This window comes from Achromobacter sp., assembly GCF_050285585.1.
In the GTDB taxonomy this organism is placed as follows: Bacteria; Pseudomonadota; Gammaproteobacteria; order Burkholderiales; family Burkholderiaceae_B; genus Achromobacter.
The window spans coordinates 1-112,469 of the sequence record NZ_JBLZXF010000011.1 but is presented as its reverse complement, the minus strand read 5'-3'; the positions used below and the strand labels follow the sequence as shown (position 1 = coordinate 112,469).

Annotated in this window: 103 protein-coding genes (1 of these 103 running past the window's edge); 48 read left to right on the top strand and 55 right to left on the bottom strand. The window is 65.9% G+C overall.

Features of this window, described 5'->3' with window-relative positions:
- The 3 genes in view from ACN6PJ_RS17095 to ACN6PJ_RS17085 are tightly spaced (at most 24 nt apart) and all read left to right on the top strand, a layout consistent with a single transcriptional unit that may run on beyond the window.
- On the top strand, nt 1–78 hold the 3' end of the coding sequence (locus ACN6PJ_RS17095; protein ID WP_427997039.1) for a CaiB/BaiF CoA transferase family protein. The gene continues 1,194 nt to the left of window position 1, outside the view; the window shows 78 of its 1,272 coding nt (coding positions 1,195–1,272); its start codon lies off the left edge, out of view; its stop codon occupies nt 76–78.
- A gap of 24 nt (nt 79–102) precedes the next feature.
- The gene (locus tag ACN6PJ_RS17090; RefSeq protein ID WP_427997038.1) at nt 103–1,068 is read left to right on the top strand and encodes a tripartite tricarboxylate transporter substrate-binding protein; all 966 of its coding nucleotides are present in this window, start codon (nt 103–105) and stop codon (nt 1,066–1,068) included.
- Between the two features lie 24 nt (nt 1,069–1,092).
- Nucleotides 1,093–1,710 (top strand): 2-hydroxychromene-2-carboxylate isomerase, encoded by a 618-nt coding sequence (locus tag ACN6PJ_RS17085; protein WP_427997037.1) that lies wholly within the window; start codon nt 1,093–1,095, stop codon nt 1,708–1,710.
- 98 nt (nt 1,711–1,808) lie between these two features.
- Here ACN6PJ_RS17085 and ACN6PJ_RS17080 read toward each other — a convergent pair whose 3' ends face one another.
- From ACN6PJ_RS17080 to ACN6PJ_RS17060, 5 genes are read right to left on the bottom strand one after another with little or no spacing between them, the layout of a single operon-like run.
- Nucleotides 1,809–2,792, bottom strand: coding sequence for a Bug family tripartite tricarboxylate transporter substrate binding protein (locus ACN6PJ_RS17080; protein WP_427997036.1), 984 nt, complete (start codon nt 2,790–2,792; stop codon nt 1,809–1,811).
- 50 nt (nt 2,793–2,842) lie between these two features.
- Complete coding sequence (locus tag ACN6PJ_RS17075; RefSeq protein WP_427997035.1) at nt 2,843–3,931, bottom strand: isocitrate/isopropylmalate dehydrogenase family protein; 1,089 nt, start codon at nt 3,929–3,931, stop codon at nt 2,843–2,845.
- Between the two features lie 56 nt (nt 3,932–3,987).
- On the bottom strand, nt 3,988–5,436 hold the full coding sequence (locus ACN6PJ_RS17070; protein WP_427997034.1) for an NAD-dependent succinate-semialdehyde dehydrogenase: 1,449 nt from the start codon (nt 5,434–5,436) through the stop codon (nt 3,988–3,990).
- A gap of 30 nt (nt 5,437–5,466) precedes the next feature.
- Entirely contained in the window at nt 5,467–6,693 is a 1,227-nt protein-coding gene (locus ACN6PJ_RS17065; RefSeq protein ID WP_427997033.1) for an iron-containing alcohol dehydrogenase, read from the bottom strand.
- Nucleotides 6,694–6,724: 31 nt separating this feature from the next.
- Nucleotides 6,725–7,738, bottom strand: coding sequence for an Ldh family oxidoreductase (locus tag ACN6PJ_RS17060; RefSeq protein ID WP_427997032.1), 1,014 nt, complete (start codon nt 7,736–7,738; stop codon nt 6,725–6,727).
- Between the two features lie 111 nt (nt 7,739–7,849).
- Between ACN6PJ_RS17060 and ACN6PJ_RS17055 the strand changes: the two genes are divergently transcribed.
- The 4 genes from ACN6PJ_RS17055 to ACN6PJ_RS17040 all read left to right on the top strand — a co-directional run bounded on the left by ACN6PJ_RS17055 (nt 7,850) and on the right by ACN6PJ_RS17040 (nt 12,023).
- Nucleotides 7,850–8,569: a GntR family transcriptional regulator gene (locus ACN6PJ_RS17055; RefSeq protein WP_427997031.1), complete on the top strand. Its 720-nt coding sequence runs from the start codon at nt 7,850–7,852 to the stop codon at nt 8,567–8,569.
- A gap of 58 nt (nt 8,570–8,627) precedes the next feature.
- Complete coding sequence (locus ACN6PJ_RS17050) at nt 8,628–9,548, top strand: LysR substrate-binding domain-containing protein (RefSeq protein ID WP_427997030.1); 921 nt, start codon at nt 8,628–8,630, stop codon at nt 9,546–9,548.
- 125 nt (nt 9,549–9,673) lie between these two features.
- Nucleotides 9,674–10,663 carry a Bug family tripartite tricarboxylate transporter substrate binding protein gene (locus tag ACN6PJ_RS17045; RefSeq protein WP_427997029.1) on the top strand — a complete coding sequence of 330 codons (990 nt, stop codon included), beginning with the start codon at nt 9,674–9,676 and terminating at the stop codon, nt 10,661–10,663.
- A gap of 85 nt (nt 10,664–10,748) precedes the next feature.
- Nucleotides 10,749–12,023 (top strand): M28 family peptidase, encoded by a 1,275-nt coding sequence (locus tag ACN6PJ_RS17040; RefSeq protein ID WP_427997028.1) that lies wholly within the window; start codon nt 10,749–10,751, stop codon nt 12,021–12,023.
- Between the two features lie 12 nt (nt 12,024–12,035).
- On the opposite strand, the gene ACN6PJ_RS17035 is transcribed toward ACN6PJ_RS17040, so the two are convergent.
- The 6 genes from ACN6PJ_RS17035 to ACN6PJ_RS17010 form a co-directional block, all read right to left on the bottom strand.
- Nucleotides 12,036–12,935, bottom strand: coding sequence for an energy transducer TonB family protein (locus ACN6PJ_RS17035; protein ID WP_427997027.1), 900 nt, complete (start codon nt 12,933–12,935; stop codon nt 12,036–12,038).
- A 79-nt stretch (nt 12,936–13,014) separates the two neighbouring features.
- Nucleotides 13,015–14,361 (bottom strand): four-carbon acid sugar kinase family protein, encoded by a 1,347-nt coding sequence (locus ACN6PJ_RS17030; protein ID WP_427997026.1) that lies wholly within the window; start codon nt 14,359–14,361, stop codon nt 13,015–13,017.
- Nucleotides 14,358–15,635 carry a ribulose-bisphosphate carboxylase large subunit family protein gene (locus tag ACN6PJ_RS17025; RefSeq protein WP_427997025.1) on the bottom strand — a complete coding sequence of 426 codons (1,278 nt, stop codon included), beginning with the start codon at nt 15,633–15,635 and terminating at the stop codon, nt 14,358–14,360. Before ACN6PJ_RS17025 ends, ACN6PJ_RS17030 begins: the two co-directional genes overlap by 4 nt.
- Before the next feature lie 34 nt (nt 15,636–15,669).
- Complete coding sequence (locus ACN6PJ_RS17020) at nt 15,670–16,209, bottom strand: VOC family protein (RefSeq protein ID WP_427997024.1); 540 nt, start codon at nt 16,207–16,209, stop codon at nt 15,670–15,672.
- A 66-nt stretch (nt 16,210–16,275) separates the two neighbouring features.
- Nucleotides 16,276–18,156 (bottom strand): TRAP transporter large permease subunit, encoded by a 1,881-nt coding sequence (locus ACN6PJ_RS17015; protein WP_427997023.1) that lies wholly within the window; start codon nt 18,154–18,156, stop codon nt 16,276–16,278.
- Nucleotides 18,157–18,165: 9 nt separating this feature from the next.
- Nucleotides 18,166–19,185: a TRAP transporter substrate-binding protein gene (locus tag ACN6PJ_RS17010; protein ID WP_427997022.1), complete on the bottom strand. Its 1,020-nt coding sequence runs from the start codon at nt 19,183–19,185 to the stop codon at nt 18,166–18,168.
- Between the two features lie 112 nt (nt 19,186–19,297).
- Here ACN6PJ_RS17010 and ACN6PJ_RS17005 point away from each other — a divergent pair, with 112 nt between their 5' ends.
- From ACN6PJ_RS17005 to ACN6PJ_RS16995, 3 genes are all read left to right on the top strand, one after another.
- The gene (locus ACN6PJ_RS17005) at nt 19,298–20,359 is read left to right on the top strand and encodes a LacI family DNA-binding transcriptional regulator (protein ID WP_427997021.1); all 1,062 of its coding nucleotides are present in this window, start codon (nt 19,298–19,300) and stop codon (nt 20,357–20,359) included.
- A gap of 105 nt (nt 20,360–20,464) precedes the next feature.
- The gene (locus ACN6PJ_RS17000) at nt 20,465–20,920 is read left to right on the top strand and encodes a MarR family winged helix-turn-helix transcriptional regulator (RefSeq protein WP_427997020.1); all 456 of its coding nucleotides are present in this window, start codon (nt 20,465–20,467) and stop codon (nt 20,918–20,920) included.
- Between the two features lie 74 nt (nt 20,921–20,994).
- Complete coding sequence (locus ACN6PJ_RS16995) at nt 20,995–22,536, top strand: MFS transporter (RefSeq protein ID WP_427997019.1); 1,542 nt, start codon at nt 20,995–20,997, stop codon at nt 22,534–22,536.
- Nucleotides 22,537–22,546: 10 nt separating this feature from the next.
- Here ACN6PJ_RS16995 and ACN6PJ_RS16990 read toward each other — a convergent pair whose 3' ends face one another.
- From ACN6PJ_RS16990 to ACN6PJ_RS16960, 7 genes are all read right to left on the bottom strand, one after another.
- Nucleotides 22,547–23,806 carry a nitrate- and nitrite sensing domain-containing protein gene (locus ACN6PJ_RS16990; RefSeq protein ID WP_427997018.1) on the bottom strand — a complete coding sequence of 420 codons (1,260 nt, stop codon included), beginning with the start codon at nt 23,804–23,806 and terminating at the stop codon, nt 22,547–22,549.
- A 28-nt stretch (nt 23,807–23,834) separates the two neighbouring features.
- Nucleotides 23,835–24,602, bottom strand: a complete 768-nt coding sequence (gene cobA, locus ACN6PJ_RS16985; protein WP_427997017.1) for a uroporphyrinogen-III C-methyltransferase — start codon at nt 24,600–24,602, stop codon at nt 23,835–23,837.
- 17 nt (nt 24,603–24,619) lie between these two features.
- Nucleotides 24,620–26,368, bottom strand: coding sequence for a protein kinase domain-containing protein (locus ACN6PJ_RS16980; protein WP_427997016.1), 1,749 nt, complete (start codon nt 26,366–26,368; stop codon nt 24,620–24,622).
- 11 nt (nt 26,369–26,379) lie between these two features.
- Nucleotides 26,380–27,192 (bottom strand): formate/nitrite transporter family protein, encoded by an 813-nt coding sequence (locus ACN6PJ_RS16975; RefSeq protein ID WP_043547710.1) that lies wholly within the window; start codon nt 27,190–27,192, stop codon nt 26,380–26,382.
- A gap of 68 nt (nt 27,193–27,260) precedes the next feature.
- Nucleotides 27,261–27,611, bottom strand: coding sequence for a nitrite reductase small subunit NirD (nirD, locus tag ACN6PJ_RS16970; protein ID WP_427997015.1), 351 nt, complete (start codon nt 27,609–27,611; stop codon nt 27,261–27,263).
- Nucleotides 27,611–30,160, bottom strand: coding sequence for a nitrite reductase large subunit NirB (gene nirB / locus ACN6PJ_RS16965; protein ID WP_427997014.1), 2,550 nt, complete (start codon nt 30,158–30,160; stop codon nt 27,611–27,613). The genes nirD and nirB overlap by 1 nt, the downstream gene beginning before the upstream one ends.
- 331 nt (nt 30,161–30,491) lie before the next feature.
- On the bottom strand, nt 30,492–31,379 hold the full coding sequence (locus ACN6PJ_RS16960) for a LysR family transcriptional regulator (RefSeq protein ID WP_427997013.1): 888 nt from the start codon (nt 31,377–31,379) through the stop codon (nt 30,492–30,494).
- Nucleotides 31,380–31,715: 336 nt separating this feature from the next.
- On the opposite strand from ACN6PJ_RS16960, the gene ACN6PJ_RS16955 reads away from it, so the two are divergent.
- Nucleotides 31,716–33,362 carry a GMC family oxidoreductase gene (locus ACN6PJ_RS16955; protein ID WP_427997012.1) on the top strand — a complete coding sequence of 549 codons (1,647 nt, stop codon included), beginning with the start codon at nt 31,716–31,718 and terminating at the stop codon, nt 33,360–33,362.
- Between the two features lie 18 nt (nt 33,363–33,380).
- Here the strand turns inward: ACN6PJ_RS16955 and cfa are convergent, their stop codons facing one another.
- A complete protein-coding gene (cfa, locus tag ACN6PJ_RS16950; RefSeq protein ID WP_427997011.1) occupies nt 33,381–34,562 on the bottom strand; it encodes a cyclopropane fatty acyl phospholipid synthase in 1,182 nt (393 codons plus the stop codon).
- A gap of 347 nt (nt 34,563–34,909) precedes the next feature.
- Between cfa and ACN6PJ_RS16945 the strand changes: the two genes are divergently transcribed.
- The 3 genes from ACN6PJ_RS16945 (at nt 34,910) to greB (ending at nt 37,408) form a co-directional block, all read left to right on the top strand.
- On the top strand, nt 34,910–35,845 hold the full coding sequence (locus ACN6PJ_RS16945; protein WP_427997097.1) for an alpha/beta fold hydrolase: 936 nt from the start codon (nt 34,910–34,912) through the stop codon (nt 35,843–35,845).
- 94 nt (nt 35,846–35,939) lie between these two features.
- Entirely contained in the window at nt 35,940–36,785 is an 846-nt protein-coding gene (locus tag ACN6PJ_RS16940; RefSeq protein ID WP_427997010.1) for a 3',5'-nucleoside bisphosphate phosphatase, read from the top strand.
- Nucleotides 36,786–36,856: 71 nt separating this feature from the next.
- On the top strand, nt 36,857–37,408 hold the full coding sequence (gene greB / locus ACN6PJ_RS16935; RefSeq protein WP_427997009.1) for a transcription elongation factor GreB: 552 nt from the start codon (nt 36,857–36,859) through the stop codon (nt 37,406–37,408).
- Between the two features lie 159 nt (nt 37,409–37,567).
- Here greB and ACN6PJ_RS16930 read toward each other — a convergent pair whose 3' ends face one another.
- From ACN6PJ_RS16930 to ACN6PJ_RS16920, 3 genes are all read right to left on the bottom strand, one after another.
- Nucleotides 37,568–38,596, bottom strand: a complete 1,029-nt coding sequence (locus ACN6PJ_RS16930) for a DctP family TRAP transporter solute-binding subunit (protein ID WP_427997008.1) — start codon at nt 38,594–38,596, stop codon at nt 37,568–37,570.
- A gap of 76 nt (nt 38,597–38,672) precedes the next feature.
- Nucleotides 38,673–39,971, bottom strand: a complete 1,299-nt coding sequence (locus ACN6PJ_RS16925; protein ID WP_427997007.1) for a TRAP transporter large permease — start codon at nt 39,969–39,971, stop codon at nt 38,673–38,675.
- On the bottom strand, nt 39,968–40,522 hold the full coding sequence (locus tag ACN6PJ_RS16920; RefSeq protein ID WP_427997006.1) for a TRAP transporter small permease: 555 nt from the start codon (nt 40,520–40,522) through the stop codon (nt 39,968–39,970). The genes ACN6PJ_RS16925 and ACN6PJ_RS16920 overlap by 4 nt, the downstream gene beginning before the upstream one ends.
- 363 nt (nt 40,523–40,885) lie before the next feature.
- Between ACN6PJ_RS16920 and purL the strand changes: the two genes are divergently transcribed.
- A complete protein-coding gene (purL, locus tag ACN6PJ_RS16915; RefSeq protein ID WP_427997005.1) occupies nt 40,886–44,935 on the top strand; it encodes a phosphoribosylformylglycinamidine synthase in 4,050 nt (1,349 codons plus the stop codon).
- 113 nt (nt 44,936–45,048) lie between these two features.
- Here purL and ACN6PJ_RS16910 read toward each other — a convergent pair whose 3' ends face one another.
- The gene (locus tag ACN6PJ_RS16910) at nt 45,049–45,975 is read right to left on the bottom strand and encodes a LysR family transcriptional regulator (RefSeq protein ID WP_427997004.1); all 927 of its coding nucleotides are present in this window, start codon (nt 45,973–45,975) and stop codon (nt 45,049–45,051) included.
- 172 nt (nt 45,976–46,147) lie between these two features.
- Here ACN6PJ_RS16910 and ACN6PJ_RS16905 point away from each other — a divergent pair, with 172 nt between their 5' ends.
- From ACN6PJ_RS16905 to ACN6PJ_RS16855, 11 genes are all read left to right on the top strand, one after another.
- Complete coding sequence (locus tag ACN6PJ_RS16905) at nt 46,148–47,359, top strand: ABC transporter substrate-binding protein (RefSeq protein ID WP_427997003.1); 1,212 nt, start codon at nt 46,148–46,150, stop codon at nt 47,357–47,359.
- 30 nt (nt 47,360–47,389) lie between these two features.
- Nucleotides 47,390–47,905, top strand: a complete 516-nt coding sequence (locus tag ACN6PJ_RS16900) for a thiamine pyrophosphate-binding protein (protein ID WP_427997002.1) — start codon at nt 47,390–47,392, stop codon at nt 47,903–47,905.
- A 14-nt stretch (nt 47,906–47,919) separates the two neighbouring features.
- Nucleotides 47,920–48,516, top strand: coding sequence for a thiamine pyrophosphate-dependent enzyme (locus ACN6PJ_RS16895; RefSeq protein WP_427997001.1), 597 nt, complete (start codon nt 47,920–47,922; stop codon nt 48,514–48,516).
- A gap of 31 nt (nt 48,517–48,547) precedes the next feature.
- Nucleotides 48,548–49,978 (top strand): aldehyde dehydrogenase family protein, encoded by a 1,431-nt coding sequence (locus ACN6PJ_RS16890; RefSeq protein WP_427997000.1) that lies wholly within the window; start codon nt 48,548–48,550, stop codon nt 49,976–49,978.
- Entirely contained in the window at nt 49,974–50,945 is a 972-nt protein-coding gene (locus tag ACN6PJ_RS16885) for an NAD(P)-dependent oxidoreductase (protein ID WP_427997096.1), read from the top strand. Before ACN6PJ_RS16890 ends, ACN6PJ_RS16885 begins: the two co-directional genes overlap by 5 nt.
- Nucleotides 50,946–51,050: 105 nt before the next feature.
- The gene (locus ACN6PJ_RS16880; protein WP_427996999.1) at nt 51,051–52,676 is read left to right on the top strand and encodes a methyl-accepting chemotaxis protein; all 1,626 of its coding nucleotides are present in this window, start codon (nt 51,051–51,053) and stop codon (nt 52,674–52,676) included.
- Nucleotides 52,677–52,851: 175 nt separating this feature from the next.
- Nucleotides 52,852–54,141: a hypothetical protein gene (locus ACN6PJ_RS16875; RefSeq protein WP_427996998.1), complete on the top strand. Its 1,290-nt coding sequence runs from the start codon at nt 52,852–52,854 to the stop codon at nt 54,139–54,141.
- Between the two features lie 129 nt (nt 54,142–54,270).
- A complete protein-coding gene (locus ACN6PJ_RS16870) occupies nt 54,271–55,740 on the top strand; it encodes a M20 family metallopeptidase (RefSeq protein WP_427996997.1) in 1,470 nt (489 codons plus the stop codon).
- A complete protein-coding gene (locus ACN6PJ_RS16865; RefSeq protein WP_427996996.1) occupies nt 55,737–56,294 on the top strand; it encodes a DUF1415 domain-containing protein in 558 nt (185 codons plus the stop codon). Before ACN6PJ_RS16870 ends, ACN6PJ_RS16865 begins: the two co-directional genes overlap by 4 nt.
- Before the next feature lie 147 nt (nt 56,295–56,441).
- Nucleotides 56,442–57,428, top strand: coding sequence for a Bug family tripartite tricarboxylate transporter substrate binding protein (locus ACN6PJ_RS16860; RefSeq protein WP_427996995.1), 987 nt, complete (start codon nt 56,442–56,444; stop codon nt 57,426–57,428).
- Between the two features lie 9 nt (nt 57,429–57,437).
- Nucleotides 57,438–58,733, top strand: coding sequence for an acyl-CoA thioester hydrolase/BAAT C-terminal domain-containing protein (locus ACN6PJ_RS16855; RefSeq protein ID WP_427996994.1), 1,296 nt, complete (start codon nt 57,438–57,440; stop codon nt 58,731–58,733).
- On the opposite strand, the gene ACN6PJ_RS16850 is transcribed toward ACN6PJ_RS16855, so the two are convergent.
- The 5 genes from ACN6PJ_RS16850 to ACN6PJ_RS16830 form a co-directional block, all read right to left on the bottom strand.
- The gene (locus tag ACN6PJ_RS16850) at nt 58,730–59,731 is read right to left on the bottom strand and encodes a DUF4105 domain-containing protein (protein ID WP_427996993.1); all 1,002 of its coding nucleotides are present in this window, start codon (nt 59,729–59,731) and stop codon (nt 58,730–58,732) included. The genes ACN6PJ_RS16855 and ACN6PJ_RS16850 overlap by 4 nt on opposite strands.
- A gap of 49 nt (nt 59,732–59,780) precedes the next feature.
- Nucleotides 59,781–61,178 (bottom strand): HdeD family acid-resistance protein, encoded by a 1,398-nt coding sequence (locus ACN6PJ_RS16845; protein ID WP_427996992.1) that lies wholly within the window; start codon nt 61,176–61,178, stop codon nt 59,781–59,783.
- Between the two features lie 206 nt (nt 61,179–61,384).
- Nucleotides 61,385–62,320 (bottom strand): SMP-30/gluconolactonase/LRE family protein, encoded by a 936-nt coding sequence (locus tag ACN6PJ_RS16840; protein WP_427996991.1) that lies wholly within the window; start codon nt 62,318–62,320, stop codon nt 61,385–61,387.
- A gap of 32 nt (nt 62,321–62,352) precedes the next feature.
- Nucleotides 62,353–63,744 carry an FAD-binding oxidoreductase gene (locus ACN6PJ_RS16835; RefSeq protein ID WP_427996990.1) on the bottom strand — a complete coding sequence of 464 codons (1,392 nt, stop codon included), beginning with the start codon at nt 63,742–63,744 and terminating at the stop codon, nt 62,353–62,355.
- A gap of 266 nt (nt 63,745–64,010) precedes the next feature.
- Nucleotides 64,011–65,312, bottom strand: a complete 1,302-nt coding sequence (locus ACN6PJ_RS16830; protein WP_427996989.1) for a UDP-N-acetylglucosamine 1-carboxyvinyltransferase — start codon at nt 65,310–65,312, stop codon at nt 64,011–64,013.
- A 219-nt stretch (nt 65,313–65,531) separates the two neighbouring features.
- Here ACN6PJ_RS16830 and ACN6PJ_RS16825 point away from each other — a divergent pair, with 219 nt between their 5' ends.
- Together ACN6PJ_RS16825 and ACN6PJ_RS16820 are read left to right on the top strand one after the other, a co-directional pair.
- A complete protein-coding gene (locus tag ACN6PJ_RS16825; RefSeq protein ID WP_427996988.1) occupies nt 65,532–66,470 on the top strand; it encodes a tRNA U-34 5-methylaminomethyl-2-thiouridine biosynthesis protein in 939 nt (312 codons plus the stop codon).
- A complete protein-coding gene (locus ACN6PJ_RS16820) occupies nt 66,467–67,288 on the top strand; it encodes a tRNA U-34 5-methylaminomethyl-2-thiouridine biosynthesis protein (protein WP_427996987.1) in 822 nt (273 codons plus the stop codon). The genes ACN6PJ_RS16825 and ACN6PJ_RS16820 overlap by 4 nt, the downstream gene beginning before the upstream one ends.
- A 53-nt stretch (nt 67,289–67,341) precedes the next feature.
- Here the strand turns inward: ACN6PJ_RS16820 and ACN6PJ_RS16815 are convergent, their stop codons facing one another.
- The 5 genes from ACN6PJ_RS16815 to ACN6PJ_RS16795 all read right to left on the bottom strand — a co-directional run bounded on the left by ACN6PJ_RS16815 (nt 67,342) and on the right by ACN6PJ_RS16795 (nt 71,920).
- Nucleotides 67,342–67,656 carry a cupin domain-containing protein gene (locus ACN6PJ_RS16815; RefSeq protein ID WP_427997095.1) on the bottom strand — a complete coding sequence of 105 codons (315 nt, stop codon included), beginning with the start codon at nt 67,654–67,656 and terminating at the stop codon, nt 67,342–67,344.
- Between the two features lie 93 nt (nt 67,657–67,749).
- Nucleotides 67,750–69,015: an NAD(P)/FAD-dependent oxidoreductase gene (locus ACN6PJ_RS16810; RefSeq protein WP_427996986.1), complete on the bottom strand. Its 1,266-nt coding sequence runs from the start codon at nt 69,013–69,015 to the stop codon at nt 67,750–67,752.
- A gap of 35 nt (nt 69,016–69,050) precedes the next feature.
- On the bottom strand, nt 69,051–70,343 hold the full coding sequence (locus ACN6PJ_RS16805; protein ID WP_427996985.1) for an MFS transporter: 1,293 nt from the start codon (nt 70,341–70,343) through the stop codon (nt 69,051–69,053).
- Between the two features lie 88 nt (nt 70,344–70,431).
- Nucleotides 70,432–71,046 (bottom strand): helix-turn-helix domain-containing protein, encoded by a 615-nt coding sequence (locus ACN6PJ_RS16800; protein ID WP_427996984.1) that lies wholly within the window; start codon nt 71,044–71,046, stop codon nt 70,432–70,434.
- A gap of 91 nt (nt 71,047–71,137) precedes the next feature.
- Nucleotides 71,138–71,920, bottom strand: a complete 783-nt coding sequence (locus ACN6PJ_RS16795) for a DUF899 domain-containing protein (RefSeq protein ID WP_427996983.1) — start codon at nt 71,918–71,920, stop codon at nt 71,138–71,140.
- 233 nt (nt 71,921–72,153) lie between these two features.
- Between ACN6PJ_RS16795 and ACN6PJ_RS16790 the strand changes: the two genes are divergently transcribed.
- The 3 genes from ACN6PJ_RS16790 to ACN6PJ_RS16780 all read left to right on the top strand — a co-directional run bounded on the left by ACN6PJ_RS16790 (nt 72,154) and on the right by ACN6PJ_RS16780 (nt 74,437).
- Nucleotides 72,154–73,419, top strand: coding sequence for a hypothetical protein (locus ACN6PJ_RS16790; protein ID WP_427996982.1), 1,266 nt, complete (start codon nt 72,154–72,156; stop codon nt 73,417–73,419).
- A 103-nt stretch (nt 73,420–73,522) separates the two neighbouring features.
- Nucleotides 73,523–74,002 carry a VOC family protein gene (locus ACN6PJ_RS16785; protein WP_427996981.1) on the top strand — a complete coding sequence of 160 codons (480 nt, stop codon included), beginning with the start codon at nt 73,523–73,525 and terminating at the stop codon, nt 74,000–74,002.
- Nucleotides 74,003–74,047: 45 nt separating this feature from the next.
- Entirely contained in the window at nt 74,048–74,437 is a 390-nt protein-coding gene (locus ACN6PJ_RS16780; protein WP_427996980.1) for a VOC family protein, read from the top strand.
- Nucleotides 74,438–74,458: 21 nt separating this feature from the next.
- On the opposite strand, the gene ACN6PJ_RS16775 is transcribed toward ACN6PJ_RS16780, so the two are convergent.
- On the bottom strand, nt 74,459–75,430 hold the full coding sequence (locus ACN6PJ_RS16775) for a DNA/RNA non-specific endonuclease (RefSeq protein ID WP_427996979.1): 972 nt from the start codon (nt 75,428–75,430) through the stop codon (nt 74,459–74,461).
- A gap of 238 nt (nt 75,431–75,668) precedes the next feature.
- Here ACN6PJ_RS16775 and ACN6PJ_RS16770 point away from each other — a divergent pair, with 238 nt between their 5' ends.
- The 3 genes from ACN6PJ_RS16770 to ACN6PJ_RS16760 all read left to right on the top strand — a co-directional run bounded on the left by ACN6PJ_RS16770 (nt 75,669) and on the right by ACN6PJ_RS16760 (nt 78,988).
- On the top strand, nt 75,669–76,844 hold the full coding sequence (locus ACN6PJ_RS16770) for a diguanylate cyclase domain-containing protein (protein ID WP_427996978.1): 1,176 nt from the start codon (nt 75,669–75,671) through the stop codon (nt 76,842–76,844).
- 15 nt (nt 76,845–76,859) lie between these two features.
- Complete coding sequence (locus tag ACN6PJ_RS16765) at nt 76,860–77,723, top strand: prephenate dehydratase (RefSeq protein ID WP_427996977.1); 864 nt, start codon at nt 76,860–76,862, stop codon at nt 77,721–77,723.
- A 119-nt stretch (nt 77,724–77,842) separates the two neighbouring features.
- Nucleotides 77,843–78,988 (top strand): alpha-hydroxy acid oxidase, encoded by a 1,146-nt coding sequence (locus tag ACN6PJ_RS16760; protein WP_427996976.1) that lies wholly within the window; start codon nt 77,843–77,845, stop codon nt 78,986–78,988.
- A 24-nt stretch (nt 78,989–79,012) separates the two neighbouring features.
- Here ACN6PJ_RS16760 and ACN6PJ_RS16755 read toward each other — a convergent pair whose 3' ends face one another.
- From ACN6PJ_RS16755 to ACN6PJ_RS16740, 4 genes are read right to left on the bottom strand one after another with little or no spacing between them, the layout of a single operon-like run.
- Entirely contained in the window at nt 79,013–79,906 is an 894-nt protein-coding gene (locus ACN6PJ_RS16755; RefSeq protein WP_427996975.1) for an NAD(P)-dependent oxidoreductase, read from the bottom strand.
- Nucleotides 79,903–81,645 (bottom strand): dihydroxy-acid dehydratase, encoded by a 1,743-nt coding sequence (ilvD, locus tag ACN6PJ_RS16750; RefSeq protein WP_427996974.1) that lies wholly within the window; start codon nt 81,643–81,645, stop codon nt 79,903–79,905. The genes ACN6PJ_RS16755 and ilvD overlap by 4 nt, the downstream gene beginning before the upstream one ends.
- 26 nt (nt 81,646–81,671) lie before the next feature.
- Entirely contained in the window at nt 81,672–82,451 is a 780-nt protein-coding gene (locus tag ACN6PJ_RS16745) for an SDR family NAD(P)-dependent oxidoreductase (protein WP_427996973.1), read from the bottom strand.
- Nucleotides 82,448–83,776, bottom strand: coding sequence for an MFS transporter (locus tag ACN6PJ_RS16740; RefSeq protein WP_427996972.1), 1,329 nt, complete (start codon nt 83,774–83,776; stop codon nt 82,448–82,450). The genes ACN6PJ_RS16745 and ACN6PJ_RS16740 overlap by 4 nt, the downstream gene beginning before the upstream one ends.
- 286 nt (nt 83,777–84,062) lie before the next feature.
- On the opposite strand from ACN6PJ_RS16740, the gene ACN6PJ_RS16735 reads away from it, so the two are divergent.
- Both ACN6PJ_RS16735 and ACN6PJ_RS16730 read left to right on the top strand, forming a co-directional pair.
- Nucleotides 84,063–85,034, top strand: coding sequence for a LysR family transcriptional regulator (locus ACN6PJ_RS16735; RefSeq protein WP_427996971.1), 972 nt, complete (start codon nt 84,063–84,065; stop codon nt 85,032–85,034).
- Nucleotides 85,035–85,173: 139 nt separating this feature from the next.
- On the top strand, nt 85,174–85,974 hold the full coding sequence (locus ACN6PJ_RS16730) for a hypothetical protein (RefSeq protein WP_427996970.1): 801 nt from the start codon (nt 85,174–85,176) through the stop codon (nt 85,972–85,974).
- A gap of 13 nt (nt 85,975–85,987) precedes the next feature.
- Here the strand turns inward: ACN6PJ_RS16730 and ACN6PJ_RS16725 are convergent, their stop codons facing one another.
- The 8 genes from ACN6PJ_RS16725 to ACN6PJ_RS16690 form a co-directional block, all read right to left on the bottom strand.
- Nucleotides 85,988–86,410, bottom strand: a complete 423-nt coding sequence (locus ACN6PJ_RS16725; RefSeq protein ID WP_427996969.1) for a hypothetical protein — start codon at nt 86,408–86,410, stop codon at nt 85,988–85,990.
- 15 nt (nt 86,411–86,425) lie between these two features.
- Nucleotides 86,426–86,722 (bottom strand): hypothetical protein, encoded by a 297-nt coding sequence (locus ACN6PJ_RS16720; protein WP_427996968.1) that lies wholly within the window; start codon nt 86,720–86,722, stop codon nt 86,426–86,428.
- Nucleotides 86,723–86,780: 58 nt separating this feature from the next.
- Nucleotides 86,781–87,593: an aldolase/citrate lyase family protein gene (locus ACN6PJ_RS16715; protein ID WP_427996967.1), complete on the bottom strand. Its 813-nt coding sequence runs from the start codon at nt 87,591–87,593 to the stop codon at nt 86,781–86,783.
- 9 nt (nt 87,594–87,602) lie between these two features.
- Entirely contained in the window at nt 87,603–88,385 is a 783-nt protein-coding gene (hpaH, locus tag ACN6PJ_RS16710) for a 2-oxo-hept-4-ene-1,7-dioate hydratase (protein ID WP_427996966.1), read from the bottom strand.
- Nucleotides 88,375–89,262: a fumarylacetoacetate hydrolase family protein gene (locus tag ACN6PJ_RS16705; RefSeq protein WP_427996965.1), complete on the bottom strand. Its 888-nt coding sequence runs from the start codon at nt 89,260–89,262 to the stop codon at nt 88,375–88,377. Before ACN6PJ_RS16705 ends, hpaH begins: the two co-directional genes overlap by 11 nt.
- Entirely contained in the window at nt 89,259–90,131 is an 873-nt protein-coding gene (locus ACN6PJ_RS16700) for an amidohydrolase family protein (RefSeq protein WP_427996964.1), read from the bottom strand. The genes ACN6PJ_RS16705 and ACN6PJ_RS16700 overlap by 4 nt, the downstream gene beginning before the upstream one ends.
- 12 nt (nt 90,132–90,143) lie before the next feature.
- Nucleotides 90,144–90,524 (bottom strand): RidA family protein, encoded by a 381-nt coding sequence (locus tag ACN6PJ_RS16695; protein ID WP_427996963.1) that lies wholly within the window; start codon nt 90,522–90,524, stop codon nt 90,144–90,146.
- Between the two features lie 67 nt (nt 90,525–90,591).
- Complete coding sequence (locus ACN6PJ_RS16690) at nt 90,592–91,560, bottom strand: Bug family tripartite tricarboxylate transporter substrate binding protein (RefSeq protein WP_427996962.1); 969 nt, start codon at nt 91,558–91,560, stop codon at nt 90,592–90,594.
- Between the two features lie 237 nt (nt 91,561–91,797).
- Between ACN6PJ_RS16690 and ACN6PJ_RS16685 the strand changes: the two genes are divergently transcribed.
- Together ACN6PJ_RS16685 and ACN6PJ_RS16680 are read left to right on the top strand one after the other, a co-directional pair.
- Complete coding sequence (locus ACN6PJ_RS16685) at nt 91,798–92,430, top strand: flavin reductase family protein (protein WP_427996961.1); 633 nt, start codon at nt 91,798–91,800, stop codon at nt 92,428–92,430.
- The gene (locus ACN6PJ_RS16680; RefSeq protein ID WP_427996960.1) at nt 92,427–93,218 is read left to right on the top strand and encodes an IclR family transcriptional regulator; all 792 of its coding nucleotides are present in this window, start codon (nt 92,427–92,429) and stop codon (nt 93,216–93,218) included. Before ACN6PJ_RS16685 ends, ACN6PJ_RS16680 begins: the two co-directional genes overlap by 4 nt.
- An 86-nt stretch (nt 93,219–93,304) precedes the next feature.
- On the opposite strand, the gene ACN6PJ_RS16675 is transcribed toward ACN6PJ_RS16680, so the two are convergent.
- Entirely contained in the window at nt 93,305–94,549 is a 1,245-nt protein-coding gene (locus ACN6PJ_RS16675; protein WP_427996959.1) for a tetratricopeptide repeat protein, read from the bottom strand.
- A gap of 257 nt (nt 94,550–94,806) precedes the next feature.
- Between ACN6PJ_RS16675 and ACN6PJ_RS16670 the strand changes: the two genes are divergently transcribed.
- The gene (locus tag ACN6PJ_RS16670) at nt 94,807–95,556 is read left to right on the top strand and encodes an SDR family oxidoreductase (RefSeq protein ID WP_427996958.1); all 750 of its coding nucleotides are present in this window, start codon (nt 94,807–94,809) and stop codon (nt 95,554–95,556) included.
- Nucleotides 95,557–95,649: 93 nt separating this feature from the next.
- Here the strand turns inward: ACN6PJ_RS16670 and ACN6PJ_RS16665 are convergent, their stop codons facing one another.
- Together ACN6PJ_RS16665 and ACN6PJ_RS16660 are read right to left on the bottom strand one after the other, a co-directional pair.
- A complete protein-coding gene (locus ACN6PJ_RS16665; protein WP_427996957.1) occupies nt 95,650–95,871 on the bottom strand; it encodes a helix-turn-helix transcriptional regulator in 222 nt (73 codons plus the stop codon).
- Nucleotides 95,872–96,282, bottom strand: a complete 411-nt coding sequence (locus ACN6PJ_RS16660) for a hypothetical protein (protein ID WP_427996956.1) — start codon at nt 96,280–96,282, stop codon at nt 95,872–95,874. It lies immediately after the preceding gene.
- Nucleotides 96,283–96,697: 415 nt separating this feature from the next.
- Between ACN6PJ_RS16660 and ACN6PJ_RS16655 the strand changes: the two genes are divergently transcribed.
- Nucleotides 96,698–97,057, top strand: a complete 360-nt coding sequence (locus ACN6PJ_RS16655; protein WP_427996955.1) for a hypothetical protein — start codon at nt 96,698–96,700, stop codon at nt 97,055–97,057.
- A 217-nt stretch (nt 97,058–97,274) separates the two neighbouring features.
- Nucleotides 97,275–97,742, top strand: coding sequence for a hypothetical protein (locus ACN6PJ_RS16650; RefSeq protein ID WP_427996954.1), 468 nt, complete (start codon nt 97,275–97,277; stop codon nt 97,740–97,742).
- Between the two features lie 89 nt (nt 97,743–97,831).
- Here the strand turns inward: ACN6PJ_RS16650 and ACN6PJ_RS16645 are convergent, their stop codons facing one another.
- The 4 genes from ACN6PJ_RS16645 to ACN6PJ_RS16630 all read right to left on the bottom strand — a co-directional run bounded on the left by ACN6PJ_RS16645 (nt 97,832) and on the right by ACN6PJ_RS16630 (nt 101,703).
- Nucleotides 97,832–98,341 (bottom strand): flavin reductase family protein, encoded by a 510-nt coding sequence (locus ACN6PJ_RS16645; protein ID WP_427996953.1) that lies wholly within the window; start codon nt 98,339–98,341, stop codon nt 97,832–97,834.
- Between the two features lie 63 nt (nt 98,342–98,404).
- On the bottom strand, nt 98,405–99,433 hold the full coding sequence (locus tag ACN6PJ_RS16640) for a methionine synthase (protein WP_427996952.1): 1,029 nt from the start codon (nt 99,431–99,433) through the stop codon (nt 98,405–98,407).
- A 27-nt stretch (nt 99,434–99,460) separates the two neighbouring features.
- Entirely contained in the window at nt 99,461–100,444 is a 984-nt protein-coding gene (locus ACN6PJ_RS16635) for a DUF1852 domain-containing protein (protein ID WP_427996951.1), read from the bottom strand.
- Between the two features lie 368 nt (nt 100,445–100,812).
- Nucleotides 100,813–101,703, bottom strand: coding sequence for a LysR substrate-binding domain-containing protein (locus tag ACN6PJ_RS16630; protein ID WP_427996950.1), 891 nt, complete (start codon nt 101,701–101,703; stop codon nt 100,813–100,815).
- 203 nt (nt 101,704–101,906) lie between these two features.
- Between ACN6PJ_RS16630 and ACN6PJ_RS16625 the strand changes: the two genes are divergently transcribed.
- The 5 genes from ACN6PJ_RS16625 to ACN6PJ_RS16605 all read left to right on the top strand — a co-directional run bounded on the left by ACN6PJ_RS16625 (nt 101,907) and on the right by ACN6PJ_RS16605 (nt 108,474).
- Nucleotides 101,907–102,509, top strand: a complete 603-nt coding sequence (locus ACN6PJ_RS16625; protein WP_427996949.1) for a TetR/AcrR family transcriptional regulator — start codon at nt 101,907–101,909, stop codon at nt 102,507–102,509.
- Nucleotides 102,510–102,620: 111 nt separating this feature from the next.
- Nucleotides 102,621–103,778 carry an MFS transporter gene (locus ACN6PJ_RS16620; protein ID WP_427996948.1) on the top strand — a complete coding sequence of 386 codons (1,158 nt, stop codon included), beginning with the start codon at nt 102,621–102,623 and terminating at the stop codon, nt 103,776–103,778.
- Between the two features lie 941 nt (nt 103,779–104,719).
- Nucleotides 104,720–106,069 carry a hypothetical protein gene (locus ACN6PJ_RS16615; protein WP_427996947.1) on the top strand — a complete coding sequence of 450 codons (1,350 nt, stop codon included), beginning with the start codon at nt 104,720–104,722 and terminating at the stop codon, nt 106,067–106,069.
- Nucleotides 106,070–106,186: 117 nt separating this feature from the next.
- A complete protein-coding gene (locus ACN6PJ_RS16610; protein WP_427996946.1) occupies nt 106,187–107,110 on the top strand; it encodes a putative phage abortive infection protein in 924 nt (307 codons plus the stop codon).
- 47 nt (nt 107,111–107,157) lie between these two features.
- Nucleotides 107,158–108,474, top strand: coding sequence for a hypothetical protein (locus tag ACN6PJ_RS16605; protein ID WP_427996945.1), 1,317 nt, complete (start codon nt 107,158–107,160; stop codon nt 108,472–108,474).
- 261 nt (nt 108,475–108,735) lie between these two features.
- Here ACN6PJ_RS16605 and ACN6PJ_RS16600 read toward each other — a convergent pair whose 3' ends face one another.
- On the bottom strand, nt 108,736–109,710 hold the full coding sequence (locus tag ACN6PJ_RS16600) for a hypothetical protein (RefSeq protein ID WP_427996944.1): 975 nt from the start codon (nt 109,708–109,710) through the stop codon (nt 108,736–108,738).
- 951 nt (nt 109,711–110,661) lie between these two features.
- Here ACN6PJ_RS16600 and ACN6PJ_RS16595 point away from each other — a divergent pair.
- On the top strand, nt 110,662–110,874 hold the full coding sequence (locus ACN6PJ_RS16595; RefSeq protein ID WP_129528363.1) for a hypothetical protein: 213 nt from the start codon (nt 110,662–110,664) through the stop codon (nt 110,872–110,874).
- A 46-nt stretch (nt 110,875–110,920) separates the two neighbouring features.
- Here the strand turns inward: ACN6PJ_RS16595 and ACN6PJ_RS16590 are convergent, their stop codons facing one another.
- The gene (locus ACN6PJ_RS16590; protein ID WP_427996943.1) at nt 110,921–111,778 is read right to left on the bottom strand and encodes a class I SAM-dependent methyltransferase; all 858 of its coding nucleotides are present in this window, start codon (nt 111,776–111,778) and stop codon (nt 110,921–110,923) included.
- A gap of 221 nt (nt 111,779–111,999) precedes the next feature.
- On the opposite strand from ACN6PJ_RS16590, the gene ACN6PJ_RS16585 reads away from it, so the two are divergent.
- Nucleotides 112,000–112,404, top strand: a complete 405-nt coding sequence (locus ACN6PJ_RS16585) for a VOC family protein (RefSeq protein ID WP_427996942.1) — start codon at nt 112,000–112,002, stop codon at nt 112,402–112,404.
- Nucleotides 112,405–112,469 lie beyond the last annotated feature (65 nt).

Here is a 112,469-nt window from a genome sequence, read left to right as displayed (position 1 = left end):
CAGGGCCTGTACGAGGACGGCGTCCTGGCCAGGGATCCCTTGCTGAAGAGGCGGGGCGCCGAAGCCCGAGTCCCTTGAACAACAAGACAAAGGAGACAAACGATGATCAAGAAGATTTTCGCCGCGGGGCTGATGGTCTTGCCGGGGCTTGCCTCCGCGCAGGCGTTTCCCAGCCGCCCGGTCACGCTGGTCGTTCCATTCTCGGCGGGCGGGCCGACGGACGTCGTCGCCCGGCAGCTCGCGGCGGCCATGGGCAGGGATCTCGGGCAGACGGTGATCGTCGATAACCGGCCGAGCTCGGGGGGGATCGTGGGATCGGAGGCGGTGCTGCGCTCGGCGCCGGATGGCTACACCCTCTTGATCCACAACATCGGGATGTCGACGCTCAAATCGCTGTCGCCCGAGATCAAATTCGATCCCCAGCGCGACTTCTCGTATATCGGCGAGGTCGTCGATGTGCCCATGACCCTGGTCGCCCGGAAGGACCTTCCCCCGGACGGCTTCGCCGGGCTGGTGGAATACCTGCGCGCGAACCAGAAGAAGATCAATCTCAGCAATGCGGGAATCGGCACGGCCTCCCATCTTTGCGGCCTGTTGCTGATGAGCCGCCTTAACCTGGCGCTCACGACCATTCCGTACAAGGGCGCGGCGCCCGCGATGACGGATCTGCAAGGCGGGCAGGTCGACCTGCTTTGCGACCAGATCACGACCACGCTGCAGCCGATACTCGGCGGCAGGGTGCGGGCCTATGGCAGCACCACGTCCAGCCGGTTGCGGGCGCTTCCGGCCTTGCCCACCCTGGCCGAACAGGGGCTGGAGAACTTCGAGGTCACGGTCTGGCATGGCGTGTACGCGCCGAAGGGCGTGCCCGGCCCCGTCGTGGAGCGACTGGACCGCGCGCTTCAGGCCGCGCTCGCCGATCCGGCGTTCGTGGAAAGCATGAGAAACATGGGCGCCACGCCCGTCAGCGCCGAGCGGGCGACGCCGAAGGGCTTGCGGACCAAGCTCGACGAGCAGGTTTCGATCTGGACGCCCCTGATTCAACAGTCGCAGGCCCTGCTGCGTTAGAACCCCCCATTGCGGAGAATCGTCGTGAAGAAGAATCAGATAGAAATGTATTGGGACGTGGGCAGCACCAATACCTATTTCGCATTGAAGCTCATCAAGCCATTGCTGGAGCGGTACGACGCCGAATTGCGTCTCCACCCGTTCAACCTGGGGTACGTGTTCCGCAACAACAATTACGAACTGATGAAGGAGTCCAAGGCGAAGTTGCGCAACCGGAAGCGGGACCTGATGCGCTGGGCCGAGAAGTACGGGCTGCCCTTCAGCATCCCCAGGCAGTTTCCCATCAAATCAAGCCGCGCCCTGCGCGGATCGCTCGTGGCGCGGCGCCATGGCGTAGAACTCGCATTCGTGCAGAGGGTCATGGACCGCTATTGGGAGCAGGGGGATGCCACCATCGCGGAGTATGCCGGCCTGCGCCCGATAGCGCAGGAACTCGGGCTCGACCCGGACGCTTTCGAGGCCTTGGCCGCGTCCGACGAGATTGCCGCCGAGCTGGCGCGGGAAACCGACCGGGGGCTGGAGCGCGACGTGTTCGGCGTGCCGATGATCATCGTGGGCGACGAGCTGTTCTGGGGGAAGGACCGCATGGAGTTCGTGGAAGACGAGCTCAAGCGCCGGATCTTGGAGACAAGCGCCGCGTAGCGCGTGGTTTTCTGGCGCCGCCCCCTTCCGGCGGCCGCGTGCCTCGGCGCCGGAGGCACGCGAAGCGCGGCCGCCGGCCGCGCGCCGTGTCGCGCAGCCTAGTTGCCGCTCAGCAGGTTGGCGCTCTTGACCAGCGAAGACACGCGTTCCGAATCGCGCTTGAGCAGCCCCGAGAAGGCGAGCGGGCCGCGTTCCTGCGCGGTGGGGGACTGCGCCGCCAGTTGCTCGAGACGGGTCTTGAACTCGGGCGTATCGATCGCCTGGGAAAGGGCCGCGGCCAGCTTGTCGACGACGGGCTGGGGAGTGCCGGCGGGCGCCACCAGGCCGTTCCAGATCGCCAGATCGAACTCGGGCAGGCCTCCTTCCGCGAAGGTGGGGATGTCCGGGCTCTGCGCAAGGCGGGCCGGACCGGTGACGGCGATCGCCTTGACGCGCTTGTCCTGATGCAAGGGCAGCATGGTCACGGTCTGATCGATGACCGCGTCGATCATGCCGCTCATCAGATCGGTCAGCGCCGGGCCCGTGCCGCGATAGGGAATCAGCTCCCCGCGCGCATTGGCGAAGTGCAGGAACATGGCCTCGGCCAAGTGCGCGGTGCTGCCCGGACCGCTCGAACCCAGGTTCAGCTTGACGGCCTTTTCATCGCGGACGCGCTTGAGCATGCCGGGCAGGTCCTGGATGCCGCTCTTGTTGCTGACCGACAGCACCATGGGAACGGTCGCGACGATGCCGATGGGCGCCAGCTCCTTCTGCGGATCGTAGTTGGCCTTGGGGTGCAGGTGCGGCAGGATCGCCAGCGACATGTTGTTGAATGCCAGGGTATAGCCGTCCGGCGCGCTCTTTTGCAGCTTCTGCATGCCGATGAGGCCGCCCGCGCCGCCCGAGTTCTCCACGACCACCGTCTGGCCCAGCTGCTTGCCCAGCGAGGTGGCCACCAACCGGCCCAGCGTATCGCTGGTGCCGCCGGGAGCGAAGGGCACGATGACGGTAATGGAACGGTTGGGATAGTCCTGCGCGGCGGCCGGGGCGGCAATCGATGCGGCGGCGAGGGCGGCGCACAGGATGGGGGCGATTCGTAGCATGGGGTGTCTCCTCGTGATGGGGTTCTTTTATGTATGAATGCGTCCCGCGGTCAGCGGGACAGCGCGCGGCAGACGGCTTGCGTCATGTCCGTGCAGCTAGCGGCGCCGCCCAGGTCGCGCGGCACGTGTTCGCCCTTGGCGAGCACCCGTTCGACCGCGAACTCGATGCGCTGCGCGGCATCGGTCATCGCGGCGTCGGCGTGCTTGTCGCCCAGCCAGCGCAGCATGAGCGCGCCGGACAGGATGGTGGCCAGCGGGCTGGCGGCGTTCTGCCCGGCGATGTCGGGCGCGGAGCCGTGCGCGCCCTGGAACAGGCCATGCGTGTCGCCCAGTTCGGCGGACGGCGACAGGCCCATGCCGCCGATCGTGGCGGCGCCCAGGTCGGAAATGATGTCGCCGAACATGTTCTCGGCCACGATCACGTCATAGAAGTCCGGCCGCTTCAGCATGTGCACGGTAATGGCGTCGGCGTAGGCGTAATCGATTTCGACGTCGGCGTAGTGCGCCGCGACGTCGTCGCAGACGCTGCGGAAGAAGGCGTAGGTGCGCAGGATGTTGGCCTTGTCGCAGACGGTGACGCGGCGCTTGCCGTCGCGCGGGGCGCCGTTGCGCCGGCGGGCGAGGTCGAAGGAAAAGCGGGCGACGCGTTCGATGCCCTTGCGCGTGACGACGATGGTGTCGGTGGCCACTTCGTCGCGCAGCACGATGCCGCCGCCGCGGCTGGCGTAGAGGCCCTCCGTGTTCTCGCGCACGATGACGTAATCGATCTGCCCCGGCTTGAAGTGCTTGAGCGGCGAGTCCACGCCCTGGTACAGGCGGATCGGACGCACGTTGGCGTACAGGTCCAGCCGGAACCGCAGGCGCAGGTGCAGGTCGTTGCCGACCTCCGTGCCGTCGGGGTAGGTCACGCCGGGCATGCCCGCCGCGCCGTGCAGGATGGCGTCGGCCGCCTTGCAGGCCGCGTAGGTGTCGTCGGGCAGCACGTGGCCCGACTTGACGTAGTGGTCGGCTCCGCCGTCATGGCCGCTGAACGCCAGCAGGTCGGCGCCGCAGGCTTCCTTCAGCACGGTGATCGCCGATTGGCAGACTTCCGGACCGATGCCGTCGCCGTCTATGGTCGCGATTTCATACTTAGCCATGTCTGGCTGTCTCCTTGTGTGGGTCTTGATGCAGGGGAGGCGGCCGCGCGGCCGCGCTACCAGTTGGTCGAGATGTACTTGGCTTCCATGAACTCCAGCAGGCCGTGGTGCGCGCCCTCGCGGCCCAGCCCGCTTTGCTTGACGCCGCCGAACGGGGCGGCCGGGTCCGAAACCAGGCCGCGATTCAGGGCGATCATGCCGCTCTCGATGCGTTCCGACACCCGCATGCCGCGCGCGAGGTCGCGCGTGTAGACGTATGCGACCAGGCCGTATTCGGTGGCATTGGCCAGGGCGACGGCGTCGTCTTCGGTGTCGAAGGCGACGATGGGCGCCACGGGGCCGAAGATCTCCTCGCCCAGCAGGTCGGCGTCGGCGGGCACGTCCACCAGCACCGTGGGCGCGTAGAAGTAGCCGGGGCGGTCCAGCCGGTTGCCGCCGGTGCTGACGCGCGCGCCCTTGGCGACGGCGTCGTCCACCAGCGCCGCCACCTTGTCCACCGAGCCCGCGTTGACCAGGGGGCCGCATTGCGTATCCTCGCCGACGCCATCCCCGGTCTTCAGCGCCGCCATGCGAGAGGCGAACCGGGCGCTGAACGCTTCGACCACGCCGCGTTGCACGTAGAAGCGATTGGCGGCCGTGCAGGCCTCGCCGCCGTTGCGCATCTTGGCGATCATCGCGCCTTCCACCGCGGCGTCGATGTCCGCGTCGTCGAAAACCAGGAAAGGCGCGTTGCCGCCCAGTTCCATCGAGCAGCTGATGACGGAGTCGGCCGCCTTGCGCAACAGCACGCGACCCACTTCCGTGGAGCCGGTAAACGACAGCTTGCGCACGCGCGGGTCGTCCAGGACGGCGTTGGCGAACTTGCCGGCAGACGAAGTGGTCAGCACGTTGACCACGCCGGCGGGCACGCCGGCTTCTTCCAGCAGGCGCATGACGGCATACGCGGTCAGGGGCGTTTCCGTGGCGGGCTTGAGAATGCAGGTGCAGCCGGCGGCCAGGGCGGGCGCGATCTTGCGGGTTGCCATGGCGGCGGGAAAGTTCCAGGGGGTCACCAGCAGCGCCACGCCGATGGGCTGGTATTGCACGATGATGCGGCTCGCGCCGCTGGGCGATACGCTGATGTCGCCGTTGATGCGCACGGCTTCTTCAGAGAACCAGCGGAAGAACTCGGCGGCGTAGGCGACTTCGCCGCGGGCGTCTGCCAGCGCCTTCCCGTTCTCCATCGAGATCAGGCGGGCCAGGCTCTCGGCATCGCGCATCATCAGCTCGAAGCACTTGCGCAGGATTTCCCCGCGCTGGCGGGCGGGGGTGGCCGCCCAGCCGGCGGCGGCGCGCGAAGCGGCGTCGACCGCGGCGGCCGCGTCCTCCAGCGTGGCGTCGGCCACGCTGGCGATGACCTGTTCGGTGGAAGGGTCGAGCACGTCGATGCGGCGGCCCGAGGACGAGGCGCGCCAGGCGCCGTCGATGTAAAGGTCAGTGGACAGCTTGCTGGCCTCGATGGTCATGTGTTTGCTCCGGGAGGGGGAAGAGAGGGGTTATCGGGATGCGCGGAACGAGCCTAGGCCGGCATGGGCGGCGGCCACGATGGATGCGACGCCCGCCTCGTCGAGCGGGCGGGGGTTGTTCGTGACGAGCCGGGCGGCCAGCAGGGATTGGCCGGCGATCCAGTCGAGCTGGTCCGCGCGCACGCCCAGCCCCGCTAGCGTCGCGGGAATGCCGATGGCCGAGAACAGTTCGTACACGTGGCGCGGGGCGTTGGCCGCGAGGCGGCCGGGATCCGTTTCCGTGTCGCCCATGGCCCGCGAGATGGCGGCGTAGTCGGCGGCGCAGGCCGGGGCGTTGAAGTCCATGACGTAGGGCATCAGCGTCGCCACGCCCGCGCCATGGGCGGTGTGGGTGAGGGCGCCGATGGGATACTGGATCGCGTGGGCGGCGGCGGTGCCGGCGACCCCGAAGGCCAGGCCCGCGGCCAGCGCCGCGGCCATGACCTGGCCCCGGGCCTGCAGGTCCGAACCGTCTTCCACCGCCCGGGGAAGATAGGCGGCCAGGGCGCGGATGGCGATCAGCGCCTGCTGATCGCTGAAGGCGTTCTTGCCCACGAACACGCGCGTCTGCGCGATGTCGGCGTCGGGGCTGCGCCTGACCGCGGTCAGCGCTTCGATGGCGTGGGTCAGCGCGTCGGCGCCGGCAATGGCGGTGAGGCCCTTGGGGCAGGTCAGCGTCAGTTCCGGATCGCAGATGGCCGTGTGGGGAATCAGCTGCGGGCTGGATATGCCGACCTTCAGGTCGCGGGCGCTGTCGGCCAGCACGGCCACGGGCGTGACCTCGGAGCCGGTGCCGGAGGTGGTGGGCATGGCGATCACCGGAATCGTGGGGCCGGGCACCTTGTATTCGCCGTAGTAGTCGGAGGCTTCGCCGCCGTGCGCCAGGAGCAGGCTGACGACCTTCGCCATGTCCAGGCAGCTGCCGCCGCCTAGCCCGACGATCGCTTCCGGCTGGAAGTCGCGGTGCGCGGCCACGCATTCGTAGACGCTGTCCACGGGCAGGTCCGGCTGGGTGCGGTCGTACACCTGGACGCGCACGCCCGCGCGCTCCAGTGCCGCGAGCAGTTCGGACATTTCCTGCGTGGCGGCAAAACGCTCGTCGGTGCAGATCAGCGCCCGGCGGCCCAGCGCGGCCGCTACGCGGCCGAGGGCGTGGCGCTGGCCGTTGCCGAACAACACGGCGCGCGGCGCGCGCATGATTCCAAACAAATCGGTCATTGCGGATCCTTCAGAGGGAGTCGTATGGAGTTCAGACGGCGCATTGCGCCAGGTCGAGGATGCGGTGCCAGACTTCGTCGGCCAGCTCGATGCCGGCATCCAGGCGATGGCGGCGCTCGGCGCGCGCCCGGTCTCCGGGTACGGCCACTGGACGCTCTGGAAGCAGGGCGGGGCAGGCGCGGATTTCATCCAGGTAATCGGAAATGCGGGAGGCCACCGCGCCGGCCCCCGCTTCGACCACGATGAAGACGTCGCCCTTGTTGCAGACCTCGCTGGAATCCAGCGTGCCCTTGACCGCCGTGCCCAGCGCGGATGCGGTCAGGCTGGCGACCAGCAGTTCGAAGGCCAGGCCGAGCGCATAGCCCTTGGCCTCGCCGAACGGCGCCAATGCGCCGGCCTTGGCGGCCGCGGCGTCGGTCGTGGGATTGCCGGCGCCGTCCAGCGCCCAGCCGGGCTCTAGCGCGCGGCCGTGATTGGCGTAGTCGTGGATCTTGCCCATGGCCACCTGGCTGGTGGCCATGTCCAGCACGAAGGGCTCGGCTTCGGTGGGCACGCCGATCGCGATGGGGTTGGTGCCGATCAATGCGCGGCGGCCGCCCCAGGGGTGGACCAGGGCCTCGCTGGTGGACAGCGCCAACAGGATCTGGCCTTCGCGCGCCACCTGTTCCGCATACAGCGCCAGCATGCCGATGTGGTTGTTGTTGCTGACCGCCGCGACGGCGATGCCGGTTTCGCGGGCGCGGCCGCGGATCCGGTCCAGCGCCGCCAGCGCGATGACGGGGCCGAGGCCGCGTTCCCCGTCCATGTCCAGGAAGGCGGGGGCGCGCCACACGGCCTTGCCGCGGGTGTTCGGGTCGGCGACGCCGTTGCGGATGCGCTCGATGATGCGCGGCAGCCGCAGCAGCCCGTGCGAGGCGCGGCCCCGCAATTCGGCTTCAAGCAGCAGGTTGGTCTGCGTGGCGGCGTGGCCTGTCGGGGTGCCGGCCTGTTCCAGCGCGCGGACACAGACTTCCCATGCCTCCCCCATTTTTATCGTTGTCGTCATAGTCTCAGCCAGTTGTTAAATCCGATCGGATCCGAAATACGATCTGATTTATGCTAACCTTGTAACAAATTGGACGTCAACCGATTGTTGGCAAACCTAGGGGAAACAACCATGACCACTCTCTCCCTCGGCTCCGCAGCCGCGTCCCCGGCATCGTCTGGCGGATCGCGCCTGGGCGAACGCGTGCGCTCGTTGGGCGATGAAGTCTATGAAGCGCTGCTGTCGCAGCTCATTTCCTTGAAGATCGCGCCGGGCATGCGCATCGCCGTGGACGCATTGGTCCGCGAACTGGGCGTGTCGCAGACGCCGATACGCGCGGCGCTGATCCGCCTGGAAACGGAAGGGCTGGTCGTGAAGACGCACCATGTGGGCTACAGCGCGGCGCCCATGCCTTCGCGCCGGCGCTTCGAGCAGATGTACGAATTGCGGCTGCAGCTGGAGCCGTTCGGCGCGAGCCTGGCCGCGCAACGCATGACGGACGCCTCGCGCCAGGAGTTGGCCGCGCTGTCCGCGGCGATGAGCGCCCCGAGCGCGGACGACGCGCGCGTGGCCTATGGCAAGTTCGCCGTGCTGGACGCCCAGTTCCATTCCTGGATCGCGGAGCACAGCGGCAACGAGCTGCTGGCCGAAGCCCTGGCCCGGCTGTACGCGCACACCCATTTGTTCCGGCTGCGCTTCCATTCGCGGGTCACGGAAGAGGCCGTGACCGAACATGCGCGCATCGTGCAGGCGCTGGACCGGCGCGATGCCGAAGGCGCGGCGGCCGCCATGCGAGACCACATCCTGCGCTCGCGCGAGCGCATGGCGCCGTTCTTCGAAATGCTGGATTGACCATGCAAACCGCGGCTAAGGGTTGGACTGCGGCCGGCGCCGGACGGGCGGGCGCGGTATGAAAGGTTCGCGCAATTCACTGGTCACGCTGCGGATTTTCCTGTCCGCGGCGCGCAGCCTCAATTTCAGCCGCAGCGCGGAAGCGCTGCACCTGACGCAGAGCGCGGTCAGCAAGCATATCGGCGCCCTCGAAGACCGCCTGGGCACGGCGCTGTTCAAGCGACTGCCCAATGGACTGCGGCTCACGCACGCCGGCGCGCTGTACCTGGAACGGATCAGCGCGGCCCTGCGCCTGATCGACGAGGCCGATGCGCTGGTGGCTCATCCCATGTCGCGGGTGGCGCTGAATGTCGCGGTGTCTCCGTCGTTCGCGCAGTTCTGCCTCATTCCGGGGTTGTCGGAGTTCTTTTCCCTGCATCCGGAGGTGCGGGTCAACGTAAGGCCGCGCCTGCTGCATGGGCGCGACCAGGCCGAGCGTTTCGATGCCGAGATCCAGCTGCACACCGGGCACGTGGCCGGTATGTCGGCCCAATACCTGTGCGGCCGCGAGATGACGCTGGTGGCCGCGCCGGGCCTGCTGGCGCGCCATCCGGTGCGCACGGTCGAGGACCTGGACGGGGTGCCGCTGCTCAAGCGCGCGCAGCGCGGCTACAGCTGGGACGAATGGCGCGCCGACGTCGCGCCGCTGTGGGCCGGCGCGCCGGCCACGGCGCCGGAATATGAAGGGTTTTCGGTGTTGCTGCCCGCCGTGCTCCACGGGCTGGGCGCGGCCATCGTGCCCGTGTGCATGGTCCTCGCGCATCTCGAGGCCGGGCAACTGGTGCGCCCCTTGGGCGAATCGGTCGACGGACGTTATGGCTATTACCTCATGCAGCCCCGTCCGAACGTGGGCGGCGCCTATGCCGACGCCTTCTGCGATTGGGTGGCGAAGCGGGCCGCGGCATTCAATGAACAGGTGAGGTCGTACCTGTCCCGGTGAGCGGGCGGGGAGGGGGCGGCGGTATTCCGCTGTGGAATGCCCCATGCGCATATGTCCTTTGCGCGGGCCGCCCGGCAGCCGCCAGAATGGCCGGACCCCAGTGACCTTCCGGTTCGACCGACACCATGAACATCTCCAAGTTCTTGCCGTTTGCCCGCATTCTGTCCGCATTGTCTGCTGCCGCGCTTCTTGCCGCCGCGCCGGCCCGGGCCGCCTATCCCGAAAAGCCGGTCCGCCTGATCGTCCCGTACGCCACGGGCGGCAGTTCGGACGTGATCGCGCGCGGCATCGGCGATCAGTTGAGCGCAGCGCTGGGCCAGCCCGTGGTGGTCGAAAACCGGGCGGGCGCGGGATCGATGATCGGAACCGCCTACGTGGCGGGCGAGGCCGCGGACGGCTACACGCTGCTGCTCGCCGACGTGCCGTTCACCATCGTTCCGGCGCTGTATGGCGACCGCATCAAATATGACGCCCGCAAGGACTTCGCGCCGATTTCGCTGCTGGGCGTGTCGCCCATGTACCTGTTCGTCAATCCGCGCTTCGAGGGCCAGACCGTGCCGGCGCTTATCGCCGCCGCCAAGGACAAGCCCGGATCCATTTCCATCGGCTCGGGGGGCAACGGCTCGCTGACGCACTTGATGGCCGAGTTGTTCATGCTGAATACGGGGACCCGGCTGGTGCATATTCCCTACAAGGGCGCCTCGGCGTCCGTCAACGATCTGGCGGGCGGCCAGATCCAGGTGAGCTTCACCACCATGCCCACGGCCGCCGCGCTGTACCAGGCCGGCAAGATCGCGCCGATCGCCGTGTCTTCGCCGGCGCGCGAGGCCGCCACGCCCAACGTGCCGACTTTCGAGGAACTGGGCCTGCCCAAGCTGACGGTGCAGAGCTGGTGGGGGCTGATGGCCCCCGCCGGCACGCCCAAGCCCGTGCGGGACAAGCTGGAAAGCGCCATGAAAACGGTCATGCAATCGGCTCCCGTCAAACAGCGGCTGAGCAGTGTGGGGGTGGAGGCGCTGGCCGATCCGAGCGCCCAGGCGCTGACCCGCTTGCTGGACGCCGACTTCGAGCGTTGGCAGGACGTGGTCAAGCGCGCCGGCATCAAATTCGAGTAAGGCGCGGCCCCGTCCGCCGCCGATTCCCATCAACGCGGCGCCGCCGTCCCGACGGATGCCGGCGCCGGAAACCGAGACATCCAAGATGCAACCCTGGCTTCGAGCCGCCGCCAACGACGCGGCGCTGATGAGTGATTTCAATACGATCTGCGGCTTTGGCGGACGCATGTCCGGCAGCGGACAGGACGACGCGGCCATGGCCTGGGCCATGGCCCGCGCCGCAGAGGTGGCCGCCACCCGGACGCTGACCGTGCCCTACGATGCCTGGCGCTGCGAGGCCGCGAGCCTGGAACTGCTGGGGCCGGCGCGCCGGTCCCTGGCATGCCGGCCTTTGTTGCGCTCGGCGTCCACGCCCGGGAGCGGTCTGGAGTTGGACGTCGTCGACGCGGGGCGGGGGCGCCCCGAGGATTTCGCGCGGCTTGGCGATCGCGCGCGCGGCCGCGCCGTGCTGGTGCGACACGAGTACCCGTTCACCGGCGACCACGTGCACCGGCGCCGCAAGTACGACATGGCGGTGGAGGCGGGCGCCGCGGCGTTCCTCATCGCCAACAATGTGCCCGGGCAAGGCGTGCTGTCCGGCTCCTCGGGCAGGCCGCGGGGCGGCGCGGGCATCCCCGCCGCCTACATCGACCACGAAGGGGGCGCGGCGCTGGCCTCGGCCTGCGAGGCGGGGGCGGCGCGCGTGCGCATCGCGGTCAGGGGCGAGGAGATCGAGGATGCGCGCGCCAGCGTCGGCATCGCGGAAATCGCGGGCGGCCGCGATGGCGTGATCGTCATCAGCGCCCACATGGACGGGCACGATCTGGGCGTGAGCGCGCTGGACAACGGCACGGGCGTGGCGGCCGCGCTGGCCGCGTTCCGCGCGCTGGCGGCGCGGGTCGGGCCGGACACGCCCAGCCTGCGGCTTTGCTTTTTCTGCGCCGAGGAATGGGCGCTGACCGGCTCGGCGCGCTACCTTGCGGCGCTCGCGCCCGCCGAGCGGGCGCGCCTCAAGTTCGACATCAATCTGGATACGGTGGCGGGCGATGCGAGCCTGACCGCGCTGATCAGCGATTTCCCGGCGCTGGCGGCCGTCGTGCAGGACGCCGCCGACGCCAGTGGCGTGTCGGTGGGCACCTGGCTGCCCTTGATGCCGAATTCCGACCATGCCAATTTTGCGCGCCATGGCATTCCCGCATTGCGCCTGCTGGCCGGATTCGGCAAGCCGGAGTCGCGTGTGAACAACATCCTCTCGGCGGGCGACGTGCCCGCCATCATCGAGGAGGCCGAGTTGCGCCAGGCCGTGGCGGTCACGTGCGCCATGGCGGACGTCGCCTTGCGGATGAGCGACGCGCAGCTCGAGTCCCTGGCCTCCCGATAGACGGCGGGCGCGCTACGGCCTGCCCAGGCTGATGCCGTCGCGGATGCGCCGGAAGGCGGGCAGGGCGGCCGCCATGCCGTCGCGGGTGGTGGTGCAGTTCATGGCGACCCGCAGCGTGAGGGTGTCCACGAGCGCGGTGTATTGCAGCAGCCGATCGCGGTCCGGCCCGCTGGCGGGCGGGGCGACGAAGTCCACGCCCCGGGCTCCGTGGAGCTCGAATGCCTGGCGTTCCTCGAGCGCGACGCCGCGCTCGGCCTGAGCGGCCTCGGCGGCGGCCAGCCGCGCCTCCGCCGTATGGGGCATGCCCGCGCCGGGACGGGTCTTCAGCGTCTTGCGCGGGGCCGCGAAGCCGATGCCGCACAGCGCGTCGGCGGCCCCCGCCGCGGGCGGCGCGCCGGGGGCGCTGGCAACCTGGACGAGCACATCGAATTCCGGCGTGCGGCCGGTGCGCAGGATCCGGTAGGGGGCGGGCACCGTTACGCCGAAGCCGCGAGCCGGGTCGGCGTACTGGCGCCCGGTGCTTGAGGAAGGCTGCGGCGCCTGGCCCTCGGTCTGGAAGCGCACCGGCAGCATCACGATTTCCTTTTCGGCCGCCATGTCGGGGGCGAAGGCGGGCAGCGGGCTGGCCCGGCGCACCATGCCGGCGGCAGCCTCGTCCACGGCCGCATAGCCGGAGGAACTTGCCAGCGCTACCTTGTCGATCTTGCCGTCGCGCAGGACCGTCAGGCGCAGGCGCAGGTTGAGCGGGCCTTCCAGATCGTGGGCTTCCCTGGGCATGGACAGGTGGCGCTGCAGCTGGCGCACCACGGCGCCGCTCCATTCGGCGCGGGAAGCCGGGGCGGCGGCCGAAGCGGTGGCGGACGCGCACAGCACGATCGCGGCCATCGTCGATGCGCGGAGCGGCCAATTCATGTCGGGGATTCTCCTGGGGCGGGCGCCCGGCAGGCGGTCGGGCGCGTGGCCGCAGCATAACCCGGCCGCGTGTCGGGGGTCAGGCCTGGCCCAGCGCCAGATCGTCGAACAGCAGGTCGCCGCCCATCTGGCCGCCCTTGAGCATCAGTTCCATGCCGTCCAGGCGCGGGTCGTCGCTGCGCGCGATGCTGACGGTGACGCCCGGCGCAAGCACGCAACGAAAAGACAGGCCCCACAGGCCCAGCGCCAGCGTCGCCTGGCTGGAGGTGTCGCCGCCCGCGATGCCGACGCGGCCGAGCCTCTGGCCGGCCTGCGCGCAGCCTTGCACGATGGCGGCGGCGAGCCGGGCGGTGGCGCGGGCGGTGGCGGCGGTGTGCTCCGCGGCGAGCGCCTCGCCAGGGTTATCGGTGTGCAGCAGCAGGTTCTTTCCCCGGGCCAGCGCGGCGATCGCCTGGCGGGTCTGTGCGGCGGCGTAGCCCTCGTCGCCGAGCAGGCGTTCCACGCGCAGCGGCTGGCGCGTGTAGTGGCGGCAGGAGGCGATCTGCCTGGCCGTGACGGGCGACAGGCTGCCCGCCATGACCAGCACCGGTCCGGCGGCGGCGGGCAGGGGGCCGGGCGCGAGGCCAGGGCGGGCGCCCGGCATGGCGCGGGCCAGCGCCTGCTGCACGCTGCTGGGGCCGACGGCCAGCAGCGGCAGACAGGTAGCGGCGCGCCAGATCAGGCGGCCGATGACGGCCAGTTGCTCGTCGTCGATCAGGTCCAGCAACAAGGGGCCGTCGGCCGTTTCGATGACCTGGTCGATCCAGCGTTCCAGCGCGGGCGCGTCCGCCGCCTGCCGCAGGCGGGGGTAGGCCGTGTGCGGCACCGAGCGCACGCCGAGCAGGCCTTGCGCGGCAAGATGCCGCCGCAGGTCCGCTTCGTGCATGGGCGTGACGGGGTGCGCGCTCATGACCGGATGGCGGTCGATGCGATGGATCTCGGGGTCCGAGCCCGCGCGGGCGAACAGCTGGGCGAAGCTGCAATAGCGCCCGATGCTGGGTTGTCCGCCCACGATGGGCACGAGCGGATTGGGCATGTGGCGGCGCAGTTCCTGGACGGCGGCGCCGATGTTGCCGACGTGGGGCGCGCTGTCGAAGGTGGAACAGCATTTGTAGTGCAGCACGCGCGCGCCCGTGCCGGCCATGAAGCGGCCCACGCCGCGCAGCTCGGCCTGCATTGCGGCGGGGGCCATGCCCCGGGCCGCGCCCGCGATGCCGATGGCGTCCAGGGCGCCGGCCCGCCGCAGCTGCTCCGCCGTGGGCACGCCCAGGAACAGCAGGCTGCGCAGGCCGGCGCGGGAAACCTCCGCAAGCGTGTCGGTGGCGCCGGTGAAATCGTCGCCGTACCAGGCCACGCGCGGCGGAGCGGGGCCGCGCTCGCCGCTCATGAGCGGTTTCCGAAGAAGTCGATCGCGCGCCGCAGTTCAGGGGCCTGACGCGCATGGTCTTCCAGGCTTTGCCCCGCGCGCATCGCCTGCCAGGCCTGGCGGATGCTAAGCACGCCGGCCGCCGGGCCGTCCGGGTGGGCGAGGATGCCGCCGCCCGACATGAACAGCAGGTCGTCGCTGCGCACGGCCGACCAGGTGGCAGGCACCGTGCCCGCCCATTGGCCCGACGAGAAGGCGGGCATGACGGGATCGTCGATGCCGAACGTCAGCGACGCCAGGCAATCGCGCGCGGAGTCCACGACTTCGCGGTCGTCCTGCGAGAACTTGCCCTGCAGGCCGTGGACGTGCATATGGTCGACGCCCGCCAGGCGCCACAGCGTCTGGTAGGCCTGGAAGCCCATGCCCAGCAGGGCGTGGCGCGATAGCGCGCCGTAGCCGTTGCGGTGGCCGTGCAGGACCAGCGGCGTGCTGCGGCGCAGGGTCTGGATGGCGGAATAGCCGCAGTGGTTCAGGCTGGCCATGACGCAAGCGCCCCCCTCGCTTTCGATCAGGTCGGCGTGGCGGCGCATGGCGTCGGTTTCGTCGGTGATGTTGAACGCCACCATGACCTGGCGGCCGGTGCGTTCGCGGTGGGCGCGCACCACGGCCATGACGGCCGCCACGCGCTGCGCCAGGGGCGCGTGGGCCGGGTTGGCGCAGACCTCGTCGTCCTTGATGAAATCGACGCCGGCGGCGCAGAGCTGGGCTACCAGGTGGGCGGTCTGCTCGGGCGACAGGCCCACGTTCGGCTTGATGATGGTGCCCACCAGCGGTCCGCTCTGCACGCCCGTCAGCGCCCGCGTGCCCGCGATGCCGGCGCGCGGCAGGTCGAACTGCGCGCGGTAGTTCGCTGGCAGCTCCATGCTTTCCAGGCGCAGGCCGGTCACTTCGCCCAGGTCGTACAGGTTGCCTCCGACCGTGGCCGCCAGCGTCGGCAGGTTGGCGCCCACGTTGGCGACCGGGAAGGCGATGCGCACGCGGGCGCGCCGGTATCGGGCAGGCATCCCGCCCGGCTGGCGCGCCAGCCAGGCGTTGGGCAGGCTGGGCGCGTCGGCGGCATCCAGTTCCTCGATGGATTCGACCCGCGCGCGGGCGCGGGCGCGAAGTTCATCGGTCTCGCCCTGCACGCGCGTGAACGTGCCGCAGGACTGTTCGCCGGCCATGACTTCCGCGACCCGGGCGGGATCCATGGGCGTTTCGATCAGATAGGTGGCGGTAAAGGATTGGGAATTCATGGTGGCGGTATGCGGCGATGGCGGGCGGGGCGCGTCAGAGACGGCTCAGGTCGGGGAAGGGGCGGACCGGGTCCTTGCCGTCCCAGTCGCGGGCGCTGTCCCGGATCAGGTCGAACATGCGGCCCTTGGGGCCGGCCACTTCGGACAGTTCGATCACGGTGCCGGGGTGGTATTCGGTGTCGAAATAGATGAAGCGGCCCTTTTCGCCCACTTCGCCGCTCATCTTGGGTTTGAAGCCCTGCGCGAGCAGGCGCTCCAGGTCGACGTCGTAGTTTTCCGTCCAATAGGCCACGTGCTGCAGGCCGGTGCGTCCGGCTTGCAGGAAATCGCGGTACATGGAGGGCACGTCGTTGCGGGTCTGGATCAGCTCGACCTGCACGAAGCCGGAATTGGCCAGCGCCACCGAGTTGTGGGGGTCATGGCTGGCGCCGTCGTACCGGTAGTTCACGATGGGCACGCGCGGGTTGTAGTACCAGGGGCCCACGCCCAGCGTGGCGCTCCAGTAGTCCATGGCGGCTTCGATGTCGTGCACCACATAACCGAGTTGGCGGATTTCGCCCAGGAAACGACTCATGATGGATCTTTGCGGAAAAAGGGTTGAAGAGCGCGGGAAAGCGCGGCCCGGCGCGGGCCGCGGGCCTCACAGGAAACCGATGGAGAACCAGGGGAAGGCGGCGACGATGACCAGGCCTGCCAGCAGAGCGGCGACATAGCCCCAGATCGGGCCGATGCCTTCGTTCGGATCGACGCGGCTGATGGCGCAGGCGCCGTAGTAGCCCACGCCGAAGGGCGGCGCGAACAGGCCGATGCCCATCGCGAAGATCACGACCATCGCGTAGTGGACTTCATGCACGCCCGCCTGCGTCGCGATCGGGAACAGCAGAGGGCCGAACAGCACGATGGCGGGGATGCCTTCCAGCACGCTGCCCAGGACGATGAAGGCCACGATGGATACGGCCAGGAATCCGTAGGCGCCGCCGGGCATGCCGGCCATCAGGCGGGCCAGGTCTCCCGAGAAGCCCGATTGCGTCAGGGCCCAGGCCATGGCCGTGGCGCAGCCCACGATCAGCATGATGGCGCCGGACAGCGAGGCGGTCTCGATCAGCATGGGCTTGAGGCGCGCCCAATCGAAACGCCGGTAGATCAGCAGTCCGACGATCGCGGAATACACGATGCCGATGGTGGAGACCTCGGTGGCGGTCGCCACGCCTTCGACCACCGCGGCGCGGATCACGAAGGGCAGCGCCACCGCGGGCAGCGCGATCACGAAGTAGCGGCCGATTTCCCTGGGCGTGAAACGCTGGGCCAGGCTCAGGTCTTCCTTGCGGTAGCGCCACCACACCACCGAGCACAGCGCCAGGCCCAGCACCACGGCGGGCAGCAGGCCGCCGGTGAACAGCGCGGCGATGGACACGCCCGTCACCGATCCGATCGTGATGAGCACGATGGAGGGCGGAATGGTCTCGGTTTGCGCGCCGGTGGCCGACAGCAGCGCCACCAGGTCGCCGGGCTTGGCGCCACGCTTTTGCATTTCGGGGAACAGCACCGGCGCGATGGCCGCCATGTCGGCGATCTTGGAACCCGAGATGCCCGACACCAGGTACATGGCGCCGATCAGCACATAGGACAGTCCGCCGCGCACATGGCCCAGAAGGCTTGCGAGGAACTGGATCATGGCGCGCGCCATGCCGGTCATTTCGATGAGCGAGCCCAGGAAGATGAACAGCGGCACGGCCAGCAGCATCAGATGGGACATGCCTTCGTCCAGCCGGCCCACCATGACCACCATGGGGGTGTGGGTGGTCAGCGCAAGATAGGAGAAGGTCGCCAGCGCGAACGAGAACGCGATCGGCACGCCGGCGAAGACGGTGGCCGCGACGATGCCGACGAAGAAGATCAGCAGGTTCAGTTTGCCCAGCGCCGAGAACAGCGGCTGGGCCAGCCAGAAAGCCGCCGCCACGGCGGCCGCGCCGGCCAGCGCCGCCAGCATCTGGGGCAGCGTCTGCGTGCGCACCAGCCGCAGCAGGGCCACCACGGCCATCAGACCCATTCCGGCCGGGATCGCGGCGGCGCGCCAGGCGTTGCTCAGCTCCAGCGCGGGCGTGATGATGAAATGTTCCTCGTGCGCATATTCCATGGCGGGCGCGAGGATCAGCGCCAGGAAGGCCAGCGACGCCGCCAGGGCGACGGTCTCCAGCTGCGCGCGCCGCGCGGGGCCGACATGGTTGACGAGGGCGGTCATGCGCATGTGCTCGCCGCGCCGCAACGCGACGACCGCGCCCAGCATGGACAGCCACAGGAACAGGATGGATGCGAGTTCGTCGGACCAGACCAGCGGGCTGTGCAACGCGTAGCGCGCCACCACGCCCGCGAACAGCACGGCGATCTCGACCAGCACGATCGCCGCCGCCACGTGTTCGACCACGCAGCCCAGCAGGCCGTCTAGCGCGCCGGCGGCCCGGCGCAGGGGGTGGGCCGCCAGCAGCGGCGGCGAGGCGTGGGGAGCGGACAGGGAGGACATGGCGCGACCTCAGGCCAGCTTGCCGACGGCCTGCTCCAGCAGGGTCCAGGCCTCGTTGCCGAAGCGGCCCTGCCATTCCTTGTAGAAGCCGGCGCTGCGCAACTGCTCGCGGAAACTGTCGGCAGAGGGCTGGTTGAACAGCAGGCCCTTGCCTTCCAGGTCCGACTGCACCGAGGCGTTGAGCTGCTTGATGTCCTCGCGCTGCGCTAGGCCGGCCTCGTTGATGCCACGGGCCACGACCGTCTTCAGGTCTTCCGGCAGGCCTTCCCACATGCGGCCGTTGGCGATGAACCAGTAGCCGTCCCAGATATGGTTGGTGAGCGAGCAGTACTTCTGCACCTCGTACAGCTTGGCGACCTGGATGATGGGCAGCGGGTTTTCCTGCGCGTCCACCACCTTGGTCTGCAGCGATGAATAGACTTCGCTGAATTGCAGGCTGGCCGGGGCGGCACCCAGGCCCTTGAACATGGAGATGGGCAGCGAGCTCACCGGCACGCGGATCTTCAGGCCTTCCATGTCGGCCGCCGTGTTGACGGGCGCCTTGCTGCTGGTGGTCTGGCGAAAGCCGTTGTCCCACATCTTCTCGAAGGCGTACAGGCGGCGCTGCGCGATGGCGGCGCGCACGTGCGCGCCCAGCGCGCCGTCCATGGCGCTCCAGACCTGGTGGTAGTCCTTGAAGGCGAAGCCGACGGCGTTGATCGCCGCCACCGGCACCAGGGTCGCGATGACCAGCGCGGAAGGCGTGAAGAAATCGATGCCGCCCGAGCGCACCTGGGCCAGCATGTCGGTGTCGCCGCCGAGCTGGTTGTTCGGGAAGATCTTGATGTCCACGCGGCCATTGCTTTCCTTGAGGATGCGTTCGGCGGCTTCCTGGGCGCGGATATTCAGCGGATGGGTGACCGGCAGGTTGTTGCCGTACTTGAGCGTGTAGTCGGCCGCGCGGGCGATCAGCGGGAAACCGCTGGTCAGGGCTAGGGCGGGAACCGCGGCAAGGCGGCGCAGGGCACTGCGGCGTGTCAGCAGCTTCATGGTTGTCTCCATAAACATGGTTATGATGTTTTTTGATGTGCCACAAAAGCGCCAATCCCATGCGGCAGACTGGACAATAGTGAATCGGCGCTATCATCGTCAAACTTCCTTTTTGATGGTTTTTGATGTGAATCGAACACCTTCCGAACGCAAGCTTGCGCGCCTGGCGGACGTGGCGGCCCTGGCGGGCGTCTCCACCGCCACGGCCGATCGCGTGCTGAACCGCCGTCCCGGCGTGCGGGCCAGCACCGCGCAAAAAGTCTTCAAGGCCGCGCTCGAACTCGACTACCTGCCCGAACAGGACATACGCTCGGCCGCCGCTCCCGAACCGATGCGGCTCGTGTTCCTGCTGCCGCGCGGCAGCAATCGCTATCTGCGCATGCTGGGCGACACGGTCAGCTATGCGCACGAGCACTTCGCGCCGCTCAACGCCAAGTGCCAGGTCGAATACGTGGAAAGCTTCAACCCCGACGCGCTGGCCCGGGCGCTGGCCAAGCACGGCAAGCGGGCCGACGGCATTGCGTTCATGGCGCTGGAGCATCCTGCGGTGCGCGAAGCCGTCGATGCGCTCGCGCAGCAGGGCGTGCCGACGGTGACGTTGATTTCCGACATCGCCAACAGCGCGCGCGCGGCCTACGTGGGCCTGGACAACCGCGCCGCCGGCCGCACCGCGGGGTATCTCATCGCGCGCTTCATCGGCTCGCGGGCGGCGCACGTGGCGCTGATCGCCGGGTCGCGCCATTACCGGGCGCACGAAGAGCGGGAAGGGGGGTTCCTGCAGCTGTATGCGGAACAGTTCCAGGCCATGCAGGTGGTGGACTTGCGGGAAGGCTACGACGATGCGCAACGAAACTACGAGCAGACGCGCCAGTTGCTGGAGCAGTATCCCCAGCTGGCCGGCATCTACAACATCGGCGGGGCCTCGGACGGCGTGGCGCGCGCGCTCAAGGAGGCCGGCCTGCAGCATCGCGTCGTCTTCATCGGCCATGGCCTCACGCCCGATACCCGTTCGCTGCTGATAGACGGCACCATGGACGCGGTCATCACGCAAAGCCCGATGGAGGCCCTGATGAGCTGCGTGCGCATCTTCTGCAATCTGCGCGACAAGCGTAGCCCCATGAACGGCGTGGAACTGGCGCGCAGCCAGGTGATCTTCCGGGAGAACCTGCCATAGGCGGCCGGCCAGGGGGCGGACCCGGGCGGCGCCGCGCTTGCATATTAACTGCCTAGGCAGTTAATATGCGGAAATCGATCCGATGAGCGGACGGCAAGACCCATCGTGAATAAAGCCAAAGCTTCCGTGCTGGACGAGTTTTGCACCGGCGACCTCGGTTTCCTGGTGACGTCCGTGCGCAACGGCATCCAGGATGCGCTGGAGCGCGAGCTCGCGCCCCTGCAGATGACGGTGCCGCAATACGTGGTGATGAACTGCCTGGCCAAGGGCTGGGGCCGCACGCTCAGCGATTTCTGCCGCGTGCTCGCCTATGACTCCGGCGCCATGACGCGGCTGCTCGACCGCATCGCGGCCAAGGGGTTCATCCGCCGCGTGGAGAACGAATCCGACCGGCGCAGTTCCCTGATCGAACTCACCGAATTGGGCCAGGCGGCCTTGCCGCAGGCGCGGCAGGTGACCGAAGTGGCGTTTCGCCGGCTGTTGGCGGGGTTCTCGGAGAAGGACGCCGAAACGCTGCACAAGCTGCTGTCGCGCATCCTGATCAACGCGAAGCCGGACTGACGCTCATCGGTCCGCTTTTTTTTAACTATTTATCTGCCTAGGCATATACAGCCTGGGCATGCAAAATCCATATCATGCATGCCTCGTCCCGCGCTCCAGGAATACCTGCCGTCCCCGCCTCGCTGCTATCCGTCATCGGCGCCCTGACTCTCATCGATTTCCTGCAGAACGGCATGGTGACTTTCGCCGCCGCGCCCATCATGGGCGAGATCGGCGCCAGCCCTGAGGAGTATTCCACCGTCGCCGTGATCTACGCCTGCGTGGCCGTGGTGATGATTGCGTTGCAGGGCTGGCTGGTGCACCGCCTTGGCTTGCGGCGCTATCTGCTGGCGTCGCTCGGCGCGGCCGCCGCGGGCGCGGCGGTTTGCGCGCTGTCGCGCAACCAGGCGGGGTTCCTGTGCGGCAGGATCCTGATGGCCGCGGGGTGCGCGGCCATGCTTACGTCGTCGCGGCTGAGCGTCAACCTGATTCCGCCCGGGCCCGCGCGTTTCCATGGCATCAAGGCCCTGGCGACCGGCCTGTGCGTGGGCACGGCGCTGGCGCCCTGGCTGGCCTCGATGGCGGTGGACCGCGATGGTTGGCCAATGATGTTCTGGCTTGTCGCGGCGCTGTCGCTGCTGGCGATGATTCCCGTCGCGCGGGCGATGCCGGGCAAGGAGGCGGGGGCGGTGCTGGCCGGCCAGGCGCGGCTGATGCCGATTGTCGCCCTGGGCGCGGGCAGCTTTCTGGTGCTGCACGCCTTGCAGCGGTCCTATTACGATTTCTTCAGCGACCGTCATCTGCTGGTGCTGTGGGCGGCCGCGGGCATCGCGGCGCTGGGCTACTTCGTGCGGTCCGAGACACGCAACGGCGCGCCGTTGCTCAAGCTGGGCGGCATGAAGGAGGTGCGCTTCATCTGCGGGCTGGCGCTGTTCATGGCGTGCTACCTGATGCTGGGCGCAAACGGTTATCTGGTGCCCGTGATGCTGCAGCGCGCCCTGGGCCAGTCCTGGTCCACGACGGGAGAATTCTTCGCCATGGGCCTGGGAGCGGGGGTGCTGACCTGGGCGGTGATGTCGCAACTGCTGCCGCGCTGGCCCGCGCCGCGCAAGTTTTTCGTTGCGGGATTCCTGGCGCTGGCGGCCTTCGGCGGGCAGATGTCGCGCCTGACGCCCGACGCCGACCTGTGGACCGGCGTCTTTCCCGGGCTGGCCTGCTATGGCATGTTCATCATGATCGTCATGCCGACCACGGCCATGCAGACGTTCACCGGCCTGACCGGGGACCCTACCGTGTTCGCCCATGCGCAACAGGTGAAGAACATGCTGGCGCAGGTTGGGCAGGCGCTGGGCATCATGCTTGCGACGATCGGCCAGCAGTGGTTCACGTCCGAGCATTACGATCGCTTGCGCAGCGGCATCGTGGCGGGCAATGCGAATTTCGAACAGGCCATGGCCCGCCTGGCCGAATCCTTTTCCGCGGCGGGGCCGCAGGCCCGCGAGCTTGCCCTGGAGCAGATCGCGCAGATGGTCGCCCGGCAATCGGTGCTGCTGGCCAGCCTGGATCATTTCCACGTGGTGGTGGCGGTGGCGCTGACGGCGGTCGTCGTAAGCCTGACCCAGCGAGTGTTCCGCTAGCGCGGCGGAGTCAATCGCCGCCTTGCTCGACGATCTGCCGCGCCACTTGCGCCAGGGACAGCCCGCCGTCCATGGCGGCGCGCCGCAGGCGTTCGTGCGCGGCCTGTTCGGTCAGGCCGTAGCGGCCGATCAGGAGCAGCTTGGCGCGGTCGATGCGTTTTGTCTCGTCCAGCGCGCCGCGCGCGGCGGCCAGGGCGTCGTCGGCCTGCTGCATGCGCAGCGTCTGTTCGCGCATCATGTCGAGGATGGAGCGTTCCAGCGCTGCGCCCACGCCGTCCGGCGGCGGCAGGTCCACCACGCGGCCCTGCACGCCGTACACCATGCTGGGCGCGCGGCCGCTGGCATGGTCGGCATAGCGGCTCAGCAGCAGGCGGCGGTCGTCCAGCTCCTGGCGGGTATCGGCGATCCGCTGCGCGCAGCGCCGGGCCAGCGCCTCGGCGAGCTGGCTCTCTAGCTCGCGCATGGCGTCGATGCGCGCCGTGTAGAGATCGAACCATACCTCCGCCAGGCTTGCGTCCACGGCTTGCGCCGCGGAGGTCCGTTGCGCCACGTCGCGCATGCGCCGCAGCTCCTGCCCCTGCTGCTGGATCCGCGCCCAGCATTGCATGGCGGCGGGATCCGCATATTGCGCGTAGATGCCGAAGCTGCGTTCCTGGCTGGCGGCGAGGCCCAGCATGCGCGCCTTTTGCGCCTCGGTGAAGTGGCCGGCCGTGTAGCCCATGACGCCGCAGGCGCGCTCCTGGCCGCTCAGCTCCTTGCCTTGCATGAAATTCAGCAGCGCCACCAGATTGCGGGTGACGCCGGGATCCAGCGCGGCGTCCGCGGTTTCGAAGACGATGGACAGCAGGCTGCCGATGGCCCGCGTGAAGCCGGCATCGGCATCCTCGGCCTCCACGCGCCGGTCGCGGATCCGTTGCCGCAGGCCGGTCAGCTCGTCCAGCCTGAACAGGGAATAGGCGATGGCGTTGAGCAGCCGGGCGCGCACGTTGCCCGGCGCGGGATCGGCCGCCAGTCCGTCCAGCAATTGGCGGACTTCGGATTCGACGGCCTCCGCCTGCCGGCTCAGACCGGCCAGTTCCGGCCGCGGGCGGACATCGGCGCCGCACAGGCACAGGTTGGAATAGCCGCGTTCCTTTTGCAGCGCGTGCGCCAGCGCGCCGATGCGCACGGCCAGCTCGCAGCTGCGCGCCAGCGCTTCCAGGCCATGGAGTTCGCTGCGGCGGGCGGCGAGGAGAAAGCGCAGCGGCGGCGGCATGTGGCGTTCGGCCATAAGGGCTCCGGTCTCGGTCGGATCAGGTTCAGGCGCTGCGGCGCAAATCGTGTTCGGGAAAGGCGGGGACTTCGGGAGCGGCGAACATCCGGCAGGCGGCGACCTGACCGATGACCAGCACCGCGGGGCTGCGCAGGCGGAACGCGTCCGCGTCGCGGGCCATGGCCGCGACCGTGGAGGCGCAATCGCGTTGCCCGGGCAGGCTGGCGTTTTCGATCATCGCGACCGGGGTGCCGGCATCCATGCCCGCCGCCAGCAGCTCGGCGCGCATGTCCTGCAGCCTGGCGACTCCCATGTAGACCACCAGCGTCGTGCCGCCGCGCGCCAGCGCGGACCAGTCGGGCATGCCGCCGTCCTGGGTGTGGGCGGTGACGAGTGTAACGCCCGTCGCCAGGCCGCGGTGCGTCAGCGGGATGCCGACAGCGGTCGCCGCCGCCAGGCCGGCGGTGATGCCATTGATCACTTCGCAGGACACGCCGCGCTCGTCCAGCCAGCGGGCCTCTTCGCCGCCCCGTCCGAAAATGCAGGGGTCGCCGCCCTTCAGGCGGGCCACGCGCAGGCCTTGCCGGGCGTAGCGCAGCATCAGGCGCTGGATGAACGCCTGCGGGGTGGAGCGGCAGCCGCCGCGCTTGCCCACGCGCACGATGCGCGCGCGCGGGCAGTACTGGAGGATCCGCGGATCGACCAGGTCGTCGACCAGGACCACGTCGGCCCGGCCCAGGGCCTTGACCGCTTTGAGCGTCAGCAGCTCCGGATCCCCGGGGCCCGCGCCGATCAGCCAGACGGCAGGATTCATGGTGAGCGTCCTTGCGTTCATGAGTGGAAGGAAACCAGGGCGAGAGCGATGGCGAGCGCCAGGCTCAGGCCCTTCCAGAAGGCCAGCGGATTGCGTTCCAGCAGCGGCAGGCGTTCGCCGTGCCGGGCGTCGCCGCCGGGATGGCGCAGCGCGTGGGTGAATTCGGAAAGTTCGGCGGTGCGCGAGCGCGGGTCGGGATGCAGCGCGCGGCTGAGCACGCCATCGATCCAGGCGGGAATTTCGCGGTCGCGGTCCAGCACCGATACATAGGCGAGGCGCAGTTGCGCGGCGCGGCTGCGGGCCCGCGCCACGCCGGGCCCGTAGGGCAGGCGGCCCGAGAGCATCTGGTAGAGCATCGCCGCCAGGGAATAAAGATCGGACCGCGCCGTGCCCGCCTCGCCCAGGAAGTATTCGGGGGCGGCATACTGGGCCGTGCCCAGCACGGCGGACGCGTGCCCGCCCGCCTGCGACAACTCCTCCATGCCGGCGACCTTGACGGAGCCCAGGTCGATGATCTTCGCCGTGCCGTCCGGCGTGATGAGGACATTGTCCGGCCGCAGGTCCTGGTGCACGAGTTCGAGCCGATGCAGGGCCTGGAGCCCGCGGGCGATCTGCTCGATGATCTGGATGGCGGATTCCAGGGCGGGCCGGGGATTGGCGGCCATCCACTGCGTCAGCGTGCGGCCTTCGATGTACTCGCTGGCAGTGTACAGATAGCGGCGGGGCCGCTTGCCAAGCCAGGCGCGCACCACGTGGCGGCTGTCGATGCGTCGGGCGATCCATTCCTCGGTCAGCAGCCGTTCCAGGTAGGCGGGATCGTGGCGCAGGTCCAGCGAGGGAATCTTGATGACGGCATGCGCGCCGCTGGCCTGATCGCGCGCCAGGTAGACGTGGCTGCGGCTGCTGGCGCGCAATTCATCCAGGATGAGGAAGCCCTCGAACGCCTGGCCGGGCGCCAATAGCGGCGGGCAGGGCAGGTCGCGGCTGTAGTCGCCCAGCTCGCTGGCCTGGCGGGCGGGCAGGGCGTCGATGCGAACGATCTGTACAGTGAGGTTGTCCTCGCTGCCGCGTGCGTAGGCCAATGCGGCCAGCTTGCGGGCGGCCTCGTCGAGGCAGTCGGCGTGCGCCGCGACGGCGGCGGCCATGTCTTCCGCGCCCACGTGCTCGTAGACCCCGTCAGTGGCCAATAAGAAGACGTCGCCCAGTTCCAGCGGTTGGGAGTGGTAATCGATCTCCAGCTGGGACGCCAGCCCCAGCGCCCGGCTCAGGCAGCTTTTGTCGCGCGCGATCCAGACGCGGTGGTCATCGGTGAGCTGTTCGAGCGCGCCGTTGCGCAGGCGGTAGAGGCGGGCGTCGCCCACGTGCAGGATGTGGGCCGTAGCGGACTTCAGCACCATGACCGTCATCGCGCAGACGTACCCGTGGTCGCGGTCCGGATCGTGGCGGTGGCGGGTCTGGGCATGCAGCCAGGCGTTGGCCGCGCCCAGCACCTTTTGCGCCGATTTCTTCACCGACCAGGTTTCCGGCGTGCAGTAGTAGTCTTCCAGGAAGCTGGCGACCGCGGTTTCGCTGGCGTTGCGGCTGACCTTGCTGCTGCTTATGCCGTCGGCCAGCGCAACCGCGATGCCCTTGGTGCCCAGCAGAGGTTCGCCGGGCAGGCACAGGCCGTGGAAGTCCTGGTTCACGGACTTCCTGCCCGGTTCGCTGTGCTGCCCCGCCGCGATTTTCAGCGAGGCGGCGCGTTCGCGGGGCGCGTGGCGATCCATGGCCGGCGATCTCAGTTGAAGCTGCGCTTGGGAGCGGTCTTCATGTGCGTGGTGTAGAGCGTCAGGCCCGTGAGCGACAGCCCGCCGATCAGATTGCCCAGCACCACCGGGATCTCGTTCCAGACCATGTAGTCCATGATCGAGAAGTTGCCGCCCAGGATCAGGGCCGAAGGGAACAGGAACATGTTCACGACGGAGTGCTCGAAGCCCATCGCGAAGAACAGCATGATCGGCATCCACATGGCGATGACCTTGCCGCTGACGGTGGTGGAGATCATGGCGCCAACCACGCCCAGCGACACCATCCAGTTGCACAGCACGCCGCGCACGAAAATGGTCAGCATGCCGCCCGCGCCGTATTCCTTGTAGCCCAGCGTGCGGTTCTCGCCGATGTGCGAGATGACTTCGCCGACCTTGCTGGGCGGCGTGGAGAAGCCATAGGTGAAGACGATGGCCATCAGGAAGGCCACGGTCAGCGCGCCCAGGAAATTGCCGGCGAAGATCACGCCCCAGTGCCGGACCACGGCCTTGAGCGTGACGCCCGGACGGCGGTCCATGAGGGCCAGCGGAGTCAGGACGAACACGCCCGTCAGCAGGTCGAAACCCATCAGGTAGAGGATGCAGAACCCCACCGGGAACAGTGCCGCGCCCAGGATGGGCGAGCCCGTCTGCACGGAGACGGTGACGGCGAATACGGCGGAAAGCGCCAGGATGGCGCCGGCCATGTAGGCGCGGATGAGCGCGTCGCGGGTGGCCATGTAGATCTTGGATTCGCCGGCATCCACCATCTTGGTGACGAATTCGGCAGGGACGATATAGGACATGATGGCTTCCTGTTTCTATGGGGGTCGGGTACTGCGGGGCAATGCCAGGGTCAACGGGCCCCGGGGCGTCAGCGGATTTCCACCGCGTCGGCGTTCAGCCGCGCGCGCCATGCGCGCAGCCGCTGGTCGGGGTACTGCACGCAGCTGCCGTCCACCAGGCGGAAGTGCTGCTTGTAGAGAGGCGAGGCAACCACGAGCTCCCCCGCCAGGTGGCCGACGATGCCGCGGCCGATGACGTTGGCGCCGGAGCGCGGATCGCGGTTCTCGATGGCGTACACCTCGCCGTCCGCGCCGCGCGGCACGTAGAACAGCGCGATCTGCACACCCTCGACCAGCGCGACTACGCCGGAATTGGGCACGAGGTCCTGGCGGCGGCAGACGGGCCGCCAGGGCTGCGGTTCATGGGCATGGACGTCCATCAGGCGATCTCCTCTGCGATGGGAATGACGCGCGCGGGAGCGGGGCGGGGCTGGCCGCGTTCCTGCACGAACTGGATGTCGGGGTCCGGGCGGCTGTCGTTGACGAAGGTGCGGAAGCGCTTGAGCTTTTCCGGGTCGTTCAGGGCATTGGCCCATTCGCATTCGTAGCGATCCACCACCAGCTGCATCTGGGCTTCGAGCTCGGCGCACAGGCCCAGGCTGTCCTCCAGCACCACCTGCTTCAGGTAGTCCAGCCCGCCTTCCAGCGACTCGCGCCATACCGATGTGCGCTGCAGCTTGTCCGCGGTGCGGATGTAGAACATCAGCAGGCGGTCGATGACGCGGATCAGCGCGGCGTCGTCCAGGTCGGTGGCGAAGAGTTCGGCGTGGCGCGGGCGCATGCCGCCATTGCCGCAGACGTAGAGGTTCCAGCCCTTCTCGGTGGCGATCACGCCGATGTCCTTGCTCTGCGCCTCGGCGCATTCGCGCGTGCAGCCCGAGACGGCGAACTTCAGCTTATGCGGCGAGCGCAGGCCCTTGTAGCGGTGCTCGATGTCCAGCGCCATGCGCACGCTGTCCTGCACGCCGTAGCGGCACCAGGTGCTGCCCACGCAGGACTTCACCGTGCGCGTGGACTTGCCGTAGGCGTGGCCGGTCTCGAAGCCCGCGGCGATCAGCTCGCTCCAGATGTCGGGCAGCTCGTGCAGCTGGGCGCCGAACAGGTCGATGCGCTGGCCGCCGGTGATCTTCGTGTACAGCCCATACTTCTTCGCGACGGCGCCGATGGCGATCAGCCCGTCGGGCGTAATCTCGCCGGCCGGGATGCGCGGCACCACCGAGTAGGTGCCGTTCTTCTGCATATTGGCCATGAAGGTGTCGTTGGTGTCCTGCAGCGGCACCAGGCCGGGATCCTGGATCGGACGGTTCCAGCAGGACGCGAGGATGGAGCCGACCGCGGGCTTGCAGATGTCGCAGCCCAGCTCGCCGCGCCCATGGCTGGACAGCAGTTGCTCGAAGGTTTCGATGCCGCCCACGCGCACGATGGCGTAGAGCTCCTGGCGCGTGTAGGCGAAATGCTCGCACAGGCTCTTGTCCACGGCGACGCCGCGCGCGGCCAGCTCATGCTCCACCACCTGCTTGAGCAGGCTGGCGCAGCCGCCGCAGCCCGAGGCCGCCTTGGTGCAGCCCTTGACCGCGCCCAGGTCCGCGCAGCCTCCGTCGATGGCGTCGCAGATGGCGCCCTTGCTCACGTTATGGCACGAGCACACGGTGGCCGAGGCGGGCAACGCATCCACGCCCAGCAGCGGGGCGGCCCGCCCCAGGGGCAGAATCAGGCTGGCCGGGTCGGCCGGCGGCGCGATGCCGTTCTGCACGTATTGCAGCAGCGTGTCGTAATAGCTGTTGTCGCCGACGAGCACGGCGCCCAGCACGCGCTTGCCGTCGGCCGACACCACCAGGCGGCGGTAGCCGGCGCCGGCTTCGTCGATGTAGCGGTAGCTGCGCGCGCCGGGCGTCGCGCCATGGGCGTCTCCGATCGAACCGACGTCGACGCCCAGCAGCTTGAGCTTGGTGGACATATCGGCGCCGGCGAAGGGCTGCGGCGATTCCCCGCAAAGCGCGGCCGCGGCGATGCGCGCCATCTGGTAGCCGGGCGCCACCAGGCCGAAGACACTGCCGTTCCATGCCGCGCACTCGCCGATGGCGTAGATGTTCTCGTCGCTGCTGCGGCAGAAGTCGTCGATCACCACGCCGCCGCGTTCGGCCACCGTCAATCCGGCCTTGCGCGCCAGCCAGGTCTGCGGCCGGATGCCGGCGGAGAACACGATCAGGTCGGTTTCCAGCGGCGCGCCCTCGGCGAAGCGCATGCGGTAGCGGTACTGCGTGCCGGGCCGGATATCCTGCGTCGCGCGCGACAGGTGCACGCCCACGCCCAGCGATTCAATGCGCGCGCGCAGCGCGGCCCCGCCTTGCTCGTCCAGCTGCACCGGCATCAGGCGCGGCGCGAATTCCACCACGTGGGCCTCCAGATCCAGCGACTTCAGCGCGTTGGCCGCCTCCAGGCCCAGCAGGCCGCCGCCGACGACCACCCCGCGCCGCGCGCCGTGGGCGGCCGCGCGGATCTGGTCCAGGTCATCGAGCGTGCGGTACACCAGGCGGGACGCGCCCTCGGCGCCCGCGATCGGCGGCACGAAGGGATAGGAGCCCGTGGCCAGGACGAGCTTGTCATAGGCCTGGCGGCCCTGGGCGGTCACGATCTCGCGATGGCGACGGTCTATCTCCAGGACCGCGGTGCCCAGGTGCAGGACCACGCCCTCGCGCTCGTAGAGCCCGGCGTCGCCCAGCGCCATCGAGCCGGCGTCCCGCCCGTTCAGGTATTCGGACAGATGCACCCGGTCATAGGCGCGGCGGCTTTCCTCGCCATACACGTGGATGCGATAGCGCTCCAGCGCGCCGAGCGCGACCAGTTGCTCGACGCAATGGTGGCCCACCATGCCGTTGCCGACGACGACGAGGGTTTGCAGGGAATCGGATGCGGCCGATACGTTCATGGGATATCCCCGGGCTTGGCTATTCAGGTTTCGGAAGACGAAAGGCGCCCTGGACCTTGGGGTCGGGGCGCCTTTGCCGGTATCGCTCAAATTGTCTTGCCGGCCTCGCGGCCCGCATGCCAGACATCAAGCAAAGTCCGTGCCAGGAATCCCGCCGAGGGCCGGGAAACGCCGCGGCGCCTGGGCAAGCGGGGGAGAAAGGGAGGAAATGCGGACCTCGCCGGGCGGCCCGGCGCCGGCGGCCGGACGGGCCGCTGCGTCAAGCCGGTGCATAGTCCTGTGCGCGCTGCACTCCTTTGGCGCAGCGCAGCAAACCGGCGCGGCGCGGACCTCAGCCGAACGCGGCGCGCACGGCGGAGAAGGCGGCCGCCACGAGCGGATCGTCGCGGCGCCCGGCCTGGGTGATGAAGGACAGTTCCGCCTGGATGGACAGGCCTTTCACCAGCAGCAGGCCGTTGGCCTGCGATTCGCGCAGGGCGATGGAGTCGCGCGCCAGCGACAGGCCGACGCCCGAGCGCACGAGGTCCAGCATCGACGATTCCTGGTCCACCTCGGCCACCGCGTTGGGGACGATGCCCAGGGCGTCGAAGCGGGCGGACAACAGGCGGTGGTGCACGGAATCCGGCGGTGTCCAGATCCACGGCAGCGCGGCGATCCCGGCCCAGCCGTGCCCGGCCACCTGGGCGCCCCAGCCCTTGGGGGCCACGACACAGTAGGCGAACGAGGCCAGCGGCAGCGCCTCCAGCCCGGCCGGGCCGTCGGCGGTGCCGGGCGGTCCCAGGAAAAAGCCCACGTCCAGTTCGCCCGAACGCACTTGCCGCCCCACCGATCCCGACATGCCGTGGCGCAGGGTGGGCCGGATTTTCGGGTAATGCTCCACCATGTATTGCAGGGTGGCGCCAAGCCGCAGGAATTCCGGATCGAGGATGGTGCCGATGCGCAACTCGCCCTGGACCGTGTCGCGCAGGGCGCCGATGGCGCGTTGAAAATCGTCCAGCGCGTCTAGGATCCGCTGCGCCGCCGGCAGCAGGGCGCGGCCGTCGGCATTGGGCGCCAGCCCCTGCGCGGTGCGCGAGAACAGCGCCAGGTCCAGCGATTCCTGGAAGTTCTTCAGCTGCAGGCTCAGCGCGGGCTGGGTCAGATGAAGATGCTCGGCCGCGCGCGTGAGATTGCCTTCCCGGGCCACGGCGGCGAAGGTGCGGATGTGCTTCAGGTCCATGGGCTTTTCCGGAAAATCAGCATGGGCAAGGCCTGTAGGATGCGGGTAGCGCGAGATCGGGAGGGCGAGAACGCCGGTGCCGAGCGCGCAACCCATCAAAACGGTGTCGATGACGTTGGCCTGGGCGGCCAGACGGCGCCGGCTGACCGCTTACGCAGCCAGAGAGCATCTTGCATTATTAAAGTTGCTTATAAACTGTTTTTCAACAATTCATTGGACAGTTTCGATAGGCTGCGCCAGAGTCATGGCAGATGCCCGGCGCGCGCCCATCCGCCGCAACCGGGTCGGCTCACCCGCCTGCGGCGCACTGCCCCGGCAAGCAGATAAGAAGAGCTTATGGAGACATACGACTACATCATCGTGGGCGCGGGCTCGGCTGGCTGCGTGCTGGCCAACCGGCTGAGCCAGGACCCGGCCGTGCAGGTGCTGTTGCTGGAGGCCGGCGGCCGCGATAACTACCACTGGATCCATATCCCGGTGGGCTATCTGCACTGCATCGGCAATCCGCGCACGGACTGGATGTACCGCACCGCCGAAGAGCCCGGGCTGGGGGGACGTTCGCTGATCTACCCTCGCGGCCGCGTGCTGGGCGGCTGTTCGTCGATCAACGGCATGATCTACATGCGCGGCCAGCGCCAGGACTACGAGAACTGGGCGGCGCTGTCGGGCGATCCGGCCTGGGGCTGGGAACAGGTGCTGCCGGTCTTCAAGCGCAGCGAGGATTACCACCGCGGCGCCGACGAATACCACGGCGCGGGCGGCGAATGGCGCGTGGAGCCGCAGCGCCTGCGCTGGGACATCCTGGAGGCCTTCGCCGCCGCGGCGGAACAGGAAGGCATTCCCCGGGTGCAGGATTTCAACCGCGGCGACAATTTCGGCAGCGGCTATTTCGAAGTAAACCAGCGCAGCGGCTGGCGCTGGAATACCTCCAAGGCCTTTCTGCGCCCCGTGCGCAAGCGCCCCAATCTGCGCGTGGAAACCGGCGTGACGGCCGAGCAGCTGCTCTTCGAGGGCAAGCGCTGCGTCGGGGTGCGACTGCGCCGCGCGGGGGCGGTCGCCACGGTGCGCGCGCGCCGTGAAGTGGTGCTGGCCGCGGGCGCGGTCAACACGCCGCAGCTGCTGGAGCTATCCGGCGTGGGCGAACCGGCGCGACTGCGCGAAAGCGGCATCGCGCTGCGCCACGCCTTGCCCGGCGTGGGCGAGAACCTGCAGGACCATCTGCAGCTGCGGGTCATTCTCAAGGTGAGCGGCGTGAAGACGCTCAACCGCATCGCTTCCACGTGGTGGGGCAAGGCCGGCATAGGCCTGGAATACCTGATCAGCCGCAGTGGCCCGATGAGCATGGCGCCGTCGCAGCTGGGCGCCTTCGCCAAGTCCGATCCCGGCCAGGAGCGGGCCAATGTGGAATTCCACGTCCAGCCCCTGTCGCTGGGCGCTTTCGGCGAACCGCTGCACGGGTTCGACGCCTTTACCGCCAGCGTGTGCAACCTGCGCCCGACCTCGCGCGGCAGCGTGCACGCGCAAGGGCCGCTGGGCGCGGGCAAGGGGCCCGTCATCGCGCCCAACTATCTGAGCACCGAGGAAGACCTGCGCGTGGCTGCGGACTCCATCCGCCTGGTCCGCCGCATCGCCGCGGCGCCCGCGCTGCAGCGCTACCGGCCCCAGGAGTGGCTGCCGGGGCCGGACTTCCAGACCGAGGCTCAGCTGAGGGTGGCCGCCGGCAAGATCGGCACGACGATCTTCCACCCGGTGGGCACCTGCGCCATGGGCCGCGACGCGGACGGCGGCGCGGTGGTGGACGCGCGCCTGCGCGTGCACGGGCTGGAGGGCCTGCGCATCGCCGATGCTTCGGTGATGCCGCTGATCACGTCGGGCAACACCAATTCGCCGACGATCATGATCGCGGAGCGCGCCGCGGACATGATCCGCGAAGATGCCGTGCGGCCCAGAGCCGCTGTCAGTGCGGACGTAGCCAGCGTCTGACGCCCGGCTACGTCGCCTTCAGCGCAGCGAACGGTACATGTCCGCGCGTTGCGGATGGGTCAGCATCACTTGCCAGAGCTGGCCCTCGCGCGAGCGGAAGAAGCCCGCGCAGCACATCAGATAGTATTTCCACATGCGGTAGAAGCGGGTGCCGTAGCGCGATTCCAGCTCGGGCCAGGCGCGTTCGAAATTCTCCCACCACGCCATCAGCGTGCGGTCGTAGTCGGCGCCGAAGTTGTGCCAGTCCTCGATGATGAAGCGGCCTTCGACCGCCGTCGCGATTTCGCGGGCGGACGGCAGCTTGCCGTTCGGGAAGACGTAGCGGTCGATCCAGGGATCGGTGCTCTGGCTGGTGGACGCGATGCCGATGGTATGCAGCAGGAATGCGCCGTCCGGGGCCATCAGCCGCTGCACGTGGGTGAAGTAGGTGTCGTAATTCTTGGGGCCGACGTGTTCGAACATGCCGACCGACACCACCTTGTCGAAACTGCCTTGCAGGTCCCGGTAGTCCTGCAGCAGCAGTTCCACGGGCAGGCCCTTCACGCGTTCCTGGGCCAGCGCCAGCTGTTCCTTGGAGACGGTCACGCCGGTGACCTTGACGCCATAGCGCTCGGCCGCGAACTTGGCCAGTCCGCCCCAGCCGCAGCCGATGTCGAGCAGGGTCTCGCCCTGCTTGAGCTGCAGCTTGCGGCAGATCATGTCCAGCTTGGCCAGTTGCGCTTCCTCCAGCGTCTGGGCGTGTTCCCAGTAGGCGCAGGAATAGATCATGCGGCTGTCCAGCATGGCTTCGAACACGTCGTTGCCGGCGTCGTAGTGCTGTTTCCCGACCTCGAAGGCGCGGTTCTTGGATTGCAGGTTGAAGAGCTTGTGGCGCAGGTGTTCGGCAATCAGCTTGACGCGGGCCAGGCCCAGCGCCGCCGATCCCACGTCGGCGCGCAGCAGCCGCGTGAATAGCTCGTCCAGCTGATCGCAATCCCACTCGCCGTCCATATAGGACTCGCCCAGGCCCAGCGACCAGCTTGCAAAGACCCGGTCGTACATGTGCTTGTCGTGCACCTGGATGTCCCAGGGGCGCGTGCCGTTGATCTGGACGTCGGCGCGGGCCAGGACGTCTTGCAGCACTTTGGGGGCTTGGGGGGGAGGGGAGCTGACGGCGGGATCGCCGGAGGTCAGCGGGGAGGCGGGACTGCTTTGCTGCATACGGACTCCATATCAATTTTGGGAAGACTGATCTGGCAATGCTCGAGAGTGCAAACTGTGGCGCCAAATGGCGGGCAACTCCAATTTAATGATTGGATCGCGCCGATAGGCAACCGCAATTCCGCTGGCCGCCGCGTGGCGGGCATCGATCCGGATGGGATGATCGTAGCGACGACCGGGCCGATAGTCCAGGGTCGAGCGCACGGGGCGGCCGCCCGTCCGGCTGTCATGCGCGCGCAAGCCTGCCGCGATTACACTACCGGGCCCGTTCGGCGTCCCCTACGTCCTATAAGATACCGGCCTGGCATGCCGCCGTATCGGCGGGTGCGGACTTGTGGAGTGTATCGATAGTGGACGCCAGCCTGGAACCCCGTTTGGAATTCGTCACGTGCGCCAGCCCGGCCGGCCTGCATCGCATGGCCTACTGGGAATGGGGCGATCCCGCCAACGATCAGGTGCTGGTCTGCGTGCACGGCCTGACCCGCAGCGGCCGGGATTTCGACACGCTGGCCCGCCGCGTGGCGGGCCGTTACCGCGTGGTCTGCCCCGACGTGGTGGGCCGGGGCCGCTCGGACTGGCTGGCCAATCCCGCGTTCTACACGGTGCCGCAATATGTGTCCGACATGGTCACCCTGATCGCCCGGCTGCGGCCGGCGAGGCTTGCCTGGCTGGGCACGTCCATGGGAGGGCTGATCGGCCTGGCGCTGTCTGGCGCGGCGGTGTTTGCCCAGGCGATGCTGGCCATGCGCCCGCACGCGGGCATGCTGCCGCCCGGCGAGGGCGTGCGCCTGGACAGGCTGGTGCTCAACGACGTCGGCCCCCGGCTGGAGACGGGCGCATTGGCGCGCATTGGCCAGTACGTGGGCGAGCCCGGCGAGTTTGCCTCGTTCGAGGAAGCCGTTGCCACCATGCGCGCCAATTCGGCGACCTTCGGGCCGCACACGGACGCGCAATGGGCCGATCTGGCGCGCTACCTGTATCCCGAGCACGGCGGCAAATGGGTGAAGCACTACGACCTGGCGCTGTCACAGGCCTTGGCCGCGCAGACCCCCGAGGAACTGGCCGCGGGCGAGCAGATCCTATGGCGTTCCTATGACACGCTGGACTGCCCGGTGCTGATCGTGCGCGGCGAGCAATCGGACCTGCTGACGCGCGCTACCGTCGACGAGATGCTCAAGCGCAACCCGCGCGCGCAGGCGCACGAGGTGCGGGGCGTGGGCCATGCCCCTACGCTGATCGCCGACGAGCAGGTGGGGCCGGTGGCGGCCTTCCTGCTGGCCTAGGGATACCCGCGCGGAAAGGCGCCCCGCCGGTCCTGCCAAACCAGGGACGGACGGGGCGCTATCCACGCTGGCGGGCCTTCCCTACAATAGCCCCATGAATACGCGCACCCTGAACATCGACCTGCATTGCCATTCCACGGTTTCGGACGGCGCGCTCGCGCCCCGCGACGTGGCGCGGCGCGCGCACGCCAACGGCGTGGACGTCTGGGCGCTGACCGACCACGACGAAGTGGGCGGCCTGGTGGAAGCCGCCTGCGCGGCGCGCGAGCTGGGCATGGAGTTCGCCACTGGCGTCGAGATCTCGGTGACGTGGGCCGGTCTGACGGTGCATATCGTCGGGCTGCGGTTCGATCCCGAAAACACCGGGCTGGTCGAAGGCCTGCGCAAGACCCGCGCCGGCCGCGCCGAGCGCGCCAAGCGCATCGGCGAGCGCCTGGCCGAAATGGGCATGCCGGGCGCCTATGAAGGCGCGCTGCCGTTCGCCGGCAACCCCGAACTGATCAGCCGCACGCATTTTGCGCGCTATCTGGTCGAAGCCGGCTACTGCCCGGACGTGCAGACCGTATTCAACAAGCATCTGGGCGACGACCGCCCCGGCCACGTGCCCATGCAGTGGGCCACCCTGGCCGAGGCGGTGGGCTGGATACGCGGCGCGGGCGGCCAGGCCGTCATCGCACACCCCGGCCGCTACAAGTACACGCCCTTGCAGTTCGCCGCGCTGTTCGATGAATTCCTGCAGCTCGGGGGCGTGGGCATCGAGGTCACCACGGGCAGCCATACCGTCGAGGAAGCCCGCCAGTACGCGGACGTGGCGCGCCGCTACGGTTTCCTGGCGTCGCGCGGTTCGGACTTCCATAGCCCCAAGGAAAGCCGGATGGACCTGGGCCGCCTGCCGGCGCTGCCGTCCGACCTGAAACCGGTCTGGCACGACTGGTTCTGACGCGGGCGGCCGCCGCGCCGCCCGGCCCTGCAAACTATCGACTGTGACCGCGCCCCACCGGCGCCATCGCCATGAACAAAGCATTTGTTAAAGAGTCCGACCACGAGGACGACGACGATCTGCCGCAAGCCCAGGCGCTCCCGGCGGGCACGAAGAACTACATGACGCCCGGCGGCTACGAACGCCTGCGCGGCGAGCTCGCGCACCTGATGAACGTGGAGCGCCCCTCCGTCGTGCAGGTGGTGTCCTGGGCGGCGTCCAACGGAGACCGCTCCGAGAACGGCGATTATCTCTACGGCAAGAAGCGCCTGCGCGAGATCGACCGCCGCATGCGTTTCCTGACCAGGCGGCTCGACATCGCGGAGGTCGTGGACCCCGCCGCCCAGCCCAACCGCGACCAGGTGTTCTTCGGCGCCACGGTGCGGTATTCCGACAAGGCCGGCGAGGAGCACAGCGTGACCATCGTCGGCGTCGACGAGGCCGAGCCCCTGGCGGGCAAGATCAGCTGGATCTCCCCGGTGGCCCGCGCCCTGATCAAGGCGAGGGAGGGCGATACCGTGGTGCTGCGTACCCCGGGCGGGGTCGAGGAACTGGATATTCTCGAAGTCAGCTACCCGGAGTAGGGCAGGCCGGCGTCCGGGGACGCCGCCGCACCGCGCTCCCCAAAAATTACGGGCGCCGGCTTGTGGCCGGCGCCCGTTGGCGGGCGGGATCTGGCGTCCCTGCCTCGGTTGGCGGCTTGCGCCGCCGTTTCCCCTGGGGCTTGCAGTGTTCTTGCGGGCTTACTTCTTGCGGTTGGCGATCGACTTTTCGGCCAGGTTCACCAGATCTTCGCCGATCTGCTTCTTCCACTTCTCGTAGACGGGCTTGGTGACTTTCACGAAGGCGTCGTGGTCGGCCTGCGACAGCGAGGTCACCGTGACGCCGTGGCCTTCGATTTCCTTCAGCAGCGACGGATCCTCGGGCGTCACGCCCTTGCGCGCGATCACGATCTGCTGCTTGCCGGCGTCCAGCGCAGCCTGGCGCACGATATCGCGGTCTTTCTCGGACCAGGAATTCCAGACCTCGCGGTTGACCACGAAGACCAGCGGGTCGGCCACGTAGTTCCACAGGGTCAGGTACTTCTGGCCCACCGTGTAGAGCTTGGAGCCGGTGTAGATGGACAGGGGGTTTTCCTGGCCGTCCACGGCGCCGCTGGCCAGCGCGGGCTGCGCGTCGGCCCAGCTCATCTGCGTGGGGTTGGCGCCCAGCGCGGTGAACGTATCGATATACAGCGGCGAGCCCACCACGCGCAGCTTCATGCCCTTCATGTCCTCGGGCTTCTTGATCTCATGCTTGGAGTTGCTGAGCTGGCGGTAGCCGTTCTCGCCCCAGGCCAGCGGCACCACGCCGGCCTTTTCGATGAGCTTGAACATTTCCTTGCCCACGTCGCCCTGAACCAGCGCGTCGATGGCGGCGTAGTCGGGCATCAGGAAGGGCAGGGAGAACAGGTTCAGCTGCTTGACCTGCGGCGACCAGTTGATGGTGGAGCCGACGGCCATGTCGATCACGCCCTGGCGGATGGCGGTGAACTCGCGGGTCTGGTCGCCCTGGACCAGCGAGGTGCCGGGGTAGACCTTGATATTGATGCGGCCTTGCGTGCGCTCGCGCACCAGGTTCGACCAGATTTCAGCGCCCTGGCCCCACGGGAAGGTGGTGCCCACGACGATGGACAGCTTGTACTCGGGCTTGTAGTTCTGCGCGTGGGCGGGCGCCATGCCCACCACTGCCGCGGCGCACAGGGCGGCGCCGATCAGGTTGCGGAATTTCATGTTGCGTCTCCTCTCTTTGCAAGTCTGTCTGTTGTTGTGTAATGCCTACCCGTCATGCCGGCGGGGTCCTGCCCATTCAATAACCCAGCTTGTGCGGCAGCCACAGCGCCAGCTGCGGGAAGGCCAGCACCGCGACCAGCACCAGGAACATCGCGCCCAGCAGCCACACCACCCAGCGCACCGTGGATTCCATCGGCACGCGCGCGATGCGGCACGACACCATCAGGTTCACGGCCAACGGCGGGGTGAACTGCCCCAGCGCGACCTTCAGGGTGAGGATCACGCCGAACCACACCGGATCCCAGCCGTAGGCGTTGGCGATGGGCATGAGCAGCGGCACGAATATCAGGAAGATGGAGATGCCGTCCAGGAACATGCCCACGGTCATCAGCAGCAGGATCAAGAGCGCCAGCACACCGTATTCGCCCAGGCCGGAATTGACGATGGCGTGCGTGATCGGGTCGATCACGCTGAGCGTGGACAGCGCCCAGGCGAAGATGCCGGCCAGCGTCACCACCAGCATGATCACGGCGGACAGTTCCGCAGCTTCGCGCAGGATGATGAAGAGGTCGCGCAGCTTGATGGTGCGGTGGATCGCCATGCCCACGAACAGGCCGTAGAACACCGCGACCACGGCGGCTTCCGTGGGCGTGAACCAGCCCATGCGCATCCCGCCCAGGATCAGGACCGGCGCGGCCAGGCCCCAGGACGCTTCACGCAGGCTCGCCCAGAAGGGCGGACGCGGCAGGTGCGCTTCCAGCGCGCCCATCTTGTGCTTGCGGGCCAGCCAGACCGCCGGAATGATGAGCGCGAAGCCGGCCAGGACGCCGGGGACCATGCCGGCCGCGAACAGCGCGGGCACGGAGGCGCCCGGCACCAGCACCGAATAGATGATGAAGGCGACCGACGGCGGGATCAGGATGTCGGTGGCGGCGCCGGCGGCCACCACGGCCGCCGAGAACGACCCGGGGTAGCCCGCGCGCGACATAGCGGCGATCATCACCGCGCCCACCGCCGCCGCGCATGCGGGCCCCGAACCGGAGATCCCGCCCAGGAACATGGCCACGGCGATCGACACCAGCGGCAGCATGCCCGGGCCGCGACCGACGATGGCGATCGCGAAATCCACCAGCCGCTTGGCCACGCCCGAGCGGTCGAAGATCGAGCCCACCAGCACGAACATGGGGATCGCCAGCAGCGGATACTTGGCCAGGCCCGCATAGAAGTTCTGCGGCACGGTCAAGAGCCCGTACCAGGGCGTGTCCAGGTTGGACAGCACGATGGCCACCGTGCCGCCGATGCCCAGCGCCACGCCGACCGGCACGCCGATCAGCATCAGGACGACGAAAACGGCGAAGAGGATGCCCGCGATCATGGCTGTTCCCCGCGGGCCGCGTCGGCGGCGGGCGCGCGCGCGATCCGGCGGATGATCCCCAGGGTGCGCAGCGAGATCGCCGCGGCCATCACCGGCAGCCAGATCGAATACCACCAGGTCGGCACGCCGATCGCGGGGGAGGTTTCTTCATAGATGAACTCGTCCGACACCAGCTTGACCGATAGGACGGTCAGCAGCACGAAGAACGCCAGGACGCAGCTATTGGATATCAGCGCCATGATGCGCTGGCGGCGCGGCGAGCCGTTGTCGGCCAGGATCTCGATGCGGATGTGGTGGTTGCGGACGAAGGCCATGTTGCCGCCCGCCATGGTCAGGACGATGAGCAGGAAGACCGAGATTTCCTCCGTCCACGCGAACGACTGGTCGGTGAAGTAACGCACCAGCACGTTCAGGAAGGTAATGACCGCCAGGGTCGCCAGCAGGATCACGGCCAGCCAGTCCTCGATGGCCAGCGGCACTTTTACGGCGGGATCGGTTTCTACGGGAATGATCGGTTCGACGGGCTCGGCGGGGGCTTCGGGGCGGGACATGTGAGGCGACGGCCAGCGCGCGGGTAGGCGCTGTGCTTTTTTATTTGTGGGGTCGCAGCATCCTACCGTTGCGCGGGGGGGGCGGAAGTTCGTGTTTTCCCGCGGTGCGGGATAGTCGCAACATGATGCGATGCACCATAAATCCGGAGAAATATCGGCCGCCATGGAATGCAAGGGCAGAATCCATAAGGAAATTGCAGGGCATGGTGCTGTGCATCATCAGGATTTCCGTGAGTCGGAATTCTTTTGTAACAATGGCCGGATCAGGCGATTCCCGGACGGATTGAACGGCGGCTCCGGGAAAACCCCCTAAACGGGTAAAATCACGTTTTGCACCTCTCTCCCTTATACGGCGCCCGCATCGTGTCCCTAGTTCAGCATCTGCCTGGTTCCTCCGTCCTGTCCTCCTTTCGTCGCGAACGCCTCCTGGCGCAGTTGAAGGAAGCCGGCCTGCCGGTGGCCGACATATCCGCTCGCTACGAGCACTTCGTCAGCACCGACGCCGCCCTGACGGCCGAGCAGCAGGCTCAACTGACCCAATTGCTGGACTACGGCACGCCCGCTTCCGGCGACGCGCCGGCCAAGAGCCTGGCGCTGCTGGTCATCCCGCGCCTGGGCACGATCTCCCCGTGGGCCAGCAAGGCCACCGACATCGCCCACAACTGCGGCCTGTCGTCCGTGCACCGTATCGAACGCGGCGTGCGCTACGTGATCACGCCGGAGCGCGGCCTGCTGGGCGCCAAATCCTTCGACGACGCCATGCTGGCGCGCGCGGCCGACTGCCTGCACGACCGCATGACCGAAACCGTGGTCGATGCCAGCTTCGATGGCCAGGCGCTGTTCCAGCCGCTGGCGGGCAAGCCCATGCGCACCGTGGACGTGCAGGCGCGCGGCGCCCAGGCGCTGGTCGAGGCCAACGTCACGCTGGGCCTGGCCCTGTCCGACGACGAGATCGAATACCTGGCCAAGTCCTTCGGGGACCTGGGGCGCGACCCCACCGACGTGGAACTGATGATGTTCGCGCAGGCCAACAGCGAGCACTGCCGCCACAAGATCTTCAACGCCCAATGGGTGATCGACGGCCAGGAGCAGCCCAACACGCTGTTCGGCATGATCCGCGCCACCCATAAGGCGCAGCCGGAAGGCACGGTCGTGGCCTATTCGGACAACGCCGCCATCATGGAAGGCGGCCCCGCGCAGCGCTTCCAGGCCGGCGTCCCCGGCGTGACGGGCGAGGGCGCCGAGGGGGCGAAGTACATCCGCCGCGACACCACCGTGCACACGCTGATGAAGGTGGAAACGCACAATCACCCGACCGCGATCGCGCCGTTCCCCGGCGCCTCCACGGGCGCCGGCGGCGAGATCCGCGACGAAGGCGCCACCGGCCGCGGCTCCAAGCCCAAGGCCGGCCTGACCGGCTTCACCGTGTCGCACCTGCGCTTCGACGACGCCCTGCAGCCCTGGGAAGCCGATCACCACGGCCTGCCCGAGCGCATCGCGTCGCCGCTGTCCATCATGATCGACGGCCCCATCGGCGGCGCCGCTTTCAACAACGAATTCGGCCGGCCCAACCTGCTGGGCTATTTCCGCTCGTTCGAGCAGACCGCCGGCGGCACGCGCTGGGGCTACCACAAGCCCATCATGATCGCGGGCGGCCTGGGCAGCATCGACGCCGGCCTGACCCACAAGGAAGTCATCCCCCCCGGCGCGCTGCTGATCCAGCTGGGCGGGCCGGGCTTCCGCATCGGCATGGGCGGCGGCGCCGCGTCCAGCATCAGCATGGGCAGCAACTCGGCCGAACTGGACTTCGATTCCGTCCAGCGCGGCAACCCCGAGATCGAGCGCCGCGCGCAGGAAGTCATCGACCGCTGCTGGCAGCAGGCCGAGAACAACCCCATCATCGCGATCCACGACGTGGGCGCGGGCGGCCTGTCCAACGCCTTCCCTGAACTGGTCAACGACGCTGGCCGCGGCGCGATCTTCGATCTGAAGCGGGTGCCGCTCGAAGAGTCCGGCCTGTCGCCCGCCGAAATCTGGAGCAACGAATCGCAGGAGCGCTACGTCCTGTCCATCCTGCCCAAGGACCTCGAACGCTTCGACGCCATCGCGCGCCGCGAACGCTGCCCGTACGCGGTGGTGGGCGTGGCCACCGAAGAGCGCCAACTGCGCGTGGTCGACGGCGAAGGCCTGCCCGGCCTGGACACGACCCGCCCGCAAGGCGAGGCCGAGGTCCGCCCCGTCGATGTGCCGATCGACGTGATCCTGGGCAAGCCGCCGCGCATGACGCGCGACGTGACGCGCCTGCCCGGCGTGTCCGAGCCGCTGGACCTGGCCGGCATCGACCTGACCGAAGCCGCCTACCGCGTGCTGCGCCACCCCACGGTGGCCAACAAGTCCTTCCTCATCACCATCGGCGACCGCACGGTGGGCGGGCTGTCCAGCCGCGACCAGATGGTCGGCCCCTGGCAGGTGCCGGTGGCCGATTGCGCCGTCACGCTCGCCGACTACGAAGGCTTCCGCGGCGAAGCCATGTCGATGGGCGAACGTACCCCCATCGCCATGCTGGACGCCCCGGCGTCGGGCCGCATGGCCGTGGCCGAAGCCCTGACCAACCTGGCCGCCGCCGACGTGGCGCGCCTGGAGGACATCAAGCTGTCGGCCAACTGGATGGCCGCCTGCGGCGTGGACGGCCAGGACGCCGCGCTGTACGACACGGTTTCCGCCGTCAGCGAACTCTGCCAGGCCACGGGCCTGTCCATCCCGGTGGGCAAGGACTCGCTGTCCATGAAAACCTCCTGGGAACAGGACGGCGAGCAGCGCCAGGTGGTGGCGCCGGTGTCGCTGGTGGTCACGGCCTTCGCGCCGGTGGCCGACGTGCGCGCCAGCCTCACGCCGCAGCTGCGCACCGACGCGGGCGACAGCGTGCTGATCCTGATCGACCTGGGCCGCGGCCGCCATCGCATGGGCGGCTCGATCCTGGCGCAGACCTACAACCAGGTCGGCGAGACCGTGCCGGATATCGACGCCCCGCAAGACTTGCGCGCATTCTTCGTCACCATCCGCACCCTGGCGGAAGCCGGCACCATCCTGGCCTACCACGACCGTTCCGACGGCGGCCTGTTCGCCACCCTGGCCGAAATGGCGTTCGCCGGCCGCACCGGCATCTCGGTAAACCTGGACATGCTGACCTTCGATCCGCAATCGGCGGATTGGGGCGACTACAAGATCCGCCCCGAACAGGTGGCGGTGCAGCGCGAGGAACTGACGCTGAAGGCGCTCTTCTCGGAAGAGGCGGGCGCCGTGATCCAGGTCCCGGCCTCGCAGCGCGACGCTGTCATGCAGGTGCTGCGCGGCGCGGGCCTGTCGGCTCATTCGCACGTCATCGGCGGCCTGAACGGCGCGGACGAAGTGGAGTTCTACCGCGACGGCAAGAAGGTCTGGGGCCAGCCGCGCGCCGAGCTCGGCCGCGCCTGGAGCGAGGTGTCCTACCGCATCATGGCGCGCCGCGACAACCCGGCCTGCGCGCAGGCCGAGCTTGACGTCTGGAACGATGCCAAGGATCCGGGCATGAGCCCGAACGTCGCCTTCGACCCGCAGGAAGATGTGGCGGCTCCCTTCATCAACACCGGCAAGCGCCCGCGCGTGGCGATCCTGCGCGAGCAGGGCTGCAACAGCCAGGTGGAAATGGCCTGGGCGTTCGACACCGCCGGCTTCGAAGCCATCGATGTGCACATGACCGACCTGCTCTCGGGCCGCGTGGATCTGGCGCAGGCGCAGGGCCTGGTGGCCGTGGGCGGCTTCAGCTACGGCGACGTGCTGGGCGCCGGCGAGGGCTGGGCGCGCACCATCCGCTTCAACAGCAAGCTGTCGGATCAGTTCGCCGCGTACTTCGCGCGTCCCGATACCTTTGCGCTGGGCGTGTGCAACGGCTGCCAGATGATGGCCGCGCTGGCGCCCATGATCCCCGGCGCCGACTTCTGGCCGCGCTTCACGCGCAACCAGTCGGAAAAATACGAAGCTCGCCTGTCCATGGTCGAAGTGGCCAAGTCGCCGTCGATCTTCTTCGCCGGCATGGAGGGCGCCCGCGTGCCGGTCGCCGTGGCCCACGGCGAAGGCTATGCCGACTTCTCGCAGCAGGGCGACGCCGCCCGCGTGCTGGCGGCCGTCCGCTATATCGACAACGCCGGCCAGCCCACCGAAGCCTACCCGTTCAATCCGAACGGCAGCCCCGGCGGCCTGACCTCGGTCACCACGGCCGACGGCCGTTTCACGGTCATGATGCCGCACCCGGAACGCGTGACCCGCAACGTGATGATGTCGTGGGCGCCCGAGAAGTGGGGCAATGCGGACAAGGGCGGCGCGTTCAGCCCCTGGATGCGCATTTTCCGCAATGCACGCGTCTGGTTGAAATAAAGGGGGAGGCCCCCTCGCCGCGCCCGCGGCGCCGGGGCCGGCCCGGACAACCCCGCCGCCTGGATCTCTTGTCCGGCCGGCGGGGTTTGTGCTTTCCAGACCTGCAGCTTCGCCTACTTCTTCTGCGGTTTCAGCGATTTCATGAAACGTTGCGCGCGCGTGACGGCGTCGTGCGCCTCGGCCGCGAGCGCGGCGACGAAGCGTTGCGCCGCAAGGCTGAGCGGGCGGCGCGGATGATTCACCACTACCAGCTGGCGCTGCATGTCGGCGTGGATCCGGCGCACCGAAAGGGCGCCGGCGTCCAACTCGTGCGCGATCGCGCTGATCGGCAGGATGGTGGCCCAGGCACCTGATTTCACCAGTTCCAGCGTCGGGGTGAGGGCGTCCATCTCCAGGCGCGGGCGCGCGGCCGGGCCGCGTTTCTTCAGCACTGGATCGATGATCGCGCGCAGGCCCTGGCCCAACGAAGGCACGATCAGCGTGTCGATGGACAGGTCATTGAATTCCACGCTGCGCAATGGGCTGTCGGAAGCCGTGACCAGCACCAGCTCCTCGCTGACCAGCGGCGTGGTTTCCAGGCTGCGCACCGGCTGGATCAGATTGACGATGGCCACGTCCAGCTCGCCCGCGTCCAGCCGTTCCACCAACCCGGCGCTATAGGCCTCCGTCAGCCGGATCGTCACGTCGCGATTGTCGGCGCTGTAGAGCGACAGCGCCCGCGGCACGATGCTCGCGCCTAGCGACGGCACGGTGCCGACGCGGATCAGGCCCGAGGTGCCGCCGCTGAGATCCAGCATGCGCTGGCGCACGCTTTCGACCTCCTTGGAAAGGGGCAGCAGCATCTTGTAGAGATCGACCCCCGCGGCCGTGGGCGTCACCCCCCGGCTGGAGCGTTCGAACAGCTGGACCTTCAAGGTTTTTTCCAGCTTGGCCAGTTGGGTGCTCAGGGCGGACTGGACGATGCCCAGCTCGGCGGCGGCGCGCGTCATGCCGCCGTTGCGGTACAGGCATAGAAAGCACTCGATCTGGCGTAAATCCATAGTGTGTCGCGTAGGTGGCTGATAGCCGGATTATAGGGAGGCCAGGCCTCGTGTAGGACTTGTCCTAGGGGTAAACGATATGATCAAAATAGATTGTAGATGAATATATTATTAAAAAAAGAGATGGCCTTGGCGATCCTGCGGCAAGGCCGGCACAGCGAGGAGACAAGACGTGGAAACCAGTACGAAAGTGTTAGGTGCCGTCGCGTTGGCGGTAGTCGGCATTTGCGGGGCGGGGGCTGCGGCCGCCGAGAGCGACAAGGTGAAGATCGCCTTCGTCACGGACATGAGCGGACCCTATTCGGACTTCGATGGCGCGGGCGGCCTGGATGCCATCCGCATGGCGGTGGCCGACTTCGGCGGCAAGGTGTTGGGCAAGCCGATCGAGGTGCTGTCGTCCGACCACCAGAACCGGGCCGACATCGCTTCCAACCGCGCGCGCCAATGGTGGGATCAGGACAAGGTGGACCTGGTGATCGGGGGCTCCAATTCTTCGGCCTCGCTCGCCATCAGCACGATCGCCGCCGAGAAGAAAAAAGTCTTCATCAGCGCGGGGGCGGGCGCCGACAGCCTGACCGAGGAGGCCTGCACGCCCTATACGGTCCGCTACACCTATTCCACCTCGGCGCAGGCGCGCGGCACGGCGGCGGCGATGGTCCAGCAGGGCGGCAAGAGCTGGTTCATGCTGACCGCCGACTACGCATTCGGGTATTCGCTGGAAAAGGCCAGCATGGACGTGGTGAAAGCGAGCGGAGGGTCGGTCTCGGGCTCCACGCGGCATCCGCTGAATACGTCCGACTTCTCGTCCTACCTGATGAAGGCGCAGGCCTCCAAGGCGCAGGTGCTGGGGCTGGCGAACGGGGGCGGCGACCTGATCAACTCGATCAAGACCGCCAAGGAATTCGGCGTCAGCGACAAGATGCGCCTGGCCGGCCTGATGGTCTTCATCACCGACATCCACAGCCTGGGCCTGGAAACGACCGCGGGCATGTACCTGACCGACGGCTGGTATTGGGACCTGAACGAGCGCTCGCGTGAGTTCAGCAAGCGCTTCTACGAACGCAACAAGAAGATGCCGACCACCTTCCAGGCCGGCGATTATTCGGCTACCACGACCTACCTGAAGGCGGTGGAGCGGGCCGGCACCACCGATGCGGACGCCGTCATGAACGCGCTCAAGTCCATGCAGATCGACGATATGTTCACCAAGGGGTACATCCGCGCGGACGGCGCCATGGTGCACGACATGTATTTGATGCAGGTGAAGACGCCTGCGACGTCCAAGGGGGAATGGGACTACTACCAGAAGGTGGCCACCATCCCGGGCGAGGATGCCTATGCGCCGACCCAGCCCGGCATCTGCAAGCTGAAAGCGAAGATCTGAGTTCCATCCACACACCGGAGGCAGGGAATCATGGCGGAAAGTTGGCCCGAGTTGGTCTATCGAAACTTGAAAGAGGCCGGGATCACGCAGATGGCGTACGTGCCCGATGCGGGGCATAGCCAGCTGATCAAGCTGTTCGAGGCGGATCCCGAGGTGGAGGCGATTTCCCTCACCACGGAGGAGGAGGGCGTGGCCATGCTGGGCGGCGCCTGGCTCGGCGGCGCCAAGGGCGTGCTGCTGATGCAATCCAGCGGCGTGGGCAACTGCATCAATATGCTCGCGCTGATCCAGGAATGCCGCATGCCGTTCCTCTGCCTGGTCACCATGCGGGGCGAATGGGGCGAGTTCAATCCCTGGCAGTGCCCGATGGGCCAGTCCGCCGAAGCCGCGCTGCACGGGGCCGGCGTATACGTGCAGCGGGTCGAGCGGGGCGAGGACGTGCCGGAGACGGTGCGCGCGGCCAGCCTGCTCGCGTTCAATTCGAACCGGCCGGTGGCCGTGGTGATTTCCCAGCGCATCCTGGGAATCAAGAACTTCAGCAAGTAGGACGGGGCGACGATATGAACGCGAAAGCGACGATGAACCGGCGGGCGGCGGTGGCCCGGATACTCGAAAAGCGCGGCGACGCCCTGGTGGTCGCCAGCCTGGGCAACCCCACCTACGACACCTCGGCCGCGGGCGACGACGACCGCAACTTCTACGTATGGGGGGCGATGGGCGGAGGCTGCATGGTGGCCTTCGGCCTGGCGCTGGCGCAACCGGCGCGCCAGGTGCTGGCTTTCGTCGGCGACGGCGAGATGATGATGGGGCTGGGGGCGCTCGCCACGATCGGCGTGCGCGCGCCGTCGAACCTGAAAATCATCGTGATCGACAACGAGCACTACGGCGAAACCGGCATGCAGGCTGCGCACTCCGGGCGGGGCGTGGACATCGCGGGGGTGGCGCGCGCCTGCGGCATCGAGGACTCGGCCACGCTGCGCAGCGAGGCCGAACTGGCCGACCGCATTCCCGGGCTGTGGCAGCCCGGCCTGCAATGCCTGGTGTTAAAAGTGTCTTCGGCCCCGGAGCCCGGCAGCCTGCCGTCTCGCGACGGCCCCTATCTGCGGTCGCGGTTCCGTGAAGCGGTGCTGGGCAAGGGCAAGGGTGGCCATGCATGATCCATCAACGATTCATGATCAGGAGCAGACAGTGACGCAGAAAGCAAACTACATCGGCGGCGCGTGGGTGGAAGGCGCCACCGTGCTTGAGAACCTGAACCCCGCGGACCCCGGCGACGCGATCGGCCAGTACGCCTGCGCGGACGAGGCGCAGATGCGCCAGGCGGTCCAGGCGGCCCGCGCGGCGGCGCCCGGCTGGGAACGCAGCACGACGCAACTGCGCAGCGACATCCTGTTCCGGGCGGCCAATGAGATTCTTGCCCGCAAGGACGAGCTCGGCGCGCTGGTGTCGCGCGAGGCCGGCAAGACGCTGGCCGAGGGCGTGGGCGAAGTGATGCGCGCCGGCCAGATATTCCAGTTCTTCGCCGGCGAGGCGGTGCGCTATGGCGGCGAGAACCTGCCGTCCGTGCGCCCGGACATCGGTGTGCAGATCAGCCGCCATCCGGTCGGCGTGGTCTCCATGATCACTCCCTGGAATTTCCCGATCGCGATCCCGGCCTGGAAGATGGCTCCGGCCCTGGCTTTCGGCAACACGCTGGTGCTCAAGCCCTCGGAGCACACGCCGGGCGCGGCCTGGGAACTCTTCGCCATCCTGGAACGGGCGGGGCTGCCCGCGGGCGTGGCCAACCTGGTCAACGGCGGCGGCGCGGCGGCGGGCCAGGCGCTGCTCGACGGCGTGGACGCCGTCAGCTTCACGGGCAGCATCGCCACCGGCCGCAAGATCGCCACCGGCGCCTCCGAGCGCATGATACGGGTGCAGCTGGAGATGGGCGGCAAGAATCCGCTGGTGGTGCTGGACGACGCCGACCTGGACGTGGCCGTCGAGTGCGCGCTGAACGGCGCCTTCTATTCGGCGGGCCAGCGCTGCACGGCCTCCAGCCGATTGATCGTGGCCGACGGCATACATGACCGCTTCGTGCAGGCGCTCACGGACCGGATGCGCAAGCTGGTGGTGGGCGATCCGCGCACGGCCGGCACCCAGATCGGCCCGGTCATCAACGCCGCGCAGCTGGAGAAGATCCTGGGCTACATCGAGCTGGGCCGCGCCGAGGGCGCCATCCTGGCCGAAGGCGGCAAGCGCGCCGAGGCGCCCACCGCGGGTCACTTCCTGCGCCCGACGCTGTTCACGGAAAGCAGCAACGCCATGCGCATCAACCGCGAAGAGATCTTCGGCCCGGTGGCCGCGGTCATCCGGGTGTCGGGCTACGAAGAAGCCCTGGAGGTCGCCAACGATACGCCTTTCGGACTGTCGTCGGGGATCTGCACCACCTCGCTCAAGCTGGCCAACCATTTCCGCCTGAACGTGCGCAGCGGCCTGACGATGGTGAACCTGCCCACCGCCGGCCTGGATTACCACGTGCCCTTCGGCGGCGTGAAAGCGTCCAGCTTCGGCCCGCGCGAGCAGGGCCGCTACGCGGTGGACTTCTACACCTCCACCAAGACCGCCTACATCGGCTATTGACCAATCGCGCCACATCGCCGGCGCGCGAGCGCCGGCACCAGAGGAGACAGACATGGAAAAAATCGGTTTCATCGGCCTGGGGCGCATGGGCAAGCCCATGGCGCTGAACCTGCGCAAGGCGGGGTTCGAGCTCGTGGTCCTGGACATCAACAGGCAGGCCATGGAGGAATTGGCCGCGGCGGGCGCGGCGCAGGGCGCGGACGTGGCGGACGTGGCGCGGCGCTGCGGCATTGTGGTGACGATGCTGCCCACCTCCAAGGAGGTCGAGCAGGTCGCCCTGGGCGGCGGCGGGATCTTCGAGAACGCGGCCAAGGGCAGCCTGCTGATGGACATGAGCACCATCGACCCGTTGGCGACCGACCGCCTGCAGGAACAGGCGCTGGCCCGCGGCATGTCCGTGGTGGACGCGCCCGTCGGGCGCCTGGCCGAGCATGCGGACCGGGGCGAGTCGCTGTTCATGGTGGGCGCGAGCGATGCCGATTTCACCCGCGTCAAGCCGCTGCTGGACGCCATGGGCACGACTACCTACCACTGCGGTCCGGTGGGGGCGGGAGGCCGCACCAAGCTGGTCAACAACTACGTGGCGGTGACCCTGTGCCAGGTCAACGCCGAGGCGCTGGCGCTGTCCCAGCGCTTCGGGCTGGACATCACCAAGACCCTGCAGGTGCTGTACGGCACCTCGGCCTCCAACGGCCAGTTGCGGATGAACTTCCCCAACAAGGTGCTGGTGGGCGATACCACGCCGGGCTTCACCATCGACCTGGCGCACAAGGATATGTCGCTGATCGTCGGCGCCGCGCACGCGGCCAAGGTGCCGATGCCCGTGGCCGCCGCCGTGCATGAATCCTTCAGCCTGGCCCGGGCGGGGCAGTTCGGCGGGATCGACTTCTCGGGCATCGCCGACGCCATCTGCCACTTCGCCCAGATCGAGAAGCCGCGCGTGCCGGAGGGCTGGAAACCGGCTTGAAACGGGGACGGAGAGCGGCGCGTAACTCAATGAGATATTTAACTTTTCATTGCAGGGCGCCGTTATAGGGGGGAGCTTTATGCAACCCCCCGGAGTGCCCCCCCAATGTTCAAGAATTTAAGTATCCGCGCGGTCTTGACGACCGCTTTAGTCGTTTTCTTTTCGCTTTTCCTGGTGACCGGCGTCGCGGTCCACCAGCAGCTCACCTCCAACCGCAGCTCCATCGAGCTGCTGCTCGACACCAACCTGGTCCGCGCCAATGCCGTGGACGGCGCCGGCGCCGAACTGCTGCGCGCCCGGCTGGTGCTGCTGGCGGCGCAGACCGCGCTGATGGAAGGAAAGCGCATCGACAACCTGGCCAGCATGCAGCGCCTGGAGGGTTACACCAAGAAGGCCGCCGACCTGATCCAGTCGGCGCGCCAGACGCCTGAGACTTCGGCCGAAGGCAAGCCGCTGTTCGACGCCGCGCTGGCGGCCTACGACGTCTACCACCGTGACGCCATCGTGCCCATGATCGCGGCGATCCGCGCCGGCAACGCGCAGGAGGCCGGCCGCCTGAACCTCGAGAAGGTGACGCCACTGGGCCTTACCTTCACCGCCTCCATCCAGAAATACGTGGACTACGCCGACGAGGTCGGCCAACGCGTGGCCCGCGAGGCCTCCACCCGCATCGACGGCGCGATCGCGCTGCTGGTCGGCCTGCTGATCGTCGTCGGCGTCCTGGTCGTGGGCCTGTACGCCGTGTTCGCGCGCTCGGTCTTCCGTCCCTTGCACGAGGCGGGCCGCCTGTTCGACCGCATCGCCGCGGGCGATCTGACCAACCGCATCGAGCAGCGCGGCAACAATGAAATCGGCGTGCTGTACGGCGCGGTCAAGCGCATGCAGGACAGCCTGGCCCGCACCGTGTCCGCCGTGCGCCTGGGCGTGGAGGAAATCCATACCGGCTCGCGCGAGATCGCCGCGGGCAACATCGACCTGTCGTCCCGGACCGAACAGCAGGCCGCCTCCCTGGAGGAAACCGCGGCCAGCATGGACGAACTGTCGTCCACGGTGCGCAACAACGCCGAAAGCTCGCGCAGCGCCTCGGAGCTGGCGATGGCCGCTTCCGAAGTGGCCACGCGCGGGGGCCGGGCCGTGGGCGATGTGGTCGGCACGATGCGCGGCATCGCCGACAGTTCCAACCGTATCGCGGACATCGTGGGCGTGATCGACGGCATCGCCTTCCAGACCAACATCCTGGCGCTGAACGCGGCCGTGGAAGCGGCGCGCGCGGGCGAGCAGGGCAAGGGCTTCGCGGTCGTGGCCAGCGAGGTGCGCGCCCTGGCGCAGCGCAGCGCCGCCGCGGCCAAGGAAATCAAGGGCCTGATCGACGACTCGGTGCAGAAGGTGTCGGTCGGTTCCGACCAGGTGGAGGCCGCCGGCGCCACCATGCAGGAAATCGTGACCTCGGTGCGCCGCGTGACGGACATCATCAATGAGATCTCCAGCGCCTCGGAAGAGCAGTCGCAGGGGATCCAGCAGGTGAACCAGGCCGTGTCGCAGATGGACAGCGTGACGCAGCAGAACGCGGCCCTGGTCGAGCAGGCCGCCGCGTCCGCGGCCTCGCTGGAGACCCAGGCCCAACGCCTGCGCGAGGCCGTGGCGGTGTTCAAGCTTCAGGCCGGGCAGGTGATCGACGCCGAGGCGCCCGCCCTGGGCCGCGGCGCCGAGCCGGCGCTGATCGGCGCCTGATCGCCGAAAAGGCGGGGAGGTCCGGCACCGCCCGGGCGCTTCCCGCCGCACGGGCCCCGCGCCCTCAGCGCGTCCCCCGATTCATCGCGGCCGGAACCGGCGCGACGGATCCGTTACTCAAGTTGGGGGGAGCCGACCTTCCGCGCTCCCGCCCACTGAGCCAAGGGGAATTTCAATGAACGACATTGCCGCTTTGCGATCAGGCGCTACGCTCCTGAGCAGTGAAGTCCAGGACCTCAGGCAGGATCACATCCAGACCGTGAAGCGCTACACCGCGCTGGCCGAGCTGCTGGAGCGGATCGACAGCGCCAAGCAAGGGCAGCACGACGACCTGGAAGCCCAATACCCCACCTCGTTCAGGCCGGATTTCACGGATCGGAACGCGATCATTCCGAGCGCGGGGGCCGTGTCGAACGGGGCGAGAGAAATCCTCTCCCAGCAGCAACTGGTCCACGAATGCCAGCAAGTGCTGCAGGCGCTGGCGCAGGAAGAACTGGAGCACGGCGAGCGCCTGGCGCGGGTGGGCGACCGCCTGGACGAGGCCCTGGCCCTGGTCCGGCCCCGGCATACGCCCACGCTTTCGGACGCCTCCCGGCTGCGCGACTGCCTGGGCGAAGTCCAGGATGAAATGGTCGTCATGTCGGACCGCCACGTGGCGATGCAGCAGGCGAACGAGCTGCTGGCCGACCTGATCGGCAAGCTGAAGGCCGAGCCGCCCGAGGTGCCGCAGGCCACCCCGCGGCAGACGCAGGTGCTGCATATGCGGGCCGAAGGCGCCATCCAGATTCCGGGTAGCCCGGGCGGCCATTCCCCGTCGTCGTTTTCTGTGCCGACTCCGCACCAGGTAAGCGGCCGGATTCAGGGCGGGCTGCGTCCGGGAAGCACGCTGGGCAACGACGCGATCGTCAGCGCCGACGACGGTCGCAACCAGGTCGTGTGCAGCAACGTGGTGCGCATTTCCGCCAGCGACCTGGGCAACCCGCAGCGGCTGGGCCAGGTGCTGGAATCGCTGACCACCAGGGCGTCGCGCGGCTGCCATGCGGTGGCGGCGGAACGGCAGGGCGAGACCGGCTTTCCGGGCGCGAAAACGGTGGCGGACCGCCTGTTCAAGACGGCGATCCTGGTGATCGACCCCAAGAAACTGGACGACGCGGACCAACTGGAGGTCGCCAGCCTGCTGGGCAATCCCACGCTGAGCACGGAGTGCTCGACCCGCGGGGTGCCCAAGAGCGCCATCGTGGCGGCGATCGTCCCGGCGCGGACCGGGGGTGACGTGGGCGTGCCCACATTGCAGGTCGGGGACCGGCAGGCATCCTTCTCCATGACGGTCAAGGACGGCGGCGGGCAATACCAGACGCGAGTCTTCGACGACCTGACCATGCCCGACTACGAGCAGGGCCTGACCGCCGTGCTGCAGGCCAATCCGGACCGGACCCTGCTGATCCACCTGACGCGCTTCCAGTAACGCGGGCTGCGTTTTCTGCGGGCGGGACGGGGCCTGGCGCGCGGCGCGTCCGGGCCGCCGTCCCCGGCTGCGCCGGACGGGCATAAAATAACGGATTGCCCATCCCTCCCGCACACAGGATTCCGCGCCATGAACGCACGCATCCCCGACGACGCTCTTCCTCCCACCCTCGATCCGAAGGCCCTGCAGGCTTTCGTGGATGACAAATGGGACAACGAGATCATTCCGGCGCTGACCGACTACATCGCGATCCCCGCCAAGAGCCCGGCCTTCGACGCCGACTGGGAAAAGAATGCGTTCATCGAACGCGTGGTGCGCGATGCGGCGCAATGGGTCGAGGCCCAGAAGGTGTCGGGCCTGAAGCTGGAAGTCGTGCGCCTGCCGGGCCGCACGCCCGTGATCTTTTTCGACGCGCCCGCCACCCGCAGCGACAACGGCGACACCGTGCTGCTGTATGGCCACCTGGATAAGCAGCCTGAATTCTCGGGCTGGCGCGCCGGCCTGGGCCCCTGGACGCCCAAGTACGAAGACGGCAAGCTGTACGGCCGCGGCGGCGCGGACGATGGCTACGCGGTCTACGCATCGCTCACCGCCATCATGGCCCTGGACAAACAGGGCATTCCGCGCCCGCGCTGCGTGGGCATCGTGGAAACCTGCGAGGAATCCGGCAGCTACGACCTGCTGCCCTACGTGGACGCGCTGCGCGACCGCCTGGGCAACGTGGCGCTGGTGGTCTGCCTGGATTCGGGCGCGGGCAACTACGATCAACTCTGGATGACGACTTCGCTGCGCGGCATGGTGGCCGGCACGCTGGAAGTCCAGGTGCTGGATGAAGGCGTGCACTCGGGCGACTCCAGCGGCGTCGTGCCCTCGTCGTTCCGCATCCTGCGCCATCTGCTGGACCGCCTGGAAGACAGCGCCACGGGCCGCCTGCTGCCGCAGAGCCTGCACTGCGACATCCCCGCCGACCGCATCGAGCAGGTGCATGCCACCGCCCGCATCCTGGGCGACGAGGTCTGGCGCCGCTTCCCCTGGAGCTGCGGCGCCGAAGGCGGTTTCGTGCTGCCCATGACGACCGAGCCCGAAGAGGCGCTGCTGAACCGCACCTGGCGCCCGACCCTGTCCGTCACCGGCGCCGAAGGCCTGCCGCCGCTGTCCAGCGCCGGCAACGTGCTGCGTCCGCGCACCGCGTTCAAGCTGTCGCTGCGCCTGCCGCCGCTGGTGGACGCCGTTGCCGCTTCGCAGGAAATCAAGGCGCTGCTGGAAGCGGACGCGCCCTACAACGCCAAAGTGATCTTCAAGGCCAACGAAGGCGCGGCCACCGGCTGGAACGCTCCGGCGTCCGAGGCGTGGCTGACCCAGGCGCTGGACGCCGCCTCCCAGCAGTACTATGGCGCGCCCTGCGGCTACATCGGCCAGGGCGGCACGATTCCGCTCATGAGCATCCTCCAGAAAGGCTTCCCCAAGGCCCAGTTCATGGTCTGCGGCGTGCTGGGCCCCAAGTCCAACGCGCACGGGCCCAACGAGTTCCTGCACGTGCCTTACGGCAAGAAGCTGACCGCCGCGGTGGCGCAGACGATGGCGGCGATGCCGGTATGATTTCCACTTCCGACGCTTACGCCAATGTCGTTGCCGAAACCAGGCATTGGCTGAACCAGGCCGTCATCGGCCTGAACCTCTGTCCCTTCGCCAAGGCGGTGCAGGTCAAGGACCAGATCCGCTTCGCCGTCAGCGACGCCACCGATGCCGAGGGCGTGCTGACCGATCTGCAGGACGAGTTGGCCTTGCTGGCCGAAACCGACCCCGAGCAGATCGACACGACCCTGTTGATCATCCCCGACGCGCTGGACGACTTCCTGGAGTTCAACGACTTCGAGGACCTCTCGGACCGTCTGCTCAAGCGCATGCGCCTGGTGGGCGAGCTGCAGGTGGCCACCTTCCATCCGCAATTCCAGTTCGCGGACACCGAGCCGGACGATATCTCCAACTATACGAACCGTTCGCCGTATCCCATCCTGCACCTGTTGCGCGAAGACAGCATCGACCGCGCGGTGGAGTCCTTCCCCGACGCCGCCGAGATCTACGAGAAAAACATCGAGACGATGCGCCGGCTGGGCCTGGAAGGGTGGAAGAAGCTGATGACGAAGCCCTAGCAGGGGCCAGATCGCATACCAAATACCGTCCTGCGGAATATCCCGGCGACGGCTCGCCAGGGGATGTCGGGATATCCCTAGATAGCCCGCCCCTGGTATTGCATACAACATACGTTTTTCTCGTCCGTCCGTTGCCTGGAGAGCCGTATGCGATTCACCCGCCGCCATGCCCTGGGCGCGCTTGCCGCGCTGCCCCTGATTTCGCGCCCGGCCTGGGCCCAGAACACATTCCCGACGCGCCCCGTGCGCCTGCTGGTGGGTTTCGCCCCGGGCGGCCTGACCGACATCGCGGCCCGGGCCCTGGCCGAGCGCATGGGCAAGACGCTGAAGCAGAGCGTCGTCGTGGAAAACCGGCCGGGCGGGCAGGCCATCATCGCCACCGTGGCGGTGGCGCGCGCCGAACCGGACGGCTACACGCTGGGGTTCGCCGGCACCAACGGCATGATCCTGAACCCCTTGCTCTACAACAACCTGCCTTATCAGCAGTCGGACTTCAAGCAGTTGGGGTCGATGGGCAAATCGCCCATGCTGCTGATCGTGCATCCCGATCTAGGCGTGAAGAACGTGCAGGAGTTCATCGCCCTGGCGAAGAAGAAGCCCGGCGACATCACGTGCGCGCACGCGGGGCGCGGCGTGATCAATCACCTGGCGCTGCTGCATTTCCAGTCCAAGACCGGCACGCAGTTCCAGGACGTGCCCTATAAGGGCAGCGGCCCCGCGCTGCTGGATCTCATGGCCGGCACGGTGCAGAGCACCTTCGATTTCCCCACTTCGGCGCTGCCCAACATCAAATCGGGCAAGCTGCAGGTGCTGGCGGTCACGGCCGACAAGCGCCTGTCCAGCCTGCCCGACGTGCCCACCATGAAGGAAGCGGGCGTGGACGGTTTCGAACTCTATACCCGGATGATGATTTCCGGCCCAGCCGCCATGCCGGCGCCCGTGGTCAAGACGCTGGAGAACGCGGTGCGCGAAGGCACCCGCGATCCCGGCCTCGTGCAGCAGTTCGCGGATCAGGGCGTGACCGTTGAATTCACCTCGTCGGCCGACCTGGACCGCGTCATCGCCGAGGAATCCGCCATGTGGGCGCAGGTCATCAAGGCCAATGGCGTGCCCAAGACCGACCTGAAGAGCTGAGGAGCCGCCGTGACCGAACCGCCCCGCATCATCGTCAGCCCCGAGCGCGCCCTGGTCGACGTGGCGCGCGATATCCGTATCGACGGATTCCCCGCCTACGCCTTCATCACCGTCACCGCCAGCATGCGGATGTGCGGCGCCCCATGGCGCTCGCAGGCCGTGTTCGTCGCCGGCCACGACGGCAGCCTGGACCTGTCGCGCGATTGCCCGGTTTCCGGCAGCTATGCCGAGCCTTCCGCCATGGGCATCGTGTGGTCGATGGCCTGCCGCGACGTGGACAGCGTGGTGTTTCCGCCGGACCGCACCGAGCCGCTGACCATCCATATCGAGGCCAGCGACGGCCGCCACACGGCCACCGCCCGGCTGGTGCAGGAGTTCCTGGCCGACGGCGTGACCCACCGAGCCGTGCGGGAGGAGCTAGGCGGCATGATGCTGTCGGGCGAACTCTACACGCCGGCGGGCCCGGGGCCGCATCCGCTGGTGATCTACATGAACGGGTCTTCCGGCGGCGTCAACGCGCCGCGCGCGGCGCTGTTCGCGGCCCGCGGCTACCAGTGCCTGGCGCTGGCCATCTTCAACTACGAAGGCCGGCCCAAGTACCTGAACGACATGCCGCTGGAATATTTCGAGCAGGCCTTGCGCTGGGCGCGCGCCGAACTGTCGCCGCGCGATGGTTTCGTGGCGTTGTCCGGCATCAGCCGGGGAGGCGAGACCTCGCTGCTCGTGGCCGCGCACTATCCCGAGCTGGTCAGCGCCGTGGTCGCGTACGTGCCGTCGCCCGTCATGCACGGGGTCGTCAGCGCCGGCTCGCCGGGCGCCGGCCGCAATGCCCAGGTCTGGACCAAGGCCGGGGAACCGCTGCCGCACCTGTGGCAGGACAACGCCAGCGCCGATTGGGAAGCCGCCTACGCCTCGGATCCGCCGTACCGCCAGACGCATGCTTTCCTCAGCGCCACGCGCGACAGCGCCGCCTTCGAGCGCGCGCGCATCCCGATCGAGCGCTATCCCGGCCCCGTCATGCTGGTCAGCGCGTCGGATGACGGCTTCTGGCCCAGCACGGCCTATTCCGAGATCGTCATGCGGCGGCGCCTCGCGGACGGCCTGCCGACCTTCCATCACGTCTGCATGGGGGCCGGCCACCACGTGCACTATCCCTACCTGCCCGCGACCCTGATCAGCAAGCCGCACGCAATGTCGGGCCTGCTGCTGGACGCGGGCGGTTCGCCGGCCGCCAATGCGGCGGGCAACGAAGGGTCGTATCTGGCGGTGCTGGACTTCCTGCGCCGGGAGTCCTCGGCGGCCTAGGCCGAATCGCCGCTCGTCTTCACGCCGGGCACGCCGATACGGATGTTGCGGGAATAGTCCGCGGCATCGAGCGTGGCGCGGGCCCGCTCGGTATAGCGGCCGCCGCGCCGGTACGCTTCGGGGCTGTCCGCGCCATCGAGCGCGCCCAGCCGGTACAGGTACTCGGGCAGATAGCCCGAGAGCAGCAGCCGGTAGTCCATCGGCAGGCCCGGCACGATCTGGTCGGCCAGGCGGTACACGATGGTGGTGCAGTTGGCGGTCAGGGTGTTGTAGAACCGCGGCTTGCGCACCAGCCTGTTGGCCGTGGCCACGTACGACAGCAGCAGCTCGCGGGCAGCGCCTTCGGGCATGCGCACGCGGTAAAGGTATCCGTCCTCGCCGCGCACGTTGGTGCGCACGCGCAGGCTGTCTTCCTCGGTGGATGCCAGCACCGCCAGCTCGTATTGCCGGAAGAATCCGCCGATCTCCGAGAACGTGTCGTGCAGCTTGCGGCGGATCTCCACCGAAAACACCACGTACTGGCCGTCGTCGAACCCGAACGACACCATGGCGTGGGCGATCGCGGGCCGTCCCCAATAGGACAGCGCCAGGTCCACCGACGCCAGGCGCGACAGGTCGTAGACGCGGGTTGTCCAGCGCTCGTCGTAGTCGTCCCGCGCACGCCATTCGAAGTCGCGCACGTTGTGCAGGGTGACGATGTCGCCGTCCACCGTGCCGTGAGTCTGGCGGGCGACCTCGGGCATCCATTGGCGTTCGTTGGACGGGCGCACGGCCAGGCGCCACCAGGCCAGCAGCCCCAGCAGCAGCGCGCCGAACAGCGCGGCGGGCAGCAGGCTGCCGCGGACCAGGCCGGCCAGCGCGGCGGCGGCCAGCGCCAGCCAGGCGGCGGGCAGGGCGCCGCGGGCGCGCGGACCGAATGGCGGCTGGAACCAGAGGGCAAGCGCGCCCCAGCCCGCCCCGGCCAGCACGGCCAGACCGATCGCGGCTTGCAGGATCATGGCGCGGTCGCGAACGGGACGCAGCGGGGGCGTGGAGCGCCGGCGGCAGTCATGGCCGGACCTCTTGCGAGGATTCGTCGCGGGTGTTGCGGGCGACGGCCTCGCGGTCCTGGCTACGCCAGCCGGCGCGCAGGCGCGCGATCTGGCGCAGGGCCTGCTGCGACATCTTCCACCAGCCGAAGGGGCGGGGGTCGGCCAGCATGCTGAGCGCACGCGCGTAGTCCAGCGTCAGGCCCGGGGTCCAGGCCATGGTCAGGGCGCGCTTGCGGATCTGCGCCGCCACCCAGAGTTCCGGCGTCAGCAATAGGCGCAGCAGCACGCGCCAGCCGGCCGTGGGGCCGTGCAGGCGGCCCACGACGCCGTCCAGCGCAGCTTCCAGGCCGTTGGCCACCGAGCTGGAGCAGTTCCGGTGGGTGAGGTTGTAGGTCGTGTCCTTGCGGTACTCGTCCCAGAACGTCTGCAGCTTGGCCGCGTCGTAGTTGCGGATGCGCACTTGCATGGTGGACGGGCACCATGCCTTGGACTCGGTCGGATAATCGGGCTGGAATACGCCGGGGACGTTATTGTCGGCCGTGGCGCGCAGCAAGGTGCCGAACTGTTCCGGGGAGTGGTCGATTTCCTGCGCCGGATACAGGCTGATATATACGCCTTCGGGCGATTCCATCGCCGCATGGCCGGTCGATACCACGCCATTGATGTCCACGGCCGCGATGTAGCGGTCCACCACCGGATAATTGCGCGTTTCCGTTTTCGCCGAGCCGGACGGGGTCCAGACGTGAACCGTCAGCGCGCGCTCGGACGCCAGGGGAGGGCCGTCGAATACCGTTTGCGGCGGGCCGTCGGCGCGCGTGGGCATGAAGTCCGGATGGGGGTTGGCGTCCAGGGCAGGATTCGAATCCAGGCGGCGGACCCGATAGGCGAGCGCCACCAGCTTGAGCCCGGAAAATGCCAGGAACAGCCCCAGGCAGTAGGGCACGGTTCCCACATAATGGGTGGGATAGGGCTGGAAAAAGAAAATGGCCAGCAATATTTCGGCCACGCCGGAGGCGAAAACGTAGCGCCAGCGCTCATAGCGCACCACATAGGCGGCCGTGCACTGCAACAGCCCGTCCACCAGGAACAGCAGGCCGAAAATCATGGACAGCAGGAAATGCCCGTGATGGTGGCCGGCCAGCACCAGGATGCCGGCGGCGAGCACGATTACGCCTTTGGCATAGCGCAGCACCCGCTGCCCGCCTACCCCCGACTTGGCGATGGCCAGTGTCGCCAGGCCCTCGATCACGAAGATCGCGGCGAAGAAATTCAGTGGAAAATAAATCGCGTTGTCCAGCGCATCGATGAAAAGCAGGACACCCGCAATCAGGAATAACCAACCGATAATCAACAGGCCGCGAGCCCGTTTGCGCAGATATTCGACACCAAGCAGCAATAAAACCAGGTGGCCCATCGTTCTCAGCGCTCCTGCCGCGTATTCGGGGGTGGGGATAGGGGGGATTTTCCGGTTTTCGGCTGCCGCTTCATGACAGGCGCCGAATCGGTCGAAAATAAGGGCCAGGGCAAATCCCGTCAATGGGATATTTTGCCATTCACGTTAGTAAATGTTTCGCCGCGGCGCGCGCAGGCCCGTCGAATGCTCGCGCGCCGGCCCGCCGCTCAGGGGCGGGCGGCCCCCGCCGCGTCCACGTACAGCGCATAGAGGCACTGCCCGGCCACCATGAAGAGCCGGTTGCGCCGGAGCCCGCCGAAGCACAGGTTGGCGCAGCGGTTGGGCAGGGCGATGCGGCCCAGCGGCACGCCGTCCGGCGCGAACACCATCACCCCGTTCAGGGCGGGGTCCGGTCCCCAGCCCACCCAGACATTGCCTTCCATATCGCAGCGCATGCCGTCCGGTATCCCCTGGTCGCCGGCGTCCACGAAAGTGCGCCCCTGCGCCAGGGTCCGCTCGTCCCGGACGTCGTAGACTCGGATCCGATTGGGCTGGGAGCCGTTCTCGGCGATGTACAGCAGGCTTTCGTCGGGCGAGAAGCACAGCCCGTTCGGATTCAGGATGTCCGAGGCGACCACGTCGAGGCGCCCGGTTTCCGGATCGAGGCGGTATACGTGGGTCGGCAGTTCGGGCTGCGACTTGTATCCCTCGTAATTGTTGAGAATGCCGAAGACGGGGTCCGTGAACCAGATCGAATGGTCGCTTTTCACGACGACGTCATTGGGGGAGTTCAGCCGCCGCCCCTCGTAGCGGTCGGCCAGTACTGTCAGCGTGCCGTCGTACTCCGTGCGCACCACCCGGCGGCCGCCGTGCTCGCAAGTGACGAGGCGGCCCTGGCGGTCCCGGGTATTGCCGTTGGCGAAGCCCGCCTGGCGGCGGTAGATCGAGACGGCGCCGCTTTCCTCGTCCCAGCGCATGATGCGGCTGTTGGGGATGTCGCTCCAAAGCAGGTACCGGCCGTCGCCGAACCAGACCGGCCCCTCCCCATAGCGGATGCCCGTGGCCAGGCGCTCGATCGCCGCATTGTCGATGCGGTATTTCAGGAAGCGGGGATCGAGCACTTCGACGGCCGGATCCGGATAGCTCTCGCTGGGTTGCCACATGGGTCTTCCTTCTGGGGCGGGGCCGGCCGTCGTCACGACGCGGCGGGCGGGATGTTCTGGTTATGGCGGAACAGGTTGCCAGGGTCGTAGCGGGTCTTCGCGCGCACCAGGCGTTCGAAGTTCTGCCCATAGGCGGCGCCGAGCCGTTCCGGCTCGTCCTGCGTCAGGAAGTTCACGTACACGCCGCCCTGCGAATAGGGCTCCGTCGTGCGGAACAGCGCCCGCGCCCACGCGATGCAGCGGTCGTCATCCTGCGGGGCATCCCACCGGCCGTGGACGTTCATCGCGAACTGCGCTGCGCGGTGCGGATAGGCGGTGGCCGGAACGGGCACGCGCATCGCGACGCCGCCGATATGGCCCAGGAATATCTCGCATTGCGGCGAGGGCAGGTTCTCGACGGCATCGATGATGGCGTCGATAAGCCCATCCTGCAGCGACCCCAGGTTGTGCGATTTCCAGTAATTGCGGGCCCCGGGCGTCAGCAGCGGATCGAAGGCCTTCTGCCAAGCCGTGTAGGGCATGGGCCCCAGATGCTCGCCATAAGGCTGGCCCCAGCCGCGCACCGCCTCCACGGCGGCCGGCCCTTGATCCGGATCGCCCGAATAGCAGATGGCGAAGCCGAGCATCGGCTTGCCGTGCGCGGACTCCGGCAGGAAGGGCAGCGGGGGCGCCAGTCGCAATACCGCCCACACCGTCAGGTCCTCGGGCATGGTTTCAAGCGCCTCGCGGTATTTCAGGAGGGCTTGCCTGCCTTGTTCCAGCGGCAGCACCACCAGCCCTCCGTACACCATCGGCCCGACGGGGTGCAACTGGAACTCGAACATCGTGACCACGCCGAAATTCCCGCCGCCGCCGCGGATCGCCCAGAACAGGTCTTCGTTGTCTTGCGCGGTGGCGCGCAGCAAGCCGCCGTCGGCGGTGACCACGTCAGCCGAGACCAGGTTGTCGATGGTCAGGCCGAACCTGCGGGTCAGCCAGCCGAATCCGCCGCCCAGCGTCAGGCCAGCCACCCCCGTCGTCGAATTGACGCCCAGCGGCACGGCCAGGCCGAAGGCCTGGGTTTCGTGGTCCACGTCCGCCAGGGTCGCGCCCGGCTCCACATAGGCCCTGGCGAGCCGGGGGTCTACCCGCACGGACTTCATCGGGGATAGGTCGATCATCATGCCGCCGTCGCAGACGGCGGTGCCCGCGATGTTGTGGCCGCCGCCGCGCACGGCCAGCACCAGGCCGTTGGCACGCGCGAAATCCACCGCGTGGCGCACGTCGGCGGCGCCTGCGCACCGCAGGATGACCGCCGGGCGGCGGTCGATCATGGCGTTCCAGATTTTGCGGGCGTCGTCATAGCCCGCCGCGCCGGGGGCCAGCACCTGGCCCCGCGCGGACGCCCCCAGGGCGTCCAGCGCGTCATTGGACAATTTGCTCATCACACACCTCCTTGAAGGTGCCGATTCCTAGACTGTGTCTAAAACGAGCCGTCTCTGCATGCGGGGCGCGACATGGCATCCGCCTCCTGTGAAAAGGGCCATGACCCTGGTGCACCACGCATCCGGCGCGTCGCGCCAGGAGCAAGTCGGCGGGCTCCCATTACGCGTTAATGGAGCGTGCGTGTCAGCAAAGTATAGGCCCGCGCCGGCCGGCTGGCAGCACCGCTTCGGGCACTTCCCGCCGGCCGGGCCTGGCCCGGCGGGGGCTATTCCTCGCTGGTCCACTCGACCTGCACGCCGAGGCTGCGCAGGTTTTCGACGAAGCGCGGGTGCGCGCGGCGGATCGGGGTGGCGTTGCGGATCTCCGAGCGGCCTTCGATGCTGCTGGCGATCATGAAGAGCGCGATCGCGACCCGGATGATGTAGGGGCTTTCCACCACCGCCGGCGTCAGCGGGGTGCCGCCGAAGGTGATCACGCGGTGAGGATCCGATGAGAACACGTGGGCGCCGAACTTGGACAGTTCGCCCGTCCAGCCCAGCGCGCCGTCGTAGACCTTGTTCCAGAACATGGCGTTGCCCTCGGCGCACACGCCCAGCGCGATGAAGATCGGCAGCAGGTCCACCGGGAAATACGGCCACGGCGCGGCTTCGACCTTGGTCAGCACGTTGCTGGTGAAGGGCGTCTGCACCTTTAGCGGCCCTTGGCGCAGCGCGCGCGACCAACCGTTCTCATGCACGATCCGCACGCCGAACTTGGCGAACGTGCGGTCGATCAGCGGGAAATTTCCCGGGGTGCTGTTGCGCACCACCACATCCCCGCCCGTGATCGCGCCGAGCGCAAGAAAGGTCGTGATTTCGTGGAAGTCTTCCTCGAAGGTGAATTCGCCGCCCCGCAGGCGGGCGCCGCCGCGCACCGTCAGGCGCGACGTGCCGATGCCGTCGATATCGGCCCCCATCATGGCCATGAAGCGGCAGAACTCCTGCACATGCGGTTCGGAGGCGGCATTGGTCAGGGTGGATTCCCCCTGCGCCGCGGCGGCGCACAGCACGAAGTTCTCGGTCGTGGTCACCGAGGCGTAGTCCAGCCAGTGGTGGGTGGGCTTCAGCGGCCCGCCGCTACGGACCAGCAGCGAGCCCGCCGCGCGCTCCACCTCGCCGCCGAACGAACGGAAGATATCCACGTGCGGATCGATCTCGCGCACGCCCAGCGTGCAGCCCTTGACGTTGTCCTCCAGCCGCGCCACGCCGAAGCGGGCCAGCAGCGGCGGCACCAGCATGATGGAGGAGCGCATTTCCTCGGGAAGCCGGTGCAAGGCGGCGTCGAAGACCGTGTCGCGATGGTGCAGGTCCAGCGTGCGCGTGGTCTCGTCCAGCCGCACGTCGCTGCCCAGCGTGCGGAAGATGTCCAGGATCTTGCGCACGTCCGTGATGTCCGGCACGCCATGCAGCCGCAGGGGCTGGTCGGTCAAGAGAGTGGCGCACAGCACGGGCAGCACCGCGTTCTTGTTTGCCGAAGGAATGACGCGGCCGCGCAGGGGCGTGCCGCCGTGGACGATGAGATTGGACATTGGGAAGGGGGCTGCGGGTTGGAGAGCAATGGGCGGAATTGTAGCGTCCACGTGCCGCGGGTCGGGTATATCCCTAGGTTCCGGGAGCGTGGTTTTCGGTTATTTATACGTATACGTACTGTATTTGGCCGCCGCTTTCTCGGGGCGCTCGTCGTGGACGCTGCATGCGCGTCGGGCGGATTGTCCGCCGGGCGCGATTCCAGGTATCACGGAGGAATCATGAAGGAAGGGGAAATCCTGGCGGGCTTCCTGGCCCCGCATCCGCCGCATCTGGTCTACGGCGAGAATCCACCGCAGAACGAGCCCCGTTCGGAGGGCGGCTGGGAAACGTTGCGATGGGCCTACGAGCACGTGCGCAACAGCATCGAACGCCTGAAGCCCGACGTGCTGCTGGTGCATTCGCCGCACTGGATCACGCAGGTGGGCCACCATTTCCTGGGCGTGCCCCGCCTGGAGGGCAAGTCGGTCGATCCGATCTTTCCCAATCTGTTCCGCTACCGGTTCGAGCTCGACGTGGACGTGGGGTTGGCGCAAGCCTGCTGCGACGAAGGGCGCGACCTGGGGCTGGTCACCAAGATGATGCGCAACCCGCGCTTCCGCGTCGACTATGGCACCATCACCACGCTGCACATGGTGCGCCCGCAATGGGATATTCCCGTGGTGGGCCTGTCGGCCAACAATACGCCGTACTACCTGGACACGCGCGAAGGCCAGGGCGAAATGGACCTGCTGGGCCGCGCCACGCGCGAGGCCATCCGCAAGACCGGCCGGCGCGCCGTGCTGCTGGCCAGCAACACCCTGTCGCACTGGCACTTCCATGAAGAGCCCGAGATTCCCGAGGACATGTCCAAAGAGCATCCCGAGCGCTACGACGGCTACAAGTGGGATATCCGCATGATCGAGCTGATGCGGCAGGGCCGGATGCGCGAAACCTTCGAGCTGCTGCCGCGCTTCATCGACGAGGCGTTCGCCGAGGTCAAGTCCGGCGCCTTCACGTGGATGCACGCGGCCATGGACTATCCGGAACTGCCGGGCCGCCTGCACGGCTATGGCTCGGTGATCGGAACCGGCAACGCGGTGATGGAATGGAACCTGGCCGACGCCGGCCTGTCGCGCATCGCCCCTGCCGCCCGCGCGGCCGAGGAGAACCCCGCATGAGTATCGTTTCCGCTTTCCTGGTGCCGGGCAACCCGCTGCCGCAGTTGCGCCCCGACATCGCCCCCTGGGGCCGGATCCAGGCCGCGCTGCGGGGGGCGGGCGAGGCCCTGGCGGCCTCCCGGCCCGATTGCGTGCTGGTCTATTCCACGCAATGGATGGCCGTGCTGGACCAGCTCTGGATCACGCGCGAACGCAGCGTGGGCCTGCACGTGGACGAGAACTGGCACGAATTCGGCGAACAGCCGTTCGACATCGCCAGCGACACCGCGCTGGCGCAGGCCTGCGTGGCGCGCTGCCTGGATGCCGGCGTGCGCGCGCGCGGCGTGGACTACGACGGCTTTCCCATCGATACCGGCACCATTACCGCCAGCACCTTGATGGGATTCGGCCAGCCGTCGCTGCCGGTGGTGATCGCGGCCAACAACCTCTACCACGATGCCGGGCGCACCGAAACACTCGCGCGGCTGGCGGCGGACTGCGCGAAGGAGCAGGGCAAGCGCGTGGCCGTGGTCGGCGTGGGGGCGCTGTCCAACTCGCTGTTCCGCGAACCCCTGGCCCTGGAAGAGGACCGCCTGCATTCCGCCTCGGATGACGACTGGAACCGCCGGCTGCTGGCCTTGATGGAGGCCGGCGACGCGCAAGCGCTGCGCGACACGCTGCCCGATTACGCGAGGCAGGCGCGGGCCGACATGGGAATGAAGCACCTGAATTGGGTGCTCGGGGCGTTTGGAGGCGAGTTGCCCGCCGCCACGGTGCATGCCTACGAACCCTTGTATGGCAGCGGCGCGGCGGTGGTCGAGTTCGGCCGTCGCCGCTGAATCGAGGGCCGGCGCGGCCGCCGCCGCCGCTGGCCAGCCCCGGGGCGGAGCCGTTACTGCGTGACGCTGATGAAGTAGATCTTCTTGACGGCCTGGTCCACTTCCCAGCGGCCCGAATAGCCTTCGGGCATGACGAAGGCGTCGCCCACGGCCAGCGCGTGCACGGTGCCGTCGGGGTCGACCAGGCGGCACGCGCCTTCGACGATGTACCCGAACTCGATGTAGCCCGCGTTGTTGGCCTGGAAGGTGCCCGCCGTGCTTTCCCACACGCCGGCGCGGGCCTTCTCGTGGTCGAAGGCCTTGACGCTGAGGAAAGCGGCGTCGCCGGTGAGCGGCTGCTTGGGTTTGCCGGGAACCGGGGCGACCATCGGGCCGCCATTGAAGCGGATCAGTCGCGCGTTATTGTCAGGCACTGAGGATTCTCCATGAAACTGGGGGTGAAAAAAATGGGGGGGCAGGCCCTAGGCGAAGCGCGACAGCCGGAAGGCGGCGGGGTCCACGCTGGGTGTCTTGCCCTGGACGAGTTCGCTCATCAGTTCGCCGGCCGCCGGGCCGATGCCGAAGCCATGGCCCGAAAAGCCGGAGGCCAGGAAGAACCCCGGCACGGCGTCCACGGCGGACATGACGGGCAGGGCGTCCGGCGTGACATCGATCATGCCGGCCCAGGCGCCTGCCACGCGGGCCGGCGCGAAGGCGGGGAAGGCCGCCTTGAGTTTCTCCAAAGCGGTAGAAATGGCGGCCATGCCGGGCTGCGGGTCGAGAATCCGGTGCTGTTCGAAGGGCGTGGGCGCGTCCAGCGCGAAGCGGCGCGGCATCATCAGTTCCTCGAAAAAACGGCGGCCCACGCGTAGCTTCAGGTATTTGCGCTCGGCCATCCAGGCGGGCAGGAACTGGCGCATCAGCCGGATGCTGTCGGGCGTCAGGTCGGCCGTGGAGGCGCCAAGCTGTGAAACCGTATAGCCGCCGTCGGCGCGCTTGCGGCAGGTGAAATCGCCACCGTTGATGGCCAGGTCCATGCCGGTTTCGAGCGCTGTGGTGCGCAGCACCGACGCGTGAACCTTGAGTTGCGGAAACGACACGCCGCTATTGCCGCAGAACAGCCGCGACCACGCGCCGCCGGCAAGCACGACGGCCGCCGCGCGGACGGCGCCCTTCTCGGTGACAACGCCGCCGGCCCTGCCCGCGGCCACGTCCAGGCCGCGCACGGCGCAGCCCTCGAATATCTGGCAGCCGGCCGCGCGCGCCAGGCCGGCGATTCCCGCCGTGGCCAGCTGCGGTTCCGCCACGCCGTCGTCGGCGTTGTACAGGGCGCCTGCCCAGTCGCGCGCGCTTTGCGCGCCGAGCAGGGCGGGCAGGCCGGCGGCGTCGACCAGCCTTGCGGGCACCGCATAGGGGCGCGCGGCCTCCAGCCATTTGGCGTGGCCCTGCATGTCGGCGGCGCTGCGGCCCAGGTAGGCCAGGCCGCGCTGGCGGTAGCCGACGTCGACCTGTTGTTGCAGTTCGCGCCACAAGGCGTTGGCGCGCAGCGCCAGCGGCAGTTCGCGGTGGTCGCGTCCGACCGAGCGGATCCAGCCCCAGTTGCGCGAGGATTGTTCGCCCGCGACGGCGCCTTTCTCGAAAACGGCGACACGCAGCCCGGCACGGGCCAGGGCCCAGGCCGTGCTGATGCCGATAATGCCGCCGCCGATGATGGCGACGTCGACTTGGGTGGGAAGTGGGGTGTCCATGAAACGGATGGCGTTCGAAAGTGGTTGTCGGGAGTTCAACGGACCTTGGCGCGCACGCTGGCCAGCGCAACGATCGCGACAAGGCCGATCACGATCAGGTAATAGGCGGGCGACATGATCGTGCCGGTGCGCGTCACCAGGAAACCCACCACCACGGGAGTGATGCCCCCGAAGAAGGTCTGCGAGGCGACGTAGGCGATCGACACGCCGGTGGTGCGGCACGAGGTCGGGAACAGTTGCGCCAGCAGCGAGCCGACCGGCGCGAAGTAGAAGCTGTAGAACACCAGCGACATCAGGCACTGGAACAGCACCAGCGAGCCGAACGAGGGTGTTCCGGTGAGCATCCTGAAGGTGGGCACGATGATGATCAGGCCCAGCACCAGGGCGCCCGCCATGGTCTTGACCGCGCCGTAGCGGTCGGCGGCCAGCCCGCCCAGCATCGGCAGGAAGGTGCACACCAGGCCGCTGCAGATCGACGCCACGAATGCGTCGTCCTTGGAGATGCCGAGGTTGTTGATGGCGAAGGTCGGCATGTAGATGTTGAGATAGCTGGCCACGTTGCCGGCGGCCACGATCAGCGCGCCCAGGAGCAGGTAGCGCTTGTGCAGGCGGAAGGTCTCGCGCAGGGGCGCCGCGCGCTGGGCCTTTTCTCCGTCGAATTCGGGCGTTTCGTCGATCTTGAAACGGATGTAGAGGGCAACCGGGCCGATCAGGCAGCCGAAGATGAAGGGCAGGCGCCAGCCCCAGCTGTCGATCTGCGCTTCGGTGAGGTAGTGGTTGATGAAATAGGCGAACAGCGCGGACACCACCAGCGCCAGGCCCGTGGTGGAGAACTGCAGGCTGGCCAGGAACGCCTTGAGCTTGGGATTCTGCTCGGTCAGGTAGGAATTCGCGGTGCCGAATTCGCCGCCCGCGGAAAAGCCCTGCAGCAGGCGGCCCGCCACCAGCGCCACCGGCGCGAGCGCGCCGATGGTGGCGTAGGTGGGGATGAGGGCCATCAGCGCGGTGCCGATCAGCATCAGCGTGGCAGTCAGGGAGAGGGCGGCCTTGCGCCCCTTCTTGTCGGCATAGATGCCCAGCAGGACGGCGCCCACCGGGCGGATCAGATAGGAACTCGCGAAGGTCAGGAAGCTGAACAGCAGGGCCGTCTGCGGGTCGTCGGACGGGAAGAACAGCCGCGAGATCGGCAGCGCGAACAGCGCGTAGACCAGCAGGTCGTACCACTCGAAGAAGGCGCCGATGTTGGCGGCCACGATATCGCGCAGCTTGCCTTTGCGCGCAGGAACGCGCGCCGGGCGCGCGCCGATCGATGCTGAAGACGAATTCATTGCGGTGTTGTCCCTTGCAAGGCCGCGTGGCGGCCCTTTATTTGCCGGTATTGGCTTGGAATGCGGTGGAGAAGCGGGAGGAGGGAAGTCAGACGTAGAAATGGGTGCTGTTGACGACCAGGAAGACGGTCTTCTGGTCCCAGCCGTTTTGCCACCGGTATGGGTGGCTGCCGGAGAAGCCGTAGCTGTCGCCGGCTTCCAGCAGGAAGGATTTGTCGTCGACGAAGACTTGGAGCTTGCCGGCGAGCACGTAGCCGATCTTGTCGCTGGCCTGGACCAGGAAGCCGGGGTCGGAGGCCGCGCCGGGTTCGAGCTCCATCAGAAAGCCTTCGAGCGCGGCGCAGCTGCTGGGGGTGATGCGGTACTTGGTGACGCCGTTGTTGCCCAGCTTCAACGGTTTGCGCGCGGACACCCGGACCGTGAATTCGTTCTGGTCGTCGCTCGCCGGTCCGGCCGCGGGAGGGGCCAGCAGGCTGGCGCCGTCGATATCCAGGGCGTGGCAGATCGCCCGCAAGGTGCGGATGGACGGTGAGCTGATGCCGCGCTCGACCTGGCTGATGAGCGCGATGGACATCTCGGTGCGTTCCGCGACGTCCTTCAGTTTCAGGCCTTGTTGCAGGCGCGCCGCCCGCAGGCGTTCGCCCAGGGCCTTGTCGTGTTCGTCTGCGGAGTTCGCGCTGTCTTCGGGCTTATCGATTTTCATGAAACTCTGGTTTGTATTTCACTCTCACTTCAAAAATATTAAGTAAATTTCACTGTTGCCACAATATGAGCTCGGGAATACCCCTAGGCGGCTACTTGTCTTTGTTCCGGAACGCCGCTTCGCCCGCGTCGGATATCTCTACCCACTTCCTGTCGGGCGCCGCGCCCTCGACATAGCTGTCGTGCCAGTTCCACCACTTGTAGGTGGGCGTTTGCGGATAGCCTTCGGGCGAATCCTCCCAGGTCTCCTGGCGGCCCAGCGGCGTAATGTCCAGGTAATTCCAGGTGCCGCCCATTTGTTCATCGCCGCGGTTGTTCAGGAAGTAGGTGCGGAATATGCGGTCGCCGTCGCGGAAGAACACGTTAGTGCCGTGCCATTCGTCCACGCCGAAATCGGCGTCGAAGCGGTCCGTGAGGGTGAACCACGGCATCTTCCAGTCCATCCGCGCCTTCAGGCGCTCGATGTCGGCCTGCGGCGCCCGGGAAACGAAGACGAGGGTGGTATCGCGAGCGTTCAGGTGGGCCAGGTGCGCGACCTGGTCGGCGACCATGGAGCAGCCGCGGCAGGCGTGCTCCGGCCAGCCGTATACGCCGGGCTCGAAGAACGCGCGGTAGACGATCAGTTGCCGGCGGCCATCGAACAGGTCGAGCAGGCTGCGCCGGCCGCCGGGGCCGTCGAAGGCGTAACTCTTGTCCACTTCCATCCAGGGCATGCGCCGGCGCTCGGCGGCCAGGGCGTCGCGGGCGCGGGTATGGGCCTTCTCCTTCACCAGCAACTGCGCGCGCGCGGCTTCCCACGCCTGGGGCGACACGACCGGGGGCGTGCGCATGGCGGCTTGGCCGCCGGGTTTGGCTTTGTCGGTTGATGCAGTCATGGCGTCTTGCCTCCTGTAGTCCGGTTGCCGGCCATGGAGGCGCGCGGGCGCTTCCTGACGGGCCGGCAATCCTGAGGACAGTGTGGCACCGCGTGCGCGGCGCCGGGAGTAACAAATGTGGCGGCATTCGGCCAAGGAGATTCCATGCCGCCCGCCGCAAGGAGAAATGGGGGCGGTTCGTCCGGTATAGTCACTGGACATGGCCCACTCCCGCGTTTGAGCGCCCGTCGCACATGTTCCCATCTCCGGTCCGCGTTTCCCGTTCCTGGCCAGGCGCGCTTGCGCTGGCGTTCCTGCCGCTGATGGGCGGCCCCGCCAGCGCCGCGCCCCGGAACGTGTATGCCGGCACGCTGCAAGGGGCCGGCGAGGTGGTGATGGAATTGCAGGCCGCGGACGACGGCACGCTTACCGGCCGCTATTTTTATCGCAGGCATGGCGTGGACATACCCCTGAAGGGCACGGAGGCGGCCCTTTTCGAGCCCAGGCCCTACCATGAGCGGACAGAAGCGGGGCTGGATCCGGAGGGGGACGCGCCGGCCGGCCGCGCCGCGGCGTGGCAGGGCGCGTTCGACGCCGACGGCTACCGCGGCCAATGGACGGATGCCCGTACCGGCAAGCGCCGCGGCTTCCAGCTTCGGCGTGTGGCCGAGTACGATCCCGACGCGCTGGCGCCGGATAGCGCGAGGGCCGTTACCGACGCGATCAGCGGCGGCATGGGCAGCGGCATCGCCTTCGACGCGACCATCGACGCCGAACACGCTCCCTACGAGACGCTGAAGCTGGCCGGATACGCCGTGCCCGTCGGACCGGACACCGGCACGGCCGCCGTGGCCTACCGCATGTGGCGCGATCCGCGCACCAAGTTTTCCTATCCCAGGCTGAGCCGTCACCCCGACGCGAAGGTCATGGCGCGCATCAATGGGCTGCTGGAGCAACGCCATTGGCAGATGAACCTGGCCGCGCTGGCGTGCAAGGCCTCCGTATACACCGATGGCAATCCCGCGGCCGGCACGCTGGGCAGCTATGACGAAGAGGCGATTACAGTGGACTGGCTGTCCACGGCCCTGATGACCGTGACGGAAGCGGGCAGCCTGTACTGCGGCGGCGCGCATCCCAACAACCATTTCGAACCCTACACTTTCGACCTGTTGCGCGGAGAGTACCTGGACTGGAACCGGGTCTTCGACGCGTACGAGTCCGACGCAAGCGGCTTCCGCACGGAGAGCCCGACACTGCTCCGGATCGTGGACACCGCGCGCAATGCGCTGGCGCAAGAGGACCCGGCTGTCTCCGCGGACGGCGAGTCCATGGGCGGCTGCGCCGACGTCTGGCCCAGCTTCCTGGCCCTGGGGGCCCAGGCGCCCGGCATGCTGAGCCTGTCGGTCTCCGGCGTCGGCCACGCGATGGGCGGGTGCCTGGGCCCCCATGCCGCGGTGCCGTTTGCGGACCTGGCGCCTTACCTGAAGCCGGGCGGGGAGGCCTACCTGGTGGTCGACTGAGGGCGCGCCCATCGCGGAACAACATTTTCCAAAGCTTCGTAACGCGCGCGGGCGCGGCGAGGGACTATTCTCCATTTACCGGAATCCCCTCAGGAGAATCAGGATGCCCAGCAAGAATACGATTTGCCTTTGGTACGACCGCGACGCCCTGGAGGCCGCCGAGTTTTACGCCAAGACGTTTCCGGACAGCGCGGTGGGCAAGGTCCTGCGCGCGCCGGGAGATTACCCCTCCGGCAAGCAGGGCGACGTGCTGACGGTGGAATTCACCGTGATCGGCATTCCCTGCGTGGGCCTGAACGGCGGCACCGCGTTCAAGCACAGCGAGGCCTTTTCTTTCCAGGTATCCACCGAGGATCAGGCCGAGACGGACCGCCTGTGGAACGCCATCGTCGGCAACGGCGGCCAGGCGAGCGAGTGCGGATGGTGCCGCGACAAGTGGGGGCTGTCCTGGCAGATTACGCCGCGCGTCCTCATCGAGGCCATCTCCGATCCGGACCCCGCGGCGGCCAGGCGCGCTTTCGAGGCAATGATGACCATGGGCAAGATCGATATCGCCACGATCGAGGCCGCCCGGCGCGGCTGACGCGCAGCGCCATAATGGCTTTTTCGCCCGTCCGGAAACAGGCCCATGAAAATCAAACTGAACAGCATCTTCGTCGACGACCAGGACAAAGCGTTGCGCTTCTATACCGAGGTGCTCGGTTTCGTGAAAAAGCAGGACTTCCCGGCGGGCGGCGCGCGCTGGATCACGGTCGTGTCGCCCGACGGGCCCGACGACCTGGAACTGGTTTTGGAACCCAACAGCCACCCCGCGGCGAGCGCCTACCAGACCGCGTTGCGCAACGACGGCATCCCGGTCACCGCCTTCGAAAGCCCGGATATCCAGGAAGAGGTGCGGCGGCTGAAGGACAAAGGCGTGGTATTCACGGTAGAGCCGACGGCCGCCGGGGCGGTCACGCTGGCCATTTTCGCGGATACCTGCGGCAACCTGATACAGATCTACCAGTTGAACGCGTGAGCGTGGCGCCGGGGCGGAACTTCACCCGCCGGCCGGCAACAGCTTCAGTCCGGTGCGCCGCACGAACTCCTCGTAGCTGATCGGCGGCCCCGCCTTGGTGCTGGCGGCGTTCGCCTGCCAGTGCACCCAGGATCGGCCCGACGTCGCGTCGTACACGACCTTGTAGAGATAGCTGGGCACGGCCACGCCGGATCCTATCGTTTTCGGCTTGTCCGAATAGACCGGTCCGGTAAACACGTACACGTCGCCGGCGGCGCGCATGACATACTTGCGGGTGTCCTGCTCGATGGCGCTCCACGCGCCGCCGTTGTGCGTCTGGTCCTGCGGCACCATATTGGCCAGCGAAAAGCTCTGCGCCATGCCTTCGGCCGTGGACATGTCGGCTGCCGGCGCCATGTGGCCGCGCGCGAAACCCGATCCGCGGTAGTCGTCCAGCTCGGCCCGTTCCGCGCGCGGCAGCCGGGCCTCCGCGTAGAACTTGTCCGTCCTGCGCTGCCCCTGCGCCTGCGTGAGCATCTGGCGGTTCAGGCGTTCCGCCACGAAAACCGGCGTTTTCGTCTGGCCGTTGTGCAGGATCGCGAAGGCCGAAAAGCACACCTCCCGCAACTTCTGGCTACCGGGCACTTCCGGCGGGCGCGAATGCGGGAAGAACTGCCGGCATTCCGAAAACATCGTTTGAGCGGGCGCGCCGGCGGGCACGGCTATCGGCGCCGTCGCGGGCGCCGTCTGTTCACGCTGCTGCGGGCGCGGCTGTTCCCGATGCGGCGCCCGGTGCTGCGGCCACCCCAGTTGCGCCAGGGCCTCCTGGACCGGCGCGGGGACCCGCCATTGCGGATTCAGGACATAGGAGGCGGCGCCGAAGCTGGCGAGCGACGAAAACAGCAGCGCCTTCAGGAAGCGGGGGAAACGGCCGCTGGAGCGGGCGCTGGCCCGGGCCGTGGATCTGCTGGTGGAACCTTTCTTCTTGGCAGGGGATTTCTTCGCGCGCGTCATTACTACCTGTGAGCTACTGCCCGGCCGCATCGGCGGCCGGCTCGGCCAAGGATTGTAGATGAGTGGCAAATTTGCCACGCACGCGCGTCCGGCTGGCTGGCCGCCGTCCCTTGTGAGACCTGGCCGAGCTTCTTTGCTGCGGGCATTCCCGGGGTTTTGTTACGCTTTTTTGCAGTATTTCCAACGTAAAATTCCGGCTGGCCGCCGCGACACGCCGGCGCCATACCCAACGGCTCCGATGTACGTCGATCTCCTTACTCTTTACTTCATCATCATCGGAACGCTGCTCGCCACGGCTGGCCTGACGTTTTGGGAGCATCGGGCCCATCCCAAGCGCAGCGGGTCGCTGCGGATCCTGTCGGCGGGCTTCGCCACGCTGGCGCTGGGCTGCACGGGGGCGCTGTTCCGCAGCGTGCCGCCCAGCCCGTTCGGTTCCGCCGGGGCCAACCTCGTCGTCCTCAGCGGCTACCTGCTGGTCATGAACGGCGCCGCCTCCTTGCGCGGCAAGCGATACCGCGTTGCGCCGCTTGCGCTGCTTGCCGTCATGGCCCTGATATGGGCGGTGGCCGGCGCGCAAGGGGAGGATCTCGTCTGGAAGTACATCAGCGCGTTCCCCATCGCGCTCGTAAGCGCGTGGACCACGTGGGAATTGCTGCGCTGCGGCGATCTGAAAGCGCTGAAGCCGCTGCGCATCGCCGCCGCGGTGACGGGCTTCCACGCGCTGATCTATGCCGCCCGGGCGTTCATCCTGCCCTGGTGGGTGGCGGCGCATGGCACAGGGGTGCAACTCACGGCAAGCACCCTCACCATGTACGAAGGCGTGCTGTATTCCATCCTGCTGCCCATGACCCTGATCAAGCTTGTCCGCGAGGAGACCCATGTCGAACTCGTGCGCGAATCGCAGACCGACTATCTGACCCGGCTGGGCAACCGCCGCTGGTTTTTCGAGCAGGGCGCGCGCCTGATCGGCGAGGCAAAGGGGCGGGCGCCGGTTGCGGTGCTGGCGTTCGACCTGGACCAGTTCAAGTCCATCAACGACCGTTACGGCCATCAGAAGGGCGACCAGGTGCTGCAATGCTTCGCGGAAACGGCTCGCGACATGCTGGGGCCCGGCGCGATCCTGGCCCGCATCGGCGGCGAGGAGTTCGCCGCGCTGCTGTCGGGCGACGCCGCGGACCGCGCGGCGGCGCTGGGCGAGTTCGTGGCGCGGCGTTTTGCCGAAACCATCTCCGACCGGATCGACAATGTCGGCATACCCGCCACCGTCAGCATCGGGCTCGCGCAGTACCCGCATGACGCGCCGCCGCTGGCCGACGCGCTGGCCGCGGCCGATCGCGCCCTGTACCGCGCCAAGGCGCTGGGCGGCAACCGCCTGGTCTCGGCGGGAGCGGCCCTGCGGGTGGCGGCGAGCTGACTCCTGGAGCGGAAAATGAAAATCCTCGCATCGCTGACCGTCATAGGCTCGCTTACCTTGAACCTCTCCGCCAGTCCGGCTGCCGCCGGCTCCATCGGCTACCTGGGCCCAGCCGGCTCCTGGACGCACCAGGCCTGCCTGGACCTCTACGGCGACAAGGACCTGGTCCCGTTGTCGCGCGACGACCTCTTCAAAGACTACGCCAGCGGCAAGCTGGAACGCGCCTGCGTGCCCGTCACCACCTCCGTGGTGGGCGTCACGCCTTACCTGGACGCAGTGCTGGACCTGCCCAACGTTACCGTCGTCGCCGAGTATCCCAAGATGCTGGGCTACAGTCTGCTGGCGCGGCCGGGCGCCAAGCGCGAGGACATCAAGGAAGTGCTGGCGCACCCCGTCGCCTTCGAGGAAGTGAAGCCGTGGGTGGACCGCGAGATGCCCGGCGTCCGCAAGACCGACGCCGCCAGCGGCGGCGCCGCCGCCCAGGCCGTCGCCAACAGCCCGGCGCTGGACAAGGCCTCGTTCGGCCCCAAGGTCGGCGCCGCGGTCTACTCCCTGGTGTCCCTGGTGGACGGCATCGAAGAGGGGCCCCACAACGTCACGCGCTGGTGGGTGCTGGGCCGAGACATGCCCGCGCCCACGGGCCGCGACAAGACCTCCCTGTTGCTCGACATCTCGGACGACCGGTTCGGCGCCACGCTGGCGTCGCTTGTCGCCGCCGGGGTCCAGGTCCTGACGGTATACGAACGGCCCAGCAAGAAAACGCTCGACACGCACCGCTACCTGATCGAGGTGGCGGGGCACGCGAAGGAAGGCAGGCTGGAGGAGTTCCTGGCGGGCAACCCGGCGTTCAGGGTGCTGGGATCCTATCCCAGGAAGTAGGGCCGCGCCGGGGCGGGCGCCGCCTGGAGATGTCCGCCCGAACATTTGTTGCGGCAGCGGTTTGGTTGTTACTCTCTGGGGCACCGTTTCCCAAACGCAGCATTGATAAAGGTCTTCCGATGCGCCTGAACCAGTGCCAGAATTTCCACGACTTTCGCCGCATGGCGCGCCAGCGCTTGCCGGGCCCCATCTTCAACTACATCGACGGCGCGGCCGACGATGAAACCACCTACCGGCGCAATACCCAGGCCTTCGAGGCCTGCGACCTGGTGCCGGACGTGCTGCGCGGGGTGGCGGAGGTGGATATGTCGGTAACCGTCATGGGCCAGAAACTGGCGTTGCCGGTGTATTGCTCGCCGACCGCGCTGCAGCGCCTCTTCCATCATGACGGCGAACGCGCCGTGGCCGCGGCCGCAGGCAAGTTCGGCACCATGTTCGGCGTGTCGTCGCTGGGCACCGTCAGCCTGGAGGAAGCCCGCAAGATCAGCGGCGGGCCGCAGGTGTACCAGTTCTATTTCCACAAGGACCGCGGCCTGAACCGCGACATGATGGCGCGCGCCAAAGAGGCCGGCGTCCAGGTCATGATGCTGACCGTGGACAGCATCACCGGCGGCAACCGCGAACGAGACAAGCGCACGGGCTTCGCGATCCCGTTCCGGCTGAACCTGTCCGGCATCGCCCAATTCGCCGTCAAGCCGGCCTGGGCCATCAACTATGTCACGCACGAACGCTTCAGGCTGCCCCAACTGGACGGCCACGTGGACATGGGCGGAGGGGCGATGTCCATCAGCCGGTATTTCACCGACATGCTGGACCCCGCCATGTCCTGGGACGACGTGGCCGCGATGGTGCGGGAATGGGGCGGCCAGTTCTGCCTGAAAGGCATCATGTCGGTCGAGGACGCCAGGCGCGCCGCCGACATCGGATGCACGGGCATCGTGCTGTCCAACCACGGCGGCCGCCAGCTCGACGGCTCGCGCAGCGCCTTCGACCAACTGGCCGAAATCGTAGACGCCGTGGGCGACCGCATCGACGTGATGATGGACGGCGGCGTGCAGCGCGGCACCCACGTGCTGAAGGCCCTGGCGCTGGGCGCCAAGGCCGTGGGGCTGGGCCGCTATTACCTGTTTCCGCTGGCGGCGGCGGGCCGGCCCGGGGTGGAAAGGGCGCTGGAACTGATGCGGGTCGAAATCGAGCGCGCCATGAAGCTGATGGGGTGCAGGACCGTCGCGGAACTACAGCGGCGGCACCTGCGGTTCCGTTGAACGGCGGGGATTTTCCGCCATCGCTTAGGCGCCGGATTCACTCTCCGTCTCGCCGATCCGGAATATTTGGGACAGATCCCAGTCTCCCATGCCGCGCTGCGCGGCATCCCGCAGCAGGCGGCGCACTTCCGGCAGCACGCGCTGCATCGTAGTGCTGGCCTGCGCGAGTTCGGCAATCGCGTCCAGATCCTTGAGCATCACGCGCACCGTGCCGGTGGCATGTTCGGGCGGCGTCACCATGCGGGGCCATAGCGTTTGCAACAGCACGGAATCGGCCCAGCCGCCTTGCAGGGCCGACGGCAGGGCGGCCGTATCGATTCCACTGCGCTTGGCCAGCACGAAGGCTTCGGCCAATCCGGCGAGCGTGGTCGCGACGATGGCCTGATTGGCGAGTTTCGTGGTCTGGCCCGCGCCGGTGTCGCCCATGCGGGTGACGCGCGAGGCGAATGCGCGCAGCACGGGCGCCACGGATTCGATGGCGTCCGCGGGGCCGCCCGCCATGACGGCCAGCTTGCCGGCCGCCGCGCCCTCCGTGCCGCCCGAGACGGGGGCATCGATCCACACGCCGCCGGTTGCCGCCGTCCAGCGGCCCGCCAGCGCGCGCGTGAGCGCTGGCGACAGGGTCGAATGGTCGACGAGATAGCGGGGCGGCGCGGCGGAGTGCGCAAGCCCATGCTCGCCGAACACCACGTCCTCCACGGCCTTGCCGTCGCCCAGGCAAAGCAGGACGATGTCGACTCGCCCGCCGAGTTCCTGCGGCGTGCGACGGGCGACGGCCCCGGCGGCGGCAAGCGGACCGAGTTTCGCGCTGGATCGGTTCCAGACGGCGACATTGTGTCCGGCGGCCAGCAGCCGCCGGGCCATGGGGTCGCCCATGCGGCCGATGCCGCAAAAGCCGATGCGCGGCGCCGCCCTCATTTCCGGCTTCCGTCAACGGGCGCTTCCCCGAGAGAGGCTTCATAAGGCCAGGCCACGGCCCCCGAATGGGTCACCGCGCCCAGCTTGGCCGGGCGCACCAGCGCTTCGTACTTTTCGAGCACGCCGCCAAGATGCCCGCGCGCGAACGGCCGGGTGACAGCCGCCCGCTGCGCGAGCTCCTCGTCGGAAAGCTCGACATCGAGAGTTCCCTTGATCGCATCGATGTGTATGCGGTCGCCATCGCGCAACAGCCGTATCGGTCCACCCGCCGCGGCTTCGGGGCCTACATAGCCGATGCACATGCCGCGGGTCGCGCCCGAGAACCGGCCATCGGTAAGCAGCGCGACCTTTTCACCCATGCCTTGTCCGTAGATTGCCGCCGTGACGCTCAGCATCTCACGCATGCCCGGGCCGCCCTTGGGGCCTTCATTGCGAATCACGAGGACGTCGCCTTCCCGATAGGTTCCGGCGGCAACGACCGCCATGCAGTCCTCTTCCGTCTCGAACACCCGCGCCGTGCCCGAGAACACCAGCTGCTTGAGGCCGGCGGTCTTCAGCGCGGCGCCGTCCGGGGCAAGATTGCCGCGCAGGACCACCAGCCCTGCGTTGGGCGAGAGCGGTTCGTCATGCGGCTTGACCACGCGGCCGTCGGGGCCCGGGAAGGCGCGCAGCGCCGTTTCCAGCGTTTCGCCGCTTTGCGTGAGGGTGTCGCCGTGTATGTGGCCGCCAGCCAGCAGGGCGTTGAGCACCGCCGGCACGCCGCCGACATGATGCAGGTCCACCGCCAGATAGCGCCCGCCGGGCTGCATGTCGCCGATAAGCGGCGTGCGCGCCAGGACTTCAGAGACATCATCGAGCGTGAATGCTATGCCGGCTTCGTGCGCGATGGCGGGGATGTGCAGCATGGCGTTGGTCGATCCCCCCGTGGCGGCGACGGCCGCGCAGGCGTTCTCCAGGCTCTTGCGGGTCACCAGGTCGCGCGGCAGCGGCCCGCCATTGCGCAGCGCGCGCATGACGTTTTCTCCGGCGCGGCGGGCGATCGCGATGCGTTCGCTGTAGACGGCGGGCACCATCGCCGAGCCGAGCGGCGCCAGGCCCAGCACTTCGGCGACCATCGCCATCGTGTTCGCCGTGAACTGCCCCGGGCAGGAGCCGGCCGTCGGCGTGCAGCGCTTTTCGATGCCGCGCAGCGTTTCGGCGGACATATCGCCGCGCTGCGCCGCGCCTACGGCCTCGATGGCGGTCAGGATCGTGGCTTGCGAGCCGTCCGGCGCCACGCCCGGCAACATCGCGCCGCCGAACAGGAATACCCCAGGGACGTTCACGCGCACCATGCCCATCAGAATGCCGGGCAAGGTTTTGTCGCAACCGGCCACGCCGACGAGCGCGTCGTAGCAATGGGCGCGCACGAACAGCTCGACGCTGTCGGCAATCGTCTCGCGCGAGACCAGCGAGAACCGCATGCCCGAGTGATTCATCGACGTGCCGTCGGACACCGAGATTGCCGAGCCGCGTATCGGCACGCCGCCGCCGGCCGCAATGCCGAGGCGAACGTTGTCGGAAATCTGGTTCAGCGACATGGAACAGGGCGTGTTCTCGCCGAACGTATCGACGATGGCGACGAACGGCTTCTCGATGGACTCATCGTCGAGGCCCGTGGCGCGCAGGAAGGCGCGGTGCGGCGCGCGCGTCACGCCCTCGGTCACCGTGCGGGAGCGGTGTTTGTGCAGATCTTTCATCGCAGGAATTCCTTGTGTCGTGGGGCTCAGGTGTTGAGCAGCAAGCCGTTTTCGATGGCCAGGACCTGGCCGGTCATCGCGGGCGCGCGGGCGGCGAGGAACCAGGCGAGTTCCGCGATTTCCGAAGGTTGGGAAACCCGCTTGAGCGGCGCGTTCTCGCGCATGCCGTCGAGCACGCGCGCGTAGGCGTCGTCGCCGAGTATCCGCCGCAGCAGGCCATCGTCGACCATGCCCGGGGCGATGGCGTTCACGCGGACGCGCGGGGCGAGATTGCGCGCGAGCGACAGCGTCAGCGAGTTGACCGCGCCCTTGGAAGCCGCATAGGCAATCGACGATCCTGTGCCGTTGAGGGACGCCAACGACGAAATGTTGATGACGCTGCCCGATGCCGCGCATGCCGGACGATCGCGCAGCAAGGGCGCCGCGGCGCGCGTCATCTGAAACATGCCGATGAGGTTCACGCGGTAGACGCGTTCGAACTCGCCGGCGTCAATGGCTTCCAGATCGGCGTGTGGCACCACGCGTGTCGTGCCCGCGCTGTTGACCAGCGCGTCCAGCCGTCCCCATTGTGCGGCGACGGCGTCGACGAGGCGGCGGCAGGCTGCGTCGTCACCCACGTCGGCGTCGACGACGATCGTCCGGGCGCCGGCGTCGGCGCACTGGGCGGCCACCCGCTCGGCGGCCTCCCGGGTGCTGTGATCGAAATTGTTGATGGCCACGGCCCAGCCGTCGCGCGCGAAACGCAGGGCGGTGGCGGCGCCGATGCCGGTGGCCGCGCCAGTCACCAGGCAGACGGGTGCTTTCATGCCTGACTCCGTTTGGTGCCCGGCGACATCACGATGACGGCGCCGCCGATCAGCGCGCACGCCAGCATGATCATGCCCGGCAGCAGCTGCCCCGTGCTGTCCTTGAGAAAGCCGATAACGTATGGACTCACGAAGCCTGCAAGGTTGCCGACCGAATTGATCAGCGCGATGGCGGCCGCAGCGCCCGCGCCGCTCATCATCGCCGTGGGAATGCCCCAGAAGACCGGCGCGATCGAATTGATGCCGATGGCGGCCACGACGAGCGCGGCCATCGACCACCAGAGGTGCTGGGCAAGCAGCACCGACGCGAGCATGCCGGCGGCGCCCAGCACGCAGCACACGGCGACGTGGACGCGGCGTTCGTTATGGCGGTCCGCATGGCGCGCGATGAGTATCATCGCGACGGCGCTGACGAGCGATGGCACGGCCGAAAGCAGGCCGATGTTGCCGAGGTTGGCGACACCCGCGGCGCGTATCATCGTAGGCAGCCAGAAGACGAGCCCGTAGTTGCCCATGGCGATACAGAAATAGAGCAGGCCGAGCAACCAGACCCTGCGGTCGCCGAACACCTGCCGCACGCTATGGCGGGCGCGGGTGCTGTCGTCGGCGGCGAGATCCTGCGCGAGCAGGCGCTTCTCGTCGGAACTGAGCCACTTCACGGTCTCGATCCGGTCCTGCAGCACGAAGAAGGCGGCGATGCCGACGACGAGCGATCCGAGGCCTTCGACCAGGAACAGCCACTGCCAGCCCGCCAGGTCGTGCGCGCCGCCGAACCGCTCCATGATCCAGCCGGACAGCGGACCGCCGATGGCGCCGGAGACCGGGATGGCCACCATGAACAGGGCGATGATCTGCGAGCGCCTGTTCGAGGGGAACCACGTGGCCAGGTACAGCACGATGCCCGGGAAGAAGCCGGCTTCGGCCACGCCCAGCAGGAATCGCAGCACATAGAACGACGTCGGCCCCTGCGCAAACATCGTCAGGCAAGAGATGATCGACCACGTGACCATGATGCGCGCGATCCAGACGCGCGCGCCGACGCGATGCAGGATCAGATTGCTGGGCACTTCGAAGAGAAAGTAGCCCAGAAAGAAAATTCCGGCTCCCGCGCCGTAGACGGTTTCCGACAGCGAGAGGTCCGCGAGCATTTGCAGCTTCGCGAAGCTCACATTGACGCGGTCGATGTACGCAACGATGAACGACAGGAACAGGAACGGCATGATGTGCCAGGCCAGCTTGCGATACAGCGAGTCGAGCTGCGCCGGATGCTGCGCGGCCTGAGAGCCGGCATGCGCATGCGCGCCGCCGGATAGGGACGTGCTCATGGGGGGTGTCTCCGTAGGTGTGTGCCATGGGGGCACATCGAGTTATTCGGCAGCCTGCGAGTTCGGTTATGTGCGTGGCATCGAAGCGGGAGCCGTCATCGCGCCCGGGGAATTCGTCCATGTGCCACGAAAAGTCCGCTCCACAGTGCTGTCCATGCGAAGGGTAAGGGTTGCTCCTGCCCCGCGGCAAATCACACTTTGGGCGCTTGGTATTACTGTTTGGTTATGATTGGCGTATTCCGCCATCACGTGATGCGCGCCGCTTTCCGAGGCCACCATTCCCGATATGTCCGCCAGCGCGCCAACCGACAATTCGATCGAACGCTTTTTCCGCAGCGGCCTGAAGCTGGGGCACCTGCGCATCCTGGTGACGCTGGGCGAACTGCGGCAGGTCACCCGGGTTGCGGCGGCGTTCCACGTCACCCAGCCTGCCATCTCCAAGCAGATCGCGGAGATGGAGGACGCGCTGGGCACGCCAGTCGTGCGCCGCGTGGGGAACGCCGTCGAATTGACGCGCATAGGGCGCGTGCTGGTCGAACGCGGGCGCGAGATCCTGCGGCAGATCGAACTGGCTCGGCGCGACGTCACCGCGCTGGCCTCGGGCACCGCGGGCCACGTGAGATTCGGCGCCGTGGTGACCATTCCCCAGCCCCTGATCGCGCATGCCGTCGAGCTGTTCACGCGGCGCGCGCCGAACGCGTCGTTCTCGTTCGTGGAAGCCACGCTCGATCGCCTGCTCAAGATGATGGACGAAGGCAATCTCGATCTGGCGCTTGGCCGCAACCGGGTGACCGGCTATCTGCCGGTGGTGCGTCACGAATCCTTGCATCACGAGCCGTTCGTCTTCGTGGTGGGCACGCGGCACGCCCTGGGAGGCTCCGATACCCCCGTGGCCTGGAGCGACTTGCAGGACGTGCGCTGGATCACGCCGATGCAGGGGTCGCCCGCGTTCGCGACCATGGCCGAGATTCTTGCCGAGCATGGCGTGACCCTGCTGCGCCCGACCATCGAGTCGAGTTCGTTGGCGCTCAATCTGTCCTTGCTGCGCGACGGGGAGTACGTCTCGATCCTGCCCTTGTCTCTCGCGCGGCGCTATGTGCAGCGCGGAACGATGCGGATACTGCCGCTGCCGCCGCTGGGGCCCCTGGGCGAGGCCATCCTGTACTGGCGCGAAGACACCACGACGTCCACCACGCAGCTGTTTGCCGATTGCCTGCGGGAGTCGTCGGCGGAACTGATCGATGCGGTCGGCGCGTAGCGTCCGGGCGCCAGGCTTCAGACGCTGGGCCATGAGAGGAACGCTCCGGGGCGAAAGCGGATTGACGTTCCGGCCCTGACGACGCCAACCGTTGCCATGTTAAAAAGGGGCGCCCGAACTTCGAACCAATCATTCGCCCATGTCCGAACACCACCAGTTTCTATGCCCGCGCGATATGCACCTGCCGCCTCCCGATTGGCGCGCGTTGGAAGCCAGGCTGCTGGAGGGAGGATACGTGCTTGAACCGCGGGGGGACGGCGTTCCGTACCGCGCCCTGTTGAACCTGAGCTTCGGCCTGGCCAGCCTGAACGAGGGATCGCACCAGTATCGGGAAGGCCTGCGCACCACGGGCGACGTGATCGCCATGTACGTGCAGGCAGGGTATCTGCCTGCCGACATGCCGATACGCCATCACGACACCATGGACGAAGCCCTGGCGCTGCTGGCCGAACACGGCATCACGCCGGGCGATCTGTATCTCGACAATGAAGGCAGCGATTGGAACAGCCCCCAATACTGCCTGGGCCCCGCGGCGCGGCCCTATCTTACCGACGACACAAAGGCCGCCTACGATGCCGATCCCAGGCATTTTCCGCTGATGCTATTGGCCTACGACGGTCCCGGCCCCAACGTTGCGGTGGGGGAGAATCTCTCCGAGCCCAGTTTGCCGGGGTCGGACGAGCTGCTGGAATCCATGCCGCCGTTCGACTCGCACGTCGACTTCATCGGCGCCGCCTACGACGATCCGGCCGCGCAATGGCATTGCCCGCAGGATGGCCGCGACTACCGGATCCTGGAGCTGGACTGGCAGTTCAGCCTGGCAATGGGCTTTCGCATGATCCGCACGGAGGGGCTGGACGACGGGAGCGCCAGGGGACTGGCCGGGCTGGTCGGGGAACTGGTCGGGCAGCCCATGGTCTGCAGCCATCGCCATCTGTAAAGACCCGCCGCCTTTATTCCCCGGCACGCCAGGCGCTGCGTCGCCGCGATCGCGGCCTGGGCACCACTCCTAGCCGCGGATCGCGCGCCAGCGCAAGCTCGACCAGTTGCACCGCGACCGCCTCGAACGACTCGTCCGTCTGCGGCAGGTAGAGCCACTTGCCCAGCACGGGATGCGGCCGCAGGCTGGGCAGCTCGGACATCAGCGCCGCATGCCGCTCTTTCGAGGTGCACACCAGAACGCCGCTCCACGGATCGTCCCGGTCCGCGGCGACCAGATACAGCGCCTCGTCCAGGTAGGCCGCGTCGCAGCCGAACATCTTCCGGTGGGAGTAGTTGGCGTCCCGTTCCAGGGGTTCGAGGATCCAGAGAAGGGAGTTCTGGCGCGCGGGCTGCCGCCGCTTGGGCGGGGAGAATGGGTCGGGGCGGTTGCGCATGGGGAGTTGCCGCCGTTAAGCCTCGTCGGGCGCCAGCCCCGCCGCCTCCAGGCGCCATCGCGGGATGCGGTATTCGTATTGGGCCTGCTCGATCGTCTGGTACCGCCGCAGCCACGGGGCGATGTGGTTCTCCACGTCGGCGGGCAAGAGGGGCAGCCATCCCGCCAGGTCCTCCGCGCACGTGATCTCGAGCACGTCGCCGCAAGCCCGCCACAGGCGACGCTTGCCCTTTTTCTTCCAGCCCGCGAACGCCGGTTGCGCTCGCAAGCTCCCCAGCATGTTCTGCTCAAGATCGGTAAACGCTATTGGCATTCGGGTCTCCGGCGCACGCGTGGGGGAAGTCTGTTGGCGCGCCAGATGGGAGTTTAAGTCACCATCGCGCGTCGGCGGCAACGGGGGACCGCCCGTCGGGCGGCGCGGCTCCTGCAAAGCGCGCCGCCAGCTGATCGCAGTGCCGCGCCAGAATTGCCGCATCCACGCCCACCGCCGTATACAGGCTCCCGGCAGCCATGTACCGCCGCGCCAGCGTCTCATCCGGCGTCAGCACGCCCGGCGCCTTGCCGGCCGCGCGCACCCGGCCGATGGCGCGTTCGACCTCGGCCACGACCTTTGGATGCTGAGGCTCGCCCGGATAGCCGAGGCTGGCAGCCAGGTCCGCCGGTCCGATGAAGACCCCGTCCACGCCATCCACCGCGATGATGGCGTCCAGGTTCTCCAGGGCCTCGCCGGTCTCGGCCTGCACCAGGAGGCACAGCTCGTCCTCGCAGCGGCGCATATAGTCCGGCACCCGGCCATAACGCGTGGCGCGCATGGTGCCGCTGACCCCGCGCACGCCGCGCGGCGCGTAGCGCATGCCGGCCGCGGCGCTCTCGGCTTCGGCCGCGTTCTGCACATAGGGCAGCAGCAAGGTCTGCGCGCCGATGTCCAGGTACTGCTTGATCTGGATCTTATCGTTCCACGAGGGTCGCACGACGGGATGGCTGCGGTAGGCGGCCGCGGCTTGCAGCTGGGCCATTACGGTCGGCAGCAGCGCCGGCGTGTGTTCGGTGTCGAGCAGCAGCCAGTCAAAGCCGCTGGCGGCGACCAGTTCGGTGCTGTTCGGATGGCCGAGCGTGACCCACAGACCGGTCTGATGGCGCTGTTCGCGCAGCGCGCGTTTGAACGTATTGATGGGAAGTTCCATGCGCCGTCCCTACGAGAAATGGACCGAGATGCTGCCGAGCTTGCCGTAGTCGGCATGCAATGTGTCGCCGCGCTTGACCGCCACCGTGCGGGTGAACGACCCGGCCAGCACGATCTGCCCGGCGGCCAGGCCCGTATCGTGCTGGGCCAGCTTGTTGGCCAGCCAGGCAATGCCCAGCGCCGGATGCCCCAGCACCGCCGCGGATACGCCCGATTCCTCGATCACGCCGTTTTTCAGGAGCAAGGCGCCCACCCATCGCAGGTCGATGTCCAGCGGCCGCACGGGCCGGCCGCCCAATACGATGCCCGCGCAGGCGGCGTTGTCGGCGATGTTGTCGACGATCCGGCGCGGATACTTGCTGCGCCCGTCGATCAGTTCCAGCGCCGGCACCACATAGTCGGTGGCGTCCAGCACATCGAACAGGCTCACGCCGGGGCCGTGCAGCGGCTTGCCCAGCACGAAAGCCAGTTCCACCTCCACGCGGGGCACGATCAGCCTGGCCGTCGGGATGGTCTCGCCATCCTGATAGAACATCGTGTCCAGCAAGTGCCCATAGTCCGGCTCGTCGATGCCGACGGTGCTTTGCATCGCCTTCGAGGTCAGGCCGATCTTGTGGCCGCGCAACTTGGCTCCGGCGGCAAGCTTCTGGTCGATGATGCGTTTCTGGATCGCATAGGCATCGGCGATCTCGATGCCGGGAAAGGCCTGGTCGAGCTGCGTGGTGGGGACGCCGCTGCGTTCCGCCTCCAGCAGGAGTCCGGCGGCGCGGTCGCGATCGTCTTCATTGAGCATGGCGGGTTCCTTGTGCGGGCGCGGTCGATTCGTCGGCCACGGGGTTGGACAGGGTACCGATGCCCGCCACTTCCACCTCGACCACGTCGCCCGGCTTCAGGAAGCGCGGCGGCGTGAAGCGCACGCCGGCGCCGATAGGGGTGCCGGTCGAGATGACGTCGCCCGGCCTGAGGGTGGTCCAGATGGAGATGTAGCGGATCAGTTCGGCGAAGGGGAACATCAGGTTGTCGGTCGAGTCCTGCTGGCGCAGTTCGCCGTTGACGCGAGTGCGGACCGTCAGCGGCGCGGCGGGGTCGAACTCGTCGGCCGTCGTCATCCATGGGCCCATCGAACCGCTGGCATCGAAGTTCTTGCCCTGGGTCACATTGAACTTGCCGTGCTTGATCCAGTCGCGCACCGTGCCTTCGTTCAGGCAGGTCAGGCCGGCGATGTGGCTCCAGGCGTCTTCGGCGGCGATGCGGCGGCCGGCCTTGCCGATCACGATGGCGATCTCGCCCTCGTAGTCCAGCTGTTCGGACTCCGGCGGGCGCAGCAAAGGCTCGCCGTGCCCCACGAACGATCCCGGAAAGCGCGGGAACACGCTGGGATAGGCGGGCGGCGCGCTGCCGTCCTGGTATTCCTCGTTGCGCTTGCCGTAGTTCACGCCCACGCAGATGATCTTCCCGGGCACGGGAACCGGCGGCAGCAGGCGCACTTCGTCCAGCCGGTGCGTGACCGGCAGGGTCCCGGCCAGGCGCGCCAAGGCGGGAAGGGCGCCGGCTTCCAGCGCGGCGAGCAGGCTGTCGTTGCCCTGGCCGTCCAGCGCAACGATCTCGTCCCGGCCGCGCAGGGCGCCAAAGCGCGCGCGGCCTTCATGGGTGAAGCTGAGCAGTTTCATTCGTCGAATCCAAAAAGGCGCGCGGGGTTGTCGACCAGGATCTTCCTGAGCGTGGCGTCATCGCCGGCATAGCGCGCCAGCTGATCCAGCAGGCGGCCCTCGTCCGGCGTGGCTTGCACCGAGACCGGATGCGGCCAGTCGCTGCCCCATACCACGCGGTCGGGGTTCGCGGCGATCAACGCCTGGGCCAGCGGAATCACGTCGTCCCAGGGCTCGCCCGCGCGCGACAGCTTTTCCGTCAATGACAGCATCACCCAGAAATTGCCGCGCGCCAGCAGCGATTCCAGCTTGCGCCGCGTGGGATCGCTCGCGCCCGCGCGTGGATCGGCGCGGCCCATGTGGTCCAGCAGCACCGGTATGTCCAGCGATTCGAACTGCCCGATCTGGGCCATCATGCCGTCGGGCTCGGGCTGGAACTTGGCGTACCAGCCCAACTCGCGGATGCGCGCGATGGAACGGTCGAACACGGCCGGCGCCATGCTGATGCCCAATCCCTGGCGCGTGAAGCGCGCGCCGCGCACCCCCGCGTCGTGCAGCTTCTGTATATACGCGTCATCGCGCTCGGCCAGCACCACCGCATTCGCGCAGCCGCGATACGACGGGCCGGCCGTGGCGAGGCCGTCCAGCACCACCTGATGATCGGCGCCATAGGTCGTGGCCTGCACGATCACGCCGCGCTCGATGCCGAGCAGCCGGTGCAGGGCCAGCGCCGTCTCGATCGTTGCGCTGGGCATTTCATACGCCGCGCCCGGGCGCACCGGGTAACGGTCCGCCGGTCCGAACACATGAAACTGGCTATCGCACGCGCCCGGCGGCAAACGCTGCGCCGGCGCGGTCGGATGGGTATGGAAGTGTTGGTATTGCGTCATCGCGGGGTTCCTTTAGCCGATCACCGCGACGAAATCGCATTCGATGAGCTTGTCGCCATCCAGATCCGCCTGAAGGGTGTGGCGCGCCGGCCGGTTCCCCGCATCCGGAAACGCCTGCAGCCATACCGCATTCAGGGCCGCGCGCTGGCCGCGGTCGCGCATCCATACCGTCATCTTGGCGATGTGGTCCAGCGAGCCTCCGCCCGCTTCCACGATACGGCGCACGTGATCGAACATCAGTTCGCACTGGCGTTCCAGCGACGCGCCGTAGGCGCCCGTCGCCGGGTCGGTGCCCTGGATGCTGCCGGAATACAGCATGGGGCCGATCCGGCAGGCGGCGGGAATGGGATTCTTGTGGCTGAAGCCTTCGGCATAGATGCTGCGTCTGCTCATGGCGGGTTCCGTGTCGGGATAGATGAAGGGGAGAGAGCGCCGGGTTGCGTGCCTGGCGCGCCCGGATTCAATTCGCCGTAATGCCGGCGCGCTTGATGATTGGCGTCCAGCGCGCGTCTTCCGCGGCCAGGTAGCGCGTGAATTCCTCGGGCGAACTGCCGCGCGCTTCCGCGCCCAGCTCGTCGAAACGCTGGATGATCGCCGGCTGCGCCAGGACCTTGCCCAACGCCGCGCTCAACTTGTCCAGGACCTCCGGCGGCGTGCCCTTCGGCGCCAGCAGCCCGGTAAAGGTCGCCGCCTCCATGCCCTGCACGCCGGCTTCCGCAAACGTGGGCACATCGGGCATCGAGGGCACGCGCTTGGCGGTCGTTACCGCCAGCGCCCGCAGCCGCCCGTCCTTCACGTAAGGCAGCGCCACCGAGATCTGGTCGAAATTGAAATCCACCTGGCCGCCCAGCAGATCCGTCGTGGCCGGCGCATTGCCCTTGTATTGCGCCGTCGTCCAGCGCGCGCCGGTCAGCGACTGCAACAGCTCGCTCACCAGATGATTCGTCGTGCCCGCGCCGGGCGACGCCATGTTCAGCTTGCCCGGATCCTTTTTCGCCAGCGCCAGCAGCTCTTGCAGGGTCTTCGCCTTCAGCGCCGGCCGCACCTGCAACACCAGCGGCGTATACGAGACCGAACTGATCGGCGCAAAATCCCGATCCCACTGGTATGCGTCGCGCTTGAAAATCAGCGGAGAAAACAGCAGCGGGCCATTCGCGGCCATGAACAGGGTGTACCCGTCCGGCGCCGAGCGCGCCACCTGTTCTCCGGCAATCATGCCGCCCGCGCCGGGTTTGTTCTCGACGATGAACGGTTGCCCCAGCGCCGCCTGCAACCCCGGCGCAATAAGCCGCGCCGCCACGTCCACATTTCCGCCGGGCGGGTAGGGCACGACAATCTTCACGGGCCTCTCGGGCCAGGCGGCATGCGCCATCGAGGTAAGGACAGCCAGCGCCACAGTGGCGCAGGCGCGGAGCGCGTTGCGGTTCATGGTCAGTCTCCTGTGCGTGTCATCGCGTTTTGTTTGATGACACTCTAGAAACTCCCGCGTTGCCGAACAACGCCAATTTCGCGAAAAGTTCCGAATATTGGACTATTTTTAGAGAGTGCTCCGTTGGATTCTTCAGGATGAGGCTCTCTACATCGGAAAATCAGGCTTGGCGCACTGTGCGCGTACCAAGGTATCCAAATTCTGATGTTCAATATCCGGACTACGGAGCGAGACAACATGCACTTCCCGGCCACCGACCTGAACCCCGAACAGACCTACCGCCTGATGAGCGGCATCGTCGTCCCCCGCCCCATCGCCTGGATCAGCAGCGTCAACGCCAGCGGCGGCGTCAACCTGGCTCCCTTCAGCTGCTACACCTTCGTTTCCAACCAGCCGCCCATGATCGGCGTCAACATCGGCAGGAAGGCCGGGGAGCGCAAAGACACCGGCCGCAACATCCTGGCCAACGGCCACTTCGTCGTGAACATCGCCGACGAGACGCTCCTGGATCCGCTCCACGAAAGCGCCCAGGAACATCCGGCCGACGTCAGCGAAGCCGAACTGCTGGGCCTGGAGGTGCTGCCCGGTTCCGCCGTGGCAACGCCCCGCCTGGCCGCCGCGCCCATCAGCCTGGAATGCCTGCTGCACAGCGTGACGCCGTTCGGATCCACCGGCGCCGAATTCTTCGTGGGCGAAGTCGTGATGTTCCACATCCGCGACGGGTTGATGCGGGACGGCAAGGTCGACACCCGGCAACTGTGGCCGATCTGCCGCATTGGCGGCCCCAACTACGCGTCGCTGGGCGCCATCGTCACCAAGCGCGGCATCGCGCAGACTCCCAAATCCGTCCTGAAGCCGGAGGCTGCATGAGCGATGCCGAAGACAAGAACGCGTCCGGCGCCCAGACGGTGCGCCGCGCGCTGGCGCTGCTGCGGCTGATTGCATGCGGACAGGAACGGGGAGTGCGCCTGGTGGACCTGGAGCGCATGTCCGGCCTGAACCGCCCGACCGTGCATCGATTGCTGAAGACCCTGGTGCAGGAAGAAGCGGTCGAACAGGATCCGGAAACGCGCCGCTATCTGATCGGGCAGGAGGTCACCCTGCTGGGTCTGGCGCGCACGCGGCGGTTTCCGTTATTGACGCTGGCCGATCCGTATATAACGGAGTTGGCCGATCAGGTTGGGGACACGGTATTTCTCAGTATCCGGCACGGGCACGACTCGATATGCATCGGCAGGCGGACCGGGCGGCACCCGATACAGGTGCTGTCGATTGAAGTGGGAGTGAGGCGGCCGCTCGGAGTGGGCGTGTCGGGGGTGGCCCTATTGGCCAGCCTGGATGCCGAGGAAAGCGCGGGACTGGTGCGCAGCAACGCGGCGCGGCTGGAGGTGTTGGGCGAGCGGGTGGAGGATGTGATTGCCCGGGTAGAGAAGGCGCGGAAAGAAGGGTTGGCGCATGCGCCGGCCGGGCTGATGCCAGGGACCAGCGCGGTGGCGGTGCCGATCCTGTTCGGCAAGAAGGAAGCGCTGGGGGCGATTACGGTGACGGCGATGGCGGAACGGCTGGCGGTGGAAAGGTTTGGCGTGGTGGTGGAGCGGATGCGGCAGGCGGCGGCGGGAATTGCGGGGAGGTATGCGCAGGTGGCTGGTAGAACCTGAAGCGGGCCGGCTGCCATTGCCTGGCCAGTTGCATGCCGCAGCGCGGTTGTCGGGTGACGCTGGGGAGGGCCCCGGGGCGCTGCGCGCTATCCGGCGGCGGCGTCGGCCTTGGGCCGCGGCTTCAACGCGCAGGCCGCCGCCGGCGCCATGCCGCGGCGCATAGCCTCGTCCGAGGGCGGCGCTATGGGCCGCCTGGGATGCGCATAATTCCAGCCCGACCACATCGGACCTATCCTTTGGCGGTCCAGCATTCCCGCCGCGTCCGCCTGACGGACCCAATAGTGCATGAGTTCCTCGCGTTCCTGCCGGCTGTACTGCTCGCGCGCGTCCTCGGCCTCGTAGGTCTCCACCATTGCCAGCATGGCCGCGCCCATGCCGCGCCGCGCCGCAGCGGCAAAGCAGGCGCGTACCGCGGTCATGGCCGTTGGCTCGTAGGCGGAGTTGCCGGACACGCCTTTTGCCGCTTCCCGCTGCAATATGATTCCGATGTTGTAGAGCGCGAGCACGTCGCCGTTGGCTGCCGCCAGCGTCACCCAGCGCGCGCCGGCCTCGCGGTCCTTCAGCAAAGCCGGATCGTCCGGATAGCGCGCATTCAGCTTCAGCCACAGCTCGGGCGTCCAACGTATCTGCCGGACGGTAACGTCCAGATACCGCAACCCCAGCCGGCCCTGCGCGGGCGGGTAGCCCAGCCTGGCCGCATCGGCAAGGGCATGGATCGCCTTGGTCTCGCAGCCCTTCCATTCGGGCCGCGCATTGCACCAGTCGTCCAGGTCATAGAGCGCCGGCGCATAGCCCGAATCGGCCGCCTGGCCCAGCCAGCGCCAGGCCTCGGGCAGATCCCGCGCGCCGCGGTCGTCCCGATAAAACTCCGCAAGCACCGCCGCGCCCTGCGGCAGCCCCAGTTCCGCCGCCCGCCGATAGCGCGATAGCGCGGCGGCCGGCATGCCGCCTTGCGGTCCGGCCTCACGCTGCAGTCGGGCGGCCTGATTGAACAACGCCCGGCGATGGCCCTGGTCCGCGGCAAGCTCATTCCACTTGCGCGCCGCCCGCTCATCCTGATGACCGCCCCAGCCGGCCTGCAACATGCGCGCCAGAGACGCCTGCGCGGCGGCATTTCCGCCCCGCGCGGCGGCCTCATACCAGCGCCGCGCCTGGGCCAGGTCCTGAGGCACATGCTGGCCCGCTTCCAGGGCCACGGCGGCGCGGTACTGGACGGCGGCATCGCCTTGCGGCGCGTCGCGCAGCCACTGCCGCACTTCGGCGGCGTTCCAACGGCCGGGGTCCTGGTCGTACCAGATAGCCGAATCCAGCCATGGGGGGCGAGTCTCCATGGGCGCCGCGTGCGCGGTGTGCGGCGATAGCGCCAGCAATGCCAGCGCGGCGAACGCTTTCAGAGTGCGTCGGAATCTGGGAAGGGGAGAGGACATGGATACTGGGGGATACACGACGGATGGGAATCGCCATCGGCTTGCGCCAGCATTGTAGTCTCGCGCCATTTGTGCGGCCGAACCGGGCCGCAAGAACCGGATATCCGCCTTCATGAACGCCCTGGAGAATGACGGAACGCCATTCATATCGGAGCCTCATCATGGGTTTGCTGCAGGATAAAGTCGCCATCATCACGGGCGCATCATCGGGAATCGGGCGTGCCGCCGCGCTCTTGTTCAGTGCCGAGGGGGCCGCCGTCGTCTTGAATGCCAGGGGGGAATCGGCGCTGGAAGTCGTGGCGGCGCGCATTCGGGATCAGGGCGGGAAGGCGCGGGCGGTTGCTGGCGACGCCAGCCAGCCCGAGACCCACCGGCGTCTGGTTTCAGAGGCGGTTGGGGCATTCGGCGGCCTGGATATCGCGTTCAACAACGCCGGGGCGACCGGCCCCATCGCGCCGCTGGCCGACATCGCCTTCGCCGATTGGCACACAACGATAGCGGCGAACCTGCACTCGGCCTTCCTGGCTAGCGTTCATCAAATCCCCGCCATGCTCGAACGCAAGGGCGGGGCGATCATCTTCACGTCCAGCTTTGTCGGCACCAGCGTCGGGCTGCCCGGCATGGCTGCGTATGCCGCCGCCAAGGCGGGGCTGATGGGGCTGGTCAAAGGAATCGCCGCGGACTACGGCGACAAAGGCATCAGGGCCAACGCGCTTTTGCCCGGCGGTGTCGACACTCCCATGGCCGGCGACAGCGCGCAGAAGGAATGGGCGGCAGGGCTGCATGCGATGAAACGGATCGCCCGGCCGGAGGAGATCGCTTCCGCGGCCTTGTTTCTGGCGAGCTCGATGGCGAGCTTCGTCACGGGTTCCGCCTTGTTCGCGGATGGAGGAAACGCGGCGGTGAAGTGACGGCCCGCATGCCATGCGGACATGGAGGCAGCAAACCGCGCGCGAGGTGATCGCCGTGCCGGGCCAGAACCGGTGAAGCCTCGATGCGCGGCATCAGTCTTTCTTATCTCCGTCCGCGCTTCGGTAAGGGCTTTCGAAAATATCCTCGATCCGCCGCTTGAAGAGCGCGCTGATCCGAAATGCAAGATCCAAGGACGGCGCGTGCTTTTCGGTTTCCAGCGCGTTAACGGCCTGGCGAGAGACACCCAATCGTTCCGCCAGGTCTGCTTGCGTCCAGCCTGCTTCGGCTCGCAGTACCCGCAACTTGTTTTTCATTCAATTGCTCGTGCGGACAAACGGGGATACCAGGGCGTAGATTCCCCAGAACACGGGATAGACGAGCCAGCCGGGCAGATGAGGGGCCGCCGCATAGGTTTCGCCAAATCCCCAGGCAGACCAGAGCGCCATCGTGGCGCCGGCGGCCAGGATGAAGCATTTGGCGACTATCACGCGCATGTATTCGTCGCTATGCGCCATGAGCCGTAGCGTGGCCCATATTTGACCCGCCACGAGCAGCGCGGCCAGCGCGGCCACCGCCCATCCGGCGGGCTGGCCCAGGATGCCATCGAAAAGCCCCCCGATCGCGGCGGCGTGAACCAGCACGTACGCGCTCATCAGAAACATCGTGCGGATAACGTAAGTGCGGCCGGGCGAAGGGGCGCGCAGGGAATCGGCGTGAGTCGGCATGGTGATCGCCTGTGTAAAGAAAACCTGACTTTATAGATGTCAGGTTATCGTGTCAATAAGTCTAGTATTCTTTACATTCCGTGGCCCGCTCCTGAGCGCCAGCGGCCCTCGAGCACCCGGTTCAGCCGTCATCCCCGTCCCGTACACTACCGCGATAACCAGGGAGCGATATGTCGATTCAGGTACTAGGCCGATGCGGTGTCGTTTGTTTTGAAGCGAAACGCTTGAACAAGAACTCGACCGATCGGTTGCGCCGAAGCGCCGGCAACTGATCCGCGATCGGGCTCTTAAGACCCGGAATATATAGCGCCGGTCCTTGATTGCTTGCCCTCGATCACCTCAAGCATGTGGCGCCACCGCCCACTTGCCAAGCCAAACGGCAAATCTCTGGCTCTCGATAGGAATGGGATTTTTCATGAAACCGTCCATGCACTTCGGCGTTGCATTGCTTCTCGTCACGTTCTGCCTCAGCGCCACGGCCCAGACCGTGACGCCGCTCAACGGGCAGTCTTCCGCAACCACCCAGCAAGATTCCGCCGCGTGTCGGGCGCTGGCCGACAGTGAGAGCAGCGCCGCTACGGAAAGTCCTACATCCGGCGGACGCGTCCGGGGCGCGGCCATCGGTGTGGCGGTGGGGGCGGCACCGATGGGCGCGGCGATAGCCGGTGTGCGCAAGCGCCGGCACGAGCGGGCCGCCCAGTCGCAAGCCAAGGCGGCCGCGGCTTCCGCCTACGCCGATTGCATGCAGCAGCGCGGCTACCAGGTGGCGCCCTGAGCGGCGCGGGCCGAGGGCAGTTGCACGCGTGAAAACCGTTAGGGGATTGAGGGGCGGAGATTTTTCGCAAGTTGGAAGGGGGCTGCCGCGATAGTCCGGCAAATAAAGGTGTCGGACCTTGATGGTCCGCCCAGGAAGACATCAAGAAAGTCGCGCTGTCGCCCACCGGTGGAGCTAAACTGGAATTTCCTGGCTCTCGATAGCAATGGAGTTTTTCATGAAAACGTCCATGTATTCCGGCATCGCGTCTCTACTCGCTACGCTCTGCCTGAGCGCCACGGCCCAGACGGTTACCCCGCTTAAAGGGCAGTCTTCCGCAACCACCCAGCAAGACAGCGCCGCGTGCCAGGCGCTGGCCGGCAATGGTGGCAGCGCCACTACCGAAAGTCCCAAATCCGGCGGACGCGTCCGGGGCGCGGCTGCCGGCGCAGCCGCGGGCGCGGCGGTGGCGGGCGCGCGCGGCCGGCAGCATGAAGAGGTGTATGACCGGATGGACGATGACGTCAAGCAGCAGTACCGCCAGAACCAGGCGAAGGACGCCGCGGTGGCGGGAGCGGTGGTGGGCGGTTCGCGGCAGCGCCAGGAGCGCCGGCAGGATAGGGCCGTCCAATCTCAGGCCAATGCGGTCGCTGCTTCCACCTACGCCAATTGCATGCAGCAGCGCGGTTATCAGGTGACGCCCTGAGCGGCACGCGACGTATCCGGGTCGGCTGCCTTTCGGCGCGCTTCCGTGCGCGCGGGCTCAGGCCCGCTATTGGCCGCGGAGATAAACCCTCAAGCCTCGCAATGCTCGGCGATGTTGCGATACTGGCCCTTGTAATACAGCAAAGGCTGCGTAGCCGCGGCTTCCTGCAGGTTCAGCGCCTTCACTTCACCGATCACGATCAGATGATCGCCCGCGGCGTATTCCGCATGAATCTCGCAATCGAGCCAGTGCAGGCTGCCGGCAATGATCGGATTGCCCAACGGCGATTCCCGCCATTCGACTTCGCGCCATTTGTCCGTGCCTCGCCGAGCGAACTGGTTGGAAATCCGTACTTGTTCGTCCGACAGGATATTGACCGCGAATCGACCGGCCCGGCGAATCTTGGGATAGCTGCCCGAGCTGGACATCACGCTGAACGACACCAGCGGCGGACTCATCGATACGCTATGGAACGACTGGCAGGTAAAGCCCACCGGCTCGTCATCGAACTGCGTCGTAATGACAGTGATGCCGGACGCGTAGTGCCCGAGGACTTCGCGAAAGCGCAATGGCTCGATCGCGGTACTGGAAAGTGACATAAGGTTTATTGCTGGGGCGTGGCCGCCGCGGGCAGCCCGCGACGACCATTCCCCGCCTTTGAATCAGTTCGAGAGTTCCTTGCGGACGATTTCCGCGCCGGCGCTCAACGCGGCCAGCTTGCCCCTGGCGACGGCGCGAGACAGGGGCGCCATGCCGCAGTTCGTGCAGGGATAGAGCTTGTCGGCATCCACGAACTGAAGCGCCTTGCGCAGCGTGTTGGCGACTTCCTCGGGGGTTTCAATCGCGTTGGTCGCCACGTCGATAGCGCCCACCATCACCTTCTTGCCCCGAATGAGCTCGATCAGATCCATGGGAACGCGGGAGTTCTGGCATTCCAGCGAGACGATGTCGATGCTGGACTTTTGCAGCTTGGGGAATGCCTCTTCATATTGCCGCCACTCCGATCCCAGCGTCTTCTTCCAATCCGTATTGGCCTTGATGCCATAGCCGTAGCAGATGTGCACAGCGGTTTCGCACTTGAGCCCTTCAATGGCGCGTTCCAGCGTGGCCACGCCCCAATCGTTCACCTCGTCGAAGAACACGTTGAACGCGGGTTCGTCAAACTGGATGATATCGACACCGGCGGCCTCCAGTTCCTTGGCTTCCTGGTTCAGGATCTTGGCGAATTCCCAGGCCAGCTTTTCGCGGCTTTGATAGTGGGCGTCATACAGCGTGTCGATCATGGTCATCGGGCCCGGCAGCGCCCATTTGATCGGCTGCCGGGTCTGCTGGCGCAAGAACCTGGCGTCATCGACGAACACCGGCTTGCGGCGCGCCACGGCGCCCACGACCGTCGGCACGCTCGCGTCGTAGCGATCGCGTATCCTGACGGTCTTGCGGTTCTCGAAATCAACGCCGTCCAGGTGCTCGATAAACGTCGTCACGAAATGCTGACGCGTTTGTTCGCCATCGCTGACGATATCGATACCCGCGTGCTGCTGTTCCTGCAGAGACAGGCGCAGCGCGTCCTGCTTGCCCTCGGCCAGGCCTTCATCCTGCAGTTTCCAGGGCGACCAGAGCTTCTCGGGTTCTGCCAGCCAGGAGGGCTTGGGCAGGCTGCCGGCGGTCGAGGTGGGGAGCAATTTCTTCACAATAGATGCCTTGGTGTTTCTGATTAATCAAAGAGGGGAGTTAGCGGACCACTGCTCAAGAATCGCTTGGTACGGCTTGATGAAGTGCTCTTCGACAAACCGTCCCTGCTCGATAGCCAGCCGGCTACGTTCCTCTCGGTCATAGACAATCCGGGTCAGCGAATAATCCTGGTGCTTCAGACTGGGCTGATAGGACTTTCCGGCCGCGGAGTTCGCGTTGTAGATCTCCGGCCGGTAGATCTTCTGAAAGGTGTCCATCGTGCTGATCGTGCTGATCAGTTCAAGATTGGTGTAATCGCCCAGCAGATCGCCCGAAAAATAGAAAGCCAGAGGCGCGGCACTGTTGGGCGGCATGAAGTAGCGGACCTTCATGCCCATCTTCTTGAAATAGTCGTCGGTCAGCGAATACTCGTCCTGCAGGTATTCAACGCCCAGCACAGGATGCTGGTTTTCAGTCCGAAGATAGGTCTTGCTGCTCGACACGCTCAGGCAGATCACGGGCGGCTTGCTGAAGTGCGCTTTGTACGTGCTTGAATTTACAAAGGCCTTGAACAGCTTCCCATGCAGGTCTCCAAAATTCTCAGGGGTACTGAACCCGACCTGGTTCTTGGTGTGTTCCAGCAGCAGCACGCTGAAGTCGTAATCCCGGACGTAGGAGGAAAAATTATTCCCTACGATGCCCTCGATGCGTTCGTTGGTTTTCCGATCAAAAATGCTCGTCTTCAGCACTTCAATCAAGGGCAGGGCGCTGCCGTTGCCTGCGCCGTCAATGCTCATCTCGACGGAAATGATCTCAAGCTTGACGGTATAGCGGTCGCCCTTGGGATTGTCCCAATGCGCCAAGGCATTGAAACGGTTGTCAATCATCCGCAGCGTGTTGCGCAGGTTCTCCTGGCGGCTCGTGCCCCTGGCGAGATTGGCAAAATTGGTGGTGATCCGCGTATTGTCCGAAGGACGATAGTCTTCGTCGAAACAAATGCTCTTGATGGCAAATGTGAATTCGTTACTCATGTTGATCTGCTGCCCTGATTCCTGAGATAAAACCCGCGTCCATTTATTGCTTTTCAGCGCTGCTCAACTTCTTCTGTTTTTTGTTTGGCAGTCTTCATATCGACGGCGTAGGGGGCGCAGTATAGGTTGGACCATCCATGAAAAAAAGTGAATTGATCTCATGAAACCATTAGCTGTGCTCATGGGTGGCCGGGCATGCCGGTCGGGGGGGCAGATCCGGCGCTCTCGATGGGCCGCGTTGCTGACGGGCTCCGCGCGCGGCCACGCAGAAAGCCCGGCGGCGCAATCATCGCGCGACCGGGAGCTTGGCCGAGTACAGGTTCAGAGGAGGTTGGCGCCGCGTCGTGAGCGGACGCGACCGCGAAGAATCAGGCTACCGCTGGTCCTTTTGCCTGCGCGATAAACGCACGCAGGTAATCGATATCCACGTCCGCCTCGCGAGCGCCCAGATAAATGTGCTTGGCAATGCCTTTCTTGCCCAGCCGGACCGGCACCACGTTCATCGCGTCCGCGTACTCCAGCACCAGCCAGCGCGGCAACGCCGCCACCCCGCGGCCGCTGGCGACCATTTGCAGCATGATGTCCGTCGTCTCGATGGCCTTGTGGCGCTTCGGCGTAATGCCGGCCGGCGTCAGGAACATGCTGTAGATGTCCAGCCTGTCGACCGGCACCGGATAGGCCACCAGCACTTCGTTGCCGAGCTGTTTGGGCGTGACGTACTCCTCCCTGGCAAGCGGGTGGTTGCCCGCGACGACCAGCACTTGTTCATAGTCGAACACAGGCTCGAACACGAGCCCCGGCTTGTTCAGCGGATCCGGCGTAACCAGCAAATCGATCTCGTAGCCGAACAGCGCCCCGATGCCCCCGAACTGGAATTTCTGCTTCACATCCACGTCCACATCCGGCCAGGCCGCCAGATACGGGGAAACAATCTTCAGCAGCCACTGATAGCAGGGATGGCACTCCATACCGATGCGCAGCGATCCGCGCTCTCCCTGGGCGAACTGACGCAGGCGTTCCTCGGCCAGGTTCAGCTGCGGCAATACCCGGTTGGCCACCGCCAACAGGTATTGACCGGCCTGCGTGAGCCTCAGACTGCGGCCTTCGCGCAGCCAGATGTCGGTGCCCAGCTGCTGCTCCAACTTCTTCATGCTGTGGCTTAGCGCCGACTGCGTCACGTGCAGGACGCCTGCGGCGGCGGTTAGCGAGCCTTGCTTTTCCACTTCTTGCACGATGGATAGATGGATGCGGTCGAGCATGGGTGATGAATAGAATTCATGGTTTGTGTCGGAATTTGAATTCTACTTCATCGTTCTGTGCGCCTGAAAAATAGGTGTCAGACTACAATTTGGCCGGAAAGATGGTAGTCCGACGCCATTATTTGGCCGGCGGCTGCCTTATTGGACTGTTTGTTCCAAAACTGCTATCTTCGCGCACTGAACGCTTCAGTTGTACTCGACGCATGAGCAAGGAAAAACCGCCCAGCCAGGGGCGCCCTCGGCAATTCGAAGACGAAGAAATTATTGATGCCGCGGTTGGGGTCTTCAGCGCGAATGGATTCGCTGGGACCTCGGCGCAGGACCTCTGCGACAGTACCGGCCTCGGGCGGGGCAGCCTGTATAACGCCTTTGGCAATAAGCAGGCGCTTTACGAGCAGGCTCTTTTGCGCAGCCATGAAAAGAGCATGCAAGCCCAGCTGACCATCTTGATGCAAGCTGGTTCGGTCAGGGACCGCCTGCGCACGCTCTTGCTCTGGGGTGTTGCCGAGGACTTGGCGCAGGCCGAGCAGCATGAGGCCATGGTGTTGTTCTCCGCGCTCGAGCGTGGCAGCAAGGATGAAGTCGTCGCCACGCTGAACACCGAATACCGCCAACGCCTGGAGACGGCCTTGGTCTCGGTTTTTACCGAAGGGCAAAACAATAGGGAATTCGGCACGACGATCTCGGCCGTCGAAATGGCCCGAGGCTTCCTGGCGGGCTACTACGGGCTGCGGGTGCTGAATAAAAATATTTCAGATAAGCGCGTTCTCAACGATGCCGTGACGGGGCTGCTGGCCAACCTGTAGGGGGGGCGAACACAATTTTTTATAGGCGTGATTCTTATGATTGCGTAGTCGACGCGTGTTTTTTTGACTATTTTTGGAATGATTGTTCAATAACTCTTGGGAAAGTAGGAAATGCCGTTGGTGGTCTACATTCTGGGGCTGGCCGTCTTCTCGATTGGCACCTCGGAATTGATGGTGGCAGGAATGATGGAAACCTTATCTGAGGCCTTCGGCATCACGATAGGGCAAGTGGGGCACTTGATCTCGTACTTCGCATTTGGCGTGATGCTGGGCGGACCGGTGCTCACGTATGTATTTCTGAAGCTCAAAGTCCCTTACCGGCCCACATTGCTGGCGCTGCTTGCCGCGTACGTGCTGGTGCAGGGTTTTAGCGCCTTCATCTCGGATCACGCCATACTGATCGCGGTGCGCTTGATCATCGGCGTCTTGTGCGCGGGGTGCCTGAGCTTGTCCTTGGCCACCAGTATGGCGTTGGTGCCCATTGAAAACCGACCGCGCGCGGCCGCCGTGGTGATTGGTGGCTTCATGGTCTCGAACGTCTTTGGCGTGCCACTGGCCACCATCATCAACCAGCACTGGGGCTGGCGCGTGAGTTTTGGCCTGGTGGCGCTCTTGGTGCTCGTTTGCTTGGTGGTGCTCGTTCGCACCTTGCCCAACGTTGGCGGCGGCAAGGGCGGCCTGAACATGGCCGAGGAGTTGCAGGCATTCAAGAAACTGGCGTACTGGAAGGCCTGCGCGACCAGTTGCCTGATTCTGGGGGCAAGCTTTGCCGCCTTCAGCTATTTCGTGCCGATTCTGACCTCGGTCACCGGTTTTACGATGCAGGTCGTGCCGATCATCTTGATGCTCTACGGCGCGGCCAATCTTGTCGGCAATATGATCACGGGGCGTTTAGCCTATCGGCATAGCCTCACGATCATGGTGACTGGCCTGACGGTGCTCAGCCTTTCGTTGATTGGCATGGCGCTGCTGGCGCAATATGCCTGGCTGGCAGTGGCTTTCGTCATCCTGATCGGCTTGTCCGGCGTGCCGATGAATCCGGCGATGATGGCGCGCATCGTCAGCGTGGCGCATCCGGGGCCACTGGTGAACGCGGTTCATACGTCCGTGATCAATATTGGCCTGGGCGGCGGGACGTTCTTGGCCGGCATGGCGATCTCCGCGGGTTATGAGTTTCGGGTCGCGTTATGGATCGGTGCGGGGTTGGCGGTGCTGGGACTCTTGAGCATCCTGCCTTACCTGCGCCGCCGCCAGGAGGGGTGGCACTGAAGAGCGGCTTGCGCTCTATGGTGTCTCCGTGATCGTGGGTGATTTCCTCGGCGAAAGGGGGGCGAACACCGCGTCGTTCGCGCCTCGGCCTGGATGCTGTCCACCCAGGCAGTGGTGTTGCAGATTATCTCTGTGAAAATAGGTCTCAGACTACAGTTTCGCCGGAGAAATTGCAGTCTGACACCTTTATTCCAGCACCACGGCCGGGCCGGTCCCTGCGGAGCGGACGAAAATCTTAGCGCCGTCCGCCATGGCGACGGTCTGACTCTTGAAGCTGCTCGGGAATGTAGGCTGTGCTGCGGCATTTGTGATGCGCAGCACTCCCGTCAATAGCGCTACTGCCATTGCAAGGCGACTTTTCATGTCGGCACTCCAATATCGGGGATCGGATCCGCCCGGAATATTGTGAAGCTTAGTCGCGCTTGCTGGCGAAGATATTTGGTTTCAGCCGAAAAACGGTGTCAGACTACAAATTCGCCAGGGCAGGGCACGCGGGTGCTGCGCGCTATCCAGGGGCGCCGTCGGCTTCGGCTCGCGGCTTCAGCGCGCATGCCGCCGCGGGCGCCATGCCGCGGCGCAGCGCCTCGTCCGACGGCGGCGCTATCGGCCGCCTGGGATGCGCGTGGAAATAGGTGTCAGACTACAAATGCGCTGGTTAGATGCTGCGAATCTGTAGTCTGACACCTATTTGTGCGTAAGTCGTGGGCTGGCGCGTGATCGCGGTCCTGTTGCCCTGGATACAAGGTGCTGAGGGATTTACCATGCAAATTCGAGAAAGAGCGTCCAACAGTGAAAGCTACGAATTCTGTTTAGCAATTTGACGCTTTACGCCACCTACACTCCGCTTCAAATCGCCGGTCCCTTGGGCAAATATCATGCGCATCTGGGTGTTAGGCTTGATACTTCTGGTATAACATCAAAATATCGTAGAGGACGTGAAAATGAGATATCAGACAAATGATGTGTTCGGTGTGCGAAGCCGACTTATTGCTTCATATATCGAACGGGATACGGTGGATCAAGCGTTTCGTGAGGCACTGACGGATGGGAATGAGGTAATTGTTTATGGCTCCTCGAAGCAAGGAAAAACCTCTCTTATTCTCAAGAACTTGAGCGCGCGTGATTACGTTAAAGTCGAGTGTTCTCCGCAAACCGCACCTGTAGACATCTACAAGTCCATTCTGCGTCAGTTAGATATTCGCTTTGTTGAATCGGAAGCAGTGGAAAGTAGAACGGAAGACGCCGCCAAGGTGTCTGGTGGTTTTAAAGTAAAAATCCCATTTTTTTCAGATGCCAATGCTGAGATTGAAGCTTTAACGAAGGCGTCTAGCGGAGTAACGCACAATGTCCGCTATATTGAATATAACCTTGAGCTTGCTCAAGATGTTTCGGAAATTTTGAAGCGATATGCTGTTAACCGATATCTCGTTCTCGAGAATTTTCATTATTTATCACTCGATGTTCAAGAGCGGTTGGCGTATGACTTACGAGTGTTTCAAGATCAGGGGATAATCTTTGTAATTCTAGGTATATGGCGAGAAGCGAATAGGTTGGTCCAATTTAATGGGGATTTGTTGGACCGAATAACGGAAATACCTGTGGAACCATGGCTTCACGAAGACTTTCGACGAGTTATTAAGAAGGGGTCGGAGTTGCTTAATGTGGATTTCTCCCAGATCGAGGATTTGCTAATTGAAGCATCGTTCGATTCGATCGGCGTCGTGCAGGAACTGTGCAAAAGTTGTTGTCTGGCTGCAAAGGTGGAGCACACGTCACCAAATAGGCAGATCATTACAATTGAGCATTTAAAGGTAGCGACGAAGAAGAAATCCGAGGAATATGGAGTACGCCATATCCGAAACTTCGAGTCCTTTGTAGATATCGCGAGGAAGACGAGTAACCAAAGTGGAAAATTATCATTGGCATTTCCTTACTATTTCATTCGACTTCTGCTAACCACAGATTTTACCAATATTGAACAAGGCTTGTTGAGATCGAGACTTCTGGAGGAAATTCGCCTACTTCATCATCGCCCCGATGATGTAAGGTCCGGAGACTTGGGGGCATTTTTACATAACATAACCCAGCATCAAATAAGTAAGAAAATTCAACCTCCCTTTGTGGATTACGACCGAGGCGGGAAGATAATGAAAATAATCGATTCTTCCATGTATTTTTTTCTTCGACACTGCGATCGGGCCGCCATTCTTGAAGATATTCCGAATCCATTTCCGCACGAGGGTGAGGATCAGGCGGGTGTGGTGGGTGAGCGTCAAAAGAATCTCTTCTAAGGAGGGGGTCTTGAGATTTTCCTCCATATGCCTCTTATGAAAATAAGGCGGCGAGGCTGAGTTTCCAGAATTCGTGGTCTAGTATTTTTATAGAAAATAAGAAACAAGAGAAAATTAATGGAATTTTTAAAAAAATACAAGGTGGAAGCTTCTATCCTGCTGGTAGGGTTGTTATCTATTAATGCGATTTTTTTTGCCCAGGCATACCGAAAGAGTAGCACAGTCGATCCCGCACTAGCCGGACAGTTAGGTGACTTTGTTGGCGGATACGTCGGTACTGCATTCGTTCTTATTAGTGTCTTATTGTTATATAGAACCCTGCGTATACAGCGTGAAACATCGCATCAGCAATTTCTTGAGGCAAAGTACTTCGAGTTGATAAAAATACACAGAGAAAATGTTTCTGAAATGAGACTAAATGATATCTGTGGTCGTCATGTTTTTGTTTTTATTCTCAAAGAGTTCGAGGCCGCGTTCGGGTTGGTTGAGTCGGTGGTAACTCGTGTGGGGAAAAAATCAAGTGACGACCAGATGTTCCAGATAGCATATTGCATTGTGTTCTACGGCATAGAGCAAACCGGATCGAAGGGCATGTTTGGCGTTCTTGATGATTGCGATATGGATCTAGTAGAAGAGCTAAAGAGTCGTTTTAAAAATCCGGTAACTCGCGCTGAAATTAAGGATAAGTATCAGCTTCCCTGTGACCCGTTCGAAGGTCATCAACCTCTTTTAGGTCATTACTATCGCCATCTATATCAGGCGATCATGTACATCGATAGCCATTCCTTGAATATTGATAAATATGCATATGTAAAGACACTTCGCGCGCAACTTTCCACGCAAGAGCAGGCTCTTCTTTTCTTAAATAGCCTTTGTCCTATGGGGAAGAAGTGGTGGAGTCTGGGGCTGATGATAAAGTACAGACTGGTCAAGAATCTGCCGAAAAATTATATAAAGAAGTCTGATAAAGTGCTATTAGACAAAAACTTCCCTCCATCTTATTTTGAATGGCAGGAAATTAATATGAAGAGTGGAGGTTGATGCGGCTGGAAAGGGGTTATTAATGTTTTCTTATAAGAATTAAATATATGTTTGAAAATAATATTTATGCTAAATGGGGTTTCACCGAAAGCCCTTTCTCAAGCAAACCGTTGTTGCCAAACAAGGTTGGCGAGAGCATACTGGTGGGCCGAAACGCAGAAATGCAAGCGTTAGCTAGTCGTATGGTTAATTCAGCGGCTGCCGCATGCCTTGATGGGCCAATTGGCGCGGGTAAGACTAGCTTGGCGAACATAGTTGTCTACAAGGGATTTCAGAACCATTTGGAAAAAAGGGGGTGTTCTCCACTGTTGATTCCGTGTGGAAAAACATTCCAAATCAAGGAAGATGAAAGCGCCGAAGAATTTAAGCTTCAAATATTGCTTGAGGTGGCGCAGGCATTGTCGGATGGTGCAGCAAAACTGCAGAACCACATAAAGGCCAGCGATAGCGCTGCACTCGAAGCCTGGCTCAGTGATCCAATTTTAATGAAATTGGGGCAGAATGCTGCATCGATTTTGCGCTCGGAAACCGGAATTTCTCAGGGCGATACTCACGGAATGAGTAAGATTGCTTTTGAGAGCTATCTTAAAAAATGGTTGGAAAGGATTTTCCCCGGTGGGGAAAGTGGTGGGGTCGTATGTATAATCGATAATTTGGAGTTGTTGGAGAAATCCAGCGATGCTAGACGAAAGATAGAGAACCTTAGGGATACTCTATTTAACATGCCCGGAATAAAATGGATATTTTGCGGGGCGCACGGGATCCTTCAGGGCGTTGTTACGTCGCAGCGGCTTGCGGGGTATTTGCAGGAACCTCTGTCCATCATGCCATTGCGGTTAACTGATGCGGGTGAAATTTTCAAAAGAAGAATAGAGGTTTTCCGCTCACCTGACGGGAACTCAACTTATTTGCCCCTTACAGCAGAGGATTTTCATACCCTGTATGTGACATTGCATCAGAATCTCCGTACTACGTTAAGCCATGTGGAAGATTACTGTTTGCATGTTTTTCAGCATGGCTTACGGCCGATTGCCGACAACGAAAAAAGAGATTCTTTTTTTTCCTGGATGCAAGCTAGAGCGAAATCTATAAGCGTTGCAATCAAGCCTCACGCTGGTGGTAAGGCTTTAAGCCTGTTCTACGCAGTTGCGAGCGATGCGGAGATGAAGGGAGAGTTCAGTCCTGGCGACTTCGAAAAATTTGGATTCAAATCTGTGGAAGCATTTCGTCCACATGTTCGAACGCTCGAGGAGTGTGGGCTGGTAGTTGCACAAAAAGATGATATTGATCAACGGCGTAAGAGTATATCGATAACGGGAAAAGGCTGGCTTCTTCATTGGTATAAAACGACGCAACCGTCCTAAGCGAAAACGGTGTCAGATTGGACTAACCCGGATTTTCCGGACAGTTTGGTTAAGGTACCGAGGCCTCGACCTGAGTGGGGGTTCGATAGCCTAGCCCCTGATGGATTCGCTGGCGGTTGTAGAACAAATAAAGGTGTCAGACTACAATTTCGGAAGCGAAAGTGTAGTCTGACACTATTTCTTCTTTTCTGGTTTTCGCCAACTGAGTGCGTTCCACGGCAGAGCCTAACAAGAGGGAAGGGGAAATTCTGTCCATATGTCTTATTCGTAATTCAAGTCTTCCGTTGCCGGAACTACTTTGTAATCACACCGTTGGCGAATAAAGTTAGTCGGCACGTCTACGGACGCTTCGAAAAAATCTGAAAAATCGAAATCGACCAATTTATATGGAGCTATCAGCACTGAATCTTGCGCATTTCCCAGGAAGATGACTGGTCGATTTTTTGGGACATTGGCGCACTCGTGCGAGTGGCTGAAATCTAAGGCATATGCCATTAAATAGATTTTTTCTGGAACTCTGGGATCAGATAGTTGATCGGTCGACCAATTTCCGCCGTGGTAGAGAATTACCGCTGATACCAAGGTAGAGAGCAGTGAGTAAAGCGGAATCAGTTGAGCAACTTCACCATTAAGCCGATCCTTTAGCCAGACAAGACTAATTAAAATATGTACTAGCGATAGCAGCAACGCTATGGCGAGAATGAATGGTACGAGCAACTTCAGCACTAGTAGCGCGGTAGTGAAGACCAAGGTGATCGGCAGCGCGGATGCGTCAACATGAAAAATCTCATTTATATGGCCTGCAGCTTTACCTCGGGCGTAAAGAACTAAGCCCGACAGAATAATGGAGACCAGAAATTTGGTGACAGTGAAGCTCCATAAGGATCGGATCACTGTCGATCGTTCCAATGTGACGCCAACAAACATGGTGCACAGAATTACCGCACATAGTCTGAATGTCAGAGTGTTTTCGCGGACCCAATTCCAATCGCTGCTATCCGAGCGATTTATCGCCAATAGAACTCCGATTGTTCCAATGAGAACAAGGGCCCATGTGAGTTCATAAGCTCTTTTTTCTTTTTCTTGTCTCTGTAGCCTAAACCATTCTTCGATTTTCTGGTGAATGTCGCGAATGTAGTAATTTAGCGATCTACCCCTTCCTAGATAAGGGTCGAGTTCATTTCCTTTCAGCTCTTGGTGGATGCTCTCGAGTTGCTTTTCTATCAGTTTGCTCATTTTTTTGAAGGCTATATTTTGTGCGTTGTTTATTAAATTTTATGTTTTCACTTATAACCTAATTCGAAGCTGGTGGCACGACGAAATTACGTGATTTTATTAAAATTTTGCTGTCCTTGAGATATATGCGAACGTTGTGTCAACGACGCTCGAGGGCAATTTACATTATTTTGGACTGCATCATCGAGATCCGGATACGCCAGAATGTGCCGCGCCAGAGTTGAACTAACGATTGACGCGTCCTTGTCGGAGGGGGGCGAGCCGGCATTCACGCAACGCAAACTTGCCATGCCCATTTTCGTTAATGAGCCAGCGGCTCCGATATAGCGAATCCAAAGCCCAGCTGTGCCGCATCAAGCTCCACTTCCACGAGACCCACAACGTGATCGCAAGGACTCTCAATCCCGCCTAGCAAGTTGGAAGTAATCCTAGGTCCAATGGCTGCGCGTCTGTGCTCTCCAGCTCATTCACGCTATTCCCCACAAGCAATAGCCCAAATTCCCAGGCAAGCCCGCTCCATCTTGCGAAGATCCGCAACCCGCACCCAGCCAAACTCCGGATCATCCGGCGTGGCCCAGCGGTCGTGTGTGAGGGGATAGTTGTCCATCAGGCGCTTCAGTGTTGACGATATGAAAAGAGAAACGGCCGCCAATGCAGCGGCCACGGTTCCTGTCTTTTCCGGCTGTCAATCCGGGCGATCTTGGTGGGATTGCGGGGCCAGTATCGGCGCCCTTGGGCATCTAGATCAAGGCTGATCCGTGCCAAATTGAGCACGCTCTCGCCAGGAAAGCGTGATTCGGACTACGTGCAGAGATTATTGGGCTTTGTCTGCGGAGAAGCCTTGTCCTGCCCAACGATCAATTCATTCGTGATCAAAGGTATCGATTTCCGACTCCACCCGATTTCGCCATCTCCATCTCCTACACTATCCATCAATCACCAGGGAGAGATATGTCGATTCAAACCTTAAGCCGCTGCAGCATCATCCTGTTTCTCTCCGCGCTGACTTCGGGTTGTTCAATAGGCAACGAGTGCGCGTGGTACCGCAGTAGCTGCATGTATGAAGGCCAGTACGAGCAGGGCGAGGAAGACTATGCGGAATCCGAAGCGCAGCGCCTGAACAAGAATTCAACCGATCGCTTGCGCCGTAGCTCTGGCGATTGATCCGTAGATCGGGCCTTTCCCGCTAGCGAAACATGACGGCCGGTTCTCAGGCCGCCGTCGCCAACGCCGGCAGGAAAAACCGGTCCTTCAGTTCCTGCAGCCCGATCCGTTCCAGCATCTCGGTCAGCCGTTCGGCAGGTTTGCGCCGCGGCAGGTTCTTGTACTGCGCAATGATGAGTTCATTCTTCATCGAGTGTTCCCACCCGACCAGTTCGGTCACGCTGACCTGGTAGCCGTGGGCTTCCAGCTGCAAGCACCGCAGCACGTTGGTGATCTGGCTCCCAAACTCCCGCGTATGCAGCGGATGCCGCCAGATTTCCGCCAGCGGATCCGCCAGCGCCTTGGCCTTGTTCTTCCTCAGCACCGAGGCCACTTCCGCCTGGCAGCAGGGCACGACGACGATGTACTTGGCCTTCTTTTCCAACGCGAAATGAATCGCGTCGTCGGTGGCGGTGTTGCAGGCGTGGAGCGCCGTGACCACATCGATGGTGGCGGGCAGCTTGTCCGAGGTGATGGAATCGGCCACGGACAGATTCAGGAACGACATGCCGCCAAAACCCAGCCGCTTGGCGAGTTCTTCGGACGACTTGACCAGTTCTTCGCGGGTTTCGATGCCGTAGAGGTGGGAGCCGTTCTTCAGTGCTTCGGGCTGTTCCTTGAAAAACAGGTCATACAGGATGAAGCCCAGGTACGACTTGCCCGCGCCGTGGTCGGCGAGGGTGACGGCACCGCGTTGTTGTTGGACGTCCTTGAGCAGCGGTTCGATGAACTGGAACAGGTGGTAGACCTGTTTCAGCTTGCGGCGGCTGTCCTGGTTCATCTTGCCGTCGCGGGTCAGGATGTGCAGGGCCTTGAGCAGTTCGATCGACTGGCCGGGGCGGATGTCGTGGGTTTTGTCGGACATGGGGTACGGCAATGCGCCCCGCGATGGGCGGGGCGCAGGAGAAGGCGGAAAGCGTCAGTGTAACGAAAACGCGGCCGGCCCTGGCGGAACGGGCGCGGACTGTGCCTCTTCTTGTGATCCGCACGATTTGGCAGGCGAGTAACATGCCCGATGCGATTGGAGCATGTCATGCATTTCTGAAAGCGCCTGACCGCCAGGGCGGGCGCAGGGAGCGTCGTCAAATGTTCAGCCACATCACTGTCGGGACGCGTGATCTTGAACGCGCGGGCCGTTTTTATGACGCGGTGCTGCTTCCGCTTGGATTGAAGCGTCGCGTTGTCACGCCCGATGGCGGGCCCTTGGCGCTTTGCTGGGTGACCGGTCAGGCGCCGCTGCCGCGCTTCTATGTCTACATGCCCTACGACGGCGAGCCGGCGACGGTGGGTAATGGCAGCATGGTGGCTTTTCTGGCGCCTACGCAGGAAGCCGTGAGCACGGCCCATGCGGACGGGCTGGCGCAGGGCGGGACGGACGAAGGGGCGCCGGGGATGCGTCCTCACTATGGCGATGGCTACTTCGGCGCGTATCTGCGCGATCCTGACGGGAACAAGGTGCATATCGTTCATCGTGGCGATCTCCCGCTGTAAGGCGGAGAGGCCCGACATCCCTGGAGAAACGCAAATGCTCGTGAGTCAGCTTGCTCTTGTGTACG

Bases quoted from the DNA above. Each gene is read 5' to 3' on its own strand.
- ACN6PJ_RS17090 (WP_427997038.1), top strand. From the start codon at position 103: ATGATCAAGAAGATTTTCGCCGCGGGGCTGATGGTCTTGCCGGGGCTT.
- ACN6PJ_RS17080 (WP_427997036.1), bottom strand. From the start codon at position 2,792: ATGCTACGAATCGCCCCCATCCTGTGCGCCGCCCTCGCCGCCGCATCG.
- ACN6PJ_RS17075 (WP_427997035.1), bottom strand. From the start codon at position 3,931: ATGGCTAAGTATGAAATCGCGACCATAGACGGCGACGGCATCGGTCCG.
- ACN6PJ_RS17070 (WP_427997034.1), bottom strand. From the start codon at position 5,436: ATGACCATCGAGGCCAGCAAGCTGTCCACTGACCTTTACATCGACGGC.
- ACN6PJ_RS17065 (WP_427997033.1), bottom strand. From the start codon at position 6,693: ATGACCGATTTGTTTGGAATCATGCGCGCGCCGCGCGCCGTGTTGTTC.
- ACN6PJ_RS17060 (WP_427997032.1), bottom strand. From the start codon at position 7,738: ATGACGACAACGATAAAAATGGGGGAGGCATGGGAAGTCTGTGTCCGC.
- ACN6PJ_RS17055 (WP_427997031.1), top strand. From the start codon at position 7,850: ATGACCACTCTCTCCCTCGGCTCCGCAGCCGCGTCCCCGGCATCGTCT.
- ACN6PJ_RS17050 (WP_427997030.1), top strand. From the start codon at position 8,628: ATGAAAGGTTCGCGCAATTCACTGGTCACGCTGCGGATTTTCCTGTCC.
- ACN6PJ_RS17045 (WP_427997029.1), top strand. From the start codon at position 9,674: ATGAACATCTCCAAGTTCTTGCCGTTTGCCCGCATTCTGTCCGCATTG.
- ACN6PJ_RS17040 (WP_427997028.1), top strand. From the start codon at position 10,749: ATGCAACCCTGGCTTCGAGCCGCCGCCAACGACGCGGCGCTGATGAGT.
- ACN6PJ_RS17035 (WP_427997027.1), bottom strand. From the start codon at position 12,935: ATGAATTGGCCGCTCCGCGCATCGACGATGGCCGCGATCGTGCTGTGC.
- ACN6PJ_RS17030 (WP_427997026.1), bottom strand. From the start codon at position 14,361: ATGAGCGGCGAGCGCGGCCCCGCTCCGCCGCGCGTGGCCTGGTACGGC.
- ACN6PJ_RS17025 (WP_427997025.1), bottom strand. From the start codon at position 15,635: ATGAATTCCCAATCCTTTACCGCCACCTATCTGATCGAAACGCCCATG.
- ACN6PJ_RS17020 (WP_427997024.1), bottom strand. From the start codon at position 16,209: ATGAGTCGTTTCCTGGGCGAAATCCGCCAACTCGGTTATGTGGTGCAC.
- ACN6PJ_RS17015 (WP_427997023.1), bottom strand. From the start codon at position 18,156: ATGTCCTCCCTGTCCGCTCCCCACGCCTCGCCGCCGCTGCTGGCGGCC.
- ACN6PJ_RS17010 (WP_427997022.1), bottom strand. From the start codon at position 19,185: ATGAAGCTGCTGACACGCCGCAGTGCCCTGCGCCGCCTTGCCGCGGTT.
- ACN6PJ_RS16995 (WP_427997019.1), top strand. From the start codon at position 20,995: ATGCATGCCTCGTCCCGCGCTCCAGGAATACCTGCCGTCCCCGCCTCG.
- ACN6PJ_RS16990 (WP_427997018.1), bottom strand. From the start codon at position 23,806: ATGGCCGAACGCCACATGCCGCCGCCGCTGCGCTTTCTCCTCGCCGCC.
- cobA (WP_427997017.1), bottom strand. From the start codon at position 24,602: ATGAATCCTGCCGTCTGGCTGATCGGCGCGGGCCCCGGGGATCCGGAG.
- ACN6PJ_RS16980 (WP_427997016.1), bottom strand. From the start codon at position 26,368: ATGGATCGCCACGCGCCCCGCGAACGCGCCGCCTCGCTGAAAATCGCG.
- ACN6PJ_RS16975 (WP_043547710.1), bottom strand. From the start codon at position 27,192: ATGTCCTATATCGTCCCTGCCGAATTCGTCACCAAGATGGTGGATGCC.
- nirD (WP_427997015.1), bottom strand. From the start codon at position 27,611: ATGGACGTCCATGCCCATGAACCGCAGCCCTGGCGGCCCGTCTGCCGC.
- nirB (WP_427997014.1), bottom strand. From the start codon at position 30,160: ATGAACGTATCGGCCGCATCCGATTCCCTGCAAACCCTCGTCGTCGTC.
- ACN6PJ_RS16960 (WP_427997013.1), bottom strand. From the start codon at position 31,379: ATGGACCTGAAGCACATCCGCACCTTCGCCGCCGTGGCCCGGGAAGGC.
- ACN6PJ_RS16955 (WP_427997012.1), top strand. From the start codon at position 31,716: ATGGAGACATACGACTACATCATCGTGGGCGCGGGCTCGGCTGGCTGC.
- cfa (WP_427997011.1), bottom strand. From the start codon at position 34,562: ATGCAGCAAAGCAGTCCCGCCTCCCCGCTGACCTCCGGCGATCCCGCC.
- ACN6PJ_RS16940 (WP_427997010.1), top strand. From the start codon at position 35,940: ATGAATACGCGCACCCTGAACATCGACCTGCATTGCCATTCCACGGTT.
- greB (WP_427997009.1), top strand. From the start codon at position 36,857: ATGAACAAAGCATTTGTTAAAGAGTCCGACCACGAGGACGACGACGAT.
- ACN6PJ_RS16930 (WP_427997008.1), bottom strand. From the start codon at position 38,596: ATGAAATTCCGCAACCTGATCGGCGCCGCCCTGTGCGCCGCGGCAGTG.
- ACN6PJ_RS16925 (WP_427997007.1), bottom strand. From the start codon at position 39,971: ATGATCGCGGGCATCCTCTTCGCCGTTTTCGTCGTCCTGATGCTGATC.
- ACN6PJ_RS16920 (WP_427997006.1), bottom strand. From the start codon at position 40,522: ATGTCCCGCCCCGAAGCCCCCGCCGAGCCCGTCGAACCGATCATTCCC.
- ACN6PJ_RS16910 (WP_427997004.1), bottom strand. From the start codon at position 45,975: ATGGATTTACGCCAGATCGAGTGCTTTCTATGCCTGTACCGCAACGGC.
- ACN6PJ_RS16900 (WP_427997002.1), top strand. From the start codon at position 47,390: ATGGCGGAAAGTTGGCCCGAGTTGGTCTATCGAAACTTGAAAGAGGCC.
- ACN6PJ_RS16895 (WP_427997001.1), top strand. From the start codon at position 47,920: ATGAACGCGAAAGCGACGATGAACCGGCGGGCGGCGGTGGCCCGGATA.
- ACN6PJ_RS16880 (WP_427996999.1), top strand. From the start codon at position 51,051: ATGTTCAAGAATTTAAGTATCCGCGCGGTCTTGACGACCGCTTTAGTC.
- ACN6PJ_RS16875 (WP_427996998.1), top strand. From the start codon at position 52,852: ATGAACGACATTGCCGCTTTGCGATCAGGCGCTACGCTCCTGAGCAGT.
- ACN6PJ_RS16870 (WP_427996997.1), top strand. From the start codon at position 54,271: ATGAACGCACGCATCCCCGACGACGCTCTTCCTCCCACCCTCGATCCG.
- ACN6PJ_RS16865 (WP_427996996.1), top strand. From the start codon at position 55,737: ATGATTTCCACTTCCGACGCTTACGCCAATGTCGTTGCCGAAACCAGG.
- ACN6PJ_RS16860 (WP_427996995.1), top strand. From the start codon at position 56,442: ATGCGATTCACCCGCCGCCATGCCCTGGGCGCGCTTGCCGCGCTGCCC.
- ACN6PJ_RS16850 (WP_427996993.1), bottom strand. From the start codon at position 59,731: ATGATCCTGCAAGCCGCGATCGGTCTGGCCGTGCTGGCCGGGGCGGGC.
- ACN6PJ_RS16845 (WP_427996992.1), bottom strand. From the start codon at position 61,178: ATGGGCCACCTGGTTTTATTGCTGCTTGGTGTCGAATATCTGCGCAAA.
- ACN6PJ_RS16840 (WP_427996991.1), bottom strand. From the start codon at position 62,320: ATGTGGCAACCCAGCGAGAGCTATCCGGATCCGGCCGTCGAAGTGCTC.
- ACN6PJ_RS16835 (WP_427996990.1), bottom strand. From the start codon at position 63,744: ATGAGCAAATTGTCCAATGACGCGCTGGACGCCCTGGGGGCGTCCGCG.
- ACN6PJ_RS16830 (WP_427996989.1), bottom strand. From the start codon at position 65,312: ATGTCCAATCTCATCGTCCACGGCGGCACGCCCCTGCGCGGCCGCGTC.
- ACN6PJ_RS16825 (WP_427996988.1), top strand. From the start codon at position 65,532: ATGAAGGAAGGGGAAATCCTGGCGGGCTTCCTGGCCCCGCATCCGCCG.
- ACN6PJ_RS16820 (WP_427996987.1), top strand. From the start codon at position 66,467: ATGAGTATCGTTTCCGCTTTCCTGGTGCCGGGCAACCCGCTGCCGCAG.
- ACN6PJ_RS16815 (WP_427997095.1), bottom strand. From the start codon at position 67,656: ATGGTCGCCCCGGTTCCCGGCAAACCCAAGCAGCCGCTCACCGGCGAC.
- ACN6PJ_RS16810 (WP_427996986.1), bottom strand. From the start codon at position 69,015: ATGGACACCCCACTTCCCACCCAAGTCGACGTCGCCATCATCGGCGGC.
- ACN6PJ_RS16805 (WP_427996985.1), bottom strand. From the start codon at position 70,343: ATGAATTCGTCTTCAGCATCGATCGGCGCGCGCCCGGCGCGCGTTCCT.
- ACN6PJ_RS16800 (WP_427996984.1), bottom strand. From the start codon at position 71,046: ATGAAAATCGATAAGCCCGAAGACAGCGCGAACTCCGCAGACGAACAC.
- ACN6PJ_RS16795 (WP_427996983.1), bottom strand. From the start codon at position 71,920: ATGACTGCATCAACCGACAAAGCCAAACCCGGCGGCCAAGCCGCCATG.
- ACN6PJ_RS16790 (WP_427996982.1), top strand. From the start codon at position 72,154: ATGTTCCCATCTCCGGTCCGCGTTTCCCGTTCCTGGCCAGGCGCGCTT.
- ACN6PJ_RS16785 (WP_427996981.1), top strand. From the start codon at position 73,523: ATGCCCAGCAAGAATACGATTTGCCTTTGGTACGACCGCGACGCCCTG.
- ACN6PJ_RS16780 (WP_427996980.1), top strand. From the start codon at position 74,048: ATGAAAATCAAACTGAACAGCATCTTCGTCGACGACCAGGACAAAGCG.
- ACN6PJ_RS16775 (WP_427996979.1), bottom strand. From the start codon at position 75,430: ATGACGCGCGCGAAGAAATCCCCTGCCAAGAAGAAAGGTTCCACCAGC.
- ACN6PJ_RS16770 (WP_427996978.1), top strand. From the start codon at position 75,669: ATGTACGTCGATCTCCTTACTCTTTACTTCATCATCATCGGAACGCTG.
- ACN6PJ_RS16765 (WP_427996977.1), top strand. From the start codon at position 76,860: ATGAAAATCCTCGCATCGCTGACCGTCATAGGCTCGCTTACCTTGAAC.
- ACN6PJ_RS16760 (WP_427996976.1), top strand. From the start codon at position 77,843: ATGCGCCTGAACCAGTGCCAGAATTTCCACGACTTTCGCCGCATGGCG.
- ACN6PJ_RS16755 (WP_427996975.1), bottom strand. From the start codon at position 79,906: ATGAGGGCGGCGCCGCGCATCGGCTTTTGCGGCATCGGCCGCATGGGC.
- ilvD (WP_427996974.1), bottom strand. From the start codon at position 81,645: ATGAAAGATCTGCACAAACACCGCTCCCGCACGGTGACCGAGGGCGTG.
- ACN6PJ_RS16745 (WP_427996973.1), bottom strand. From the start codon at position 82,451: ATGAAAGCACCCGTCTGCCTGGTGACTGGCGCGGCCACCGGCATCGGC.
- ACN6PJ_RS16740 (WP_427996972.1), bottom strand. From the start codon at position 83,776: ATGAGCACGTCCCTATCCGGCGGCGCGCATGCGCATGCCGGCTCTCAG.
- ACN6PJ_RS16735 (WP_427996971.1), top strand. From the start codon at position 84,063: ATGTCCGCCAGCGCGCCAACCGACAATTCGATCGAACGCTTTTTCCGC.
- ACN6PJ_RS16730 (WP_427996970.1), top strand. From the start codon at position 85,174: ATGTCCGAACACCACCAGTTTCTATGCCCGCGCGATATGCACCTGCCG.
- ACN6PJ_RS16725 (WP_427996969.1), bottom strand. From the start codon at position 86,410: ATGCGCAACCGCCCCGACCCATTCTCCCCGCCCAAGCGGCGGCAGCCC.
- ACN6PJ_RS16720 (WP_427996968.1), bottom strand. From the start codon at position 86,722: ATGCCAATAGCGTTTACCGATCTTGAGCAGAACATGCTGGGGAGCTTG.
- ACN6PJ_RS16715 (WP_427996967.1), bottom strand. From the start codon at position 87,593: ATGGAACTTCCCATCAATACGTTCAAACGCGCGCTGCGCGAACAGCGC.
- hpaH (WP_427996966.1), bottom strand. From the start codon at position 88,385: ATGCTCAATGAAGACGATCGCGACCGCGCCGCCGGACTCCTGCTGGAG.
- ACN6PJ_RS16705 (WP_427996965.1), bottom strand. From the start codon at position 89,262: ATGAAACTGCTCAGCTTCACCCATGAAGGCCGCGCGCGCTTTGGCGCC.
- ACN6PJ_RS16700 (WP_427996964.1), bottom strand. From the start codon at position 90,131: ATGACGCAATACCAACACTTCCATACCCATCCGACCGCGCCGGCGCAG.
- ACN6PJ_RS16695 (WP_427996963.1), bottom strand. From the start codon at position 90,524: ATGAGCAGACGCAGCATCTATGCCGAAGGCTTCAGCCACAAGAATCCC.
- ACN6PJ_RS16690 (WP_427996962.1), bottom strand. From the start codon at position 91,560: ATGAACCGCAACGCGCTCCGCGCCTGCGCCACTGTGGCGCTGGCTGTC.
- ACN6PJ_RS16685 (WP_427996961.1), top strand. From the start codon at position 91,798: ATGCACTTCCCGGCCACCGACCTGAACCCCGAACAGACCTACCGCCTG.
- ACN6PJ_RS16680 (WP_427996960.1), top strand. From the start codon at position 92,427: ATGAGCGATGCCGAAGACAAGAACGCGTCCGGCGCCCAGACGGTGCGC.
- ACN6PJ_RS16675 (WP_427996959.1), bottom strand. From the start codon at position 94,549: ATGGAGACTCGCCCCCCATGGCTGGATTCGGCTATCTGGTACGACCAG.
- ACN6PJ_RS16670 (WP_427996958.1), top strand. From the start codon at position 94,807: ATGGGTTTGCTGCAGGATAAAGTCGCCATCATCACGGGCGCATCATCG.
- ACN6PJ_RS16665 (WP_427996957.1), bottom strand. From the start codon at position 95,871: ATGAAAAACAAGTTGCGGGTACTGCGAGCCGAAGCAGGCTGGACGCAA.
- ACN6PJ_RS16660 (WP_427996956.1), bottom strand. From the start codon at position 96,282: ATGCCGACTCACGCCGATTCCCTGCGCGCCCCTTCGCCCGGCCGCACT.
- ACN6PJ_RS16655 (WP_427996955.1), top strand. From the start codon at position 96,698: ATGAAACCGTCCATGCACTTCGGCGTTGCATTGCTTCTCGTCACGTTC.
- ACN6PJ_RS16650 (WP_427996954.1), top strand. From the start codon at position 97,275: ATGAAAACGTCCATGTATTCCGGCATCGCGTCTCTACTCGCTACGCTC.
- ACN6PJ_RS16645 (WP_427996953.1), bottom strand. From the start codon at position 98,341: ATGTCACTTTCCAGTACCGCGATCGAGCCATTGCGCTTTCGCGAAGTC.
- ACN6PJ_RS16635 (WP_427996951.1), bottom strand. From the start codon at position 100,444: ATGAGTAACGAATTCACATTTGCCATCAAGAGCATTTGTTTCGACGAA.
- ACN6PJ_RS16630 (WP_427996950.1), bottom strand. From the start codon at position 101,703: ATGCTCGACCGCATCCATCTATCCATCGTGCAAGAAGTGGAAAAGCAA.
- ACN6PJ_RS16625 (WP_427996949.1), top strand. From the start codon at position 101,907: ATGAGCAAGGAAAAACCGCCCAGCCAGGGGCGCCCTCGGCAATTCGAA.
- ACN6PJ_RS16620 (WP_427996948.1), top strand. From the start codon at position 102,621: ATGCCGTTGGTGGTCTACATTCTGGGGCTGGCCGTCTTCTCGATTGGC.
- ACN6PJ_RS16615 (WP_427996947.1), top strand. From the start codon at position 104,720: ATGAGATATCAGACAAATGATGTGTTCGGTGTGCGAAGCCGACTTATT.
- ACN6PJ_RS16610 (WP_427996946.1), top strand. From the start codon at position 106,187: ATGGAATTTTTAAAAAAATACAAGGTGGAAGCTTCTATCCTGCTGGTA.
- ACN6PJ_RS16605 (WP_427996945.1), top strand. From the start codon at position 107,158: ATGTTTGAAAATAATATTTATGCTAAATGGGGTTTCACCGAAAGCCCT.
- ACN6PJ_RS16600 (WP_427996944.1), bottom strand. From the start codon at position 109,710: ATGAGCAAACTGATAGAAAAGCAACTCGAGAGCATCCACCAAGAGCTG.
- ACN6PJ_RS16595 (WP_129528363.1), top strand. From the start codon at position 110,662: ATGTCGATTCAAACCTTAAGCCGCTGCAGCATCATCCTGTTTCTCTCC.
- ACN6PJ_RS16590 (WP_427996943.1), bottom strand. From the start codon at position 111,778: ATGTCCGACAAAACCCACGACATCCGCCCCGGCCAGTCGATCGAACTG.
- ACN6PJ_RS16585 (WP_427996942.1), top strand. From the start codon at position 112,000: ATGTTCAGCCACATCACTGTCGGGACGCGTGATCTTGAACGCGCGGGC.